The following is a 113,910-nucleotide window of genomic DNA, read 5'->3' on the forward strand; positions in this document are numbered from 1 at the left end:
TCCGACTCTATCAGATCTTTCCGATCCGATTTCCTCGGTGCTTTCCAGGTTCCCGCTTTCGCGTTTCCCTTTCCGGCGGTTCCGACTTTATCAGAAGTTTCAGGGCGGACTTACCGGCCTTCGTTTTCCGATTTATCGGACGGTGCTTCCGCGGAGTCAATGTCCGTCGGGAAGCGACTAGATGTTCACGGTCGCCCTCCGGGGTGAGACCCCGTCTCCAGGCAACTGTTCAAATCTACCTCCCCACACGGTCCGTGTCAACGGCTCCTGCGGGGCGAAGAGGAGACTAGCAGCTCGACGGGCTGCTCCGCACATCAGGCGGCCGTGGGCAGGGCGGCGCCGCGCTCGGACTCCACGAGGTCGCCCGTTTCGCCGGCCCGCGCCGCGCGTCCGCCCACGACATAGACGTAGGCCAGGAAGGCCAGCTCGGCGACGACGCCGATGGTGATGCGCGCCCAGGTGGGCAGGCCCGACGGAGTGACGAAGCCTTCGATGGCGCCCGACACGAACAGGACGAGGGCGAGGCCGATCGCCATGGCAAGCGCTGCCCGGCCCTCCTCGGCGAGGGCCGTGCGCCGGGTGCGGGGGCCAGGGTCGATGACGGTCCAGCCGAGACGGAGGCCGGTGCCCGCGGCGACGAAGACGGCGGTGAGCTCGAGCAGGCCGTGCGGCAGCACGAGGCCGAGGAAGGTGTCGAGACGGCCGGCGGAGGACATCAGACCGAATCCGACCCCTAGGTTGAGCATGTTCTGGAAGAGGATCCACAGGACCGGCAGGCCCAGGAAGACACCCAGGATGAGGCAGAGGGCGGCGGCCCAGGCGTTGTTCGTCCACACCTGGGCGGCGAAGGACGCGGCGGGATTGCTCGAGTAGTACGTCTCGTACTGACCGCCGGGACGGGTGAGCTCGCGCAGTTCGCTGGGGGCGGCGATGGACGCCTGCACGTCGGGGTGCGTGCCTATCCACCAGCCGAGCAGTGCCGCCACCGCCGTGGAGAGCAGGGCTGTGGGCACCCACCAGTGTCGCGACCGGTAGACGGCGGCGGGGAAGCTGTGGGTCAGGAAGTGCGTGACGTCCCGCCAGGACGCCCGGCGGGTGCCCGTCACGGCGCTGCGCGCGCGTCCCACGAGCTGGCTGAGCCGGCCGGTCAGCTGCGGATCGGGAGCGGCCGACTGGATGAGGGAGAGATGGGTGGCGGCACGCTGGTAGAGGACGACGAGTTCGTCGGCCTCGGCGCCGGTGAGGCGGCGCCGGCGCCTGAGGAGGGCGTCGAGGCGGTCCCACTCCGCGCGGTGGGCGGAGACGAAGACGTCGAGGTCCATCGGTGTGCCTGCTCCTCGGTGTTCGTCGGCGGTCGGGTCATCAGCTTGGCAGACTGGCGGTGTTCGGGGCAGGCCAGGGAAGGGCGGCGGGCGTGAGTGAGCTGGTGACGGGCGAGGCGGTGGCGCTGGAAGTGCGCCCCGCGAGGCTGCCCAGCAGGGCGCTGGCCGTGCTGCTCGATCTGGCGGTCGCCGTGGCCGCGTACATCGCGGTGACGATCGGCCTCGTGGCGGCCACGGCCTCCTTGGACGAGGCGGCGCGGACGGCGATATCGATCGCCGCGTTCGTCCTGGTGCTGGTGGGCGGGCCGATCCTGGTCGAGACGCTCAGCCACGGGCGGTCGCTCGGCAAGATGGCGTGCGGGCTGCGGGTGGTGCGGGACGACGGTGGGCCGATCAGGTTCCGGCACGCGCTGGTGCGGGGTCTGATCGGTGTGATCGAGATCCTGATGACGCTCGGGGTCGTGGCCTGCATCGCCTCGCTGGTATCGGCGCGTGGCAGGCGGCTCGGGGACGTGTTCGCGGGGACGCTGGTCGTGCGGGAGCGGGTGCCGGCCGGGCAGGCGGGTTTCGTGCCGCCGCCCCCGCCGTGGCTCGCCGGGCGTTTCACGGGGCTCGACCTGTCGGCGGTGCCGGACGGTCTGTGGCTCGCCGTGCGCCAGTACCTGACGCGGATGCGGCAGCTGGATCCGGCGGTCGGCTGGTCGATGGCGGAGCGGCTGTCCACGGACCTGGCGGAGCGCACCGGGACGCCGGTGCCGCCGGGGGTGCCGGCCGCCGCGTATCTGGCGGCGGTGCTGCAGGAGCGGCAGGCCCGGGAGGCGCGTCGGGCGTTCGGGGAAGGCAGCGCGGTGGGGGGCGGGCAGGCCGGTGCCGCCCGTCCGGCGGGTGTGGCCGCGTTCCCGGCCCCGCCGGGACAGCACCCGGTCGGTCCCGCCGTGGCCGTGCCGCCGGACGCGCGGCCGTCCGCTCCACCGGCTGATCCGGGAGCCGTGCCCGCGGCGGACGTGCCTGCCGAGCGGCCGTCGACGGGGTTCGTCCCGCCGGCGTAGGGAGCCGGGCGCCCCGGGAAGGGCCGGTCAGCCGAAGACCGACGGGGGTGACTCGAGGTCCTCCAGCTCGATTCCGGGTGCGGCGAGGACCACGTCGCCGGCGAGGTGCACGGCGTGCTGCTCACCAGTGTCCAGGGCTGTGACCTGGTATGCGTCGACGGTCAGGGGGCCGTTGTCAGTGGTGTGTGTTTCTCTGCTCACCAGTGCCCAGGACTGGTCCAGGGTGCGCGGGGCGAGGACCGGGTCGGTGAGGGCGACCAGGCGTACGCGGGTGGCCGCGGAGGAGGGGGTCAGGCGCAGGAGACGGGCGGTGGCGACGAGGAACGCGGGGGACGAGCCGGTGAAGGCGTGGGCGCGCGCATTGCCTTCGGTGGCGTGGGTTCCGGTGGGGTCGGTGCGGACCCAGGTGACGCCGTCGAGGGCGGCGCCGCGGACCTGCCAGCTCGCGGCGTGCAGTTCGAGGCGGATGGGGCGGCCCAGTTCGTCCAGGGCGAGGTCGACCGAGCCGAGGTGGTCGCCCGAGGGGGCGGTGAGCTGGGAGACGTAGCGCCAGCCGGAGGGGCCGGGGGCGCAGTGGAAGTGTTCGTCGGCGAGGGGGGTGTGATCGTGCGGATCGTGGAGCGAATAGCGGCCGCGGGGCATGGGGGTCCTGGGTCGTGACGGGCTGGGCCGGGTCTCCGGTCCGTCCATGGGGCAGGCCCCCCGGCACGGGGGTGCGGGGGGCCTGCCTCGATGGTCCTGCTGCCGGGGAGCGCGTCCGGTGCGGACGTGCTCCCCGCGCCGGGAGCGTCGGCTCAGTAGCGGTAGTGGTCCGACTTGTACGGGCCCTCGACCTGGACGCCGATGTACTCGGCCTGCTCGGGACGGAGCGTGGTCAGCTTCACGCCGAGCGCGTCGAGGTGGAGGCGGGCGACCTTCTCGTCGAGGTGCTTGGGCAGCACGTAGACGCCGGTCGGGTACTCGTCGGGCTTGGTGAACAGCTCGATCTGGGCCAGCGTCTGGTCCGCGAAGGAGTTGGACATCACGAACGACGGGTGGCCGGTCGCGTTGCCCAGGTTCAACAGGCGGCCCTCGGAGAGGACGATGATCTTCTTGCCGTCGGGGAAGGTCCAGGTGTGGACCTGCGGCTTGATCTCGTCCTTGACGATGCCGGGGATCCTGGCGAGGCCGGCCATGTCGATCTCGTTGTCGAAGTGGCCGATGTTGCCCACGATGGCCTGGTGCTTCATCTTGGCCATGTCCGAGGCCATGATGATGTCCTTGTTGCCCGTCGTGGTGACGAAGATGTCGGCCTTGTCGACGACCTCGTCGAGGGTCGTGACCTGGTATCCGTCCATCGCCGCCTGCAGGGCGCAGATCGGGTCGATCTCGGTGATGATCACGCGGGCGCCCTGGCCGCGCAGGGACTCCGCGCACCCCTTGCCCACGTCGCCGTAGCCGAACACGACGGCGGTCTTGCCGCCGATGAGGGTGTCCGTGGCGCGGTTGATGCCGTCGATGAGGGAGTGGCGGCAGCCGTACTTGTTGTCGAACTTCGACTTGGTGACCGCGTCGTTGACGTTGATCGCCGGGAAGAGGAGGGTGCCGTCGCGCTGCATCTCGTACAGGCGGTGGACGCCGGTCGTGGTCTCCTCGGTGACCCCGCGGATCTCGGAGGCGAGCTGGGTCCACTTCTGCGGGTCCTCGCCCAGGGTGCGGTTGAGCAGTTCGAGGATGACGCGGTGCTCGTCGGACTCGGCGGTGTCGGGCGAGGGCGCCTTGCCGTCCTTCTCGTACTCGACGCCCTTGTGGACGAGGAGGGTGGCGTCACCACCGTCGTCGAGGATCATGTTGGGGCCGCCGGTGGGGCTGTCCGGCCAGGTCAGCGCCTGCTCGGTGCACCACCAGTACTCCTCGAGGGTCTCGCCCTTCCAGGCGAAGACCGGGACGCCGCGGGGGTTGTCGGGCGTGCCGTCGGGGCCCACGGCGATGGCGGCCGCGGCGTGGTCCTGGGTGGAGAAGATGTTGCAGGACGCCCAGCGGACGCGGGCGCCGAGGGCGACCAGGGTCTCGATGAGGACGGCGGTCTGCACGGTCATGTGCAGGGATCCGGTGACGCGGGCGCCGGCCAGCGGCTGGGCCTCGGCGTACTCCTCGCGGATGGCCATCAGGCCGGGCATCTCGTGCTCGGCGAGGGTGATCTCCTTGCGGCCGAACTCGGCCAGGGAGAGATCGGCGACCTTGAAGTCCTGCCGGTTGTCGACAGTCGTCATTGCGGGCTGCTCCTCGGTGTAGGGGTCGAGGCGGGTAGGGCTGGTCTGCGCGGCGGCGGACACAGGGGTGCCCGAAGAGGACACAGGCATGCCCGGTGCGCGCAGCGCAGTCCGTCGGAGGCCCTCTCTCCCTCGGCCGGTCCCCGGGGGACCGCCCGACCGCCATCAGCAGCGACGTCTGGCTCCGTCCCAAGCTACACCGCCGGGCCGGGCGGCCCCCAGTCCGGCCGCGTACACATCAGGCCGTTCTGGGGGCCGCCTGCCCGGGCGTGTCGTGCGGGGGCGGCGGGTCCGGCGCACCTAGTGAGCGGTGTCCGGCTGGGTGGGGCCGCCGGGAGTGGCCTGGGGGTCGGGGCCCTTGGCGGCTTCCGCCTCGCTGTAGACGTCGGGCTCGAGGTAGATCACGCGGGCGATCGGGACGGCCTCGCGGATACGGGACTCGGCGGCGTCGATGGCGGTGGCGATCTCGGTGGCCGTGTCGTCGTGACGGACGGCGATCTTCGCCGCGACCAGCAGTTCCTCGGGGCCGATGTGCAGGGTGCGCATGTGGATGATGCGGGTGACGGTGTCGCCGTCGACGGCGGCGGCCTCGATCTTCCGGGTCTCCTCGGGGCCGGCGGCCTCACCGAGCAGCAGGGACTTGGTCTCGACGGCGAGGACGAGGGCGATCAGGATGAGCAGGACGCCGATGCAGAGGGTGCCGATGCCGTCCCAGACGCTCTCCCCGGTGGCCAGGGCCATGCCGACACCGCCGAGGGCGAGAACCAGGCCGACGAGCGCACCGAGGTCCTCCAGGAGCACGACCGGCAGTTCCGGAGCCTTCGAGTGGCGGACGAACTCCTTCCAGGAGCGGTTGCCGCGCAGGACGTTGGACTCCTTGATGGCGGTGCGGAAGGAGAAGCACTCCGCGATGATCGCGAAGACGAGGACGCCGACCGGCCAGTACCAGTGCGTCAGCTCGTGCGGGTGCTTGATCTTCTCGTAGCCCTCGTAGAGGGCGAACATGCCGCCGACCGAGAAGAGCACGATGGAGACGAGGAAGGCGTAGATGTAGCGCTCGCGGCCGTAGCCGAAGGGATGTTGCGGGGTCGCCTGGCGCTGGGCCCGCTTGCCGCCGACCAGCAGCAGGCCCTGGTTGCCGGAGTCGGCGAGCGAGTGCACGGACTCGGCGAGCATCGACGACGATCCGCTGAAGAGGAACGCCACGAACTTCGCTACCGCGATCGCGAGGTTGGCGGCGAGTGCCGCCACGATCGCTTTGGTGCCGCCTGACGCGCTCATGTGTTCGCGTTGTCCCTTCGTACGCCGTGTGGATGCCCGGGCGGGCGTGCGTACGCCGCCCGGGGCCTGGTCCGTCGTGTGACGGTGGGACATTGTTGCAGCCGGTCCCGGCGTCGGCGTGTCGGATCGTCGGCAGGGCCGGGTCAGGCGATGACCGTGGCCCTGAACAGCGTCCCCGTACCCGCCACTTCCGCCTTCTCACCCGCGGGGACGAACACCGAGGTGCCCGGGGACAGTTCGTGCTCGCCCGCGCGGACGGAGCCCGCGGTGCAGAGCAGGATCTGCGGGGTGGTGAGGGTGAGGTCGTGGACGGCGCCCGACTCGGGAAGGACGTAGCGGGAGAGGCGGAACTCGTCGATGGGGGTCTCGTAGACCTCCTCGCCGTCGGGGCCGGCCTCGGGGCGCAGGACGCCGGGGTCGCGGGCCTCGAAGCGGACGATGCGCAGGAGTTCGGGGACGTCGACGTGCTTGGGGGTCAGGCCGCAGCGCAGGACGTTGTCGGAGTTGGCCATGATCTCGACGGCGAGGCCGTCGAGGTAGGCGTGCGGGACTCCGGCGCCGAGGAAGAGTGCCTCGCCGGGCTGGAGCCGCACGTGGTTGAGGAGCATCGCGGCGATGACTCCGGGGTCGCCCGGGTAGTGGTGGGCGATGCCGGCGTACGGGGCGTAGTCGCCGCCGAGGCGGTCGCAGGCGGCGGCGGTCTCGGCGACCGTGCGGGCCATCTCCTCGGGGTCGGCGGTGAGGACCGCGGTGAGGACCTCGCGCAGGGCCGCCTCCTCGGGCTGGGCGTGCAGCAGGTCCACGTACGGCTTGAGGGAGTCCACACCGAGGCCGTCGAGGAGTGCGGCGGCGCGCAGCGGGTCGCGGAAGCCGCACAGGCCGTCGAACTCGGTGAGGGCGCACACCAGTTCCGGCTTGTGGTTGGCGTCCCGGTAGTTGCGGTGCGGGGCGGTGACGGGGACGCCCCGGCGCTCCTCGTCGGCGTGACCCGCCTCCGCCTGGGCCAGGTCGGGGTGGACCTGGAGGGAGAGCGGGGATCCGGCGGCCAGCAGCTTGAGGAGGAAGGGCAGCCGGGGGCCGAACTTGGCGACGGCCTCGGGGCCGAGTTCCCTCTCCGGGGCCGCCTCGATGAGCTCGACGAGCGTGCCCCGGCCGGTGCGCGAGGGTGCGCCGGTGTGGGCGCCCATCCACATCTCCGCCTGCGGCTCGCCGCTGGGCTCGGTGCCGAGCAGCCGCGGGATGGCGGTGGTGGAACCCCAGGCGTAGGGGCGGATGGTGTTCTCCAGGCGGTCCATGGCGTTCTCTGCGTTCCTTCTGCCGGTTCTCGTGCGTGACGTCAGGGGGTCCCGGGCATGATCAGGCTCCAGAGGCGAGCGCCAGGTAAACGGCGGCGAAATCCGTGACGGCGATCAGTTCCGCGAGGGTCTCCAGTTCGCCGCCCGCCTCCGGTTCCAGCTCGCTGACCGGCGTGTCGTGCGTGAGGGCCAGTTCGCGGGCGGCGGGGGCGGCGGTGAGGCCGCCGGTGGGGCGGTCACGCAGCAGCACCACGCGCGCGTGCAGGGCGGGTGCCTCCTCGACGCGGTCGCGGAAGAAGTCGTCCGGGTCGGCGCTGGCGGCGAGCGGGCCGGCGAGCAGGGCGCTGTGCGCGGCGAGGGCCTCGGGCAGCTCGGCCACGACGGCGGGGGTACCGGACAGTTCGGCGAGCGCGGCGGCGAAGCGGCGGCCGGCGGGGCCGGCCGAGACGCCCTCGGTCCAGACGACGGGCAGGCTGTCGGCGAGTTCCGCGGCCAGGGTCTTGGCGGGGTTGCTGTACGTCACGATGGCCGGGCCGCAGCGCTCGGCGATGCCGTCGAGGCGGTCGGCGACCCTCTCCAGGGCTTCCGGCGGGGCCGAGAGCAGGCCCGTACGGTCCAGGAGCGCGAGCAGGGGGGTCAGCAGCGCCCACAGCACGCCGGGGGCGGCGGCCGCGAGGGGTTCGTCCTGGTCGTAGGGCGCGGCGGCCATGGGGACGAACAGCCCGTGGGAACCGGAGACCGCCTCGGCGAGGGGGGTGCGGGCGGGGGCGACGGCGACGACGGTGCAGCCGCGGCGGTACGCCTGCTCGAAGAGCACGGACAGGCCGGGTTCGGTGCCGTCCGGGGTGGCGATGAGGAGCAGGTCCACGGAGCCGGCCCAGCCGGGCAGTTCCCAGCGCAGGGCGCCCGCCGCGGGGGCGACGCCGGTGGGGGCGAGCCGTGTGACCGGGCTGCCGGCACCGGCCAGGGTGCCGAGGAGGTCGGCGGCCTGGGTGGCGGCGGCGCCGGGACCGGCGATGAGTACGGCACGCGGGCGGCCGTCGGGTTCGAGGTTGTTGACGCCGGCCTCGGCGGCGTGCCGCGCGGCGGTGCGGACCCGGGCGCCGGCTTCGGCGGCGCCGCGGAGCAGGGCGCGGCGGTCGGCCTCGGCGAGGCCCTCCGGTGAGTCGAGCAGCGATTCGTCGAGCATGGGCGGCAGGCTCCGATCTCCGATCTCCGATCGGCGGGGCGGCGTCGGTGCGCGGTGTACCCGGTGCGCGGTGCGTGATGCGCGGGGCGCTCTTACGCGGTGCGTTGTGTGCGGTGCGCGGTGCGCGTGCGTTCTGCGCGTGCGCAGGGCGATCTACGCGGGGCGGCGGGCCTCGTCGACGAGGAGGACGGGGATGCCGTCGCGGACGGGGTAGGCGAGGCCGCAGTCCTGGCTTGTGCAGGTCAGCTCGGTGTCCTGCTCCTTGAGGGGGGAGTGGCAGGCCGGGCAGGCGAGGATGTCGAGGAGGCCGGCTTCGAGGGGCATGGGGTTCCTTCGCTGGGTGGATGTGCTGGTCAGGGTACCGCCGGTGGGGGGTCGGAGGCGGGGTGGGCGGGGTTGTGCGGTGCCGGGCGTGGGAGCTGGGCGGGGGTGGGTGGCGCAGCCCGGCGCCGGCGGGGTGCCGTCGCGCCCACCCTCCCCCACCGCCAGCGGCACGACTGCCCGCGGAGACGGGAGGCAGGTACCCCGCGTCGCCTCCGCGGGGCGACTGACCGCGGAGACGGGAGGCGGGCGCCCGCTCGACCCGGTGGGGGGACTGACCGTGGGAGGGAGGGGGTGGGGTCAGGATCTGATGAGGTGGAGGGCCTTGTCGCGGATGGTTGTCAGGGTGGCCTCGTCGCGGGCCTCCGCGTTCAGGCGGAGGAGGGGTTCCGTGTTGGAGGGGCGGACGTTGAACCACCAGTCGGCGGCGGTGACGGTGAGGCCGTCCAGGTCGTCCAGGGTGATGCCCTCGCGGCCTTCGTAGGCGGCCCTGATCGCGGCGAGGCGGGCGGTCTGGTCGTCGACGGTGGAGTTGATCTCACCGGAGCCGACGTAGCGGTCGTACTGGTCGACCAGGGCGGACAGGGTGCCCTGCTGGCCGCCGAGGGCGGCGAGGACGTGCAGGGCGGCGAGCATGCCGGTGTCGGCGTTCCAGAAGTCGCGGAAGTAGTAGTGCGCGGAGTGTTCGCCGCCGAAGATCGCGCCGGTCCTGGCCATCTCGGCCTTGATGAAGGAGTGGCCGACGCGGGTGCGTTCGGGGGTGCCGCCGTTCTCCCGCACGACCTCGGGGACCGACCAGGACGTGATCAGGTTGTGGATGATCGTGCCCTTGCCGCCGTTGCGGGCCAGTTCGCGGGAGGCGACCAGGGCGGTGATCGCGGACGGGGAGACCGGCTCGCCCCGCTCGTCGACGACGAAGCAGCGGTCGGCGTCGCCGTCGAAGGCGAGGCCGAGGTCGGCGTCCTCCTCGCGGACCCGCTTGCGCAGGTCGACGAGGTTGGCCGGGTCGAGGGGGTTGGCCTCGTGGTTGGGGAAGGTGCCGTCGAGTTCGAAGTACATCGGGACGACGGTGAGCGGCAGGCCGGCGAGGACCGTCGGCACGGTGTGTCCTCCCATGCCGTTGCCCGCGTCGACGACGACCTTCAGGGGGCGGATCGAGGTCAGGTCGACGAGCGAGCGCAGGTGTGCGGCGTAGTCGTCCAGTGTGTCGCGCCGGGTGACCGTTCCCGGGGTGGCGGCGGCCGGCTCCGGGGCGCCGGAGTCGGTCCACCGCTCGACGAGTTCCCGGATCTGCGCGAGCCCGGTGTCCTGGCCGACCGGTGCGGCTCCCGCGCGGCACAGCTTGATGCCGTTGTACTGCGCCGGGTTGTGCGAGGCGGTGAACATCGCGCCCGGCAGGTCCAGGGCGCCCGAGGCGTAGTAGAGCTGGTCGGTCGAGCACAGGCCGATCTCGGTCACGTCGACGCCGTGTGCCGCCGCGCCCCGCGCGAACGCGGCCGACAGTCCGGGCGAGGAGGGCCGCATGTCGTGGCCGGTGACGATGGCCCTCGCGCCGGTCACCCGGGCGAAGGCGGCGCCGAAGAGCTCGGCGAGCGTCTCGTCCCACTGGTCGGGGACGACCCCGCGCACGTCGTACGCCTTCACGATCTGCGACAGATCAGCAGCCACGGCCAGCCCTTCCGGAGGTCCTGTCGGTCACTCGGTCACCACAAACTACCCGTAGGGGGTGACGGCCCCGTCGCGGCCACCCGTACGCCCTCGGGGCCGCGCGAGGTCCACGGCGGCATCCACCCGAGCACCGGCGTGCTCCGGCCCACCACGGTCAGGCACATCAGGAGCAGCAGGCCGAGGCTCCGGGGCGGCACCGTGCGCGGCAAGTCGCCCCGGCGGCACGCCAGTCCGGCGGCCGCGCAGGCGAGGGTGAGGTTCTGCGGTGCTTCGTGTGATCGCTGTCGCGCGGGCGGGGCGCCGCGCACCGGTCAGTTGTCCGGCGAGCGCAGGACGCGCAGGTGGCCGCGGCGCGCGACCTCCATGGGGTCGGCCGTGCGGGATCCGCCGCCGGCTCCCGCCGCGCGCTCCTGGGGACGGGCCGCCTCGCGCACCGCGTTCGCCAGCGCCTCCAGGTCGTCGCCGCTGGGCTGGGCCGGGGCCGAACCGTCGAGCAGGCGGACGACCTCCCAGCCGCGCGGCGCGGTGAGGCGCTCGGAGTGCTCGGCGCACAGGTCGTAGCAGTGGGGTTCGGCGTAGGTGGCGAGCGGGCCGAGGACCGCGGTCGAGTCGGCGTAGACGTACGTCAGCGTCGCGACGGCGGGGCGGCCGCAGGCGGTGCGCGAACAGCGACGTACAGGGCTCACGATGTTGGACGGTACCGCACTCTTGAGCGGGCCGCGACGACTCTCCACCGGGTCACTCCCCCGTGTCGCGGTGTGAAACGCCCCACATACCCCTTTGGCCGTACCTTGCTGACCTGGGTGGACACGACACTCCCGGCGGGCGGCCGGTTCCGGTTCCGGTCACCACTTGGCACAAATACCGTCAAACACCTTGAGGTCATCGGTCCCGGAGAGATACGGAATCGAGCCCAACCTTGGCTGGAATGGTCATGTTGTGACATGGGGCGCGGGTCGACCGGAAGGCGTGTGGGGGTCGGGCGGCGCGCCCGTGCGACGACTACCCTTCGCTGTGATGGACAGCCCTGTGACCCCTCGACCCACCGGCCCGGGGCCCCGACGCCGTGATCGCCACGGCCGGGGCATGCGCGGGCCGGTCGCACCGCCCCAGGTGCCCCTCGCCGCCAGCCGCGCGGAGACGTTCGCGGATCTGGTGCAGGACTCGGTGGAGCGGCTCGAGCGGCGGTGGCCGCAGCTCGCCGACATCGATTTCCTGGTGCTGGACGTGCCCCGGCCGGCCGGGGCGGGGACGGACGCCTGGAGCGACGAGCCGGTGCCACTGGGCGGGACCGTCGCCGCCCGCGACGGGCGGCCGGCACGCGTGGTGGTCTACCGGCGGCCCGTGGAGATCCGCACCAAGGGGCGCGACGAGCGGGCGGCCCTCGTCCACGAGGTCGTGGTCGAGCAGGTGGCGGACCTGCTGGGACTGACACCGGAGACGGTCGACCCCCGCTACGGGGAGGACTGACCGGCCCTCCCCGTAGCGGCGGGTTCGGCTACCGCTGGAGCACCGACAGGTCCTCGCTCGCCTCCGGCACCGCCACCGTCCCCCGGTCGTCCGGGAGCGCCTGGACGGTGAAGAAGGCCACGCCGCTCTCCGTCGAGGCGAGGGTGCGGGACGCGTAGACGGGCGTGTCCGACCCGGGTTCGAGCGTGAGGGCGTACGTGCCCTTCCCGCCGGACGGCACGGGCGCCTCGATCTTCTGGGTCGTGCCGGACTTGACCGTGTACGTCTTGGAGGCCGGTGTGCCGCCCTCCGTGCCCGCGGAGGCGGTCACCTTGACCTTGGCGGTGCCCTGGGGCGCGGTCACCGAGAGGGTCGTGCCCTCGGCGGTGTTGTCCACTGCTGTCGCCCGCGCGCCGACCGGCCGCGCTGCCGGGATGAACGCCGACTCCTGCTGGTCGCCCTTGCCGCGCAGCACCCGTACGGCCGCCACGACCGGCACCGAGCCGTCCGGCGCCGTCAGCACCAGGGAGCCCGCCTCGCCGCGGGTGATGTCGCCGAGGTCGACGGCCGTCGTCATGCCGCCCTTCACGTGCAGCGTCTCGTGGCCGGCCGGGGTGATCAGGCCGGAGGGGGAGGCGAGGCGCACCGTCAGGTCGGCGTCGGCGTCGCGCGGGGTGAAGGCGATCAGGCGCACGGCGGTGGCGTCCTCGGGGATGCCGGGCAGGACCAGGCGGCCCGAGGGGTCGGCCGACGCGGGCAGCCAGTCGCCGCCCAGCTTGTCGTCCAGGGCCTGCACGGCGGCACCGACCCGGCCGCTGCGCACGACCACGTGCACGGTCACGTCGGTCTGCTTGTCCTCGGTGAGCGTGGACAGCAGCACCGGCTCGGAGGCGTGCGGCTTGACGGTGATGCCCTCCCCCACCGTCGTCTCCAGGGCGCCGTCCTTGCCGTAGATCTCGATGTCCACGACCGCCGCGGAGTCGTCGGGGTTGGTCAGGTGGACGTAGTCGGTGCGGTCCTCACCGGTGCTCGCGCCCGGGAACCAGAACTCGGTGTCGGCGGGCGTACAGGTGACGCCCTGGATGCCCCGGCCGGTGCCCGCGGCGACCTCGGTGGTCTGCTGCACGGTCCAGCCGGGCGCGAAGCGGCCCTCGGCCGTGCCGACGAGGGCGGGGGCCTCGCCGCCGGAGACGCTCCCGGTGGCCGGTGTGCCGGGGTTTTGGGGCTTCAGCACGGGCTTGGCGTCGCCCTTCGGCTTCTCCTCGTCCTTCGCCTCGTCGCCCTTCGACTGCTCGTCCTTGGCCTCGTCGTCCTTCGCCTCGTCGTCGGTGCCGGCCCCGGTGCCGGCCCCCGGCTCGCCGGTGGCCGGCTCGAACCCGGCCGTGCCCTCCTTCTTCACGCCCTCGGTGACGGGCGTGAACGACGTGTAGGTCGTCTCGGCCAGGTCGGAGGTGCTGGGCCGGGGGCACAGCAGGCCGGTGCGTTCCACGGGGAGCTGGGCCGCCGCACGGGCCGGCTCGTTCGCGGCCCCGGCGCCGGGCGAGGACAGCGCGGCGAAGCCGGTGACGGCGGCGAGCGCGCTCGCGCCCGCGATCAGGGACAGGGTGGTGCGGTTCACTGCTGGCTCCCGTCGGGACGCTCACTGCCCGTGCCGTGCGGGTCGTACGGAGTGTCGTAGCCCTGTGTGTAGTTCTGGTCGTAGCCGTCCTGGGGGTACGCCTGGTCGTACTGCTGCTGGTTGCCGTACGCGTACGGGTCGTACTGCCCGCCCTGCTGCTGGTAGGGGTCCGGCTGGTACGGCCGGCCGTAGGCGTCCGTCCCGTACTGCTGGTACTGGCCGGCCGGGTAGGGGTCGGTTTCGTGGCCGGCGTGCTGCGCCGCGTACCGGTCGCCGTACTCGGGCTGCCGGGGCACGGGGGCGGGGGCCGGGGGCTGCTCGGGCGGGGCGGGGAAGCCGTCGTCGGCGGGCGCTCCCTCCGGGGCGGGCTCCCCCTCCGCCTCCGCCTGGGCGCGCAGGCGGCGGGCCCGGCGGCCCTCGCCGGCCAGGGCCTCGGCGGGCACGGAGGGTTCCTCGGGCAGGTCGTCGTCGACGTCGCGGCGCCGGCCCGGCAGGGCCATGACGACGAGGACGACGGCGAGCAGACCCTGGGCCCACAGCCAGGCGGTGTGGGTGAACGGGTCGTCGTAGGTGACGTCCAGCGTGCCGCCCGAGGAGGGAAGTTCGAAGCCCTGGGCCCAGCCGTCGACCGTGGTCGGGGACAGCGGCTCGCCGTCGAGGGTGGCGGTCCAGCCGTCGTCGGCGGTGTCGGCCAGGCGCAGGACGCGTCCCTGCGCGCCGTTCGGGATCCTGGTGTGGATCTCGACCGGGCCCGCGGCGACGGGTACGGGCTCGCCGGCGCCGTCCTTGCCGGGGACGATGCTCGCGCGGGCGACCTGCCGGTCGACCCGCCACAGCGCCCCGCCCGCCTGCTGGCTCAGCCGGCTCAGACCGGGCGTCGCGTCCAGGACGCGGGTGACCTCGCGCGGGGCTCCGGGGTGGACCAGGACGTAGCGGACGGCGAAGGCGCCGAGTTCGTCGGCCTGGTCGGCGCCGGAGCCGGCGACGAGGTTGGCGACGACCTGGTCGAGCCGGCTGTTCTCGCCGTCCACCGCGGCGGTCTCGGCGTCGCCCATGCGGGCGCCGGAGCCGCGGACCAGGACGTAGCCGACCCGGTCGGCGGAGTCGCTGTCGAGGACGAGGGTGCGGGCCTGGTCGCGGGTGCCGCTCTCCTCGGCGACGAAGGCGGGCACCTGGACCGGGTCGCGCCGCTCCACGGGCCCGTCGGCGCCGCGGATCATCCACCCGACGGCCAGGACCAGCGGGCCGGCCGCGCAGGCGAGGGCGATCAGGGCGGCGACCGGCTGGCGCCAGCCGAAACTCTGCTCGGCGACCCGCGCACGCGCCCCGTCGGCGCCGAGCGTGGCGGCGGCCAGGACGGCGATGCCGTAGACGAGGGTCGCGGGGCCCGCCCAGGCGGAGTGGTTGGAGAGCACCGCGAAGACGAGACCCACCAGGGCGGCGGCCCACGCGGTGAGGATCGCCGTGCGGCGTTCGGTGCGCAGCAGCGCGGCGAGCGCGGCGAGCACCAGGCCGATCAGCAGCAGGCCGCCGGAGGTGCCGGGGCCGCCCGGGCTCGCGCCGAGCAGGTCGAGCGCGGAGGCCGCCGAGGGGCCGTACTCCAGGCCGGCCTCCTGGAAGAAGCCGAAGGGGAGCAGGGACAGCGACCAGGGTGCGAGGACGAGGAGGGGGGTGCCCACCTGGGCCAGGAGGCGCGGTCCGTACGCCGGGAGGTCGGTCCTGCGCAGGACCAGGACGCCGACGCCGAGGACCAGGGCGATGGGCCACACGATCGGGGTGAACGCGGTGGTGATCGTGAGCAGCAGCGCGTACGCCCAGGTGGCGCGCCAGCTTCCGCGCACGTCCGGCGGGTTGGTGAGGCCGCTCGCGGCGATGCCCGCGCGGGCGAGGAGCGGCAGCAGCACGGCGAGTACGGCGGTGCCGATGCGGCCGCCGGCCAGGGCGCCGGTCGCGGCGGGCAGGAAGGCGTAGGCGACGGCCGCCCAGGCGCGCAGCAGCCGGGACGGGACGAGCGGGCGGGAGGCGAAGTACGCGGTGGCGCCGGCCAGCGGGACCGAGCAGACCAGCAGGACCGTGACGGCGAGGCCGGTGGAGCCGAACAGGAGGGAGGCGAGGGCCGCCACGACGGCCAGGTAGGGCGGTGCGGATCCGGTGCCGCCGGCGCCGACGGCGTGCCAGGCGTCGGTGTGACGCGCCCACAGGTCACCCGCGTCGGCGGGCGCGGGGAGCAGGGCGCCGCCCGCGAGCGCGCCGCCGCCGAGGAGTTGGCGGCAGGCCGCGAGGGAGACGAGCAGCAGTACCAGGAAGAGGAGCGGGCCGGGCCGGTGGGCGATGCGCTTGAGGCGGGCGAACTGCTCGACCTCGAGGAAGTCGGCGTCGTCGCCGCCGGGTCCGGACTCGATGGCGCTGCCGTGCCGTCCGGCACCGGAGGTGACCTCGGGGTCGGAGCGGCCGACGAGGTTGCCGGCGACCTGCTCCACGGTGACGCGGACGGTCGCGCCGGGCGGCGGGAACAGCGGCCGCATCTCGCCCTTGTCGGTCACCGGGGTGCCGCGCCGGCGCCGTCCGGCGAGGATCCGTTCGGGGCGCAGCAGGGTGCCCATGAGGCCGCGGATCTCGTCGACGGCCTGTCCGGGGACCTTGCCGACGAGGTAGGCGAGGGTGCGCAGCAGGGTGCCGAGGACCACCCGGAACAGCACCCAGGGCAGCGCTGCGCTACGGGTGTTGACGAGCAGTGTGTAGACGGCGCCCGCCTTGTCCACCTTGTGCGGGGAGGCGGCGGTGCGGCCCACGCAGTCGACGGCGCGGCGCTCGCGGGAGGCGGCCTCGGCGTGCCGCACGACCGCGTCGGGGGCGACGAGCACCCGGTGGCCGGCCGAGTGGGCGCGCCAGCACAGGTCGACGTCGTCGCGCATGAGGGGCAGGTGCCGGTCGAATCCGCCGAGCCGGTCGAAGACGTCGCGGCGGACCAGCATGCCGGCGGTGGACACCGACAGCACGGGCCGTACGTGGTCGTGCTGGCCCTGGTCCTGTTCGCGGCGGTCCAGGCCGGTCCAGCGGCGGCCGGAGTCGGCGATGGAGACGCCGACCTCGAGGAGCTGCCTGCGGTCGTACCAGCCGCGGAGTTTGGGGCCGACGACGGCCACGTCGTCCCGGCCGAGTTCGTATTCGTTCTCCACGACGCGCAGCAACTGGGCCAGCGCGTCGGGTTCGGGGGCGCAGTCGTCGTGCAACAGCCAGAGCCACTGGACCGGTTCGCCGTGCGGGAGGTCCGGCAGGTCGTAGGCGTCGTCGCGCCAGCTGCGGGTGGCCGGGTCCCAGCCGCTCGGCCGCTTCAGGTACGGCAGGTCGTCCGGCGTGAGGTGGGGGGCACTGCGGTTGCACTCCTCGACCGCCTGGCCGAAGCCGGTGCGCCGGGCGAGGTGCAGCACGTGGTCGTCGCCGAGGGCTTCGGAGACCAGCCGGGCGGAGTCGTCCGCGCTGCCGGTGTCGGCTCCCATGGCGAACTGGACCGGGCGCTCCTGGCCGAGCAGCCCGGCGAGCGCGTCGGGCAGCCAGCGGGCGCCGTCGTGGGAGACGAGGACCGCGGTCACCACGTGACGCGGGAACTCGGGCGGGCGGGCAGGGTCGAATCCTGCGGCGGCAGCGAGGTCTTGCCGGGCTGCCGGGTGGCTGTGCACGGACATCGAGGTACGGGCCCCGGTTCAGTGGACTGTGGGGGACGCCCGTGCCCGGTGGGGGCGGCGGGGCGTCTCGGACGAGCGACCACACTATCGGCAGACGGAACGGGGCGGTGCGGAGCGTCTCGACGGGGGGACGGTGACGGGGTGTCGGGCGCGCACGAAGGCCCGCCGCCTGTGGACGACCCACCCGCGACGGGCCTGGAACGACAGGGGCGCCCGGTGGCGCGCGTACGGCGTCCTCGCGCCGCGCCTCAGACGGCGGCCTTCTTCAGCCGGCGCCGCTCCCGCTCGGACAGGCCGCCCCAGATGCCGAAACGCTCGTCGTTGGCGAGGGCGTACTCCAGGCACTCGGAGCGGACCTCACAGGCGAGACAGACCTTCTTGGCCTCCCGGGTCGAGCCGCCCTTCTCGGGGAAGAAGGACTCGGGGTCGGTCTGTGCGCACAGCGCGCGCTCCTGCCAGCCGAGCTCCTCGTCCGCGTCGTCGACCAGCAGTTGCTGCACCAGCTCGGTCATGTGCGCCCCTCGTCCGTCCTTCGCGTCCCCGTGATCCAGCCGTTACCGATCCCGGCTGAACGACACGAGTGAAATTACAAGTGTGCTGCTCCGGGCGAGTCAAGCCGAGATCTGCTATTGGGCCCCTTATTCACTCTGCGGAACCAAGGCCAAGCGGAAAGTGTTCAAATCACCCTAAACCTTGACACATGCGCGGGACCCGCGAAGGTTTCCCGTCCCGCACGGGCCCTCCGCAGGGAAGACGCCCAAGAGATCGATCTCGTTGCGACACCCGTACCGCCGGGAGCCGGATCACAGTCGGATCACGGGATCGCAACGGTGCGGACGGCGCCCGGCCGTGCGCACCATGTGTCCCGGGAAACGACTGAGCAAACCTTTCAGCCACGAGATGAACCGGATGAGGTGAACCACGTCCCACGAAACGGGCGTCGAGTTGACAGTGAAGGAGTGAACCGCTGTCCTAGTGGGCATGCTCGCGAACCAGGCATTCACCCCGACCCGCTCCGCCGGGTTCCTCGGTGCTGCCCGCGCTCGCTGTAGCTGTCGCTGTTCCGGCTGTTGAGCCCACGCGCTCCCGCCACTGCCTGAGTCCACGCGACTCAGCCGCCGCTTCCTTCGCTCCCACCAGGGCATCCGTCGCCGCCGCCCGCCCGTGACCCGGGCGCCCCGCGCCGCGACACCACCCCCCGCCGCTTCTCCGCCAAGGAACCTCCGCACCCCATGAACAGCGACAGCGACCTCCAGATCGCCGGCGACATCCTCGAAGTCCCCCACCTGCTCCAGCCGCCGCGCGAGCACCCGGCCACCGTCGCCGAGTTCGCCGGCCTGGCCCGCTCCATCGCCGAGGACCGCTCCCAGTGGGAACACCTCGTCGCGTACGACGCCACCAGCCGGTGGTACCACCGGCTGCGCACCGGCCCCGGCTACGAGGTGTGGCTGCTGTCCTGGGTGCCCGGCCAGGGCAGCGGACCGCACGACCACGGCCGCTCCTGCGGCGTGCTCACCGTCCTGGACGGCGCGCTGACCGAACGCACGGAGCGCGGCACCCGTGTCCTGGCGGCCGGGGCCCAGCGGGTGTTCGCGCCCGGCTACGTCCACGACGTCGCCAACGACGCCCTGGAGCCCGCCGTCAGCCTGCACGTCTACTACCCGGGCCTGACCGAGATGCCCATGCACACGACGCAGTGCGAGGCCCGTACCGTCCCCGGTCCGGTGACTGCCTGACGCGGAACCGTAGCGGCCTGCGAGGATGACCCCATGCGCATTGTGGTTCTGGCAGGCGGCATCGGCGGTGCCCGTTTCCTGCGCGGTCTGAAGCAGGCCGCGCAGGACGCGGAGATCACCGTCATCGGCAACACCGGGGACGACATCCACCTCTTCGGGCTGAAGGTCTGCCCGGACCTCGACACGGTGATGTACACGCTCGGCGGCGGCATCAACGAGGAGCAGGGCTGGGGACGGACCGACGAGACCTTCCACCTCAAGGAGGAACTCGCGGCGTACGGCGTCGGCCCGGAGTGGTTCGGGCTCGGCGACCGGGACTTCGCCACCCACATCGTGCGGACGCAGATGATGGCCGCCGGATATCCGCTGAGCGCGGTGACCGAGGCGCTGTGCGACCGCTGGCAGCCGGGGGTGCGCCTCGTCCCGATGACGGACGACCGCGTGGAGACGCACGTCGCCGTGCGGTTGGACGGCGAGCGCAAGGCGGTCCACTTCCAGGAGTACTGGGTGCGGCTGCGCGCCTCGGTGCCGGCCGAGGCGGTCGTCCCGGTCGGCGCGGAGCACGCGAAGCCCGCCCCGGGTGTCCTGGAGGCCATCGCCGGCGCCGACGTGATCCTCTTCCCGCCGTCCAACCCCGTGGTCTCCATCGGCACGATCCTCGCCGTGCCCGGCATCCGGGAGGCGATCGCCGACGCGGGCGTGCCGGTGGTCGGTCTGTCGCCGATCGTCGGGGACGCGCCCGTGCGCGGCATGGCCGACAAGGTGCTCGCGGCCGTCGGCGTGGAGTCCACGGCCCCCGCGGTGGCCGAGCACTACGGCTCGGGCCTGCTGGACGGCTGGCTGGTCGACACGGTCGACGCGGCCTGTGTGGAGCGCGTCGAGGCGGCGGGCATCCGCTGCCGGGCCGTCCCGCTGATGATGACGGACGTCGACGCGGCCGCGCGGATGGCGCGGGAGGCGCTGACGCTGGCCGAGGAGGTGCGGGCGGTATGAGCCCTGCCGGCTACCGGGTCTGGGCCGTGCCCGCCCTCCCCGAGATCCGCCCGGGCGACGACCTGGCCAAGCTGATCGCGGCCGCCGAGCCGGACCTGCGCGACGGCGACGTCCTCCTGGTCACCTCGAAGATCGTCTCCAAGGCGGAGGGCAGGATCGTCGGGGCGGCCGACCGGGAGGCGGCGATCGACGCGGAGACGGTGCGCGTGGTGGCCCGGCGCGGGCCCCTGCGCATCGTGGAGAACCGGCAGGGCCTGGTCATGGCCGCGGCCGGCGTCGACGCCTCCAACACCCCCTCCGGCACGGTCCTGCTGCTGCCGGAGGACCCCGACGCCTCCGCGCGGGCGATCCGCACCGGCCTGCGCGACGCGCTCGGCGTCGAGGTCGGCGTGATCGTCACCGACACCTTCGGACGCCCGTGGCGCGCGGGACTGACCGACGTGGCGATCGGCGCGGCGGGCGTGCGGGTGCTGGACGACCTGCGCGGGGGCACCGACACGTACGGCAACCCGCTCGCCGCCACGGTGGTCGCCGCCGCCGACGAGCTCGCCGCGGCGGGCGACCTGGTCAAGGGCAAGGCCTCGGGCCTGCCGGTGGCCGTCGTCCGCGGCCTGCCGCACATGGTGGAGGCCGGCGACGGCGAGGGCGCGCGGGCGATGGTGCGCGGCGCGCGGGACGACATGTTCCGCCTGGGCACCTCCGAGGCCGTACGCCAGGCGGTGACCCAGCGCCGTACGGTGCGGGCCTTCACCGACGAGCCGGTCGACCCGGACGCGGTACGCCGCGCGGTGGCCGCCGCGGTGACGGCCCCGGCCCCGCACCACACCACACCCTGGCGCTTCGTCCTGCTGGAGTCCCCCGCGTCACGCGTGCGCCTGCTGGACGCGATGCGCGACGCATGGATCGCGGACCTGCGCCGCGACGGCAAGACCGAGGAGTCCATCGCCCAGCGCGTCCGCCGCGGTGACGTGCTGCGCAACGCGCCGTACCTGGTCGTGCCGTGCCTGGTCATGGACGGCTCACACACCTACGGGGACGCGCGGCGGGACGGGGCCGAGCGGGAGATGTTCGTGGTCGCCACCGGCGCGGGGGTGCAGAACTTCCTGGTGGCGCTCGCCGGGGAGCGGCTGGGCTCGGCGTGGGTGTCGTCGACGATGTTCTGCCGTGACGTGGTCCGCGAGGTCCTGGACCTGCCCGCGGGCTGGGACCCGATGGGCGCGGTCGCGGTGGGCCACCCGGCCGAGGAACCACGGCCGCGGCCCGAGCGGGAGGCGGGCGCCTTCATCGAGGTGCGGTGAGCCGCGGGGCGGCGTGCGGAACGTCACCGGGGGTGAGCGGAGCGCGCGGGCGCCTACCCTCGTAGGGGGCCTCCTCGGCGGCGGCCGCCTTCCGTTCACCTCCACCGTTGGGATCGCTCGTGGCAGGACGTTTCGCTCCCCGCCCGGCCCTCCCCCACAGCCTTGAAGGCGTGGGAGGGACCTCCATGCCCGTGCGCGGCGGGCAGGTCGCCGTGCCCGCGGGAGTGCCCCGCCAGGCAGCGGCTGCGGCCCCGGCACGGGTGCGGAGCTGGGTGCCGGATGGTCCGCTGGACCTGGGCCTGGTGCTCGGGCCGCTGCGGCGGGGGCCCGGGGACCCGACGTTCCGGGCGCTGCCCGACGGTTCCGTGTGGCGGGCCAGCCTGACACCGGCGGGGCCGGGGACGCTGCGGGTGACGCGGCGGTCCGGCTCCGGTGAGGTGCGGGGCGAGGCGTGGGGGCCGGGGGCGGACTGGCTCCTGGAGCAGTTGCCGGAGATGCTCGGGGCGGCCGACGACCCGTCCGCCTTCGTGCCCCGGCACAAGCTGCTGGCGCTGACGCAGCGCCGGCGTGCCGGACTGCGGCTGACGCGGACCGGACTGGTGCTGGAGTCGCTGATCCCGTCGATCCTGGAACAGAAGGTCACCGCCGGTGAGGCGTACCGGGCGTGGCGGCTGCTGGTGCGCAAGTTCGGCGAACCGGCGCCGGGGCCCGCGCCGGAGCGGATGTCGGTGATGCCGCCGCCGCGCACCTGGGCGCTGATCCCGTCCTGGGAGTGGCACCGGGCCGGGGTCGACGACAAGCGGGCCTCGACGGTGCTGCGGGCGGTGCGGGTCGCGGCGCGGCTGGAGGAGGCGGTGCGGATGCCGGCGGGGGCGGCGCAGGAACGGCTGGAGCTGGTGTCCGGGATCGGGCCGTGGACGTCCGCGGAGACGGTGCAGCGCAGTCACGGGGCGGTGGACGCGGTGACCGTGGGGGATCTGCACCTGCCGGGGATCGTGGGGTGGGCGCTGGCGGGGGACCGGCACGCGGACGACGCGGTGATGCTGTCGCTGCTGGAGCCGTATGCCGGGCAGCGGCATCGGGCGGCGCGGTTGATCCTGCTGAGCGGGAGGATGCCGGAGCGGCGGGCGCCGCGGATGTCGTACGGGGACATCGGGCGGTTGTGAGGGCGGTGCCCGGTGCTGCGCCGCTGTGGACGTGGGCCGTACAGCCCGGCGTGGGGCGAGGCCCGGCGTGGGGGCTGGGCGGGGGGTGACTGCGCAGCCCGGCGCCGGCGGGGTGCCGTCGCGCCCGCCCTCCCCCACCGCCCCAGCGGCACGACTGCCCGCGGAGACGGGGGGCGGGCGGAAACCGTAGCCGCGGGGCGCGGGAGCGTGGGCCGGAGACGTGGACGCGCGGGGGCGGTGGGGCCTGGGACGTGGACGGAGCGGTGGAGTGGGGGGAGGTTACTGGTCCGATGAGAAGCGGAGGGCTCTGGCGGGGATGGTGGCGTCGCACCAGACTCGGACGCCCTCCCGGAGTTCGTTGTGGGCGCCGATGGTGGCGCCGTCGCCTATGACCGTGCCGGTGAGGACCGACCGTTCGCCCACCCTCGCCCGGGTTCCGATCAGTGAGTCGGTGACGACGGCGCCGGGTTCGATGACCGCCCCGGGCAGGATCGTGCTGCCGAAGACGCGCGCGCCCTCCGCCACGAACGCGCCCTCGCCCACCACCGTCCCGCCCGCGAGCTTCGCGTCCGGTGCCACGGTCGCCGTCGGCAGCACCAGCCGGTCACCGCAGCGCCCGGGCACCGCCGGGGACGGGGCGCGCCCGAGCACCAGGTCCGCCGAGCCCCGTACGAACGCCGCCGGGGTGCCCAGGTCCAGCCAGTACGTCGAGTCGACCATGCCCTGCAGATGCGCCCCGGCGGCCAGCAGCCCCGGGAACGTCTCCCGCTCCACCGACACCACCCGCCCCGCCGGGATCGTGTCGATCACCGAGCGCCGGAAGACGTACGCCCCCGCGTTGATCTGGTCGGTGACGATCTCCTCCGGCGTCTGCGGCTTCTCCAGGAAGGCGAGCACCCTCCCCGTGTCGTCCGTCGGGACCAGCCCGTACGCGCGGGGGTCCGTCACCTTGGTGAGGTGGAGGGAGACGTCCGCGCCGGTCGTCTCGTGCGTCCGCGCCAGCGCCCGGATGTCCAGTCCCGTGAGGATGTCGCCGTTGAAGACGAGCACCGGGTCGTCGGGGCCCGAGTGCAGCCGGGAGGCGACGTTGCGGATCGCGCCGCCCGTGCCGAGCGGCTCCTCCTCCGTCACGTACTCGATGTGCAGTCCGAGGGCCGCCCCGTCACCGAAGTGCGGTTCGAAGACCTCGGCCAGGTAGGACGTGGCCAAGACGATGTGCTCGACGCCCGCCGCTCTCGCTCTCGCCAGCTGGTGCGTGAGGAACGGCACCCCGGCCGCCGGGACCATGGGCTTGGGCGTGTGCACCGTGAGCGGGCGCAGCCTCGTGCCCTTGCCGCCGACCAGGAGGATCGCTTCTGTCACCTGTCGTCTCTGCTTCCTGCCGGGACCGGCCGAACTGTCTTTCGGCCGGCCAGTGTATGCAGACCCTTCCCCGGCAGGTGGAGACGCCCGTGCCCTCAGCGTCCCTGGTAGCGGGCCGCCGTGGACCGCACGGTCTTGAGCTTGCTGTACAGCTTCCCCCCTGGGCACGAGGTGTTGAACCCGTCCCGGTGACCGGAGATCACGTTCAGTCGTACCTTCTTGCCTTTGCCGTAGAGGTTGCCACCGCCGGACGTCAGGTATGTCTTGGAACCCGGATTCATGCCGTGGAGGCCGAGCTTCCACGCGGTGATCCGGGACACGGCCTTCACGGCCTTGCTCGACGGCTTCTTGGACCCGTACGAGCCGATCACCGCGATGCCCGTGGTGTTGCTGTTGAAGCCCATGGTGTGGGCGCCCTTCACCGGCTTGGCGACTCCCCCGGCCCGGCCCTCGTAGATCCTCCCGCACTTGTCGACGAGGAAGTTGTAGCCGATGTCGCGCCAGCCCAGGCTCTTGACGTGGTAGCGGTAGAAGCCGCGGACCAGCGAAGGTGCCTGCGAGCAGGCGTAGTTGTTGCCGGAGGCGGTGTGGTGCACGAAGGCGGCCTTGACCTTGCCGGTGTACGGGAAGCTCTTGTCCCGCAGGCTCTCGTCCGCTCCCCAGCCGCGCCGGGTGACGATGGCGGGGCGCGGCCCGATGTACTGCTGGGCCTGCTGCTGCCCGGTCAGTTCGCCCTGGCGGAGGGTGAGGAGTTCCTGCCGGGTCCGCTCGCCGTCCAGCTCGGGGATCTCGGTGGCGCCGAGCCGTGCGAGTGAGGCGTTGGCGGCGGAGGCGGCGGTCGCCTCGGCGGTCATGGGGCCCGTACGTCCGTCCGCGGCGTCACCGGGCGGTGCGGTGGCGCTGTCGTCCGCCTCCGCGTCCGTGTCCGTCCCTCCGGGGTCGATGAGTTCGAGCCGCAGCCCGGACGGCGCCTCCGGGCCGTCCCCGGGTTCGCCGGACTCCCCGGTGTCCCCGGGTTGCGGAAGGACCCGCACCTCCACCCCGTCGGACTGCCCCACCCACAACGGCGCGGTGGCGCCCCGCACCCGCCCCGAGGCGGCTTCCGCGGAGCCGGGGTCGGCCCCGTGGTCGGTGTAGTGGGTCTCGACGTCCTGCCAGTCGGACCAGCCGCCGGTGGCGGCCGCGCGGGTGCGGACCTGGACGCTGCCGTGCAGGTGGGCGGCCGGGTCGTCCCAGATGACGCCGAGGAGGGAGAAGTGCCGTACGGCGCGGGGAGCGAGGCCGAGGACCGGGGCGCCGGAGACGCGGTCGTGGGTGAGGGGCCGCAGGGGCAGCGACTGGGTGCTGCCGGACACGTCGGGCGGGGCTGTCACCGCTGCGCGCGTGGCCGCTTCTGCCGTCGGAACCGGTCTCGCGGACCCCGCGGTGGCGGGCGGAGCGAGCGGGAGGGCGAGGGCGGCGGCGCAGGTGACACCGATTGAGGAAGCAAGAATTCCACGCATGCTCCTGAGAGTGGACATAGTCAGACAAATCTGTCCATCGGGGAATTGACGGCCTGTCGGGGCCGGTTCCCCCGAACCGGTGTCCCGCGCGGACGGTGCGGGTGGACGGGGCCGCGTACCCTTGCCCGGGTGAACGCCACCGACCGCACCCCTGCCGACCTGCTGAGTTCCGCGCTCGCCGCGGACCCGGGACGCCCCCTGGTGACCTTCTACGACGACGCCACGGGCGAACGCGTCGAACTGTCCGTGGCCACCTTCGCCAATTGGGTGGCCAAGACGGCGAACCTCCTCCAGGACGAGCTGTCCGTCGAACCCGGTGACCGGGTGGCCCTGCTGCTGCCCGCGCACTGGCAGACGGCGGTCTGGCTGCTGGCGTGCGCGTCGGTGGGCGTGGTCGCGGACGTGGCCGGGGACCCGGCGGCGGCGGACGTGGTCGTGAGCGGTCCCGAGCCGGAGTCGCTGGACGCCGCGCGCGCGTGCCCGGGCCCGCGGATCGCGCTGGCGCTGAGGCCGCTCGGCGGGCGTTTCCCGCAGCCGCCCGAGGGCTTCGCCGACTACGCGGTGGAGGTGCCGGGGCAGGGCGACCGGTTCGTGCCGTACGCGCCCGTCGACCCGGAGGAGCCGGCTCTGATCGTGGCGGGGCGGGAGTTCACCGGGGCGGAGGTGGTCGAGCGGGCCCGGGCCGAGGCTCCGGAGCTCGGTCTGACCGGGCCCGGCTCCCGGATCCTGTCGGGGCTGCCGTTCGACACGTGGGAGGGGCTGCGCACGGGGTTGTACGGTCCGCTGGCGACCGGCGGCTCGGTGGCCCTGTGCCGCAACCTGGACCGCCTCCCGGGCGACGCCCTGGACCAGCGGGTGGAGAGCGAGCGGGTGACGGTCATCGCCCGTTAGGGCCGGCGCCCCGCCCCTCCCCCGTTCGGCGTATCAGCACCCTCCGTCCCCCGTGCTCCCGGGTCATCGTCGTAGGCAGCGGCACGCACCACACACCCCATGCCGTCCCGGTCCCGTACGCAGTGAGGGGTGGAGCCGGCCATGAGCGACAGCGCAGGCACGCCCTCCGGACAGCCGGAGGCAGGGGGCGCCCGCGGCCCCGGGCGCGTCCTGGGGCCGGTGCCCGGTTCCTCACCGACCGGGCGGGGCCGCATCCGGCGCCGTCGGCGCTGGGCGTGCGGCACCGGGCTCGCGGCAGCCGTCGCCCTGGTGGCCGCCGCGGCCGCCGGGTGGGCGGTGTACATGAAACTGGACGGGAACATCACCCCGGACGAGGCGGCGGCGGCCGAACTGGAGCGGTTCGAGGAGGAGCGGCCCACCGCGCTCGTCAAGGGCGCCCGGAACATCCTGCTGATCGGCACGGACTCGCGGGCGGGTGAGGAGAACGGCCGCTACGGACGGGACCCGGGGACCGAGCGGTCGGACACCGCGATCCTGCTGCACCTGTCGACGGGCCGGCGCAGCGCCACCGCGGTGTCGATACCCCGGGACCTGATGGTGGAGGTGCCGGACTGCCGACGCCCTGACGGGTCCCGTTCCGAACCGGTGTTCACCTCGTTCAACTCCGCTTTCGAAGTGGGCGGTTCGGCGTGCAGCATTCGCACCGTGGAGAAACTCACGGGCATCCGCGTCGACCATCACGTGGTCGTGGACTTCGCCGGTTTCAAGGACATGGTGGACGCGGTGGACGGCGTCGAGGTGTGCCTGCGCGAGCCCATAGACGACAAGGACGCGGACCTGAGGCTCCCGGCGGGCCGGGTGACACTGACCGGGGAGCAGGCCCTGGGCTACGTACGGGCCCGCAAGACCCTCGGCGACGGCAGCGACACCAGCCGGATGGAGCGGCAGCAGCGGTTCCTCGGCGCGCTCGTCACCAAGGTGCGCAGCAACGGCGTCCTGCTGAATCCGGTCAAGCTGTACCCCGTCCTCGACGCGGCGACCTCGTCGCTCACCACCGACCCGGAGCTGGCCAGTTTGCGGGGTCTGTACGAACTCGTGCGCGGGCTGCGCGAGATCCCCACGGAGGACGTGCAATTCCTCACCGTGCCCCGGGAGTCGTACACCGAGGACGTCAATCGTGACCAACTCGCGCAGCCCGCAGCGGCGGACCTGTTCGAGCGGCTGCGCACGGACGCGCCCGTGACGGTCCGCACGGAACGTGACGGAAGGGCCACGGAAAAGGAATCCGGGGAGCCGTCGGGGGACCCCTCTCCCGCGCCCGCCTTCTCGGGGAACACCGCCGCCGAGGACACCTGCGCGTAAAGACCACGCCAAGTCAACTCGCGGACTGTGAACCTTTGTCCAGGGAAATGGGCGGATTGCCCCTTCTGAGGACGTGGAATTCGTCACCGGCGTCGCCCGAAACCGATCAGGACCGTTAGTGTGAGCGCTCCGGTGCGTCCGTTCCTTCAGGTACCTCCTGAGTTCCCGCACTGTGTGACCGAGACCCGAGCGCCTGGGAGGGGAAAGGCGCCGCGTGGCCCCGACGGAGGATTCGAGCGACCGTGGACGCGCACAGCCGTGGGCGGGGAGAGAACGTCGATCCCGCAGACCAGTGGGTACTCAATCCGGATACCGGTGAATACGAACTGCGACTGAGCCCTTCCGCACCGCAATCACCGATTCCCGGCCCACGCGGACAGCGCCCACCGGGCCCGAAGAATTCCGGGGCGGGAAATCCGCGCGGCCGTTCGGCGGCACCGGACCGTTCGCCCGGGCAGCCCGGCCGCGGTACCGGACCGGAGCGGGAGACACCGCAGCGGGAGACACCCGGCCGTGAGGTGCCGCCCCAGCGCCGGCGCCGCACCTCGCCGGAGGAGCCCCCGGGGCGGCGCGGGCGCCGGCCGGCGAAGCAGACGGGGAAGGCCAGGAAGGTCCTGCTGTGGGGCAGCGGCACCCTGGCGTTCCTGGTGCTCGCCACCGGTGTGGGCGGTTACCTGTATCTGGATCACCTGAACGACAACATCACCTCCGTCTCCGACGACGGCGCCGGCACCGGTGGCTTCAGCAAGGACAAGGCGATCAACATCCTGCTGATCGGCACCGACAAGCGCACCGGGTCGGGCAACGAGGGCTACGGCGACAAGGGAAGCGCGGGGCACGCGGACACCACGATCCTGCTGCACGTCTCCAAGGACCGTTCCAACGCGACCGCGTTGAGCATCCCGCGCGACCTGATAGTCGACATCCCCGACTGCCCCACGGAGCAGGAGGACGGCAGCCGGAAGGTGATCCCCGGCTCCCCGGGCGTCCGTTTCAACACCAGCCTCGGCCAGAGCGGCCGCACGCCCAGCTGCACCATGCGGACTGTGACGGAGCTGACCGGGATCAAGCCGGACAACTTCATGGTGGCCGACTTCAACGCCGTCAAGACGCTGACGTCCGCGGTCGGCGGCGTCGAGGTGTGCCTGGCCAAGGACATCGACGACCCGGACTCACACCTGAAGCTGCCCAAGGGCACGCACACCATCGAGGGCGAGGACGCGCTGGCTTTCGTGCGCACCCGGCACTCGGTGGGCCTGGGCGGCGACCTGAGCCGGATCGGACTGCAGCAGCAGTTCCTGAGCGCGCTGATGCGCAAACTGAAGTCGAACGACACGCTCACCAGCCCCTCGAAGATGGTCAAGCTGGCCGAGGCGGGCACCGAGGCGCTCACCGTCGACTCCCAGCTGGACAACATCAACAAGCTCAAGGACCTCGGTCTGGAGCTGGGCAAGCTCAACGTCAAGAACCTGACCTTCACGACCGTGCCGGTGGTGGACAACCCGGCGGAGAAGGTGAAGGCGACCGTCGTGCTCAACGACGCGAAGGCCCCCGAGGTCTTCGACCTGATCCGCAACGACGTGTCGTTCACCGAGGTCAAGCAGCAGAAGAAGAAGGAAGCGGCGGCGGTCGCCGCCCGGCTGAAGGGCGAGAAGGCACCGGCCTCCGAGGTCCGGGTGCGGATCCTCAACGGCGGTGCCGTCGGGGGCAGCGCGCAGGCGACGCTCAGCTGGCTCCAGGTACAGCAGGGCGTCACCAAGTCGGAGAACGCGGGCAACGCCCCCGCGCCGCTGGCCAGGACGACCCTGGAGTACGCCCCCGACCAGGCCGACCAGGCGCGCCGGCTGGCCGAGATCATGGGACTGTCGGGGTCCGCGATGAAGCCCGGGGAGAGCGTCACCAACGCGCAGGGCGTGCCCGCGATGACACTGACCCTCGGCAAGGACTTCAAGGGCGCCGGGGTGTCGCTCACGCCACCGGACAAGGCGCCGGACCGCATCGAGAAGTCCACGGCGGACAAGGTGGAGTGCGCCAAGTAGTGCCGGACGGGCCCGTCCGGCGTCCCGCGGGGCGCGAGCGGGCCCGCCTCCCGCTTCCCGCGCGCGGGGACGGGGCGGTCCACCGGCGCGGACCGGGGTGACGGCCGGCCGGCGCGAAAGCACCAGCCGCCCGCGGCAGCCGCCGGAGGCCGGGGACCTCCCGGGGCGCCGGCGTGCTGAACGGCTCCGGGGCGGGCATCCGCAGGGACGCGTACGGGCCCGGCCGCCGGTGACGGACCGGCGGCCGGGCGGACGGCTCCCAGGACACCGGACGCACGGACGCCGCTTCGGTGTTCGCGGAAGTCGCCACGCTTCCTGGGGCAACTGACGGGCCCGTCGTGCGTCTAACAGGACGCAGGAGCGGCCGGTCGGCCGAAACGAGAGGTTTTCAGGGGTGGGGAGGACGGGGGACGTGACGCAGAACGCCGCGCCGGAGACGCTCCGTGACGAGGAGTGCGAACCAGGGCCGGACGAGGGTCCGCCCGCCGGTGACGAAGGCCGCCCCCGCCCGCGGCGCGCCCGCCGTCTGCTGAAGTGGTCCGCCGCGGTCCTCGCCCTGCTGATAATCGGCGCTGCCGGAGCGGGGTACCTCTACTACCGGCAGCTGAACGGCAACATCAAGAAGGAAGCCCTCAACCTGGGCGACGGCAAGGTGGCCGAGCCGACGCCGAACGCGGCCGGGCAGGTCCCGCTGAACATCCTGCTCATCGGCAGCGACGCGCGGGACAGCGAGGAGAACCAGCAACTGGGCGGCGCCCGGGAGACGTTCGGCTCCACCCCGCTGGCCGACGTGCAGATGCTCGTGCACCTGTCCGCCGACCGCACCAACATGTCCGTGATCAGCATGCCGCGCGACACCCTCGTCGAGATCCCCAAGTGCACCGACCCGGACGACGGGACGGTGTACCCGGCGAGCCGGGGGCGCACGATGACCAACCAGAGCCTCGGCCACGGCGGTCCGGGCTGCACCGTGGCGACCTGGCAGGAGCTCACCGGCATCCACATCGACCACTTCGTCATGGTCGACTTCGCGGGCGTGGTGGCCATGGCGGACGCGGTCGGCGGTGTCCCGGTGTGCGTCGACGCCAACATCCACTCGCGCGACGGCCAGGGACACGGCTCCGGGCTGAAACTGGAGAAGGGCACCCACCCCGTCAAGGGCGAGCAGGCCCTGCAGTGGCTGCGCACGCGCTACGGCTTCGAGGACGGCAGCGACCTGGCCCGCGCCCGGGCCCAGCACATGTACATGAACTCGATGGTCCGCCAGTTGCGGGAGAACGCCACCCTGAGCAATCCGGGCAAGCTGCGCGGACTGGCCGAGAAGGCCACCGAGGCGCTCACCGTCGACCCCGGGCTCGACACCGTGAAGAAGCTGTACGACCTGAGCAACGAGCTGCGCAAGGTGGAACCGGAACGCATCACCATGACCACGATGCCCAACCGGTACGTCGGCGCCCGTGTGGAGCCCACCGGGGACGCGGAGAAGCTGTTCCGCCTCGTGCGCGAGGACATCGCCCTCGACGGGAAGGACGCGGCGCCCCCGAAGGCCCCTGAGAAGTCCCCGTCCGACCCTGCCGCCGCCGACGCCGACATCGCCGTACAGGTCCGCAACGGCACCCGCACCGACACCCTGGCGCCCGCCCGCGGCCGGGCCGGCACGGTCAGCGGGCTGCTGAAGGAGAAGGGCTTCACCGCGGCGACCGCGGACACCGAAGGCGCCCTCAGCGAGGAGCGGACGTCCGTGCGCTACCCGAGCGCCGACCTGGAGGGCGACGCCCGGCGCGTGGCCGAGGCCCTCGGCATCCCGGCGGGCCAGGTGAAGCGGTCCACCGAGGTGTCCGGCGTCACCCTCGTGGTGGGCGCCGACTGGCGCGAGGGCACGCGGTACGAGGCGCCCGAGGAGGACGACACCACCCCCGAGTCGGCGAAGGCCCTCAACGGGGCCGACGACGAGGCGTGCATGCGCGTCGACCCCGCCTTCACCTGGTGATGCGTGTGGGGCCCCTTCCCGGCCGGGAAGGGGCCCCACACGCACCGCGGTGGTCTCAGGCGGCCGGCACGTCCGCGCGGACGGCGGGACGCCGGGAGGCGATGACCTTCTTCGCCAGCGAGCGCGGGCTGGTCAGGAAGCCCCAGCCCCACGACATGTGCATGGTGGCCAGCGCCACCGGGATCCGCAGCCGCGCCTTCAGCGGCAGACCCCTGCCGGCGGGTATGGACCCCGCCACGATCGCCGCGAGGTAACCGCCGGGCACCAGGAAGCCCCACGGCGTGAGCAGCCCGCCGGCCAGGGTCCCCGCCGCGATCGCGCACACCGCGGCCGGCGGGGCGAGATAGCGCAGGTTGATCGAACCGGAGTGGTAGCGGGCCACGACGTGACGCCAACGGCCGTAGTCCTTGTACTGCTTGGCCAGCGCCCGCACGCTCGGCCGGGGCCGGTAGGACACCTTCAGCTCCGGCGAGAACCAGATCAGCCCGCCGGCCTCGCGGATGCGGAAGTTCAGCTCCCAGTCCTGGGCGCGGATGAACTCCACGTTGTAGCCGCCCTGCTGCTCCAGCGCCTCGCGCCGGAACACCCCGAGGTACACGGTCTCGGCGGGGCCCGCCTGTCCCCCGGTGTGGAAGGCGGCGTTGCCCACGCCGATCCGCGACGTCATCGCGGCGGCGACGGCGTGCTCCCAGTCGTTCTCGCCCTCGGCGTGCATGATGCCGCCGACGTTCTGCGCGCCGGTCTCCTCGAGGAGGCGCACGGCGGTGGTGATGTAGTCCGGGGAGAGCATCCCGTGCCCGTCGACGCGGACCACGACCGGATGGCGCGAGGCCTTGATCGCCGCGTTGAGCGCGGCCGGGGTGCGGCCGGTCGGATTGGGCACGGTGTGCACCCGCGGGTCCTCGGCGACGAGCTCGGCGGCGATCTCGTCCGTGCGGTCCGTGGACGGACCGAGGGCGATCACGACCTCCATCTCGCCGGCGTACTCCTGGGCGAGGATCGCGCGGACGGCGCCGCGCAGATGCCGCTCCTCGTTGAGGACGGGCATGATCACGGAAACGGCGGGGAGCCGCACGTCGGGATTGGCGTTCATAGGAGGCTCACGTTACCGCGAACGGGGGACACCGGGCGCGCGCCGGGGGGCTGTGCGCCGGGCCGCAGATCGTATCGGCCTACGGTGCTCACGATCCCTCGCACGGCCGTCGTCCGGAGGTGCCCCCTTGCCCACGCCGTCGCGGTCCCCCCGGCCCCGCACCGCACCCCAGCACCCCCCGCGGCAGCCCCGCCGGGGCCCGCGGCCGCCCGTGCCCCCGCGCCGGAAGCCGCGCTGGGCCCTGCGCACGCTCACCACACTGTCGGTCGTGGTGCTCGCCTCCGCCGGGATCGGGCACGCGGTACTCAGCGGCCTCGACGAGGACATCGCCCGGGTCGACCCCTTCCGTGACATGAAGAACCGGCCCGAGGCCGGCCACGGCATGAACATCCTGCTCGTCGGCACCGACGGCCGCGAGAGGGTCGGCCGGGCGGAGCGGGAGAAGTACCGGCTCGGCGGGGCGCCCTGCCACTGCACCGACACGATCATGATCGTGCACATCTCGGAGGACCGGGACCGCGCCAGCGTCGTCAGCCTGCCCCGCGACTCCTACGCCGAGACACCCCCGCACACCGACCGGGTGAGTGGCGAACAGCACGGAGGACACCCCGTCAAACTGAACGCCGCCTACGCCGAGGGCGGGCCGCAGCTGACCGTGCGCACGGTGGAGAAGATGACCCGGGTGAAGATCGACCACTACCTGGAGGTCGACTTCACCAGCTTCATGAAGACCGTCGACGTGGTCGGCGGCGTGGAGATCTGCACCGACCAGCGGCTGAAGGACCGTCACACCGGCCTCGACCTGCCGGCCGGCCGGCACACCCTCGAAGGCGGCCAGGCCCTCAGCTACGTCCGCGCCCGGCACGTCGACGGCGCCTCCGACCTCGGCCGGATGAAGCGCCAGCAGCAGTTCATGGCCGCCCTGGTGCACCGCGCCACCTCCTCCGGGATCCTGCTGAACCCGATGAAGTTCCGGGACGTGACCCGCGCGGTGCTCGGCTCGGTCCGCGCCGACAAGGGCTTCGGCACCGGTGAACTGCTGGACCTCGGCCGGGCGATGCGGGACTTCTCGCCCTCCTCCTCGGAGTTCACGACGGTGCCGATCGCGAAGATGGGCCACGCCGTGAAGGGCGTCGGCTCGACGCTGAAGTGGGACACCGAGAAGGCGGAGCACATCTTCGACGCGATCCGCCGGGACCAGCCGCTGGCCGCGCACCCCACGCGCGACGCGGCGCTGCGCGTGCCGGTCGACCCGCAGCAGATCCGCGTGCAGGTCGAGAACGGCACCCGGACCGCGGGGCTCGGCCGGCGCGTGGACGCGGCGCTGGCGGCGACCGGCTTCCACACCACCCGCGCCCCGGCCAACGCGGCCGAGCAGGACGTGGAACGCACCGTCGTCGCCTACGACCCCCGCTGGGACCGCTCCGCGAAGTCCCTCGCGGCGGCCCTTCCCGGCAGCGAGCTGCGCGCGGTGAAGGGCCAGGGCGCCACGCTGAAGGTGATCGCGGGCGCCGACTTCGTGAAGGTCCGCAAGGTGCGCGCCCAGGATCCGGGCCGGGGCGAACTGGGTGTGGTGCGGGGCGACGAGGTGAGCTGCTCCTGAGCGCCGGGCCGTCCGGCGGTCGCGCGGCCGGGGACGTCCCGCCGGACGGTCGTCAGTCCTCGAACCCCTCGGCGGCGCGCTTCGCCCGCAGTTCCATGCTGGCGCGGCGGCGGGCCAGCCGGTGCGTGCGGCGGATCTGCGCCTCCTGGTAGCGGCGCTTGTCCTGCTCGGTCTCGGGTATCACCTGCGGCACCTGCCGCGGCCTGCCGTCGGCGTCGACGGCCGCGAACACCAGGTACGCCGATCCGACCTGGGTGGCGGGCGTGGACTCGTTCCACCGCTCCGCCAGCACCCGCACGCCGACCTCCATGGAGGTCCGGCCGGTCCAGTTGACCTGCGCCTTCACATGCACCAGGTCACCGACCCTGACGGGCTCCAGGAAGGCCATCTCGTCCATGGAGGCGGTGACGGCCGGTCCGCCGGAGTGCCGTCCCGCGACGGCGCCCGCCGCGTCGTCCACCAATTTCATGATCACCCCTCCGTGCACCGTGCCGAGGAGGTTGGTGTCGCCATGGGTCATGATGTGGCTGAGGGTCGTACGGGACGCCGCGATGGATTTGCCCGGGATGCCCGGACGCTCCGTCGCTGCGGCTGGAGCCTGGTGTGTCATGGCCTCTACCTTATGCCGCCGTGGGGTCCGCCCTGTTTTGTGTCGGGTTCGCAACAGCGCCGCTCTGATTCTCCGACGGCCCTGTCTGGCGCACCGTCCGGCCTGCACACTGTCTGCCATGACTGATTGGCCCGAGGCAAGGTCCGACGAGAACCGTGGCAGCCGTTACGGACGCGGGAGCGCGAGCGCGCAGCCCGAGAGCGCCCGTGTCATGCGGCAGATCCGCCGCGGCCCTGCGGCCCCTGCCGGGCAGGGCGGGTACGGCGGAGTCCCGCAGCAGCCCTCGTACGTCGACGGCCGCGGGCACGGCGGTGCGGACGGCTACGACAGCGGCTACAACACCGGCCAGGTCTACGGCACACCCGGCGGCCGCGGTCCGGGGGGTCCGGGCGGTGACGGCTACGGACCGCAGCGCCCCGCGCCCGACTGGCGCCGCCGCATCAAGCTGACGGCCATCACGGTCGCCACGGTGCTGGTCGTGACGACCGTCGGCACGTACTTCTGGGCCGACTCCAAGCTCAACCGCGAGGTCGACCTGTCCCAGGTGATCGAGCGGCCCGAGAAGGGCGAGGGCACCAACTACCTGATCGTCGGCTCCGACAGCCGCGCGGGCATGTCCGACGAGGACAAGAAGAGGCTGCGCACCGGTTCCGCCGAGGGCAAGCGCACGGACTCGGTGATGATCCTGCACACCGGGGACAACGGCCCGACCCTCATCTCGCTGCCCCGCGACTCGAACGTGGAGATCCCGTCCTTCAAGGGCTCGGAGTCGGGCAAGACCTACCCCGGCACCGGCCGGCAGGTGAAGCTCAACGCCGCCTACGCCGAGGACGGGCCCGAACTGCTGGTCCGTACGGTCGAGTTCAACACGGGACTGCACATCGACCACTACGTGGAGATCGGCTTCGCCGGCTTCGCCGGCATCGTGGACGCGGTCGGCGGGGTGGAGATGGACATCCCGCAGGACATCAAGGACACCAAGTCCGGCGCCGACCTCAAGAAGGGCAAGCAGACCCTGAACGGCGAGGAGGCCCTCGCCTTCGTCCGCACCCGGTACGCGCTCAAGGGCTCGGACCTGGACCGTACGAAGAACCAGCAGAAGTTCCTCTCCGCGCTCGCCAACCAGGTGGCCACGCCGGGCACGGTCCTCAACCCGTTCAAGCTCTACCCGACCATGGGCGCGGGCCTGGACTCCCTGATCGTCGACAAGGAGATGGGCGTGTTCGACCTGGCCGGCATGTTCTGGGCGATGAAGGGCGTCAGCGGCGGCGACGGCACGTCCATGAACATGCCCCTCGCGGGTTCCAGCGGCGGCAACCTGCTCTGGGACAAGGCGAAGGTGAAGCAGCTGGTGAACCAGCTCAACAACGACGAGAAGGTCACCGTCAAGGGCGACTGACCCCCGTACGCGGTCGAGGGCACCCCCGCGGCGGGGGTGCCCTCGACCGCGTACGGGGCCGGAGCCTCACATCGCGGTGCCGGCCATGGCACGGCACATCTCGGAACAGCGGTGACAGGACTCCGCGCAGCGCGTCATCCGGTCGTCGTCCGGCATGGACATGCACGCCTCGGCGCACATGTCGCAGGCCTGCGCGCACATCATGCACATCTCGTTCGCCAGCGGCGAGCGGCGCATCATCATGTCCGCGCACATGCGGGTCATCTCGGAACAGTCGATGAGCGCCCGCATGATCGGCATCCGGGCCTCGCCGCCCGCCTGCAGGCAGGAGCTCATGGTCTCCTCGCACACGCCGTGGCAGGACATGCAGGCGGCGATGCAGTCCTGCATCTCCTTGCTCATCGGCTCCATGGTGGGCTGCTGCTGGGTCATGGTTCCTCCCGGGGCGAAGGCGGGGGCCGGCGCTCGCCCCCCGCTCCCTTCGTCCTACGCCCCTCGCCCCATGACCACCACAGGAACGGCGGGCCCCCTCTCCTCTCCCGTGGCGGGTACCCGGGCCAGGTCGTCTGCTTGGAATGACCGGCAAGGGCAACAAGAGGTGAGGCGCCCCGGTCGGACCGGCCACGCCAGGAGGGCTCGACGAGCAGCACAGGGAGAGAACGGGCATGACACCACAAACGGAGAGAAAGCGGCTGCGCAGACGGCTGGAGCGGCTGATCGGCATCGCCGCAACCGAGGGGAACGAGCTCGTCCCCCTGCGCAACGGCGACCAGATCTTCCCCGAGATGCTGGCCGCGGTCCGCGCCGCGGAGCACACGGTCGACATGATGACCTTCGTGTACTGGCGCGGCGACATCGCGCGGGAGTTCGCCGACGCGCTGTCCGAGCGGGCCCGTGCGGGCGTGCGCGTGCGGCTGCTGCTGGACGGTTTCGGCGCCAAGGAGATAGAGCCGCACCTGCTGAACGCCATGGAGGGGGCCGGCGTGCAGGTGGCCTGGTTCCGCAAGCCCACGAGGCTGTCCCCGATGCGCCAGAACCACCGCTGCCACCGCAAGGTCCTGGTCACCGACGAGCACACCGCGTTCACCGGAGGCGTCGGCATCGCCGAGGAGTGGTGCGGCGACGCCCGCAACCCGGGCGAGTGGCGCGACACCCATGTGAAGGTCTCGGGGCCCGCCGTGGACGGCATAGCCGCGGCCTTCGCCCAGAACTGGGCCGAGTGCCACGACGACCTCTACGACGAGCACGACCGCTTCACCTCCCAGGAGCAGCCGGGCAACGCGACCGTGCAGGTGGTGCGGGGTTCGGCCAGCTTCGGCTGGCAGGACATGCAGACCCTGCTGCGCGTGGTGATCACCTCGGCGCAGGAGCGTTTCCGGCTCTCCACCGCGTACTTCGCGCCCGACACCTACTTCATCGATCTCCTGGCCGCCGCCGCCCGCCGCGGGGTACGCGTGGAGATCCTGCTGCCGGGCCCGCACACCGACCAGCGCGCCTGCCTGCTGGCGGGGCGGCAGCACTACCAGACCCTGGTCGACGCGGGGGTGGAGGTGCTGGAGTACCAGCCGACCATGCTCCACACGAAGATCATCACGGTGGACGGGGTGTGCTCGCTGATCGGCTCCACCAACTTCAACCGCCGCTCGCTGGAGCACGACGAGGAGGTCATGCTGGCGGTCCTCGACGAGGACTTCACCGCGCAGCTCGACGCCGACTTCGACGCCGACCGCAAGCTGAGCGAGCCGATCGACCCGGCCCGCTGGAAGCGCCGCCCCCTGTCCGAACGCCTCGCCGAGGCGGCGGTCACCCCGATCCGGCGTTTCCTGTGACGGCACACCGATGAGCCGGGCCGGCCGGCGGAGTCTTCTCCCTGTCACCCATGTTTCAGGAGGGAATCGTGCCCCAGTTGCTGAGAGTGCAGAACTTCACCGTCTCGAGCGACGGGATCGGCGCCGGTGAGGACCAGAGCCTCGAGCGTCCGTTCGGCCACGTCGATCCCGGCCGGCTGATGGGCTGGGCCGGTGCCACCGCGAGCTGGCCCAACCGCACCGCCCCGGGGGGAACGCGGGGACTCGACGACTACTTCACCCGGGACTTCTCCCACGACATCGGCGCCGAGATCATGGGGCGCAACAAGTTCGGGCCGCAGCGCGGTCCCTGGCGGGACCACGAGTGGCGCGGCTGGTGGGGCGACGAACCGCCCTTCCACACCCCGGTGTTCGTGATGACCCACCACGAGCGTCCGTCCTTCACGCTCTCCGACACCACGTTCCACTTCGTCGACGGCGACCCGGCCACCGTCCTGGAACGGGCGCGGGAGGCGGCCGGGGGAAAGGACGTCCGGCTCGGCGGCGGGGTCACCACCATCCGTCAGTTCCTCGACGCCGGCCTGGTGGACACCCTGCACGTGGCGGTGGCGCCGGTGGAGCTCGGCTCCGGACTGCGGCTGTGGGAGTCCCCCGAGGAACTGCTCGACCGCTTCCACCTGGAGGTCGTGCCCAGCCCGAGCGGCGTCACGCACCACCTGTTCTGGAGGAGGTGAGCCGGGCGGCCGGCGGGTGACGCGCCCGGAGACGGCGGAGGGGCGCCCGGTCACCGGGCGCCCCTCCGCCGCGTCCGCCGTTACGGCAGGTTGCGGGCCATCACGATCCGCTGGACTTGGTTCGTGCCTTCATAAATCTGCGTGATCTTCGCGTCGCGCATCATCCGCTCGACCGGGTAGTCGCGGGTGTAGCCGTAGCCGCCGAGGAGCTGGACGGCGTCCGTCGTGACCTCCATGGCGACGTCGGAGGCGAAGCACTTGGCGGCGGCGCCCTGGAAGGTCAGGTCGGCGTCGCCGCGCTCGGACTTGGCCGCGGCGGCGTAGGTGAGCTGACGGGCGGCCTCGATCTTCATGGCCATGTCGGCGAGCATGAACTGGATGCCCTGGAAGTCGGCGATCGGCTTGCCGAACTGCTTGCGCTCGGTGACGTAGCCCTTGGCGTAGTCGAGGGCACCCTGGGCGATGCCGAGGGCCTGGGCGGCGATGGTGATGCGGGTGTGGTCCAGCGTCTTCATCGCGGTGGCGAAGCCGGTGCCCTCCTCGCCGATCATCCGGTCGGCGGGGATGCGGACGTTGTCCAGGTAGACCTCGCGGGTGGGCGAGCCCTTGATGCCGAGCTTCTTCTCCGGGGCGCCGAAGGAGACGCCCTCGTCGGACTTCTCGACGACGAAGGCGGAGATGCCCTTGGAACGCTTGGTGGGGTCGGTGACGGCCATCACCGTGTAGAACTCGGACTCGCCGGCGTTGGTGATCCAGCGCTTCACGCCGTTGAGGACGTAGGTGTCGCCGTCGCGGACCGCCCTGGTCTTCATGCCGGCCGCGTCGGAGCCGGCGTCCGGCTCGGAGAGGCAGTACGAGAACATGCCGTCGCCCTTGGCGAGCGGCGTCATGTACTTCTTCTTCAGCGCCTCGGAGCCGGAGAGGATGACCGGCAGCGATCCCAGCTTGTTCACGGCGGGGATGAGGGAGGAGGACGCGCAGACGCGGGCCACCTCCTCGATCACGATGACGGTGGCGAGGGCGTCCGCGCCGGCGCCGCCGTACTCCTCGGGTACGTGGACGGCGTGCAGGTCGTTCGCCGTCAGCGCGTCCAGGGCCTCCTGCGGGAAGCGGGCCTCCTCGTCCACGGCGGCGGCGTACGGCGCGATCTTCGCCTCGGCCAGCGCGCGGACGGCGTCGCGGAGCATGTCGTGCTCCTCGGACGGGCGGTACAGGTCGAAGTCAGCCGATCCGGCCAAGGTCTCTCACGCTCCAAAACGCTGCGATGCTGGGCACGCTAACTACCGTTAAGTAACTCAAATTTTATGCTGTCCGCCGCGTTGGTGGATAGGTGAGCTTGACGACAGCCGGAAGGTGCCCCTCCCCCGCCCCCGGCTATGCTCGGGCGCGCACTGCATGCCGTTTACCCCTGGAGCACCCATGGCCCTCAAGATCACCGTGATCGGCACCGGTTATCTCGGAGCGACGCACGCCGCGGCCATGGCGGAGCTGGGGTTCGAGGTGCTGGGCCTCGACGTCGTACCGGAGAAGATCGACAAGCTGCGGCGCGGTGAGGTCCCGATATACGAACCGGGGCTGGAGGAGCTGCTGCGCCGGCACGTCGCGGGGATCGAGGGGTCGACCGGACGGCTGCGGTTCACCATGGACTGGGCCGAGCTGGGCGAGTTCGGCGACGTCCACTTCGTGTGCGTGAACACTCCGCAGCGGCACGGCGAGTACGCCTGCGACATGTCGTACGTGGACTCCGCGATCGCCTCGCTCGCGCCGCATCTGAAGGGTCCCGCGCTGGTCGTCGGCAAGTCGACGGTGCCGGTCGGTTCGGCCGACCGGCTGGCCGCCTACCTGGCGGAGCACGCGCCGGCCGGTGAGGACGTGGAACTGGCGTGGAACCCGGAGTTCCTGCGCGAGGGCTTCGCCGTCGAGGACACGCTGCACCCGGACCGGATCGTGGTGGGCGTGCGCGGCGAGCGGGCGGAGAAGCTGCTGCGGGAGGTGTACGCCACTCCGGTCGGGGAGGGCTCGCCGTTCGTGGTGACGGACTTCCCGACGGCGGAGCTGGTGAAGACCTCCGCGAACTCCTTCCTGGCCACCAAGATCTCCTTCATCAACGCGATGGCGGAGCTGTGCGAGGCCACGGGCGGCGACGTGGCCCGGCTGGCGGAGGCCATCGGGTACGACGACCGGATCGGGAGGAAGTTCCTGCGGGCCGGGATCGGCTTCGGCGGCGGCTGTCTGCCGAAGGACATCCGGGCGTTCATGGCGCGCGCCGGTGAGCTGGGCGCGGACCAGGCGCTGACGTTCCTGCGGGAGATCGACTCGATCAACATGCGCCAGCGCGGCCGGATGGTGGAACTGACGAGGCAGGCTCTGGGCGGCGGTCCGTTCCTGGGCAGGCGGGTGGCGGTGCTCGGCGCCACCTTCAAGCCGGACTCGGACGACGTCCGGGACTCGCCCGCGCTGAACGTGGCCGGGCAGATCCACCTCCAGGGCGGCCAGGTCACGGTGTACGACCCGAAGGGCATGGACAACGCCCGCAGACTCTTCCCGACGCTGGGGTACGCGGACTCGGCGCTGGAGGCGGTGCGGGGCGCCGATGTCGTCCTGCACCTGACGGAGTGGCGGGAGTTCCGGGAACTGGACCCGGCGGAGCTGGGTGAGGTGGCGGCCGAGCGGCTGATCCTCGACGGGCGGGGCGCCCTCGACCCGGACGTGTGGCGGACGGCCGGGTGGCGCTTCCGCGCGATGGGGCGCCCCACCGCATAGCCGGCCGGGGCGCCCGCACCGGCGGGACGTACGGGTGACGCCGGTTCGGCCGAGGCTCAGTCGGCCGAACCGGCGTCCCGCTGCATTCTGCCCCACCGGGCGCGGGAGCGGTGCGGCTACGCCTCCTTCGCCCGGTACCGGCGCATCTTGGCGCGGGCCCCGCACACCTGCATGGAGCACCAGCGGCCGCGTCCGGCGGGGCTGCGGTCGTAGTACGCCCAGTGGCAGGTGGCGGCCTCACAGGCCTTGAGCCGGCCCCAGGTGCCCGCCGTGACGCCTTCGGCGACGGCGGCGGCGATCCGGGAGACCAGCGGCCCCTCGTCGACCGGTGCGAGGGCGGCCGAGCCGTCGGCCGGGTCGACCGTGACCACCAGGGGCGCCCGGGCCAGCAGGTCGCCCAGCGGGGTGACGGCGCGGTGCGGGGGGTGGCCGGCGTGGGCGAGGAGCGTCGCGCGCAGCGACTCGCGCAGTTCGCGGGCGGAGTCGGCGGCGCCCTCGGTGAGACCGAAGGGCGCGCGGCCCTGCGGGGTGTCCAGCGCGTCGCCGCCCGTCTCCAGGTCCAGGGTGTTGACCAGGGACTGGACCAGGGCCAGCCTCCCGGGCGGGGCCGCTCTCTCACTCATGCCTGGACGGTACCTCCCGGGTCTCCTCAATTCGCTTGCGGCGTTACCCCCTATGGTGCAGCATGCAGTAACCGTTACCGGTTACCGCTCCCTATGGGTAACCCGAAGCTTCGAGGAGGAAGTCATGTCCGTTGCCACAGTGGGCGCCGTCGTCCTGGACTGTCCCGATCCGCGCGCCCTGGCCGGGTTCTACGCCGCGATCGTGGGCGGCACGGTGGAGGGGGAGGGCCGCTGGGTGGACCTGAAGGTGCCGGGTGGTCCGGCGCTGGCCTTCCAGGAGGCCCCGGGCCACGTACCGCCGCGGTGGCCGCAGACGGACCGCTCGCAGCAGTTCCACCTGGACCTGACCGTGGAGGACCTGGACGCGGCGGAGAAGGAGGTGCTGGCGCTCGGCGCGACGCCGCTGGACACCGGGGACCGCTCGCGGGGCTTCCTGGTTTACGCGGACCCGGCCGGGCACCCGTTCTGCCTGTGTGCCTGCTGACTTCCTGGAGGGATGCATGACCGCCGTGGCACGTCTGCGCAGCGTCGTCCTCGACTGCCCCGACCCGCGCGAACTGGCCGTCTTCTACGCGGCCGTCGGCGGCGGCACACCGGTGGAGGAGGACCCGGACTGGGTGGTGCTCGACGTTCCGGCGGGCCCGCGGCTGGCCTTCCAGCGGTCGCCGGACCACACCCCGCCCGAGTGGCCGCGCGCCGACCACGGCTCCCAGCAGTTCCACCTCGACTTCGACGCCGGGGGGACCTGGGAGGAGGTCGACGCGGCCGAGGAGAAGGTGCTGGCGCTGGGGGCGCGGGTGCTGGACCGGGAGGACTACGAGACCAAGGGCTTCCGGGTGTACGCCGATCCCGCGGGCCATCCCTTCTGCCTGTGCCGGATCGAACAGCCGTGACGGCTCGGCCGTACCGGCGGCTCAGCCGTCCGCTGCGGTGATCGTCGCCGCGGACGGCGGGCGGCGCTGCCGGGCGGTGCGGGCGGCGAAGTCCGCGCCGCGCAGCACCCGCTGGACGTTGCCCCGGGTCAGCAGCGCCACGCCGGACTCCCCCCCAGCCGCGCCGCGGCAGTTCGGTGATCAGCGCGGGGTGGCAGAAGGTGTCGTGCAGCTCCCGCGGCTGGGCGCCGCCGGTGTCGTAGGTGCCGGACAGGCCCCCGCACTCCGGCCCGGGGAGGGTGCGGATGTGGTCGAGGTGGTCGGCGACGTCCCGGACGGTGGGGCCCGTCCGCTCGGCGGACCAGCGGCACCAGGGACACGCCCTCGCCCCGGCCCACCTCGGCGAGCAGGCCGTCCGGAGATCGGCCATCACGGGCTCCGTACGTCGTGACCTCGGCGGTACGGCCACCGTCGCACGGAGCACCGGGCGGTTCCCTGGTGAACGCGGCGTTCGGGGTGCGCCCCGCCACCCGCGGGCGGGTCAGGAGTCGAGGGACTCCAGGGTGGCGTGGGAGGGGGCGCGGGTGGTGCGCAGGCCGCGGGAGACGTCCTCCGCGGCGCCCAGGACCCGGACCGCGTTCTGCCAGGTCAGCTTGGCCAGGTCGGGCCGGGACCAGCCGCGGTCGAGGAGTTCGGCGATCAGGTTCGGGTAGGCGGAGACGTCGGCGAGGCCGTCGGGGGTGAAGGCCGTGCCGTCGTAGTCGCCGCCGATGCCGAGGTGGTCGATGCCGGCGACCTCCCGCATGTGGTCCAGATGGTCGGCCACCGTGGACACCGTCGCCACCGGGCGCGGGTGGGTCTCCTCGAAGGCGCGGTGCACCTTCATCCCCTCGGCCGTGGTGTCGAGGTGGTGGAAGCCGTGCGCGCGCATGTTCTCGTCCGCCGCCGCCGTCCAGTCGACGGCCGCCTGGAGCACGAACTTCGGCACGAACGTCACCATCGCCACACCCCCGTTGGCGGGCAGCCGCTCCAGGACGTCGTCCGGGATGTTGCGCGGGTGGTCGCAGACCGCCCGGGCGGAGGAGTGGGAGAAGATCACCGGCGCGGACGTGGCGTCCAGCGCGTCCCGCATGGTCGTCGCGGCGACGTGCGAGAGGTCGACCAGCATGCCGAGCCGGTTCATCTCCCGCACCACCTCGCGGCCGAACGCCGACAGGCCGCCCACCCCGGGCTCGTCCGTCGCCGAATCCGCCCACGCCACGTTGTGGTTGTGGGTGAGGGTCATGTAGCGCACGCCGAGGTCGTACAACCCGCGCAGCGTGCCCAGGGAGTTGGCGATGGAGTGGCCGCCCTCCGCGCCCATCAGCGAGGCGATGCGGCCCTCACCGCGCGCCGCCTCCATGTCGGCGGCGGTCAGCGCGGGCGCCAGGTCCCGCGGGTGACGCTCCAGCAACTGCCGTACGCAGTCGATCTGTTCCAGTGTGGCCGGTACCGGGTCGGGCTGGTCCGCGCGGACGTACACCGACCAGAACTGCGCCCCGACCCCGCCCGCGCGCAGCCGGGGGATGTCGGTGTGCAGGTGGGCCGACTGGTCGCCGGCGATGTCGCGGGCGGCGTGGTCGTAGCGGACCTGTTCGCGCAGCGCCCACGGCAGGTCGTTGTGCCCGTCGACGACGGGGAACTCGGCCAGCAGCGCGCGGGCGTCGTCGAGGGACGTCATGGCACCCACCCCGCTCACTTGCCGAAGCCGAAGCCGCCGCCCGAGCCCTCGGCCTTGGCGCGCAGCCGCTTGCCCTTCTCGGTGGCCTGGTCGTTCAGTTCCTGCTGGAACTCCCGCATGCGGCCGAGGAGTTCCTCGTCGTGGGCGGCGAGGATGCGGGCCGCGAGCAGGCCCGCGTTGCGCGCGCCGGCCACCGAGACGGTGGCGACGGGGACACCGGCCGGCATCTGCACGATGGACAGCAGGGAGTCCATGCCGTCCAGGTACTTCAGCGGCACGGGGACACCGATGACGGGCAGCGGGGTGACGGAGGCGAGCATGCCGGGCAGGTGGGCGGCGCCGCCCGCACCCGCGATGATCACCTTGAGCCCGCGGTCCGCGGCCCGCTCGCCGTACGCGATCATCTCGCGGGGCATGCGGTGCGCGGAGACGACGTCGACCTCGTAGTCGATCTCGAACTCGTCGAGGGCCTTCGCCGCCGCCTCCATGACGGGCCAGTCGGAGTCCGACCCCATGACGATGCCCACCGAGGGGAAGGGGCGCGCGTCGGTGCTCGTCGAGGAGTGGTGGCCGTCAGACGGGTGGGCCGGGCTCATTCGGTGATCGTGCCTCTCAGGTAGCCGGCTGCGTGACGGGCGCGCTCCAGCACGTCGTCCAGGTCGTCGCCGTAGGTGTTCACGTGTCCGACCTTGCGGCCGGGCTTCACGTCCTTGCCGTACATGTGGATCTTCAGCTGGGGGTCGCGGGCCATGCAGTGCAGGTACGCGGAGTACATGTCCGGGTAGTCGCCGCCGAGGACGTTGACCATGACCGTCCACTGCGCCCGCGGGCGCGGGTCGCCGAGGGGGAGGTCGAGGACGGCCCGGACGTGGTTGGCGAACTGCGAGGTGATCGCGCCGTCCATGGACCAGTGGCCGGAGTTGTGCGGGCGCATGGCGAGTTCGTTGACGAGGATGCGGCCGTCGCGGGTCTGGAACAGCTCCACGGCGAGGTGGCCGACGACGCCGAGTTCCCCCGCGATGTTCAGCGCCATCTCCTCGGCGCGCAGCGCGAGCTCCTCGTCGAGGCCGGGCGCCGGAGCGATGACCGTGTCGCAGACGCCGCCCACCTGCTGCGACTCGACGACCGGGTAGGCGACGGCCTGGCCGTGCGGGGAGCGGACCACGTTGGCGGCCAGCTCGCGCACGAAGTCGACCTTCTCCTCGGCGAGGACGGGGACGCCGGCCTTGAACGGCTCGGCGGCCTCCGCCACGGAGCCGACGACCCACACACCCTTGCCGTCGTACCCGCCCCGGACCGTCTTGAGGACGACGGGGAAGCCTCCCCCACCCTCCGCCGCGAACGCGGCCACGTCCTCCGGGTCGGCGACGATGCGGTGCCTGGGGCACGGCACGCCGATGGCGTCGAGCTTCTCGCGCATCACCCCCTTGTCCTGGGCGTGCACCAGAGCGTCCGGGCCGGGGCGGACGGGGATGCCGTCCGCCTCCAGGGCCCTGAGGTGCTCGGTGGGCACGTGCTCGTGGTCGAAGGTGATCACGTCGCAGCCGCGTGCGAAGGCGCGCAGCGTCTCCAGGTCGCGGTAGTCGCCGACGACGACGTCGCCGACCACCTGCGCCGCGGAATCCTGCGGAGTGTCACTGAGGAGCTTGAACCTGATGCCGAGCGGGATGCCCGCCTCGTGTGTCATACGAGCGAGCTGGCCACCGCCGACCATGCCGACTACCGGGAACGTCACGAGCCCAGGGTATCGGCACGCGCCACGGTGGCCGATTCGCGCCCGCCGCCAGGGGAAAGGACCGCCGTCGCGGCCCGCGTCCGCAGGAAGATCGCGGGGGTGGGTGGTTAGCATGGCCGGGTTGACGCATTCGACGGACGGGAGCCTGCAGGCGATGGAACGCGGTTCCTCGGGGCTACGACGGCTCTTCCGGGAAGTGGCCAAGTTCGGCGCGGTGGGGGGAGCCGGGGTACTGGTCAACCTGGGCGTGTTCAACCTGGTCAGGCAGGTGACCGACCTCCAGGTGGTCCGGGCGGGCGTCATCGCCACGATCGTGGCGATCATCTTCAACTACGTCGGTTTCCGGTACTTCACCTACCGGGACCGCGACAGGTCCCGGCGCACCCGGGAGATGTCCCTGTTCCTGCTGTTCAGCGCCATCGGTCTGGTGATCGAGAACGGCATCCTGTACGCGGCGACCTACGGCTTCGGCTGGGACAGCCCGCTGCAGAGCAACATCTTCAAGTTCCTCGGCATCGGGGTCGCGACCCTGTTCCGCTTCTGGTCCTACCGCACGTGGGTGTTCCGTGCGCTTCCGGCCCGGGGGCCGGTGGCGGGGTCGGGTCCGGTCGCCGGGGGCCGCGCGTCGAAGCAGCGGGTGCCGTAGGCGGCGCCCTTCCCGGGTGGGCCCCGTCAGCGCACCGGTCGGCGGTTGTCGTCGTCCCGTGACCTCTGCGGGGGTGTGCGGGAGAGGAACAGGCCGAAGACGGCCGGGCTGGCCTGGAGCATCTCCAGGCGGCCGCCGTCCGCCTCCGCGAGGTCCCGGGCGACGGCGAGCCCGATGCCGGTGGAGTTGCGGCCGCTGATGGCCCGCTCGAAGATCCGCGCGCCGAGGTCGGCGGGGACGCCGGGACCCTCGTCGGTGACCTCCACGACGACCTGGTTGCCGGTGACCCGGGTGCGCAGGGCGACCGTGCCGCCGCCGTGCATCAGTGAGTTCTCGATCAGCGCGGCCAGCACCTGGGCGACCGCGCCCGGCGTGCCCACCGCCCGCAGCTCCCGTTTGCCGGAGGTGACGATCGCCCGGCCCGCGCTGCGGTACGCGGGGCGCCACTCGGCGAGCTGCTGCTTGATCACCTCGTCCAGGTCGAAGGTGACCGCGGAGCCGGTGCGCGGGTCGCGGGAGTTGGTCAGCAGCCGCTCCACCACGTCCGTCAGCCGCTCCACCTGCGTCAGCGCGATCGTCGCCTCCTCCTTCACCGTCTCCAGATCGTCGGTGAGGGTGATCTCCTCCAGGCGCATGGACAGGGCGGTCAGGGGCGTGCGCAGCTGGTGGGAGGCGTCCGCGGCCAGGCGCCGCTCGGCGGTCAGCATGCGGCCGATCCGCTCGGCCGAGGAGTCCAGCACGTCCGCGACCCGGTCCAGCTCGGGGACGCCGTAGCGGCGGTGGCGGGGGCGCGGGTCGCCGGAGCCGAGGCGTTCGGCGGTCTCCGCGAGGTCGGTCAGCGGGGAGGCGAGCCGGTTGGCCTGGCGGACCGCCAGCAGGACGGCCGCGATCACCGCGAGGAGCGCCACCAGGCCGATGATCAGCAGCGTGCGGCCGACCTCCCGGGTCACCGAGGAGCGCGGCTCCTGGACGGTGACCGTCTCGCCCTCCTCGCCGGGCGCGGTGGCGCTGATGACGTCGCCGTCCGGCTTGGCGCCGACCTCGATGGGCGGCTTTCCGGGGATGCGGACGACGGCGTACCGGTCCTCGGTGATCTGGTCGTCGAGGATCTCGGCGGTGACCTTGTCCTCGACGAGCAGCCGGCTGTCGACGATGCTGGCCAGCCGGACCGCCTCGGACTCCACCCGCTCCCTGGCGGTCTCACTGATCGTGCGGGTCTCGACGATCACCAGGGAGACGCCGAACACGGCGATCACGACGAGGACCACGGCGAGCGTGGACTGGATCAGACGGCGGCGCATGCTCTCTCAACTCACTGCTCCTGGCCACTGCTCCGGCCTGCGGCGAACCCCGGGCGGGTTCAGCTCTTCTCGAAGCGGAAACCCACTCCGCGCACGGTCGCGATGTAGCGGGGATTGGCGGCGTCGTCGCCCAGCTTCTTGCGCAGCCAGGAGATGTGCATGTCGAGGGTCTTGGTGGAGGACCACCAGGTGGTGTCCCACACCTCGCGCATGAGCTGGTCGCGGGTGACGACCCGGCCCGCGTCCCGCACCAGGACCCGCAGCAGGTCGAACTCCTTGGCGGTCAGCTGGAGCTCCTCCTCGCCCATCCACGCCCGGTGCGACTCGACGTCGATGCGCACCCCGTGGGTGGCGGGCGGCTGCTGGGGTTCGGCGGAGCCGCGCCGCAGCAGGGCCCGTACCCGGGCGAGCAGTTCGGCGAGGCGGAACGGCTTGGTGACGTAGTCGTCGGCGCCCGCGTCGAGGCCCACGACGGTGTCCACCTCGTCGGCGCGGGCGGTCAGGATCAGCAGCGGAACCGTGTGCCCCTCGGCGCGGAGCCTGCGGGCGACCTCCAGGCCGTCCATGCCGGGCAGGCCGAGATCCAGCACCACCAGGTCGATGCCGCCCCGCATCCCGGCCTCGAGTGCGCCGGGTCCGTCCTCACGCACCTCGACTTCGTAGCCCTCCCTGCGCAGGGCGCGGGCCAGCGGCTCCGAGATGGACGCGTCGTCCTCGGCGAGCAGTACACGGGTCATGGCAGTGATGGTAGTCCCGTCGCGGTGGGCCGAGGGGTGTGATCGCCGGGCCCGGTTCCTACCCGCGCCCTCCCCGTCTCTCCCCTTCACGGACCCTGGTACGGACCAGCGGGTGTGGGGTGAGATCCTGAGTGGGACCTTCGAATGGGTGAGCGCGGTTCCACTTGGACCTGTGATCCGTGTCTCAAGTCCTTCCATATCCGGCACTGTCCTGCCGTATGGTGAATCAACGCCTGTTGCACCACGGGGACCTTTGGCGCAGTCGATGCCGAGGGTCTCTTTTGCGTGCGGGCCGGTTTTCCGCCGGCCCCGGAAGGAATGACCTGTGGCCGGGCCTCACCGCGCGTAGACGCACGGCGGAGGCGTGGATCCCGGTGGTCGCCGTCCGCCGCTCCGTGATCCGGGGCGGCCTCCCCCGGGCGTGGGGTGGACGGCTCTGCCCGCCGGTGCCGGCCTGCCCCCCACCGGGCGCGTCCACGCATCCGCGACGCGTCCCGACAGCAAGGAACGACCATGGCGTCCAGCCTGACGAAGGACTCGGTCCCACCGGGCACCCCCGGTTCCGAGAAGACCTTCTTCGGCCACCCCCGCGGACTGGCCACCCTCTTCATGACCGAGATGTGGGAGCGGTTCTCCTACTACGGCATGAGGGCCCTGCTCCCGCTGTACCTCGTCGCGCCGGGCGGACTCGGCATGAGCGCGGGCACCGCTACCGCGATCTACTCGGTCTACCTCTCGCTGGTGTACCTGCTCACGATGCCGGGCGGCTGGTTCGGCGACCGTGTCTGGGGCCCCCGCAAGACCGTCGCCGTCGCGGGCGGCATCATCATGCTGGGCCACCTGACCCTGGCCCTGCCGTCCTCCGGGACCTTCTACGCGGGGCTCGGCCTCGTCGCCATCGGCTCCGGACTGCTGAAGGCCAACATCTCCACGATGGTGGGCCAGCTGTACCAGGGGCCGGACGACCCGCGCCGGGACGGCGGCTTCACCGTCTTCTACATGGGCATCAACCTGGGTGCCTTCGCCGCGCCGCTGATCATCGGCACCGTCGGCGAGAGCGTCAACTGGCACCTGGGCTTCGCGCTCGCCGCGCTCGGCATGGGCCTCGGCGTGGCGCAGTTCCTGCTGGGCAGCCGCCACCTCGACCCCCGGTCGAGCGTCGTCCCGAAGCCGCTCTCCGGCCAGGAGCGCGCCTCGACGCTGCGCAAGTCCGCGCTGTGGGCCGGCATCGCCGTCGTCGCGTACGCCGTCCTCGGCATCAGCGGCACCTACACCCTGAACTGGGTGCTGGTCCCGCTGACGCTGCTCGGCGTGATCGTGCCCGTGATGGTGATCGCCCGCATCAAGCGCGACAAGGACCTGGACCGCACCGAGCAGTCGAGGATGTCCGCGTACATCTGGTTCTTCGTCGCCGCCGCGATCTTCTGGATGATCTACGACCAGGGCGGCTCGACCCTGTCGATCTTCGCCGACTCGTCGGCCGAGAACAGCGTCTTCGGCTGGGAGTTCCCTGTCTCCTGGTACCAGTCGGTCAACCCGGTCCTGATCATGGCGCTGGCCCCGGTCTTCGCCTGGATCTGGCTGGCGCTGAACCGGCGCGGCAAGGAGCCGAGCACGATCGTGAAGTTCGCCTCCGGCCTGGTGCTGGTCGGTGTCTCGTTCTTCCTGTTCCTGGCCCCGCTGTCGATCGCCGAGGGGGGTCACAAGGCGGCGGCGCTGTGGCTGGTGGCGATCTACTTCGTCCAGACCGTCGGTGAGCTGCTGCTCTCCCCGGTGGGCCTGTCGGTCACCACGAAGATGGCGCCGGCGAAGTACGCGTCGCAGATGATGGGTGTCTGGTTCCTGGCGGTCACCGCGGGTGACGCCACGACCGGCCTGCTGTCCATCGCGGGGGTCGACCTGAACAAGACGGGTGTCGTCGCGATGGAGGCGACGCTGGCGGTGCTCGCCGGTGTCGCGGTGTGGATGTACCGGAAGAAGGTCAAGGCCCTCATGGGGGACGTCCGCTGAGCGGATCACCCTGGGGCCGGCCCGCATGGACGGAGGGTCCCGCATCCGGTCGGATGCGGGACCCTCCGTGCGTTCGGGGGTGCGCCCGTGCCGCTGCTCGCCTTGTTCCGCCCCGGCGCCCCTTCCCGTCCCCGGGGGCGCTGCCTCCGGAACCGCCGCTCCTCAAACGCCGGAAGGGCTGATTCCAGCCCTTCCGGCGTTTGAGGAGCGGGGTCTGGGGCGGAGCCCCAGGTTCGGGACGGGAAGGGGCGGCGGGGGCGGAAGAAACCTGGCTCAGCCGGGGGTTCCGAGTTCGGCCCAGACGGTCTTGCCGGGGACGTCCGGGGACCGGAGGACGCCCCAGTCCAGACAGAGCCGCTGCACGATGAACATGCCGTGGCCACCGGGCCGCCCCGCCTGGTGCGGGGTGCGCGGGGCCGGCTGCCCCGTACCCCGGTCGGTGACCTCCAGCCGGATCACCTTCCTGTCACACATGATGGCGAGGCGATCAGGTCCTTCGGCGTGCAGGCAGGCGTTGGTGACCAGCTCGGACACCACGAGCAGCACGTCCTCGGCGGCGGCCCGCCGGTCCGCGCCGGCGGCGGGCAGCCAGCCCCACTCGTGCAGCGCCTGGCGGGTGAAATCGCGGGCGAGCGGGACGACGCCGCTCTGGTCGTCGAAGCTCAGCCGGCGGACCCCGCCGCCGGCCGAGAAGTCCGCCGGCGCGGTCGGCGTGGCCACGCCGCCTTCGGGCGCGTCCCCGGCCGCCGGCGCCGCGCCCCCGGGCGTCCCGGAAGCGCCGCTGGCCTCCGGACCGCGGTCGCCCGGCGAATAGGGCCGGGTGGTGCTCATCAGCGCTTCACCTCACCGTGTCACCAGTTCAGGCTTCGAAAGATTCCGTACTCGGTTGGTCACGCCGCTACGGCACGGCCGGTTCCCGGCGCTCTCGCGACCACCGTGTCCAGCCCGTTCAGGAAGTCTCCTGCCCGGGGGGACCGACGGGACACCCACGTTTTCGCGCGAAAAGGCGCGACACATGTGTACATCCGGTGAGGGAGGTGACGGGAGCGCCCCGCCGGGCGTGCCCGCCCGGGTCACGCCGAATCGTCGGCCAGCGCCGCCTCGAGAGTGTCGTGCACGGCGAACACCGCGTCCGCTCCCGTGATTTCAAACACGCGCGCGACCACGGACTGCATTCCCGCGAGATGAACGCCGCCTCCCGCCGCCTCGGCCTTCAGCCGGGCACCGAGCAGCACGTTCAGCCCGGTGGAGTCACAGAACTCCAACCGGGAGCAGTCGATGACAAGACGCTTGAATCCCTTGGCGAGGCAGCCCTCCAGTGGCTCCCGCAACAACTCGGCGGTGTGGTGATCCAACTCACCCGCCGGAGTCACGACGGCACTGGGGCCCTCTTCTCGCACCTCGACCAGAAGCCGGCCCGACTGTGCGCTGCCGACCGTCCCGCGGTCCATGCCGTCTCTCTCTCCCGACGTCGTGGCTGCTGTGGCTGCTTGCTGACGCCCTTGAACATTACGCCTTCCGGCCACACACCGACACTCTAACAATCGCGCACAAACAGACATATACACACAGAACGCACTTGCGATGTGCTTGCGGAAGCCGATAGGGCTAGTAAAGACACGCACCCGACACGGCCGGCTTTGGAGGCGCCGCACACCGCAGTGCACGTATCGGCTTCGGCAGCCATATGCCGAGAACGATGGAGGACATCATGTCACCCCGGCTCGACGCTTCGCCTACCCCTGAAGCGACGTCGACACCCGCTCCGGAACATCTGGATCCCATCGACCTGGACGACCCAGGTGTCGTCCCCGACGACCTACTCGCCGGACTACCGGAGATCCCCCCCTACGACGAGGTGGGCCCGGTCGACGCGCGGGCCCTGTCCAAGACCCTCTTCGAGCGCCTCGAGTCGCTGGAGGAAGGCACCCGCGACTACTCGTACGTACGCAACACACTCGTCGAACTGAATCTCGCGCTGGTCAAGTTCGCCGCCTCCCGCTTCCGCACGCGCAGCGAGCCGATGGAGGACATCATCCAGGTCGGCACGATCGGCCTGATCAAGGCGATCGACCGCTTCGAGATGTCGCGCGGTGTGGAGTTCCCCACGTTCGCGATGCCGACCATCATCGGTGAGATCAAGCGCTTCTTCCGCGACACCTCGTGGTCCGTGCGCGTCCCGCGCCGACTGCAGGAACTCCGTCTGGACCTGGCCAAGGCCGGTGACGAACTGGCCCAGCAGCTCGACCGCGCGCCGACGGTGGCCGAGCTGGCGGAACGTCTGGGCATCACCCCCGACGAGGTCGTCGAGGGCATGGCGGCGTCGAACGCGTACACCGCCTCCTCGCTGGACGCCCAGCCGGAGGAGGACGACGCCGAGGGCGCGCTGGCGGACCGGATCGGTTACGAGGACCACGGGCTCGAAGGCATCGAGTACATCGAGTCGTTGAAGCCGCTGATCGCCGAACTGCCGTCCCGCGACCGCAAGATCCTGTCGCTGCGCTTCGTCGCCGGCATGACCCAGTCGGAGATCGGCGAGGAACTGGGCATCTCCCAGATGCACGTCTCGCGTCTGCTGTCGCGGACGCTGGTGAAGCTGCGCAGGGGGCTCACGGTCGAGGAGTAGTCCTCACCGGGTGACGTTCGTCCTCCGGGGGGCGGTCCGAACCGGGCCGCCCCTTCGTCGTGCCGCCGCGCCCGCCGTGCGGCCCCCGGTCACACCACGCGGACGCCCCGGCGCCACACCCCCGCGACCAGGGGGACGCCCGGCCGGTAGGCGAGGTGGACGTGGCTGGGCGCGTCGAGCAGGACGAGGTCGGCGTACGCGCCCGGGGCCAGGCGGCCGACGTCGTCCCGGCGCAGGGCCGCCGCGCCGCCCGCGGTGGCCGACCACACCGCCTCGTCCGGTGTCATCCCCATGTCCCGCACCGCGAGCGCGACGCAGAAGGGGACGGAGGACGTGAAGGACGAGCCGGGGTTGCAGTCGGTGGAGAGCGCGACCGTCACCCCGGCGTCCAGCAGCCGGCGGGCGTCCGGCCACTCGGCGCGGGTGGAGAACTCGGCGCCGGGCAGCAGGGTGGCGACGGTGTTCCCCTGGGCGAGGGCGTCCACGTCGGCGTCGGTGAGGTGCGTGCAGTGGTCGGCACTGGCCGCGTCCAGCTCGACGGCGAGCCGTACCCCCGGGCCGTAGGAGAGCTGGTTGGCGTGGACGCGCGGACGCAGGCCCTTCGCCCTGCCCGCGGTGAGGATCGCGCGGGCCTGGTCGCCGTCGAAGGCGCCCTGCTCGCAGAACACGTCGATCCAGCGGGCGTGCGGCGCGCAGGCGTCCAGCATCTCGCCGGTGACCAGCTCCACGTAGGCGGCGGGGTCGTCGGCGTACTCGGGGGCGACGATGTGGGCGCCCAGGAAGGTGACCTCGTCGGTGTGACGGGACGCCAGGCGCAGTGCGCGGGCCTCGTGTCCGGTGCTCAGTCCGTATCCGGACTTGGTCTCGCAGGTCGTGGTGCCCTGACGCAGCGCCTCGGTGAGGAGACGGGTGAGGTTCGCCTCCAGTTCCGCGTCGCTCGCGGCCCGGGTGGCGGCCACGGTCGTACGGATGCCGCCCGCGTGGTAGGGGCGGCCGGACATGCGGGCGTTGAACTCCTCGGTGCGGTCGCCCGCGAAGACCAGGTGGGAGTGCGAGTCGACGAAGCCGGGCAGGACCGCCCGGCCCGCCGCGTCGACCCGGTTGTCAGTGGCGGGTGCTTTGCTTGATTCACCGGTCCACACGACGCGGTCGCCCTCGATGACGACGGCCGCGTCCGGGACCGCGCCGAGGGGAGAGCCGTCGAGGGAGGGGTCGTTGGTGACCAGCGTGGCGATGTTGCTGATGACGGTGCTGCTCATGGTGTCCTCGTGGATCGTCGTCAGGCGCGCAGGGCTTCGACCGCCCGCGCGAGGGCTCCGGGCACGTCGGGGACGAGCGTGTGCGCCCCGTCGCGCACGACGTGCCGGCCCCCCACGACCGTGTGGCGTACGTCCGCCGCGGTCGCGGCGAATACGGCCGTCTCGGCGCCGAGCCGGGGCGGCGGCCCCGCTGTTCTGACGGAGTCGAGGGCGAGGGTGACGAGGTCGGCGCGTGCCCCGGCCTCGATGGTGCCCATGCCGTCCCAGCCGAGGGCGGCGTGTCCGTCGGCGGACGCGGCCCGCAGCAGCGCGGCGGCCGTCCAGTGGCCGCGTGTGCGGGTGCGCAGGCGCTCGTCCAGTTCCATCGCCCGCGCCTCCTCCAGCAGGTCGATCACGGCGTGGCTGTCGGAGCCGAGGCAGAGCGGGGAGCCCTCGTTCTGCAGGGCGACGGCGGGGCCGATGCCGTCGGCGAGGTCCCGCTCGGTCGTCGGGCACATGCAGGTGCCGGTGCCGCTGCCGCCGATGAGCGAGACGTCCTCCGCGGTCAGGTGGGTGTTGTGGACTCCCGTGGTGCGCGGCCCGAGCACGCCGTGCAGGGCGAGCAGCTGGGCCGGGGTGCACCCGTGGGCCTCCCGGCAGGCGTCGTTCTCGGCGGTCTGCTCGGAGAGGTGCACGTGGAGCGGGGCCCGCCGCTCCTCGGCCCAGCGTGCCACGGTCGCCAACTGCTCCGCCGGCACGGCCCGCACGGAGTGGATCGCCGCGCCGACCCGTGCGTGATCCCGCTCCTTGAGGACGGAACAGCGCTCGGCCCAGGCGTCCGCGTCGCCGTCGGAGAAGCGGAGCTGGTGGGTGGTGGGCGGCTGTCCGAATCCGGAGGAGAGGTAGGCGGTGTCGAGGAGGGTGATGCGGATGCCGGCCTCGGCGGCGGCGTCGACGAGCGCCTCGCCCATGGCGTTGGGGTCGGCGTAGGGGGTGCCGCCGGGGGCGTGGTGGACGTAGTGGAACTCGCCGACCGCCGTGATGCCGGCCAGCGCCATCTCGGCGTACACGGCCCGGGCTAGGGCGTGGTAGGTGTCCGGGGTGAGCCGGTCGGCCGTGGCGTACATGGTCTCGCGCCACGTCCAGAAGGTGCCGGAGCCCACCTGGACGGTGGAGCGCAGCGCGCGGTGGAAGGCGTGGCTGTGGGCGTTGGCCAGTCCGGGGAGGGTGAGTCCGCGCAGGATCTCGGCGCCGGGCGGCGGGGCGGGCGTGTCCGTGCGGACGGCGGCGATGCGGCCGTCCCGTACGTCCACGGTGACGCCCGGCTCGATGGGGGTCCCCCCTGCTCGAGCGGAGCCGGGAGCTTGGGGGAGGGTGCCGAGCCAGGCGTGCTCCAGCCAGTACGTCCGCGGGGTGGCGGTCACGTGCGGACCAGTCCTTCCAGTACGTCGGCGAGGGCGAGGACTCCGGCCACGCAGTCGTCCTCGGTGGCGTGCTCCGCCGGGGAGTGCGAGACGCCGGTGGGGTTGCGCACGAACAGCATGGCGGTCGGGACGCGCGCGGAGAGGATCCCGGCGTCGTGTCCGGCGCCGGTGCCGAGGACGGGCACCGTGAGGTCCGTGCCGGCGCCCAGGATGCGGGCGAGCTCGTCGCGCAGGGCATGGTCGAACTCGACGACGGGCGTGAAGGACTCGCGTTCGACGTCGAGGTCGACGCCGTGGGCGGCGGCGTGGGCGCGGGCGGCCCGCCGCACCGCGTCGACCACGGCGTCGAGGCGGTCCTGGTCGGGCGCGCGGGAGTCCAGCCAGCCGCGCACCACGGAGGGGATGGCGTTGACGCCGTTCGGCTCGACGGCGATCTTGCCGAAGGTGGCGACGGCGCCGGCGAGTTCGGCCTCGCGGCGGGCGGCGAGGACGGTCTCGGCGTACGACAGCATCGGGTCGCGGCGGTCGGTGAGCCGGGTGGTGCCGGCGTGGTTGGCCTCGCCGCGGAAGTCGAACCGCCAGCGGCCGTGCGGCCAGATGGCGGACGCGACGCCGACGCGGTCGCCGGACAGGTCCAGGGCCCGGCCCTGTTCGACGTGGAGTTCGACGAAGGCGCCGACGCGGCCCAGCCGTTCCGGGTCGGCGCCGATGGCGTCGGGGTCGTGTCCGGCGGCCTCCATGGCCTGCGGGAGCGTGATGCCGTCGCCGTCGGTGAGGCGGTGGGCCTGCTCGACGGTGAGCGCGCCCGCGGTGAGCCGGGAGCCGACACAGGCGAGCCCGAAGCGGGCGCCCTCCTCGTCGCCGAAGTTGACGATGCCGAGCGGCCGCGCGCGGTGCGTGCCCCTGCGGCGCAGTTCGTCGAGGGCGGCGAAGGCGGACACGACCCCGAGGGGCCCGTCGAATGCTCCGCCGTCGGGCACGGAGTCCAGGTGCGACCCGGTGACGACCGCGTCGCCCCGTGCGGGGTCCCCGAGCCAGGCCCACTGGTTGCCGTTCCGGTCGACCTCGTAGGTCAGCCGCCGGGCGCGGGCCTGCTCCTCGAACCAGTCCCGGCAGTCGGCGTCGGCCCCGGTCCAGGCGAACCTGCGGTAGCCGCCGGAGGCGGCGTGGCGTCCGACGGGCTCCAGTTGCCGCCACATCTCGTGGAAGGAGGGCACGTTCTCCGGGGCGGGGGCGGGGGCAGGGGCCGGGACGGGCCCGGCCGGACGCGCCGCCGGAGGGGTTCGGTCCCTCACGCCGGGTCACCCTCGCGCATCGGCACGCGTACGCCCCGCTCGCCCGCCACGGACTCCGCGATGGCGTACCCGGCGTCGACATGACGGACGACCCCCATCCCGGGGTCGTTGGTCAGCACCCGCCGGATCTTCTCCCCGGCCAGTGCCGTCCCGTCCGCCACCGTCACCTGCCCGGCGTGCAGGGAGCGTCCCATGCCCACTCCCCCGCCGTGGTGGAGGGACACCCAGGACGCCCCGGACGCCACGTTGACCATGGCGTTCAGCAGCGGCCAGTCGGCGATCGCGTCGGACCCGTCCAGCATCGCCTCCGTCTCCCGGTAGGGCGAGGCCACCGAGCCGCAGTCGAGGTGGTCGCGGCCGATGACGACCGGCGCGGCCAGCTCGCCGCTCGCGACCATGTCGTTGAACCGCTCGCCCGCCTTGTCGCGCTCGCCGTAGCCGAGCCAGCAGATGCGGGCCGGCAGGCCCTGGAAGTGGACGCGTTCCCCGGCCATCCTGATCCAGCGGGCCAGGGGCTCGTTCTCCGGGAAGAGTTCCAGGACCGCCTTGTCGGTCTTGGCGATGTCGGCCGGGTCGCCGGACAGCGCGGCCCAGCGGAAGGGGCCCTTGCCCTCGCAGAACAGCGGGCGGATGTAGGCGGGCACGAAGCCGGGGAAGGCGAACGCCCGGTCGTAGCCCGCGAGCTTGGCCTCGCCGCGGATCGAGTTGCCGTAGTCGAACACCTCGGCGCCCGCGTCCTGGAAGCCGACCATCGCCTCGACGTGCCGGGCCATGGACTCACGGGCCCGGGTGGTGAAGCCGGCCGGGTCCTTCGCGGCGGCGTCGGCCATGTCCTCGAAGGCGATGCCGACGGGGAGGTAGGCCAGCGGGTCGTGGGCGGAGGTCTGGTCGGTGACGATGTCGACCGGGGCACCCATGGCGAGCAGCCGCGGCACCACTTCGGCGGCGTTGCCGAGGACGCCGATGGACAGGGGACGGCGGGCGTCCCGGGCCTCGGTGGCGAGCTGGAGGGCGTGGTCGAGGGAGTCGGCCTTCACGTCGAGGTAGCGGTGCTCGATGCGGCGTTCGATCGCGCGCGGGTCGCAGTCGACGCAGATCGCCACGCCGTCGTTCATCGTCACGGCGAGCGGCTGGGCGCCGCCCATGCCGCCGAGGCCGGCCGTGAGGGTGATGGTCCCGGCGAGGGTGCCGCCGAACTTCTTCGCGGCGACGGCGGCGAAGGTCTCGTAGGTGCCCTGGAGGATGCCCTGGGTGCCGATGTAGATCCAGGAACCGGCGGTCATCTGCCCGTACATGGTCAGCCCGAGGGCCTCCAGCCGGCGGAACTCCTCCCAGGTGGCCCAGTCGCCGACGAGGTGGGAGTTGGCGATGAGGACGCGCGGGGCCCATTCGTGGGTCTGCATGACACCGACCGGGCGGCCGGACTGGACGAGCATCGTCTCGTCCTGCTTGAGCGTCCGCAGCGTGCGGACCATGGCGTCGAAGGAGCGCCAGTCGCGGGCGGCCTTGCCGGTGCCGCCGTAGACGACGAGCTTGTCGGGGTGTTCGGCGACCTCCGGGTCGAGGTTGTTCTGCAGCATCCGCAGGGCGGCCTCCTGCTGCCAGCCCAGGGCGCTCTTCTCGGTGCCGCGCGGCGCTCGGACGGGCCGGGGTCCGGGTGCGGACATGCTGTGCCTCCTGGGGGCTGCGGGCGAGTACTGCAGTTATTCACATCCTCAACCTGTGAATAGAGCTAGTCAAGACAGGGGGTGCGTCCGCACGGCCGCGCGGGGGATGTTTGGCTGGATGTATGCGCGCGAACATGGAGAAGACCGACGGGACGGGGGACGTGGTGGCTGACGAGGTCGTTCTGGTGGACGAGGTCGATCCGGGGGGTGTCGGGCGGGCGGCCCGGCGGGACGAGGCGGTGCGGGCCGCCGTGGCGCAGGGGCTGCTCGACGACGACGTGCCGCTGGTGGCGCTGCTCGACGTGCGGGGCATCCGGGAATCGGCGGCCGGGCTGCGGGCGGCGTTCGACGCGGTGACGGCGCCCGGCACCCCCGTGCTGCACGCCTTCGCGGTGAAGGCGAGCCCGCTGGTTCCGGTGCTGCGGCTGCTGCGCGAGGAGGGGATCGGCGCGGAGGTGGCGAGCCCGGGTGAGCTGGCGCTGGCGCGTGCGGCGGGAGTGGAGCCGGAGCGGACGGTCCTCGACTCGCCCGCCAAGACGCTCGCCGAGCTGCGGGAGGCGCTGGCGCTGGGCATCGCCGTGAACGCGGACAACCCGCAGGAGCTGGAGCGCATCGACGCCCTGATGGCCGCCTCCGGCTCCCGTTCCCCCATCGGCATCCGGGTCAACCCGCAGGTCGGCGGCGGTTCCATCGAGGCCCTGTCCACGGCGACGGCGACCTCGAAGTTCGGAGTGGCGCTGCGCGACGAGGGGGCGCGGGAGTGGGTGATACGCGCCTACCTGGACCGGCCGTGGCTGACCCGGCTGCACGCCCACTCCGGCTCCCAGGGCATCGCGCTGTCGGTGATGGCGCGGGGGATCTCGCAGACGTACGCGCTGGCGGAGGAGATCAACGGGCGTGCGGGGCGGCAGCAGATCGACACCATCGACATCGGCGGCGGACTGCCGGTCAACTTCGCGTCCGAGGCGAGCAGCCCGACGTACGGGCAGTACGCGCGGCTGCTGAAGGAGACGGTGCCCGGGCTGTTCGACGGACGGTACGGGCTGGTCACCGAGTTCGGCCGGTCACTGCTGGCCAAGCACGGCACGGTCGTCGCGCGCGTGGAGTACGCCAAGAGCGCGGGCGGGCGTCCGGTCGCGGTGACGCACGCGGGCGTGCAGGTGGCGACGCGGACGGTGTACGCGCCGGCGTCGTGGCCGCTGCGGATCGCCGCGTACGACGCGAAGGGACGGCCCAAGGAGGGGCCGGCGGTCGTGCAGGACGTGGCAGGACCGGCCTGTTTCGCCGGCGACCTGCTGGCGCAGGGGCAGGAGCTGCCGCTGCTGGAGCAGGGCGACTACGCGGCCGCGCTGGACACGGGGGCGTACTACTTCGCCCACCACTACGCGTACAACTCGCTCCCCCGCCCCGCCGTCCTCGGTTTCGTCACGGACGGGACGGGCGCCGTCACCTTCGCGACCGTACGCCCGGCCCAGCCGATCGAGGAGATCGTCGCCGAATCGGGCGCCGCCCACACCGACACCCTGACCGACCTCACCCCCTGACCAGGGGCGCGGGCAACCACGGCCCCGGGGGGCGGGGCGCGGGGAACCGCGCAAGCTCACCCCGCGCCCCGCCCCGAGGGCCCCGCTCAGGCCGCCGCCGCGACCCTCCGCCGGGAGCCTCCCGGCGCCGCGTCCCCCGCCGCGATCCCCGTCGTGCGGTACGCCTCTACCCGCCGGCCGGCGGGCCGCCCCGCACCCGCACGTAGGCGGTCGACGCGCACCCACAGCAGCGCCTCGCCGTCCTGCTCCAGCCGGCCGATCCAGGCCGCCTTCAGCCACAGGCCGACCCCGCAGCCGGCCAGCAGCAGCCCGCCGGTCGCGGGTGCGGCGAACGCCGAGCCGAGGGCGGCGAGGAACGCGAGCAGCAGCCACCACCGGTGCGCCCGCCGCCAGTTGCGCAGGGTCACCGCCCGGTCCTGGAGCACGTCGTGGCGGCCCGCCCGTACCGCCCGGCGGGCCGGCGCCCGGTACCGCTCCCGCCCCCAGTACGCCACGACGGCCGCCACCACCAGGAACAGCGCCGCACCCGCCGGCACACCGATACGGCGCCCGGTCAGCCCCGGCACCAGCGCCCCCGCGCCGGCGGCGACGACTCCCAGCCACCACAGCGGCGCGGCCCCGGCCCGTACGACGACGGCCACCCGGGCCAGCCCATGTCCTCCGCGCGTCACGTCCAGCCTCCCGTCTCTCACGCCAGTGGACACGGGAGGATAGCGGCGCAAGGTGAGACGAGTCTGAGAACGCCCCGCGGCCGGCCCGCCGTCAGTCCACGAACAGTCCCCGCGCGGCCGCCTTCACGTCGAACTCCTCCAGTCGTGCCTGTGCGTCGGGCAGGTCGTCGCACATCGCCTCCAGCAGCACCCGGCCCAGCAGCATCGGCGCGCACGCCGTGTCGAAGGCCAGCCCGGTGCCGACGGCGGCGGGCAGCAGCAGGTCCGACACCTTGGCGACCGGCGCGAACGGGGAGTCGGCGACGGTGACGACGGTCAGCCCCGTCCCCCTGGCGTGAACAAGGGCGTCGACGACCTCCCGCGGATGGCGGGGCAGCGCGAAGCACAGCAGGGCGCTCGCCCCGGCCCGGGCGGCGGCGTCGATCCGGTCGTGGAGCATCGTGCCGCCCTCGTTGAACAGCCGTACGTCCGGATGGACCTTGGCGGCGAAGTAGGCGAAGCCGTGCGCCTGGGCCGCGGCGGCGCGCAGCCCCAGCACGGGCAGCGGCCGGCTGCCCGCGAGGACGCGTCCCGCCCGCCGCACGGGCCCGGTGTCGGCCAGCGCCTGCGCCAGGTGCCGCAGGTTCTCGATCTCGGCCTCGACGGCCTGCTGGTAGGCGTTGGGCGAGCCGGTCTCCGGCGCGGGTACGACGGGCGCGACCTCGCGCAGGTGCCGGCGCAGGGCGGGGTAGCCGTCGAAGCCGAGAGCGACGGCGAACCGGGTCACCGACGGCTGGCTGACGCCGGCCAGTTCGGCCAGCTCCACACTGGACAGGAACGGCACGTCGGCGGCCCGTCGCACCATGCTGTGCGCGATGCGCCGCTGGGTCGGCGTCAGCCGGTGCCCCTCGAAGAGCGCCTGGAGGCGCGCGGCAGGGCTCTCGGTGCCGCTCATGACGTGACGTCCCCCTCCGACCACCCGGACCGCTCGGGCCCCGCCGACCACCCGGACCGCTCGGACCTCGGCCCTCTCCGCCCATTCACCCCGCACTGCTTCTGCATGCCCTTATACAACCGCAGGCGACATGGTGCCGTACACGTCGTGAGGGGCGGGGGTCACCCACCGTGCCCGGCCGGGGACAGATCCGGAACTCGACGATTTTGCTACGAAGTCCACGCATCCCGGAGCAGCCGGATAGCGTAACGCGTCGAACAAGCAAGCGCCTTGAGGCCCAGGCGTCCCCCGGGGCCCCCGACGGAAGACTGGTAACGAGCGTGGATGCGCCAAGTCGTGGACAGGCGGACGGGACCGACCCCGCCGACCAGTGGGTGCTCAACCCGGACACCGGGGACTACGAACTACGGCTGAACGGCGCCCCGGGGCGTCCCGCGGTGCCCCGCCCGCGCGACGCGTCCCGCCCCGGCCCCACCACCCCCGCGTCCGCTCCCGGCCGGGTGCCCGGGCAGCGCGGCCACCGTGCCGCTCCCGCCCCCTCCGCCGCCCCCGGTGCGGACGGCACGCAGGCCCCCGGCCGCCGCGGGCGCCCGCGGCAGGGGAAGCGGGGTGCCCGGCGGAAGGCGCTGACGTGGACGGGCGGCGCCCTCGGTCTGGTCCTGGTCGGCGGCTCGGCGTTCGCCTACTACTGGTACGACCGCCTCAACGGCAACATCGACACCGTCGACATCGGTGACGTGGGCAGTGACAAGGTCCTGGCGGACGGGCCGGTCAACATCCTGGTCATCGGCAACGACGTCCGCACCGGCGAGGGCAACGAGGCCTACGGCAACCGGGACAACGTCACCGGTCACGCCGACACCACCCTGCTCTTCCACGTCGCCGGGGACCGCTCCAACGCGACCGTGGTGAGCATCCCCCGGGACCTGATGACCAGGATCCCGGACTGCGAGACCAGACGGCCCGACGGTTCGGCCGAGGTCGTCCCCGGATCGAAGGGCACCACCAGGTTCAACGAGTCCTACGGCGTGAACGGCCGCGACCCCGGCTGCACCATGCGGACCGTCGAGGAGCTCGCCGGCGTCGAGGTGGACCACTTCATGATGTTCGACTTCAACGCGGTCAAGACGCTGTCCACCGCCGTCGGCGGCGTCGAGGTGTGCCTGGAGAAACCCCTCAAGGACCTGGAAGGCGGGACGAAACTCGACCTGCCGGCCGGCAAGAGCACCATCGAGGGCGAGGAGGCGCTGTCGTTCCTCCGCAACCGGCACGGGCTGAAGAACGAGAGTGACCTCGACCGGATCGGGATGCAGCAGAAGTTCGTCGCGTCGATGATCCGGCAGCTGAAGGAGGACACGCTGGACAGTCCGCCGAAGATGCTCGACGTGGCGGACGCGGCCACCAAGTCCCTCACCGTGGACAAGGGCATAGGCAGCGCCTCCAAGCTCCTCACCCTGGCCAGGGAACTCACCAGGATCGACCTGAAGAACATCACGCTGATGACGCTCCCGGTGGTCGACAACCCTGCCGAGCCCACACCCGTCACCGTCGTGCCGGACCCGGTCAAGGCCCCGCAGGTGTTCGCCATGCTGCAGGACGACGTCTCCTTCACCGAGGTGAAGAAGAAGGAGAAGGACGCCAAGGACAAGCAGGCCGCGCTCCTCGAGGGCCCCCGGGCGGAGGCGTCCGCCGTGCGCGTCGACGTCCTCAACGGCGGCGGCCCGGCCGGTGCCGCGCAGGAGACGCTGGTCTGGCTCCGGACGAGTGAGGGGGTGGCCCGGTCCGCCAACAGGGGCAACGCCCCCGCGAAGGTCGAGGGGACCCGGCTGGAGTACGCGCCGGAACAGGCCGACCAGGCCCGCACGCTCGCCGATCTGATGGGCCTGCCCGCTTCGGCCCTGAAGCCGGGAGGCGAGGACTCGGACGCGGCGCAGCCGATGAGGCTCACCCTCGGCCCCGACTTCAAGAAGGCGGGCGTGCCCGTCGCCACGCCGAAGAAGGTCGACGTCGGGCAGTCCCGGGCCGACGAGAAGATGTGCGGCACGTAGGGACCCGGCGAACCCGAGCGCCGAGACGGGGGTTACCCCCAGTGCCAGCGGTCACCCGCCTGCCTACCGTGGAGCGCATGACCGGAATGGACGCGCGGGACACCGAGCTGAAGAAGGAACTCGACGCCTCCCTGCAGGCGCGCAGGGAACTGGGCGAGGAGTACGAGTCCGCGCTGGTCGACTCGTTCCTGGAGAAGGTCGACCAGCGCATCGACGGCGTGGTGGAGCGCCGGGTGCGCCGGCAGCTCGCCGAGCGGCAGATGACGGTGGCCCGGGACGCGCGGTCGCCGAAGGTCACGGACTCCTGGGGGGAGCGGTTCGGCTTCGGCATCGTCTCGCTGGTGCTGGCGGTGCCGCTGTCCGCCATCGGCGGGGGCGTGGGCCAGCTGCCGGGTCTGCTGACGACCTGGGCGGGCATCGTCGGCGTCAACGTGGTGCAGGCGGTCCGCACCAACCCGGGCCTGTTCGGCTCCCGTAAGGGCCGCCAGGACAGCGACTGGGAGGACTGAGGACGCGTGTGCGCGGGGACCGCCGCACCCCCGTAGGCCGGGGGGCGGGACGACGGCGGTCCCCGCGGGGGACGCGTGCCCCGTTGAGGAGGCCGCGCGTCCCGGGGCGTCCATGGAGGTCCGGGAGCCGCTCCGGTTGTCCTTCGACGCCGCGTGGTCGCCGGCCGGAACGGGGAGCCGCTCCCATTCCCTGCCGACACCCACCAAGGTGCCGGGGCAGTGTTAAGCGAGTGCTGCGCGGACGTGACACCCGCGTACCACTTCCGCGAAGTCCGCGAAGATCACCCGCGCGGCGCCGCCCGCCCGGTCACGGGCGGTCCCCTCCGCCCGACGCGCCGTCACTTCCCGGTCTTGGCGAGGAAGGACAGCAGGTCCTGGCGGCTGACCACGCCGGTCGGCTTGCCCTCGACGAGGACGATGGCCGCGTCGTCCTTGCCGAGGACGGCCATCAGGTCGGCGACGGGCTCCCCGGAGCCGACCTGGGGCAGCGGCGCGGACATGTGCTTCTCCAGCGGGTCGTCGAGCGAGGCGGCCTTGCTGAACAGCGCGTCCAGCAGCTCCCGCTCCACCACCGAGCCGACGACCTCGGCGGCCATCACGTCCGGGTGACCGGCGCCCGGCTTGACCACGGGCATCTGCGAGACGCCGTACTCGCGCAGCACCTCGATGGCCTGGCCGATGGTCTCGTCGGGGTGCATGTGGACGAGGGAGGGGATGTGGCCGCCCTCCTTGTCGTTCAGCACGTCGGCGACGCGGGCGCTGGTGCCGGTGTCCTCCAGGAAGCCGTAGTCGGCCATCCACTCGTCGTTGAAGATCTTGCTGAGGTAGCCGCGTCCGCTGTCCGGCAGCAGGACGACGACCACGTCGTCCTCGCCGAGCCGGGAGGCGACCTCCAGCGCCGCGACGACCGCCATGCCGCAGGAGCCGCCGACCAGCAGGCCCTCCTCCTTGGCGAGGCGGCGGGTCATCTGGAAGGAGTCCTTGTCGGAGACGGCGACGATCTCGTCGGCGACGTCACGGTCGTAGGCGGTGGGCCAGAAGTCCTCACCGACGCCCTCGACCAGGTACGGACGCCCGGAGCCGCCCGAGTACACGGAGCCCTCGGGGTCGGCGCCGATCACCTTCACCCGGCCGTCACTGGCCTCCTTCAGGTAGCGGCCGGTGCCGGAGATGGTGCCGCCGGTGCCGACGCCGGCCACGAAGTGGGTGATCCTGCCCTCGGTCTGCTCCCACAGCTCCGGACCGGTGGAGTGGTAGTGGGAGAGGGGGTTGTGGGGGTTGGAGTACTGGTCCGGCTTCCACGCGCCCGGCGTCTCGCGCACCAGCCGGTCGGAGACGTTGTAGTAGGAGTCGGGGTGCTCGGGCGCGACGGCGGTCGGGCAGACGACGACCTCGGCCCCGTAGGCGCGCAGCACGTTGATCTTGTCGGTGGACACCTTGTCGGGGCAGACGAAGACGCACTTGTAGCCCTTCTGCTGGGCCACGATGGCGAGACCGACACCGGTGTTGCCGCTGGTCGGCTCGACGATGGTGCCGCCCGGCTTCAGCTCCCCGCTCTTCTCCGCCGCCTCGATCATGCGCAGGGCGATGCGGTCCTTCACGGAGCCGCCCGGGTTGAAGTACTCCACCTTGGCCAGGACGGTCGCCCTGATGCCCTTGGTCACGTTGTTGAGCCGCACCAGCGGGGTGTTGCCGACGAGGCTGATCATCGAGTCGTGGAATTGCACCGTTGTCTCCGGATGCTTGCAAAAGATGTGGTCGGGGTGGTCGAACCAGCCTAGGCCCTCCCCGGCCGGAACCCGCCCGGGTCGTTCACTGCCCGTCGGGATTGGACCACGGTGCGTACGGGGCAAGCACTGGGTGTACGGCTTCGAGGAGGTGGCGGCGAGCATGACGGGCATGTCGAGGGCACGGGTGGCCCGGCGGATCGCGGCCGGCGCCGCGTACGGCGGCGGGAGCGTCGGCCTGGCCGGCGCGGCGACCGTGGGGCTGCTGGTGGCCCAGGCACAGCTGGCGCGGCGACGGGTGGGCAACGGCCCGGTCGGCTACGTCCCGAACGCGGACGGTCTGTACGGGGCGGCCTACACGGTGCCGGGGGAACCGGCGCTGCGGCTGACGATGCTGGGCGACTCCACGGCCGCGGGGCAGGGTGTGCACCGGGGCGGGCAGACACCGGGCGCGCTGCTGGCGTCAGGGGTGGCGGCGATCGCGGAACGCCCGGTGGGGCTGAGCACGGTCGCGGTGCCGGGGGCCTGTTCCGACGACCTGGACCGGCAGGTGACGCGGGCGCTGGCGGATCCCTCCCGGATCCCCGACATGTGCGTGATCATGGTCGGCGCCAACGACGTGACCCACCGGATGCCGGCCACGCAGTCCGTACGTCACCTGAGCGCGGCGGTACGGCGGCTGCGGACGGCCGGTGCGGAGGTGGTGGTCGGGACCTGCCCCGACCTCGGCACGATCGAGCCGGTGCGGCAGCCGTTGCGCTGGCTGGCCCGGCGTGCCTCGCGGCAGCTCGCGGCGGCGCAGACGATCGGCGTCGTCGAACAGGGCGGGCGGACGGTGTCGCTGGGCGACCTGCTCGGGCCGGAGTTCGCGGCGAACCCGCGGGAGCTGTTCGGGCCGGACAGCTACCACCCCTCCGCCGAGGGGTACGTCACGGCGGCGATGGCGGTGCTGCCGACGGTGTGCGCGGCGCTGGGGCTGTGGCCGGCGGAGGAGGAGCGTCCGGACGCCGCCCGCCGGGAGGGGTTCCTGCCGGTGGCCCGTGCGGCGGCGGAGGCCGCGTCGGAGGCGGGCACCGAGGTCGCTGCGGCGATGCCCACGGGGCCGCGGGGGGCTTGGGCGCTGCTGAAGCGCCGTCGGTGGCGGCGGGTCCCGGAGGCCGAGCCCCAGCCGTCGGCCCAGCCGTCCCCCTGACCTGACCGGGGCAGCCCGCGGGCACCAGGGAGGGGAAAGCAAGCGCTTAGACAGTTGCGGTCCATGTCACACCGCGGGAGCAGTGACCGGGACGGTACGGACAGGTAACTTCCCAGAGAGCCTGCACCAACCCACCGGTATGCCCACCCGTCGCCCGACCACCACCCCTCAACGAGGCGCTACGCGCCACTCCCACCCGCCGCCCGACCACCCCCCCTCAACGAGGCGCTACGCGCCACTCCCACCCGCCGCCCGACCACCCCCCCTCAACGAGGCGCTACGCGCCACGCCCTTTTCTTGGAGCCGTGATGACCGAAGCCGTGATCGTCTCTGCCGCCCGCTCCCCCATCGGCCGCGCCTTCAAGGGCTCCCTGAAGGACATGCGCCCGGACGACCTGACCGCCACGATCATCCAGGCCGCCCTCGCCAAGGTCCCCGAGCTGGACCCGAAGGACATCGAGGACCTGATGCTCGGCTGCGGCCTTCCCGGCGGTGAGCAGGGCAACAACCTCGGACGCGTCGTCGCCGTGCAGATGGGGATGGACCACCTCCCCGGCTGCACCGTCACCCGCTACTGCTCGTCCTCGCTGCAGACCTCCCGCATGGCCCTGCACGCCATCAAGGCCGGTGAGGGCGACGTCTTCATCTCGGCCGGTGTCGAGACCGTCTCGCGCTTCGTCAAGGGCAACTCCGACAGCCTCCCGGACACCCGCAACCCGCTGTTCGCCGAGGCCGAGGCCCGTACCGCCGCCGTCGCGGAGTCGGAGGGCTCGACCTGGCACGACCCGCGCGAGGACGGCCTGCTGCCCGACCCCTACATCGCGATGGGACAGACCGCCGAGAACCTGGCCCGCCTCAAGGGCGTCACCCGCCAGGACATGGACGAGTTCGGCGTCCGCTCGCAGAACCTCGCCGAGGAAGCCATCAAGAACGGCTTCTGGGAGCGCGAGATCACCCCGGTGACGCTGCCCGACGGCACGGTCGTCAGCAAGGACGACGGTCCCCGCGCCGGCGTCACCCTGGAGGGCGTCCAGGGGCTCAAGCCGGTGTTCCGCCCGGACGGGCTCGTCACCGCGGGCAACTGCTGCCCGCTCAACGACGGCGCCGCCGCGCTCGTCATCATGAGCGACACCAAGGCCCGCGAGCTCGGCCTCACCCCGCTCGCCCGGATCGTCTCCACCGGCGTCTCCGGCCTCTCCCCGGAGATCATGGGCCTCGGCCCGGTCGAGGCGAGCAAGCAGGCGCTGTCCCGCGCCGGCCTGACCGCCGGCGACATCGACCTGGTGGAGATCAACGAGGCGTTCGCCGCCCAGGTGATCCCCTCCTACCGCGACCTCGGCATCCCGCTGGACAAGGTGAACGTCAACGGCGGCGCCATCGCCGTCGGCCACCCCTTCGGCATGACCGGCGCCCGCATCACCGGCACGCTCATCAACTCCCTCCAGTTCCACGACAAGCAGTTCGGCCTGGAGACGATGTGCGTCGGCGGCGGCCAGGGCATGGCGATGGTCATCGAGCGCCTCAGCTGACCGCCTCGGACCCGGCGGCGACCGCACGGTAGCCGCCGGGGCACGGTGCGTGCACCACAGGCCCGGAACCCCGGCCGGCCCGGGGTCCGGGCCGTTTTGTGATCCAATCTCCCCCAGGATGTGACCTATGCCTCCCGCCGGAGGCGTCCTCGCAGGTCAGCGTCGTCCCCCTCGCGGACCCGTAACCGAAGAGCCGCCCGTTTCGTGACGTTACGCACTGACAGAAGGTCAGTCCGCCCTTCAAGCTGATGTAGGAAGTCGGGGGTCGACTGTGAACCGGGAGTACGTCAGTGAGCGCCATGCCGATCGCCCTGTTGGTCACCACGGCCGCCACCGGCGCCGTGGGCGTCGCCGTGCTGCGCAGCATCATGGTGCTGCGCCGGCAGGTCGCGGCCCTGCACACCGAGCTGGCGAGGATCCAGGCCGCCGACGGGCGCGCTCGCGTTCCCTCCGCCCGTGCGGCCGACGCCGACGAGATACGCGCGGCGGTGGCGGACGCGCTCGCCGAGGAGCGGGAGCGTGAACTCGCCGAGGCGCGGGCCTTCTGGGCCGCCCAGGAGGCGCGTGACGCCTCCGACGCGCCGTCCCTGCTGGGCGGCCTGGCCGACAGCGAGCTGTTCCTGCCCCGGCAGGCCGACTTCGCGGGTCTGGAGCCGGTGAGCGAGCCGGGCGCCGAGATCGAGGAGCACCCGGGGGACTCCCCGGAACTGGCGGCGGCCCGCCGGCGTCACCCCTCGCACCCGGACTTCGTACCGAACCCCTCGCCGGTGGTGAACGACCACGAGCGCACCGTGACGGCCCTGGAGGAGCTGGCCGGTTCCCGGACCGGACTGACCGATGTCCGCCCGGGCCCGCTGGGCACACTGGACGTCTACGTGTTCGCCGACGGGACGACGCTGTGCATGACGCCGGGCCACCGGGAGACCGCGGAGCGCCTGGCGGCGGCCCTGCGCGCGGGCGAGACCCCGTACCTGCTGGGCGGCTCCGGCGTCTCGGGCGCGTACACGCTGACCTTCGCCTGCGGCGATGAGAGCGTCTACATCCTGGCGGACCGCGTCATCGCGTCCCTGTAATCCTCCGGCTCCGGCGCCGGCGGTCCGGCTCGGGGCCGGCTACACCCCGGCGCGTTCCCGCGCCTCCTCCACCAGCCGTACCGCTTCCCCGACCTCCGCGTCGCTCTTCAGTACGAGGGCCAGGTCGTGCCCGGCGACGGTGATCTGGTCGGCGGCGGCGAACATGCCCGCGTCGGGCATCTCGCGCGGCTCGGTGCCCGGCTCCTCGACGAGCTGGGTGCGCCGCGCCAGCTCCCTGGCCAGGGCGAGCGCCTCGGCGGCCCCGCCCCGTTGCAGCCGGCTCTGCGGCGCGGCCCGCAGTCGGTCGGCGAAATGATCCACGGCACGGGTGAAGGGCGTCGTATCAACCACGCGGCGAGCGTACGCGGCCCGGCAGGACTGTTGCCAACGGACGGACGCTCGGGCGCGGTGACCTGAAGGGCCGGAGCCGGCTCCGGTCCGAGTACGGCCTGGCGTACGGCCACGCCAAGGCGATCGTCCACGAGTACGACCTGAGAGGGCGGCGCGCAAGCTGCGCCGGCCGTCGTCCCCCGCGCACGACGAAGGGCCCCGGTGGAACCGGGGCCCTTGCCTGTGGCGTCGGTGGCGTACGGGACGCCGGCCGTCGTCAGTCGCTGCTGTTGAAGATCGCGATGAGTCGCAGGAACTCCATGTAGATCCACACCAGCGTCAGCGTGAGGCCGAAGGCGGCGAACCAGGCCTCCTCGCGCGGGGCGCCGTAGGCGATGCCGTCCTCGACCTGCTTGAAGTCCAGGGCGAGGAAGCAGGCACCGAGGATGATGCCGACGATCCCGAAGATGATGCCGAGCGGACCGCTGCGGAAGCCGAGGCCGTCACCGCCGCCGATCACCGCGAACAGCAGGTTCACGGCCATCAGCAGGATGAAGCCGAGGGCGGCCGCCATCACGAAGCCGTAGAAGCGGCGGTTGACGCGGATCCAGCCCGCCTTGTACGCCACCAGCACACCGGCGAAGACCGCCATCGTGCCGAGCACGGCCTGCATGGCCGCGCCGTCCGCGATGCGGTTGTCGACGATGCTGGAGATCACGCCGAGGAAGACACCCTCGAACGCGGCGTACGTCAGGATCAGCGCCGGCGTGGGCTTGCGCTTGAAGGACTGTACGAGCGCCAGGACCATGCCGATCAGCGCGGCGCCGATGGCGATGCCGTAGGACCGGCTGATGTTGGCGTCGTCGACCGGCAGCAGCGCCCAGGAGAGCGCGGCCGTCACGATCAGCAGGCCGAGCGTGCTCGCCGTGCGGATGATGACGTCGTCGATCGTCATCCGGCCGGTGGTGGCCGGTGCCTGCGGTGCGCCGTACTGCTGGTCCTGCTGCGCGTAAGGGTTCTGCGCGTAGGGGTTCTGCGCGTACGGGTTGCCCGTCGGCTGCGCGTACGGGTTGGCCTGCGTGGCGACAGCGGGACCCCCGGCCTGCGGCGCGGTGTTGAAGCCCGCGTAGCCGTTGTCGCGGCTGAACCCCCGTCGCGAGAAGACCGGGTTTCTGCTCCTCATTTCACTCCTCCATGGCCACTCGCTGCGGCCTTGGCTCAAGAGTAATAGGTAGGCAAAGGATTGACCCTAATGCTTGGGGAGGATCTTTCCCTCGTCTTGCTGCGCAACACGCTACGCGGCTGGGTGATTCCCCTCATCAGGAGGGACGCAACCATGACCGACCCGGTACCTGCCCGGAACCGGACGGAGATCATCCGCTCACCTGGTGGGGGGGAAGCCCGTGGGCCCCGTCGAAGGCGGTGGCGTCCGGGACGCGGTGCAGCGGGGCCATCAGGGTGTCGCGCGGGGCGGGGCCGACGGTCCCGGTGTGGGCGTTCATGAATGCGATCCGCGCCCATCCCGTGGACGCGGGGGGACGGCGGCGGGGCTTCCTGCCGATCACGAGGGGAAGCGTGGTGGTGCCCGGAGCCGGACTCGAACCGGCACGCCCGCTCAGGGGCAGCGAGGTTTAAGCTCGCCGTGTCTGCATTCCACCATCCGGGCAGGCCATGGGCTCCGCTTCGCGGCTCCGACCCTATCGGTGGCCATCGCACCGCCGACGGCGGGATGGGCCGATCTTGTCTTATTTTATTGGCGCCTGAGGGTCCATCAGGACTTGGAACGCGCCGTCAGCACGTGCCAGCAGCCTTGCGTCTGACGCCCCGCCATGTATGCGGAATGACGGAATTTCACCGTCCGAACAAGGGCGCTCCACCCGTTCTCGGTACGGCCGGCTCGGGGTGTGCGGTCATCCTCAGGTATGACGCGCCACCCCCCGGTCCGCCCCTGGTCGCCCACCGGAACGGGAGCAGCGGGTGACTACACGGCGGCAAAGCGCCGAAAGGATGGACGACGTCCCCGAGCACACGCCGTCCCGACAGGAGCGTCCATCCCGTGACCACCGCACCCCTCACCGACCGGACCACCGCCGTGGCCGCACGCGCCACGGAGCTGTCGAAGATCTACGGTCAGGGCGAGACCCAGGTGGTCGCTCTGGACCGGGTCTCCGTCGCCTTCCGGCAGGCCGAGTTCACGGCGATCATGGGGCCCTCCGGCTCCGGAAAGTCCACGCTGATGCACTGCGTCGCCGGGCTCGACACGTTCTCCTCGGGGTCCGTGCGCATCGGCGAGACGGAGCTCGGCTCGCTGAAGGACAAGCAGCTGACCCGGCTGCGCCGGGACAAGATCGGCTTCATCTTCCAGGCGTTCAACCTGCTCCCGACGCTGTCCGCGCTGGAGAACATCACCCTCCCGATGGACATCGCCGGCCGCAGGCCGGACAAGGAGTGGCTGGACGGCGTGATCCGGATGGTCGGGCTGGCGGACCGGCTGGGCCACCGGCCCTCGCAGCTCTCCGGCGGTCAGCAGCAGCGGGTCGCCGTGGCGCGGGCACTGGCCTCGCGGCCCGAGATCATCTTCGGTGACGAGCCCACCGGGAACCTCGACTCCCGCTCCGGCGCCGAGGTGCTGGGCTTCCTGCGCAACTCCGTGCGCGAACTGGGTCAGACGGTGGTCATGGTGACCCACGACCCGGTCGCCGCCGCCTACGCGGACCGCGTGGTGTTCCTCGCGGACGGCCGGATCGTGGACGAGGTGCACGGGCCGACGGCCGACTCGGTGCTCGACCGGATGAAGCGGTTCGACGCCAAGGGCCGCACCAGCTGACCTGCCCGGCGGCTCCGCCGCCCGCCCGTCCGCCCCTCCTCGTACGTCTGGACTCGAGAAGACTCCCATGTTCCGTACCGCCTTGCGCAACGTGTCCGCGCACAAGGCCCGGCTCCTGATGACCGTGCTCGCCGTGATGCTCGGCGTGGCCTTCGTGTCGGGGACCCTGGTCTTCACCAACACCATCTCCGCGGCCCTGCAGAAGCAGTCCGCCAAGGGCTTCGACCACGTCGACGTCGCCGTCACCCCCGGCTGGAAGGAGGCCGAGGGCGACCGGGTCGGCGGGCCGCGGGAGCTGACCCGCGCCCTGGTCGACGAGAGCGCCCGGGTGCCCGGCGCCGAGCGGGCCATCGGGATCGTCACCGGCTTCACCGCGATCGCCGGCAAGGACGGCGAGCTGATCGGCGACGGCTTCCAGTCGCAGGGCGGCAACCACTGGGGCGACGAGGACCCCCGCTATCCGCTGACCGAGGGCCGGGCGCCCCGGGGCGAGGGCGAGATCCTCATCGACTCCGAGACGGCCGAACGCGCCGGGTACGAGGTCGGCGACACCGTGCGGATGTCGGTCGACGGTCCCGTGCTGGAGCCGGTGATCACCGGCATCTTCACCACCGACGACGGAAACGTCGCGGCCGGCGGCAGCCTCACGCTGTTCGACACGGCGACCGCGCAGAAGCTGTTCGGCAAGGAGGGCGTCTTCGACGAGATCGCCGTCAAGGCGAAGGACGGCGTCAGCGACACCGCGCTCCGGGCCCAGCTGGAGGAGGCGCTGCCCGCCGACGTCGTGGAGACCACGACCGGCACACAGCTCGCCGACGACCAGGCGGAGACGATCGCCTCCTCGATGAGCGGGCTGAAGCAGGGGCTGCTGGTGTTCGCCGGCATCGCGCTGTTCGTCGGCACGTTCATCATCGCCAACACCTTCACCATGCTGGTCGCCCAGCGCACCAAGGAACTGGCGCTGATGCGCGCGGTCGGCGCGTCCCGCCGCCAGGTCACGCGGTCGGTGCTGATCGAGGCGTTCGTGGTGGGCGCGGTCGCCGCGGTCGCGGGGCTGGTCGCCGGTGTCGGCATCGGCATCGGTCTGCGCTCCCTGATGGGCACACTGGACGCGCCCATGCCGGACGGGCCGCTGGTGATCAGCCCGGGCACGGTCCTCTCCGCGTTCGTCGTCGGCATCGTGGTCACCATGCTCGCCGCGTGGCTGCCCGGCCGCCGGGCCGCGAAGATCCCGCCGGTGGCGGCGATGAGCGCCCTGCACGCCCAGGCGACCACCAAGTCGCTGGTGCTGCGCAACACGCTGGGCGCGCTGTTCTCCGCGGCCGGTGTCGCGGTGGTCCTCGCGGCCACCACGATGAGCGGTTCCGACGGCCAGGTGCCCATGGGCATCGGCGCGGTGCTGCTGATCATCGGTGTCTTCGTCCTGACCCCACTGCTGTCCCGTCCGCTGATCGCCGCCGCCGCGCCGGTCCTGCGCGTCTTCGGGGTCTCCGGCAAGCTGGCCCGGCAGAACTCGGTGCGCAACCCGCGCCGCACCGCGGCCACCGCCTCCGCGCTGATGATCGGACTCACCCTGATCACCGGTATGACGGTGGCGGCCGGCAGCCTGCAGAAGTCCATCGACAAGATGGCGGCCGACTCCATCGAGGCGGACTACGTGGTGTCCATGGTGAACGGCAACGCGCTGTCGCCGGATGTCGCGAAGACGCTGGAGCGGGCCGACGGCGTCACCGCCACGAGCCCGATGCGCGACGCGGTCTCCCGCATCGACGGCGAGACCGAGTACCTGACCGGTGTCACCGGCTCGGCGTTCGACGAGCTGACCGAGTTCGAGATGGAGTCCGGCGCCTTCGATGTCGGCGGCACGCGGGTGGCCGTGGACGACGGCACGGCGAAGACGTACGGCTGGACGACGGGGTCGGCCTTCACCGTCGCCTACGAGGACGGCGAGAAGCAGCGGCTGACGGTCGCCGGTGTCTACGTGGCCAACGAGATGATCAGCGGCATCATGATCGACACCGCGACGCTCGCCCCGCACGAGTCGGAGCCGTCCGACATGCTGGTCATGGTGAAGACCGCCGACGGCACGTCCGGCGCGGCGAAGGAGTCACTGGAGAAGGCCCTCGGCAGCAACCCGGGCATCCAGGTCCAGGACAAGCAGGACCTCTCGAACCAGATCGCGCAGATGTTCACCCTGGTGCTGAACATGGTCTACGGCCTGCTGGCGATGGCGGTGATCGTGGCGGTCCTCGGCGTGATCAACACCCTGGCGATGTCGGTGTTCGAGCGAGCCCAGGAGATCGGCATGCTGCGGGCGATCGGGCTGGACCGCAAGGGCATCAAGCGGATGGTCCGCCTGGAGTCCCTGGTGATCTCCCTGTTCGGCGGGGTGCTCGGCATCGGTCTCGGGGTGTTCTTCGGCTGGGCGGTCGGTGAGCTGATGGGGACCACGATGCCGACGTACGAACTGGTCCTGCCGTGGGCCCGGATGGGTGTGTTCCTGCTGCTGGCCGCGGTGGTCGGGGTGCTGGCGGCGCTGTGGCCGGCGCGGCGGGCGGCACGGCTGAACGTGCTCCAGGCGATCAAGGCCGAGTAGCGCGGGCGGTACGGCCGGCAGGCGGGCCCCGTTCCGGGTGGGACGGGGCCCGCCGCCGTGTCGGTTCCAGGTGCGGGAGCGCGGAGGCGCCGGACCCGGGGGTCCGGACGGAGCGCGGGAACGCACCCGCTGGGAGGCACGGCGTCGAGGGGGCCCCTCCCCTTCGATCCCGCCCCGGTGGGCCCGCGCCCGGCGGTACGGCGAAGGGGCCGCCCGCACCACGGATGGCGGGCGGCCCCTTCGACGGGGTGAGGCGGGGGTCAGGAGGCCTTGGCCTCGGTCTTCTTCGGCTCCTGCTGGGCCGCGGCGGGCGCCGGCGCCGGCTTGGCCGCCTCGTAGAACTCCTCGCGCGGCGACTCGATCGCGCCCAGGGACACGACCTCGCGCTTGAGGAACATGCCGAGGGTCCAGTCGGCGAAGACGCGGATCTTGCGGTTGAAGGTCGGCATCGCCATGCCGTGGTACGCCCGGTGCATGTACCAGGCGAGGCGGCCCTTCAGCTTGATCTTCACCTTGCCGACGACGATCATCGCGACGCCCTTGTGCAGGCCGAGGCCCGCCACCGCGCCCTTGTTGGCGTGGCTGTACTCCTTCTGCGGGAAGCCCCGCATGCCGGAGACCACGTTGTCGCCGAGGACCTTGGCCTGGCGCAGCGCGTGCTGGGCGTTCGGCGGGCACCAGGCGTTCTCGTTGCCGGCCTTGCGGCCCACGAGGTCCGGGACCTGGGCGTTGTCGCCCGCGGCCCAGATGTAGTCGGTGCCGGTGACCTGGAGGGTCGGCTGCGTGTCGACATGGCCGCGCGGGCCCAGCGGCAGGCCGAAGCGGGCCAGCGCCGGGTTGGGCTTGACGCCCGCGGTCCACACGATGGTGCTGGAATCGACCTCGAGGCCGTTCTTCAGCACCACGTGGCCGTCCACGCAGGAGTCCATCGAGGTGGACAGGTAGACCTCGACGCCGCGGCTCTCGAGGTGCTCCTTGCCGTACGCGCCGAGCTTGGGACCCACCTCGGGGAGGATCTTGTCGGCGGCGTCGACCAGGATGAAGCGCATGTCCTCGCGGGACACCGTCTTGTAGTACTTGGCCGCGTCCCGGGCCATGTCCTCGACCTCACCGATGGTCTCCGCGCCGGCGAAGCCGCCGCCGATGAAGACGAAGGTGAGCGCCTTGCGCCGGATCTCCTCGTCCGTGGTGGAGTCGGCCTTGTCGAGCTGCTCGAGGACGTGGTTGCGCAGGCCGATGGCCTCCTCGACGCCCTTCATTCCGATGCCCTGTTCGGCGAGGCCGGGGATCGGGAAGGTGCGGGAGACCGCGCCGAGCGCGATCACCAGGTAGTCGAAGGGCAGCTCGTACGCCTCGCCGACCAGCGGGGCGATCGTGGCGACCTTGCGGTCCTGGTCGATGGTGGTGACCCGGCCGGTGAGGACCTCCGCCTTGGGCAGCACGCGTCGCAGCGGGACGACGACGTGTCGCGGGGAGATGTTGCCGGCGGCGGTTTCGGGGAGGAAGGGCTGGTAGGTCATGTACGACCGCGGGTCGACGACGGTGACGGTCGCCTCGCCGTAACGCATCTTCTTCTGGATGCGCCGAGCTGCGTACAGGCCTACGTACCCACCGCCTACTACGAGGATCCTGGGACGCTCCGTGGTGCTCATGCCATCGAGTATCCACCTGCCGAGAGGGGGTACCTCGTGCGCCCCTTCACAAGCTTCGGCAGGCCCTGTGTTACCATCCCGCACTTCTTGATCCACATCACAGTGCGGAACGGGAACCGGATCACCTCGCGGCGCGTTGTCAATGCCGCGTGAGCTGCCTCTCTGTCGCTTCGGAGCCGCCGTGAGGCCGTTCCTCAGCCTCCGTTCACAGCCGCCCGGACGGCCCGCCACACCACCTTCTGAACGTGTTCAAAGGGGTGTTGAGGCCTCGAACGGGTCAACGCAGCCCCCTTCTTCGTTCTCCCGGGGACAATTCCTTGTGAAGAACTTCACGAACTTCCCCGCCGACCCCTCCCGGGGAGGGCGCCCGGGGTCGCCAAAAGGCCCCTCGGGCGCCGCTCAAACGCTATCCCGACTGCTCAGCGGAGGGCTACTGGTCAGTAGCAAAGGAGAGCTACGCCACGGACCACGCGATGCCGTCGAGGATCGCTCACGAACGCCTCCCGGCACCTGCTCGCGTGTACACGAATGCGCGTACACTGGGCTCATGACTGAGAACACCGTGACCGTACGGGAAGCCCGCGCCCACCTCGCCGACCACATCAACCGGGCCGAGGAAGGCGTCCCGACCGTCATCACGCGCAACGGCGCCCCGGTGGCGGCCGTGGTTCCGATCTCGGACTTCGAAGCGCTGGAGGAAGCAGCCGACGTGATGCTGGCGCGCGAGGCCGAAGCGGTACTGGCCGAGGGCGGCACCACCGTGACCATGGCGGAACTGCTGGCGGACCTGTTCAGCGAGCAGGACGGCGAGGCGGCGTGAAGTACGCCTTCCGCTTCACCACGGCGGCGGAGCGGCAGCTCCGGGCCATCAGCCGACTCGACGCCATGCGCATCCTGACCGCGCTGACCGCACTCGGTGACGACCCGTACCGCCATGACGCCGACGTCAAGAAGCTCACCGGCCCGTCCGGGCTCTACCGGCTCCGGGTCGGAAGCTACCGGATCGCGTATCAGATCAACGACGGCGAACTCGTCATCCTGGTCGTCAAGGTGGGCGACCGGCGGGACGTCTACCGCAACCTGTGACGCCCCGCCCGGCACCCATGTCGCCGGGCACCGCCCCTCAACGTGCCTCGCTCGCCGCGTAATGAGCGATCCCGTCGAGGATGTCGTGCTCCGACACCACGACCTCCTCCGCGCCGGTCCGTTCCATGATCGCCAGGAGGACCAGGGCGCCGGCGCCGATCACGTCGACCCGGCCGGGGTGCATGGACGGCACCCGCGCGCGCTCGGCGTGGGTGGAGCGCAGCAGCCACTCGGTGATCTCGCGGACCCGGGCCCGGGAGACGCGCGAGTGGTGGATGGCCGCGGAGTCGTACTCGGGGAGGTCCTGGGCGATCGCCGAGACCGTGGTCACCGAGCCCGCGAGGCCGACGAGGGTGCGCGCCTCGCGCAGCGGGACCGTCTCCTCCGCCCGGTCGAGTGCGGCCTCGATGTCGGCGCGCATAGCCGCGACCTGCTCCTCGGTGGGCGGATCGGTGACGGCTCCGTCGCGGACCAGGTGCCGCTCGGTCATCCGTACGCAGCCGACGTCCACGGAGCGGGCGGCGCGCACGTGGTCCTCGCCGACGACGAACTCGGTCGAGCCGCCGCCGATGTCCACGACCAGGAAGGGGCGGTGCAGATCGGTGCGCCCCGACAGTTCCCTGGTGGCGCCGGTGAAGGAGAACTCGGCCTCCTGGTCGCCGGAGATGACCTCCGGCTCCACGCCCAGGATGTCCAGCACCCCGCGCACGAACGCGTCGCGGTTCTCGGCATCCCGGGAGGCGGACGTCGCCACGAAGCGCAGGCGCTCCGCCCCGTGTTCCTTGATGATCCCCGCGTACTCGCGGCACGCGGCGAACGTCCGCTCCAGCGCCTCGGGCGCGAGGCGCCCCGTGCGGTCGACGCCCTGGCCGAGCCGCACGATCGTCATCCGCCGGTCCAGGTCGGTGAGTTCGCCCGTCACGGGGTCGGCGTCGGCCACCAGGAGCCGGATGGAGTTCGTACCGCAGTCGATGGCCGCGACCCGGGTCACCGGTCCTCCTCCTTCTCGGGGAGGGTCACGCAGGCGCCCTTGCGCCACCACTCAGGCAGCATCGCCAGCGCCTCGTCGCCCAGCGGGTTCACCCCGGGGCCCGCGGCCAGCGAGTGGGCGACCAGGACGTGCAGGCACTTCACGCGGTCCGGCATGCCGCCCGCGCTGGGGAAGTTCTTCAGCTCCTCGATCTCGTCGCGGCGCCGGACGTAGTCCTCGTGCGCCGCGCGGTACGCGGCCGCCAGCTCCGGGTCGGTGCCGAGCCGCTCCGTCATCTCCTTCATCACGCCGTTCGCCTCCAGCGTGCCGATCGCGGAGTTCGCCTTCGGGCACGTCAGGTAGTACAGCGTCGGGAAGGGGGTGCCGTCGGGCAGCCTCGGCGCGGTCTCCACGACGTCCGGCTGCCCGCAGGGGCAGCGGTGGGCGATGGCGCGCAGCCCGCGCGGGGGGCGCCCGAGCTGCTGCTTGAAGGCCTCGACGTCCGCGTCGGTGGGCTCGGTGCGGGGGGTCGTGGGCGGAGAGGTGTCCATACCTGTCTTTTCTGCGGCTTTCACTGATGGGTCACTGGCCGGCGGCGTCGGCCTTGTCGACGCCGTCCCAGACGTTCGCGTACCAGGGGCGGTCGGCGGCTTCGAGGTCCGTGCGGGACTTCTCGGCCCGGCCCGGGTCGATGACGACGTAGCCGGTCTCGCCGGGCATGACGTAGTGCAGCCGCCGGCGGATCTCCTGCTCGGCGTACGCGTCGTCCTGCCAGCGCGCCTTCATGTCGCGCAGCCGCTCGACCCGCTCGCGGGCCTCGTCCTGCTCCTGCTGGAGGTCGGCGATCTCCGCCCGCTGGGAGACGTACTGCCGCATGGGGTAGGCGAGCGCCACGACCAGCGAGCAGACCACCAGCGCGAGCAGCGCCGCCCGGCCGGTCAGCCGGGAACGGCGGGCCTGGCGCTTGGTCTGCGAGCGGTAGACCCGGGCCGCGGTCTGCTCGCCGATCAGCCGGATCCTGGTCGCGGTGGAGAAACGGTCCCGGTCCTTCACCGCCATGGTTCCCGCCTCCGGTTCGCCTTCGTCACACGCGTACGTCCCCGCACACGGTACGGGACCGGGTGCGGGGACGTACGTACGACGCTGCCCGCCGGAGCGGTGCTCGGCCCTCGCCGCCCAGCGGTGGGCGGGGCGGGCGCTGTGCCTACTGGTTCGCGCGGAACCGCGGGAAGGCGCTGCGGCCGGCGTACACCGCGGCGTCGTCGAGGATCTCCTCGATGCGCAGCAGCTGGTTGTACTTGGCGACGCGCTCGGAGCGGGCCGGGGCGCCGGTCTTGATCTGGCCGCAGTTGGTGGCGACGGCGAGGTCGGCGATGGTGACGTCCTCGGTCTCGCCGGAGCGGTGGGACATCATGCACTTGAAGCCGTTGCGCTGGGCCAGCTCGACGGCGTCGAGGGTCTCGGTGAGGGAGCCGATCTGGTTGACCTTGACCAGCAGGGCGTTGGCGGCGTTCTCCTCGATGCCGCGGGCGAGGCGCTCGGGGTTGGTGACGAACAGGTCGTCGCCGACGAGCTGGACCTTGTCGCCGAGCTTGGCGGTGATGGTCTTCCAGCCCTCCCAGTCGTCCTCGAACAGCGGGTCCTCGATGGAGACGAGCGGGTACGCCTCGACGAGCTCGGCGTAGTACTCGGTCATCTCGGCGGCCGTGCGCTCCTTGCCCTCAAAGGTGTAGGAGCCGTCCTTGTAGAACTCGGACGCGGCGACGTCGAGGGCGAGGGCGATCTGCTCGCCGGGGGTGTAGCCGGCCTCCCTGATGGCCTCGAGGATGAGGTCGAGGGCCTCGCGGTTGGAGCCGAGGTTCGGGGCGAAGCCGCCCTCGTCGCCGAGGCCGGTGGCCAGGCCCTTGCCCTTCAGGACCTTCTTCAGGGTGTGGTAGACCTCGGTGCCCCAGCGCAGGGCCTCGGAGAAGGACTCCGCGCCGATCGGGGCGATCATGAACTCCTGGATGTCCACGTTGGAGTCGGCGTGCGAGCCGCCGTTCAGGATGTTCATCATCGGCACCGGCAGCAGGTGCGCGTTGGGGCCGCCCAGGTAGCGGAAGAGCGGCAGGTCGGAGGCCTCGGAGGCGGCGTGGGCCACGGCGAGCGAGACGCCGAGGATGGCGTTGGCGCCGAGGGAGCCCTTGTTGTCGGTGGCGTCCAGGTCGAACATGGCCTGGTCGATCAGGCGCTGCTCGGTGGCGTCGTAGCCGACGAGCTCCGGGCCGATCTGCTCGATGACGGCCAGGACGGCCTTCTCCACGCCCTTGCCCAGGTAACGGCTCGCATCGCCGTCACGGAGTTCGATGGCCTCGAAGGCGCCGGTGGAGGCGCCGGACGGGACGGCGGCACGACCCGTGCTGCCGTCGTCGAGGCCGACCTCGACCTCGACCGTGGGGTTGCCACGGGAGTCGAGGATTTCCCGGGCTACGACGACGTCGATGGACGGCACGTGAGCATCTCCTTCTTGGATGTGACGCGGTGAGCGGGGCCACGGCGGGCCCTGCGGGACCGAGCCTAACCGGCTCCGGGGGATCGGCCAGCGGTCGACCGTCCCGTGGACAGGACCGAGCCTAGATTGTTTCCAGATGGAACAAAAACCCTTCGCCGCATCGTGACCGGAAAGCGCCCGAGAAAAAGCCCCGCCCCGGTGCGTACGGGGGAAGACGCACCGGGGCGGGGAGCCCGTGGGGACGGGGAGGACCTGCCGCTGCCCTACTTCAGGTGCAGCTGCTGGCCCGGGTAGATGAGGTCGGCGTCCGCGACGATGTCGTCGTTGAGCTCGAAGAGCTCGGCCCAGCCGCCCTTGACGTCGTGCTCCTCGGCGATCGAGCTGAGGGTGTCGCCGGTGACGACCTTGTACTCGCCGTCGCCCTTGGCGACCTTCTTGCCGGTCGGGGTGGTGACGGTCTTCTTCTGGACCTTCTTCTCCACCTTCTTCTCGGCGGCCGGACGCTCGCTGGAGCGGGAGGCCTTCCGCTCGCTGTCCCGGGTCTCGGTGGAGCCGGTGTTCTGCGAGGAGCCCGAGCCGTTCGAGGAGGAGCCGGTGTAGGCGGCGCTGGACAGACCCTTGCCGCAGACCGGCCAGGCGCCCTTGCCCTGGCCCGCCAGGACCTTCTCGGCGATCTCGATCTGCTGGGCCTTGGTGGCCTGGTCGGCGGTGGAGGCGTACTTGGTGCCGCCGAAGCCGGCCCAGGTGGAGGCGGAGAACTGCAGACCGCCGTAGTAGCCGTTGCCGGTGTTGATGGACCAGTTGCCGCCGGACTCGCACTGGGCGACGGCCTCCCACTCGGAGGCGGTGGCGGCGGAGGCGTTGCCGGCCGCCATCAGCGGGGCGGCGACGGCGGCGGACGCGACGCCGGCGACGGCGATGGCGCGGGTGGCCTTGGACGGACGACGGTGCTTGCCCTTGCCGGAAAACAGCATGGATGGATCCCCTCACCGACGCCTACGAGGTGAGCTGTCGGGTTCGGGCCGGTTGAGTTGCCCGGCCGCGTCCCTCCCGGGACGCGGCTTCACCCCGAGCCGTATCCGGCGTCAACTGCCCGGATCCGGCGCCTACCTTGGGTCCCCCGCTCCTGCCTACGGCGCATGACGCGACGACTGTTCCCGTGCTGCCACTGGCAGGATTCGGCGTGGCGGCAGCCGGGGCCCGCGATGGCGAGCGATCACGACCGTAGACACGCGATCCGCGGAATATCAAAGACGATCACGGCTTCTGAGACCTATCTCTCACAGCCTTTAAATCGGACATTCAGCGCGAAACATGACGTCAACTGCCGCCAGTGTCAGGCGTTTTCGCAGGTCACTTTTCGCCCGCTCCGTCCCCGACCTCGAGCTCCTGACCGGGCAGGATGTAGTCCGGGTCGCCGCCGATGAGCCGCTCGTTCACCAGGTAGAGCGCACGCCATCCGCCGTCGAGCGCAAGGGAGTCGGAGATGGACGAGAGGCTGTCCCCGGACTCCACGGTGTAGGAGTCGTCGGACGTGCCGCCGCCCCAGGCGTCGAGGCCCCGCGAGGCGTGCCGGCCGGACGAGCCGGAGGAGGAGTCCTCCTTGCTCTCCTCGGCGTTCGCGCCGCGGTGACGGCCGGTCCCGGTGGCGTCGGCCTCCGAAGAGCCGCCGTTTCGCCCCGCCTTGTCCGCCTCGTCGGGCTCGGGTTCCGTCGAGGCGGAGGGGGACGAGGCGCTGGAGTCCGCGCCAACGCCGGCCTCCGGTGCGACGGGCGTGCCGGATTCGGCCGACGCGCCGGCCGAGGCCTCCGGGCCGCCCTTCTCGCCGTCCGCGGCGGACGACGGGCCGGTCGTGGCCGACGGAGAGGGAGAGGCGGACGGAGCGCCGGATCCGGGCGTCGCGGACGAGCCGGGCGTACCGGTCTCGGCGTCGGCCGCGGGCGCGTCCTGGTCGAGTCCTCCGAGCCCTCCGAGCAGTCCACAGGTGCGCCACGCGCCGACGCCCTGGTCGGCGAGGATCTTCTCGGCCACCGCTATCTGCTGGCCGCGGCTGGCCTGGTCGGCGCTGGGCGCGTAGTCCAGGCCGCCGTACTTCTCCCAGTCGTCCTGGGTGAGCTGAAGGCCGCCGTAGTAACCGTTGCCGGTGTTCTGGCTCCAGGAGCCGCCGCTTTCGCACTCGGCGACCCGGTCCCAGGCCGTGCCGTCGGCAGCGCTGGCGCCGCCGGCCCCGAGGAGTGGGATCGCGATGGCGGAGCCGGTCACTCCGGCCGCGACGAGGAGAGCCGGAGCCTGGCGGGGGCGACGGTGCCGACCGTTCCCGGAGAGCATGCGGAGACCTTTCGCAGAACAGCAACGACGGGCGCGGTGAGTGAAGCCTTGGGCACCGCACTTGATGGGTGAACGTATCGGCAGTCGATCACTTGTCACAAGTTCATGCCGCGCAGATCACGTGAAGATCACAGAGTTGAGGGCGTGTCATGTTTGCGCCGGTCCGCTCGTGGGCACCGGCGGGCGCGCCGATCCGTCCCCCTGAGGTGGCGTGAACTCCACCGGGAGTGTGCGCAGTCCCCTCATGATGAGCCCACCGCGCCAGCGGAGTTCGGCCGGTTCCGCCGCGAGTCGCAGGTCCGGAAGGCGGGTCAGCAGCGTGGCGAGCGCGGTCTGACCCTCCAGACGGGCCAGCGGGGCGCCCAGGCAGTAGTGGATGCCGTGGCCGTACCCCAGGTGCTGGTTGTCGCGCCGGCCGAGGTCGAGGACGTCCGGGCCGTCGAACCGGTCCGGATCCCGGTCCGCGGCGGCCAGGACGACGAGCACCGGGTCGCCGGCGGCGATGCGTCGGCCGCCGATGACGACCGGCTCGGTGGCGAACCGCCAGGTGGCGAGCTCCACGGGACCGTCGTAGCGCAGGAGTTCCTCCACGCCCGTCTCCAGCAGCCCGTGGTCGCCGGCGGCGAGGGCCCGTTGCAGCCGCTCGCGCTCGCCGGGATGGGTGAGCAGCGCGTAGGTGCCGTTGCCGATCAGGTTGACGGTGGTCTCGAAGCCGGCGAACAGCAGGATGAACGCCATGGCGGCCGCCTCGTTCTCGGTGAGGTGCTCGCCGTGGTCGGAGGCGCGGATGAGGCCGGAGATGAGGTCCTCACCCGGTGCGGGCTCGGCGGGCAGCGCCGCACGCTTGCGGTGGATCAGCTCGGCGAGGTAGCCGCGCATCTTCTTCACCGACCGGGCGACACCGCCGCGCGGGCCCCCGCCGTGACGGATCATCATGCCCGCCCAGTCCCGGAAGTCGTCCTGGTCCTCGCGCGGGACGCCGAGCAGGTCGCAGATCGCGTAGATGGGCAGGGGAAAGGCGAACTCGTGGATGAGGTCGGCGGAGCCACGGTCCGCGAACGTGTCGATGAGCCCGTCGGTGAGCTCCCGCACCCGGGGCGCGAACTCGGCGACCCGGCGCGGGGTGAACGCCTTGCTGACCAGCCGCCGCAGCCGGGTGTGGTCCGGCGGGTCGATGTTCAGCAGGTGCGTCATCAGGTCCGCCTGCCGCTCACCGGGGATACCGGTCCTGCCCCTGGCGTGCGCCGGCTCGTCGTGGTGCGCGGGATTCTTGGACAGCCGGTGGTCGGCGAGGGTCTGCCGGGCGTCGGCGTACCTCGTGACCAGCCAGGCCTCCACGCCGCTGGGCAGCCGGGTCTTCCGCACGGGCGCGTGCTCACGCAGCCAGGCGTAGGCGGGGTACGGATCGGCCGCGAACTCCCAGCTGAACAGCTCGGGGACGGGTCCCTGCGGGGCGGCGGAAGAGTGCTGGTCGCGCATGCCGCGACCTTAACGGGCCGAACGCCGTCGGCCGGCGGCAGCAGAGGGGCGGAGCAGACCGGGCGGGCGCGGGCGCGTGGGGGATGTTCGCGCAGTTCCCCGCGCCCCTTCAGGGGCGCGGGCGCGAACGGGGGTCCGGGGGCGGAGCCCCCGGGGACGGGACGGGAAGGGGCGGCGGGGTCGTGAACACCCCGGCCCGCACCCCCGGCCCGCACCCCATCCCCTACCCGGCGGCCTCCGCCGCCCGTATCGCGTCCCGGTACACCCGCGCCGCCGCGCGCAACGCCGCCTCCGGATCCACCCCCGCCGCCTCCGCCCGCGCCGCCAGCGCCAGCAGCTCGTAACCGACCCCCTCCCCCGCCGGCAACGGCACGTCCAGCCCCGCCACCCGCGCCCGAGACGCCAGTTTCGCCGCCAGCGCCAGCCCCGGCTGCCCCAGCGGCACCCCCTCCGTCACGGAGCTGCGCCGCTTCTCCTCCGCCTTGGTCCGCAGCCAGTGCGCCCTGACGTCCTCCGGGGTACGGGCCGTCTCCTCACCGAACACGTGCGGATGCCGGTGGATCAGCTTCGCCACGATGCCGCCCGCCACGTCGTCCACGGAGAACGGTTCCTGTGGATGCTCCTCGGCGATCCGGGCGTGGAAGACGACCTGGAGCAGCACGTCCCCCAGCTCCTCCCGCAGCTCCGCCCGGTCACCCTCCTCGATGGCCTCGACGAGCTCGTACGCCTCCTCGATGCCGTACTTCGCCAGACCCTCGTGGGTCTGCTGCGACGACCACGGGCACTCCGCCCTGATCCGGTCCATCACCTGCACGAGGTCCAGCAGGCGGGCGCCCGGAAGGTCGTAGGAGGCGGGCAGCAGCTCCAGCTCCGGCATCCGCACCCGGCCGGAGCCGGCCAGCCGGGCCAGCCCGTCGGTCAGCGCGGGTTCACCCTCCCCCGTCGCCACGACGGCCACCGTCCGCCCGCCGACGCAGGCGTCGACGAGCTCCTCGGCGGTCGGCGAGGCCTCCTCGACCGGGATGCCCGCCTCCCGCAGGTACGGCAGCTGCGGATGGGCGCCGTCCGCGCAGAGCACCCGGTCGGCCGCGTGCAGCAGCTGCCAGGCCGGCCAGGACAGCAGGCCGGGCGCGACACGGTGGCTGGTGGTGAGCAGGACGACACGGCCGGGGCCGCCCTCGGGCGTCGCCGGCGTCGGTGCGGGGCTGATTGCGTTCACCCTCCGAAACTAGCCCACGGCCGCGCCCGCCCCCGTCGGACGTCAGAGCGTCAGCGGAGCCCCGGCCGCCGCCGTGACGTCGCGCACCCACGGCGTCTTGGCGTCCACGCGGCTGCTCTTGCGCACGTCCCACTCGCCGTAGCGCGGGTTGAGGTCGACGTCGAGTTCCTCGCCAGCCTCCGACAGCGCCTGCCAGAACTCCGGCCGGCTGGTGTCGGTGCCGAGCCGCTGGGCGAGCTTCTGGGCCTGGAGCTGGAGGCGGAGGTTCTCCTCGAGGCGCTGCGGCGGGATGCCGTACTGCTGGAGCCAGGCGGCCTCCAGCCCTTCCGCGCCGCCGGCCTGCTCCTCCAGACCGGCCCGCATCTGCTGGATCTCGCGGTCCGTGACCGTCACCCCGGCGTCCCGCGCGGCGTGTTCCAGCACCCGGTCCAGGACCATGCCCTGCAGGGTGTCGCGGGTCAGGCTCCCGGTCCGCGCGATGGCCTGCTGGTACTGCGCCTCGTCCGGCACGGCCGCCCGCTGGGCCGCACGGACCTCGCCGACCCTGTTCTCCAGCTGCGACACGGTGATCCGCTCCCCGCCGACCACGGCGGCGGCGCCGGGATGCGCGTCGCTTCCGCAGGCGGTCAGCAGGGGCACCGCGGCGATCGCGGCGGTGAGGAGGAGCGCGGTGCGACGGCGGCGGTGCAAGGAGACCTCCTGAGGAGAGCTTGTGCGGCGGTGCACAAAGTCTTGCGGTGATCGATGGTAGGCATCGGCCAAGCTCTGGCCAACCCATTCGACCAACGATTCACGACGACTTCCGGCACCGCCGCGCCCGCGACCCGCGCCGCGCGGTCTCCTCGCGGCCCCTCTCCCCCTATCCGCGCACCTGTCCCAGCCACTGCAGCGTCCGGCGGACCTCGACGGCGAGCGGATGCCCGGGCCCCTGGACGCGCTCCACGTCGTGCAGCAGCCGGACCAGCGTGTCGTGCGCGGCGGCCCGGTCGCCGAGGGCGAGCAGCAGGTGGCCGATGCGGCGGCGGACGTCGAGGGCGAGCTGCGGGTCCCCGGCGGCGACGTACTGGTTCTCGTAGTACGCCAGCAGCGCCCGGTACTCGGCGAGCGCCGCCGCCGGTTCGCCGAGCTGCTCCAGGCACTGGGCGGCCTCGTAGCGGTAGCGCAGCGACTGCGGGTCGGCCTGGCCGGCCTCGGCGGCGCGTTCGTCGGCGAGGCGGCGCAGTTCGGGCAGGGCGCGCCGGTACTGGCCGTCGTCCAGGAGCGTGGCCGCGTACTGCTTGCGCAGGGTGCGCACGACCGGTGAGTGCTCGCCGTGCTGCTCGGCGGCGGCGGGCAGGATCGAGCCGAGGATGTCGACGGCCTGGGTGATGCGGCCCTCGCCGAGCAGCCGCTTCACCTCGTCCACGGCTGCGGCGACGTCCGCCGTGTCCCGCGCGGGCGCGGGCGGCGTGGCGGGCGCGGGCCGGGGTGCGGGGGTGCGGGCGCGGTCCGGCCAGGGGGCGTGCGGGCGCAGGAAGGGACGGGTGGGGTCCAGGGGCGATCCGGTGGGGGTGCCCCGCGCGGGGAGCAGCAGCGCCAGGTGCTCGTAGACCTCCTGCGCGGAGTCCGGACGGTGCTGCGGGTCCTTGGCGAGGAGCCGCAGCACCAGCGACTCCAGGCCCTCGGGAACCTCCGGGCGTATCCGGCGCACGGGCACCGGCGGCTCGTACAGGTGCCGGTGCAGCACCCCGAGCGCCGTCGAGCCGGAGAACGGCACGTCGCCGCTGAGCAGTTCGTGCATCAGCACACCCAGCGCGTACAAATCGGTGTACGGGCCGACCGCGCCGCCCATCGCCTGCTCGGGGGCCATGTAGGCGGGCGAGCCTATGGGCGTGCCGGTGTGGGTGAGGCGGGTGGTGTCGGCGTCCATGACGGAGGCGACACCGAGGTCGAGCACGGTGACGGTGCCGTCCTGCTTCACCATCACGTTGCGCGGCTTGAGGTCACGGTGGACGATCGGCACGGCGTGCACGGCACTGAGCACCGCGCACAGCTGCGCGGCCACCGCGACCGCCCACTGCCACGGGTACGGGTCGTGTTCGGCGAGGTGGTCGCCGAGGTCGGCGCCGTCGACGTACTGCATGACGAGGAAGAGTTCCTCGCCCTCGCTGCCCGCGTCGTGCACGGTGACCAGGCCGGGGTGGTCGACCTGGGCGGTCACCCGGCACTCGCGCACGAAGCGGCGGCGCAGTTCGTCGGCCTCCTGTCCCGCCACCTTGTCGGGGCGCAGCAGCTTCACCGCCACGCGCCGGTCCAGCCGCTTGTCGTAGGCCGTCCAGACCTGCCCCATGCCGCCCTGTCCGATGAGCGTGGACAGTTCGTAGCGGCCGGCGACGACACGTCCCGCCGTCACGCTCACCTTCCGCCTTCGCTGGTGCCGTGCCGGCCCTGCTGCCCGTCCTGCCGGCGCAGGTAGTCACTGAGTTCGTCGAGCTCGGCGCGCACCTGGTCGATCCGGGCCGGCGCGGGCCGCTGCGGCGGCTGCGCCGGCGGCGGCACGGGGGTGGGGGGCACCGGGGTGTGCGGGGGCTGCGGCTGCGGTACGGGGGTGGGCGCGTAGGGCGAGGCCTGCTGCGGGTAGCCGTAGGGGGTGTGGGGGCCGGGGGCGTGCATCGTCGTGGCGTGCGGCGACGGCGGCATCGGCGCGGCGTGCGGGCTGCCCTTGCGCTGGTAGTGCAGGCGGATGTCCACCACCAGGAAGTACGCGGTGGCGGCCGCGCCGAGCAGCAGCATCGCGAACACCGCGATGTCGGTGCGGTAGTCCGACTCCGGCAGCGAACCGGCCACCGCCCCGCAGGCGATGGCGAGCGGGATGCTCACCCAGGCCATCGCCCAGTCGATCGTGCGTCCCCGCAGGAACGCGACGCGGAACAGCGGTACGCAGGCCAGCATGCCGCAGCACAGGATGCCGGCGGCGGCGTACAGCACGCGCTGCGTGGTGACCGATGCGCCGCTGGGTGGGGGCGGCGCCGCGCCGTGGCCGTACATGACTGCTCCTGCACAGGTGTAGCCGAAGGAACTCGGAGTCCGAGCGTATAGGCCATCGGCGGCAACCGGTCCGGGATGTACCGAACCGTTGTCGTCCCGCGGCCCGCGGGGCGTGACGGGGTCAGTCCGGGGCGATCGTCCCGTCGGTCAGTCCGTCGTACATCCCGCGCACGAGTTGTTCGCCGAGCCGGCCCGCCTGCCGGAGCGCCCGCTCGAACGCGTCGAGTTCGCGGAACCGGGCGCCGTAGCGCCGCTGTTCGTCCAGCGGCAGCCGGGGCAGGTGCAGGCGGCGCACGTCGAGCCGGGTGGCGGTGGACGCGTAGCTGCTGGCCTGGCGGTTGTTGCTGGTGCCGCGCAGGAATCCGGCGAGGAACCACGGATCGAGCGCGGCCGGGTCGGGGCGCAGCAGCACGAGGTTGCGGCCGAGGGCGGCTTGGGCGGTCGCGTCGTCGACGACGCGGGCGACGGCCCCGCCGCCGAGTACCGGGACGACGACGTCGCCCGGGGCGGTGAGCACGGCTTCCTCGTCGCTCTCCGGGAGTGTCCCGGAGGGGGCGGTCCCGGCGAGCACGTCGTGGTCGGTGAGCACCGGCAGGCGCGCGGGTCCGCCGGTTCCGCCGGTGCGCAGCACCAGGGCGCCGCCGCGGGCCAGTTCGCCGACGGTGGTCAGCGGCAGGCGTCCGGACACGGCGGGCGGCGCGGGGTCCACGGGCGGCGGGGTCAGTCCGGCGGTCAGCCGCAGCGTCTCGCCGAGCCGTTCGCGTACGTCGGTGAGCCGGCCGGCGCCGTCCGCGACGACCGGGGGCGGCAGGTGGCGGGCCGGGGCGAGGTCGACGTCGTCGTCGAGGAGTTCGATGACGGGCACGGAGCGGGCCAGTCCCGGCCGGTCGTCGAGCCGTCCGTCCCGGTCGAAGGCGCGCCAGGCGTCGAGGACCGTCTCGCGCACGCCCGGCCAGTCGGGGCCGCCGCGCCCGTCGGCGGCGAACCGTGCGGTGTCGGCGAGGAGCACCTCCGGCTGCGCGGGCGTCTGCCGGGGCCGGCGCAGCACCCACAGGTGCAGGGGGATGTTGTACGGGGGTGCCGCGCCGGCCGGCAGGGCGACGACGGCGCGCAGCGCGCCGCGGCGCAGCAGGTCGGCCCTGATGCGGCGGCCGGAGCGGCGGGACGCGGCGGCGGGCGGCATCAGCAGCACGGCGGTGCCGCCGTCGCGGAGCCGGGCGAGGGCGTGCTGCACCCAGGCGAGCTCGGACTCGGTGCGGGCCGGGAAGCCGTACTCCCAGCGCGGGTCGTAGGCGAGTTCGTCGTGGCCCCAGTTGCGTTCGTTGAACGGCGGGTGGCACAGGACGGCGTCGGCCCTCAGGTCCGGGTGGGCGTCGGCGCGCAGGGCGTCACCGGCGGCGGTGTGCACGGGAGCGCGGGTGTGCAGGGCGAGGCGGAGCCCGGTGAGGGCGGCGAGGTCGGGTGCGCGGTCCTGGGCGTGGAGCCGCAGGCCGGGGCGGGGAGTGACGGCGCGGAGCAGGGCGCCGGTGCCGCAGGCGGGGTCGAGGACGGTGTCGGGGGCGCCGGCGAGGGCGGCCATGAGGTCGGCGAGGTCGGCGGGGGTGAGGGTGTACTGGCGCGGGTTGGCGTCGAGGTGCCGGCCGAGCAGGAACTCGAAGGTCTGCCGGGCACCGGCTTCGGCCGCGAGTTCGGCGGCGCCGCGCAGGAGGGGGACGGAGGGGAGCAGTTGAGGGCCGGTCGGGGGGGCCAGGGCGAGCGAGCGGTTCACAGCGGCCGGCGGGTTCACAGGTGGGCCGTCCGGGTCGGCGGGCCGGGGTGTGAGCACCTGTTCCAGTGCCGTGGGGAGCATCGCGGCGAGTCGCTCGTCGGAGCCGGAGCTCACGTCCAGCCAGACCGGCGGGCGTTCGTGGATCAGCAGCAGGGCGCAGCCGGCGTGGGTGAGGGCGGTGACCGGTCCCTCGGGGTGGCCGGAGAGGTGCTGCCAGACGCGCTCCTTGAGGGGGACCTCGGCGAGCTTGCCGTGCCGGCGCAGCCAGTCCTCGACCTCGGTGAGGGCGAAGGAGGGGCTGGTCTCGGTGCCCCCGGCCGGCCGGGGGAAGTCGGCGTGCCGGCGACGCCAGTTGCTGACGGCCGCGCGGCCGACACCGGCCAGCCGTGCGATTCCCGCGGCGGTCACTTCTGTCGCGTTGTCCTGCATGCCCGGCATCCGCCCCGCTTCCCCTCGTGCCTTGTGTGACGGCGAGCATACCGATGTCCGCGAGAACGACGGGTTCACGCGCGTGCACTACCGAAGACCTGTGAAGCATGTTGACTCGGTTCACACTCTCTGCTGTCATTGACCCGGCGAACAAGCGGCTGCCGCAAGGGTGGGCCGCCGTTTTCGGGAGGGGACACAGTCATGGGTATGAAGAGCAAGATCGTGCTGGGCGCCGTCGTGGGGGTCGTCGTCATCGGTGCCGTCTCGGCGAACTCGGGCGACGCGGACGGCGGATCCACCGGCAAGGGCTCCTCCACGTCGGCGCGGCAGCAGCCGGGCGGGGCCGGTGCGGGCGGGGCCGACGCGAAGCCGGCCGGCGACGAGGCCGGCGGCAAGAGCGTCGACAAGGGCGTCGAGAAGGCCTCCCAGGCCGAGCAGTTCAAGGCGTTCGTCAAGAAGAACGGCACGCCCCAGGAGAAGCAGGCGGTCGCCCACGTCACCAAGGTGCAGGGCGCCGAGGAGCAGAACGACATCCTGGACGCCGCCGACGTCTACACCGACTTCACCGGCGGGATCATGGGCGAGGGCACGGGCCCCGCCAAGCTCATCGCCTCCGCGTTCGCCGACTGGAAGCAGAGCGAGAACGGCCTCGTCACCGTCTACGACGCCGAGGGCGAACTGCTCGGCAACGGCAACTTCTGATCACCCGGAGGACAACCCACCATGCGTCGCACCGCACTCGCCGCCCTCGCTCTCGCCGCCGTGACGGCCACCGGTCTCACCGGCTGCGCGGGCGGGGACAAGGCGAACACCGGCTCCTCATCCGGCCAGGCCGGGCAGAGCACGGCGAAGGAACCGAAGAGCTCCCCCAGGCCGCAGGAGCCGTTCGCCGGACTGACCGGCGGCGAGATAGCCGAGAGGGCCTTCGCGGCCACGACCGCCGCACCGTCCCTGCGGATGACCGGCAGCGTCCCCGACGAGGCCGGCGGTGGCTCCATCCAGGTCGACATGGCCCTGGACAAGCGGGGCGAGTGCGCCGGCACGATGGGCATGGACGGCCAGGGCGAGACCGAGCTGATCAAGACCGGCGACACCGTCTACGCGCGCTACGACGAGAAGTTCCTGCGGGCCCAGAGCGAGGGCGAGCCCGAGGCCGAGGTCGACGCGGCGGTGGCCCTGCTGGCCGGCAAGTGGATGAAGATGTCGGCCACCGGCCCGGACGCCGAGGACCTGGCCGGCTTCTGCGACCTCGACGAGGTCCTCGGCGGCGCGGAGAAGGGCGACGCGGACGCGGCCCGCGGCGCCACCACGACGATCGACGGCACCCCCGCGATCACGCTGACCGCGCGGGACGGTGAGGACCGCTTCACGCTGTACGTCGCCACCGAGGGCGAGCCGTACCTCCTGCGCCTGGACAGCGCCTCCGCCACCGACCCGGGCACCCTCTCCTTCACCGACTACGGCACACCGGTGGCGGCGAAGAAGCCCACGGGCGAGGTCCTGGACGTCGACGCCCTGAGCTGACACCCCCGGGCGCAGGCCTGTCGGGGGGACGGGGCATGCGCAGGGACGGCGCGGGGCGGGGAGGTCAGGACTCCCAGCGGTACTCGATGATCGCGCCGGGGTTCTCCAGGGGGTCGGTCGACGGGGCGCCCGTCTCGTCACGGACGGGGCCCGCGGAGTCGGTCGCGACGAAGAGGGACAGGCCGTCGGCGCTGAACTCGGTGTCGCGGAAGCGGTTCTCCTCCACGATCAGCTCGGTGACGCCGCTGACGTCCTGGCCGTTCCCGGTGAGGTCGACACGGTAGACCGTGCCGTCCTTGAGGGTGGTCATCACCAGGGAGTTCTCCCAGCCGGGGAGGCCGTCGCCGGTGGCTGCGGCGGACTTCCGGGACGTCCCGTAGTGCTCGAAACTGGAGGGGGCGATGGTGGGCCAGCACACCGACCACATCTCGCCCCGGGCGCACGTCGGGTCCTGGAAGTCGAAGTCGGAGTCCACGGTGCCGAAGGTGTGGATCGGCCGCACGAAGGGCTCGGTGAAGTCGCTCTCCCGCTCCACCGGGACCGTCTTGGGGATCTCGAAGTTGCTGAAGGTCAGCTTGTCGCAGGGCGTGGGCCAGGAGGCGGACCAGTTGGCGTACACGTACGCCTTGTCGTCGCGGTAGCCGGAGACGTCCGGCCAGCCGTAGTTGCCGCCCTTGGCGAGGATGTTGATCTCGTCGTCGGTCTTCGGCCCCTGCTCGTTGGAGTAGAGCGTGCCGTCGGGCCCGAAGGCCAGCCCCTGGGCGTTGCGGTGCCCGTAGGTGTGGACGTGACTGCGCACACCGGCGAGGACCGGGTTGTCCGAGGGGACGGAGCCGTCGGTGTTCAGCCGCAGCGTCTTGCCCTGGTAGGCGATCCAGTCCCGGCCCTCGACCTCGTGGGCGGTGGGCAGCCGCATGGCGTAGCTGGGCCTGCAGGTGTTGCCGAACTGGTTCACGCCCTGGTCGCCGATGGTGTAGTACAGCTTGCCGTCGGGGCCCAGGCGCAGCCGCGCCGACTGGTGGTCGTTGCCGGACGGCAGGCCGGCGATGACGGCCTTCGGGCTGTGCAGCCGCTGCCGGTCCGGGTCGTAGGTGTAGCGCTCGATCTTGGTGCGGGCCTGTACGACCGGGGTGCTGTCGATGTCGTAGCTGTACGAGACGTACGCGTACACCTCGCCGTTCTCGCGCCGCTCGACGGCCAGGCCGAGGACGCCGTCCTGGCCTCCCTCGCTGTGCACGGCTGCGGGCAGGCTGAGGAGCGTGCTCCTGGCGCCCGACCCGGGGTCGACGCGGGTGACCTTCTTGCCGCTCTTCTCGGTGACCCACAGGGCTCCGTCGGGACCCCGGACGACCTCGTAGGGGTTCTGCAGCCCGGTGGCCACGACGCGCTTGGTGAAGGTGCCCGAGGCGGGCTGCGTGCGGGTGCCGGCGGGCGGGGAGACGGTCGCCTCGGAGTTCCCCGAGGGGTCTCCGCCCGTGACGGCGGCGCCGGTGAGGGAGGCGCCGAGGGCCAGGACGACCGCGGTCGTCACCGGCCCGCGCAGTATGTGGTGCATGCGTTTCCTTCCGGAGATGTACCCCCGTCCGAGCTTCGCGCCGCGTAGCCGTGCGGGCACTCCGGGTGCGGTACGGCTGCGCTGTTCGGGTGGCCGGGAGGCCGCGACCGGAAGGGGTGCGCGCGGGGGCCCGGCCGGGCGGACCGGCTCGAAGGGCCGTCCGCCGCCGCGGAGTCCGGGGCCGGGACGCGGGCGGCGTCCGGGCTCATGGGCCGGGTGGGCCGGTCAGCCGCCGCACTGCTCCAGCATCGTCTCCTTGTCGGCCGCCGTCACCGCCATCTCGTACTTGAGGGCGACCTGGGCGAAGCGGATCGCGTAGGAGCAGCGGATCTGCTTGTCCGGCGGCAGCCAGGAGGCGGGGCCGGAGTCGGACTTGGCCGAGTTGGCGCGGCCTTCGACGGGGAGCAGGTTCAGGGCGTCGTTGGCGAGCTGTTCACGCTTGGACTCCGGCCAGCGCGACGCGCCCATCTGCCAGCTGTAGGACAACGGCACGACGTGGTCTATCTGCACCTCGGCGGCTTTCGCCTTCTTCCAGGCGATGTCCTTGCCCGTGTACGGGTCGTACAGGTCCATCGACACGACCACGCAGCGGGAGCCGCTGCGGAACTCGACGTTCTCCCCGTGGAGTTTCAGCAGGTCGTTGCGCGTGTCACAGCCGTTCCTCGCCAGCGGGACCCCGTCCGCGGTGTCCATCCAGGCGTAGCCGAACGCGTCCCGTTCGTAGCCCGTCTTCGGGCCGCGGCCCTTGGTGGTCACCTTCTCGATGAGGGTGACGGCCGCCGCACGGTCCCGCTCGCCGGTCACGGGCGCGAGGCCCGGCCCGGTGCCGTCCGGGTTGTCCAGCGGGCTCACGGCGCGGCCGTCGGAGGCGGACTCGCCGCTGCCGCCGCCGGCCGGGGAGTCCGCCTCCGGGAGCCCGTCGCAGCCGGCGAGGAGAGCCACCGCGGCGATCACCGCCGGTCCCGTGTGCCGGATTCCCCTGCCCCACCCCATGTGTCGCGTCACCGCGCCCCTCCCTCGCTCTGCTGATCCCTGCCCCGGCGGGGGCGGACCGACGCCGGATCTCACCGTAACGAGCGAGAGGTCCGGACCACGCGAGGGGCCCCGGACAGGTCCAGACCATATCCACGCGATTTGGGCATTCCTCGCATACCACGCGTATCGTCGGTACGGAGTCGTACTCCGGAAGGAGCCTCGTATGGGCATCCTCGACAAGTTCAAGAGCAACAAGGCGGCACGCGGGAAGGCCCACAAGGCCTCGGACGCCGCGGAGAAGAAGGTGAACGAGAGGACCGGCGGCAAGTACGAGCAGCACGTCGACACCGGGCAGCAGCAGGCCGAACGCCGGCTCGGAATGGACCGCGACCGCCCCGACCAGCCGTAAGGCTCACGCACTCGTCAGGGCCGTCCACGGCGATCCCCGCCCGGACGGCCCTGTGCCGTCCGGGCGCCGTGGACGCAAAGGGTGGCGAGCAGCCCGGTGGTGAGGACCGCGCCCCTTTCCGCCCCCTGCGTCAGGACCCGAGCACCGACGTCAGGAACTCCCCGACCCAGCCCAGCAGGTCCCGCCCGACCAGCGGCTTCCCGCCCACCTTCGCGGTCTTCGGCCGGGGCACCAGGACCTGGTGGGCGGGCGCCTTGATGACCGTGCCGGGGTAGAGCCGCTTCAGGCGCAGTTCCTGCGACTCGCGCAACTCCACCGGCGCGAAGCGGATGTTGTTGCCCTGGAGCACCACCTCGCCGACCCCGCAGGCACGGGCGAGCATCCGCAGGCCCGCCACCAGCAGCAGGTTCTCCACCGGCTCCGGCAGCTTGCCGTAGCGGTCGGCCAGCTCCTCGCGCACGGACGTGATGTCCTCCTCGCTGTTGGCGGAGGCGATCGCCCGGTACGCCTGGAGCCGCAGCCGCTCACCCGGCGCGTAGTCGTGCGGGACGTGCGCGTCGACGGGCAGCTCGATCTTCACCTCGAGCGGCGGCTCCTCCTCGATCCCACCGCTCTCCAGCTGCCGCCGGTAGTCCGCGACCGCCTCGCCCACCATCCGCACGTACAGGTCGAACCCGACCCCGGCGATGTGCCCGGACTGCTCGCCGCCGAGGAGGTTTCCGGCGCCGCGGATCTCCAGGTCCTTCATCGCCACGTACATGCCCGCGCCCATCTCGGTGTGCTGGGCGATGGTGGCGAGGCGTTCGTGCGCGGTCTCCGTCAGGGGCTTCTCCGGCGGGTACAGGAAGTAGGCGTAGCCGCGATCCCTGCCCCGGCCCACCCGGCCGCGCAGCTGGTGCAGCTGGCTGAGGCCGAAGTTGTCGCCGCGCTCGACGATGAGGGTGTTGGCGTTGGAGATGTCGATGCCGGACTCGACGATCGTCGTCGACACCAGCACGTCGAACTTCTTCTCCCAGAAGTCGACGACGACCTGCTCCAGCGCCGACTCCGACATCTGGCCGTGCGCGGTGGCGATCCGCGCCTCCGGCACGATCTCCCGCAGCCGCGCCGCCGCCCGGTCGATCGACTCGACCCGGTTGTGGATGTAGAAGACCTGGCCCTCACGCAGCAGTTCACGGCGGATGGCCGCGCCGATCTGCTTCTGCTCGTAGGGGCCGACGAAGGTGAGCACCGGGTGGCGCTCCTCCGGCGGGGTGGTGATCGTCGACATCTCGCGGATGCCGGTGACGGCCATCTCCAGGGTGCGCGGGATCGGCGTGGCGGACATCGTCAGCACGTCGACGTTGGCGCGCAGCTTCTTCAGCTGCTCCTTGTGCTCGACGCCGAAGCGCTGCTCCTCGTCGACGATGACCAGGCCCAGGTCCTTGAACCTGGTCTCCGAGGAGAACAGGCGGTGGGTGCCGATGACGACGTCCACCGACCCCTCCCGCAGGCCCTCCAGGACCGCCTTGGCCTCGGTGTCGGTCTGGAAGCGGGACAGCGCCTTCACCGCCACCGGGAACTGCGCGTACCGCTCGCTGAACGTCCCGAAGTGCTGCTGCACCAGCAGCGTGGTGGGGACGAGCACGGCGACCTGCTTGCCGTCCTGCACGGCCTTGAAGGCGGCCCTGACCGCGATCTCGGTCTTGCCGTAGCCGACGTCGCCGCAGATCAGGCGGTCCATGGGGACCGTCTTCTCCATGTCCTCCTTGACCTCGGCGATGGTGGTGAGCTGGTCGGGCGTCTCCGCGTACGGGAAGGCGTCCTCCAGCTCCCGCTGCCAGGGGGTGTCGGCGCCGAAGGGGTGCCCGGGGGCGGCCATCCGGGCGCTGTACAGCTTGATCAGGTCGGCGGCGATCTCCTTGACGGCCTTCTTGGCGCGCGCCTTGGTCTTGGTCCAGTCGGCGCCGCCGAGCCGGTGCAGGGTGGGCGCCTCGCCGCCGACGTACTTGGTGATCTGCTCCAGCTGGTCGGTGGGGATGTAGAGGCGGTCGCCGGGCTGGCCGCGCTTGGCGGGGGCGTACTCCACCACCAGGTACTCGCGGGTGGCGCCCTGCACGGTGCGCTGCACCATCTCGATGTAGCGGCCGACGCCGTGCTGCTCGTGGACGATGTAGTCGCCCGACTCCAGGGTGAGCGGGTCGATGGTCTTGCGCCGCCGGGCCGGCATCCGCGCGCCGTCACGGCCGGAGGCCTTCTGCCCGGTCAGGTCGGTCTCGGTGAGCACCACGAGCTTGAGCGCGGTGTCGACGAAGCCGTGGTCGATGCAGCCGCAGGAGACGTGCACCACGGACGGGGTGATCTCGCCGAGGTCCTTGTCCAGGCGGGCGGCGATGCCCTCGCCGCCGAGCACCTCGACGGTGCGGGCGGCCGGGCCGTGGCCCTCGGTGAGGAACACCGTGCGCCAGCCGTCGGCGAGCCAGCCCTTGGTGTCGGCGAGCGCCCGCGCGGTGTCGCCGCGGTAGGCCTCGGGGGCGTTCATGCCGAGCTTGAGGGTGTCCGAGCCGTCCGCCGCGTCGGCGGCGGACGTCAGCGTCTCGTCGGCGGCGAACGGCGACACCGACCACCACATCATGCCCAGTTCGCGGGCCCGGCCCCGGACGTCCGCGAGGGACCGCAGCGAGGCCGCGCCGACGTCGATGGGCGCCTCGCCCCCGCCGGCGGTGGCCGCCCAGGAGGCCTGCAGGAACTCCTGCGACGTGGCCACCAGGTCCGAGGAGCGGGTGCGCACCCGCTCGGGGTCGCAGACGACGGCCATGGACCCCTCGGGCAGCACGTCCAGCAGCAGCTCCATGTCGTCGACGAGGACGGGGGCCAGGGACTCCATGCCCTCCACCGCGATGCCCTCGGCGATCTTGCCGAGCAGGTCGCCGAGCTCCGGGTGCTGCTCGGCGAGGACCCGCGCCCGCTCCCGTACGTCGTCGGTGAGCAGCAGTTCGCGGCAGGGCGGGGCCCACAGGCCGTGCTCGGCGATCTCCAGGGAGCGCTGGTCGGCGACCTTGAAGTAGCGGATCTCCTCGACGTCGTCGCCCCAGAACTCCAGGCGCAGGGGGTGTTCCTCGGTCGGCGGGAACACGTCGAGGATGCCGCCGCGTACGGCGAACTCGCCGCGCTTCTCGACGAGCTCGACGCGTGCGTACGCGGCGGCGGCGAGGGCTGTGACGACCTCGTTCAGGTCGGCGCTCTGTCCGGTCCGCAGGGAGACCGGCTCCAGGTCGCCCAGGCCCTTGACCTGCGGCTGGAGCACGGAACGTACGGGCGCCACGACGACGGAGACCGGGCCGGTCTCGGGGTCGTCGGGGCGGGGGTGGGCCAGGCGGCGCAGGACGGCGAGGCGGCGTCCGACGGTGTCGCTGCGGGGGCTGAGGCGCTCGTGCGGGAGCGTCTCCCAGGACGGGTACTCCACGACGCCCTCGGGCGGGAGCAGGGAGCGCAGGGCCGCGGCCAGGTCCTCCGCCTCGCGGCCGGTGGCCGTGACCGCGAGGACGGGGCGGCCGGTGTCGCGGGCCAGGGCGGCGACGGCGAAGGGGCGGGCCGCGGGCGGGCCGACCAGGTCGACGTGCATGCGGTTGCCGTCCGCGGCGGCGGCGACCGCCTCGGCGAGGGCGGTGTCCTTGACTACGGCGTCGAGCAGACCGTGCAGGCTCATTCGGGGCGCTTTCCGTCCGGGGGTGTGCAACACGACGGGCCCGACGCGCGCTGCGGGCCGGGGGTGTCCAGGGTACGTCGGCGGATCCGCGGACGCGGGGGCTGTGGACAACGAACGCCGCCCGGTCATCGGTGGCGTGGGGACACCAAGGGCTCCGCCCCCTGGACCCGCGTGCTCCGCACCGGGCCTTCTCGCCGTGGGGCCGCCGGTCCATGGGCGGCTGCGGCCCGGCCGGGGGCCGGCGGCGCAGTTCCCCGCGCCCCCGGGCAGCCGGACGGGCCCCGGGTGACCGCGCACCCGGAGCCCGTGCGGGCATGCACGCGCCGGCGCCGGAAAGTCCCCGGGGACTTTCCGGCGCCGGCGTTCCCCCGCAACCCCCGTGTGCGGTGGCTAGTCGGTGGCGATGGCGTTCAGCACGTTCATGCGGCCGGCGCGGAAGGCCGGGACCAGGGCCGCGAAGAGGCCCACGAACGCCGATCCGATGAACACGCCGATGATCGTCGGCCACGGGATGTCGAGGACCTTCAGACCCTCCAGGGCGAGCAGCTGCTGGGCGGTGGCGCCCCAGCCCATGCCCAGTCCGAGGCCCAGCAGGGCACCGAAGAGGGCGATCACGACCGACTCCAGGCGGATCATGCGGCGCAGCTGGCGGCGCGAGAGGCCGATGGCCCGCATCAGGCCGATCTCCCGGGTCCGCTCGACGACCGACAGGGCCAGGGTGTTCACCACACCGAGGACCGCCACGACGATCGCCAGGGCCAGCAGACCGTAGATCATGTTCAGCAGCTGGCCGATCTGGTTCTGCAGCGCCTCCTTGTAGTCGGTCTGGTCGCGCACCTCGTACTGCGGGAAGTCGTGCAGCGCCTCCTTGAGGGCCGTGTACGCGGCGTCCTTCTGCCCGTCCTTCGCCGAGGCGAAGACCATCTGGTCCAGGGGCATCCTGTCGGCCGGCACGTACTTGGCGAGGGTGGCGGTGGACGTGTACATCGCGCCCGCGTCGACGACCGCCTCGCTGCTGGTGATGGCCCGGACCGTCAGGGAGCCCGTCGTCCCGTCCTTGAAGGCGACCTCGATCACGGAGCCGACGCGGACGTCGTGGTCCTTGGCGAAGTCCTCGTGGACGGACATCGAGTCGGGCCGGTAGGCGTCGGCGAGCTTCCCGGCGACGGTCTCGACCCGCAGGTCGGTGGCGTACGTCGGGTCGGCCGCGGTGATCGCGGTGTCGTCGGTGGTCCTGCCGTCGGGCGTGGTGAAGTCGGCCTTGGTCCACTTGTACTGGGTGACCCGGTCGACGGCCCCGACGGCCTTGACGGCCTCCACGGCTTCGGGGACGACCAGCTGGCCCATGTCGTTGCCGATGATGAAGTCCGTACCGACCGTCTTGTCAAGTTCCTCGGTGGCCGAGGCGACCATGGAGGAGCCGACCACGGACAGGCAGGCCACCAGCGCCAGGCCGATCATCAGCGCTGCGCCGGTCGCGCCGGTGCGGCGCGGGTTGCGCAGCGCGTTGCGCTCGGCCATGCGGCCCACGGGTCCGAAGGCCCGCAGCAGGACGGCGCCGAGGACGCGGACCACACCGCTCGCCAGCACCGGGCCGACGACGACGAAGCCGATCAGGGACAGCACCACGCCCAGGCCCAGCCACAGGGAGCCGTCGGTGGCCTTGTCGGCGGTTCCCGCCAGGTAGAGGCAGGCCCCGCCGGCGCCGGTGAGGACCAGGCCGATCCCGCCGCGGATCCAGCCGGCCCTGGCGTCCGCCGGAGTCCCGGCGTCGCGCAGCGCGGCCATCGGGGAGATCTTCCCGGCCCGGCGGGCGGGCAGGTAGGCGGCGAGGACGGTGACGACGACGCCGAGGAGCAGTCCGAGCGCCGGGGTGGTCCAGGCGATGGTGAGGTCGTTCGTGGACAGCTCCATGCCCATCAGGCCCATGAGCTTCATCAGGCCTACGGCGAGACCGATGCCCGCGCCGACGCCGAGGACCGAGCCGATCACGCCGAGCAGCAGCGCCTCGATCAGCACCGAGCGGTTGACCTGCTTGCGGGACGAGCCGATCGCCCGCATCAGGCCGATCTCCCGGGTGCGCTGGGCGACCAGCATGGAGAAGGTGTTGATGATCAGGAAGATGCCGACGAGGAAGGCGATCCCGGCGAAGCCGAGCATCGCGTACTTCATGACGTTCATGAAGTCGCCGACGCTCTCCTTGTTGGCGTCCGCGGTCTCCTTGGCGGTCTGCACCTTGTACGCGCCGCCGAGCGCCGCCGTGACGTGCTCCTTCAGCCGCTCGTCGCTGACGCCGTCCGCGGCGGTGACGTTGACGTGGGTGTAGACGCCGCTCTCGCCGACCAGGGTCCGCTGCGCGGTCGCGAGGTCCAGGAAGAACATCGCGGCGCCGGGGTTGGTGACGGTGAAGTCGGCGATGCCGGAGACCTTCGCCCGGTGCGTGCCGACCGCGCTGATGACGCCGACCTCGTCACCGAGTTCCAGGCCGTGCTTGTCGGCGGTGTCGGCGTCGACCATCACCTGGTCGGCGCCCGCGGGCGCCGCGCCGGAGGTGATGTCCATGGTGCGGGCGTCGTTGGCGTTCCAGTTGCCGACGATGGTCGGGCCGCCGCTGGTCGGCGAGAGGCTGTCCTTGTCGCTGTCGACGACGGTCACCGAGGTGGAGAACACGGTGCCCTCGGCCGACTTCACGCCGTCCGCGCCCTTCACCTCGTCGAGCACGGAGGCCGGTACGACGGGCGGCTTGCCGTTGCCGGAGGTCGTCTCGCCGCCGTCGGAGGCGCTCTTGGAGCTGACCGTGACGTCCGACGACGTGGCCGCGAACAGCTTGTCGAACGTCGTGTTCATGGTGTCGGTGAACACCAGCGTCCCGCAGACGAACGCCACCGACAGCAGGACCGCCACCGCCGACAGCGCCATGCGGCCCTTGTGCGCGAAGAAGTTGCGCATCGAGGTCTTCAGGACGGTCATGACGTGCGCCCCCGGGCGTCGAAGTCCTTCATGCGGTCCAGGACCTGCTCGGCGGTCGGCTGGTGCATCTCGTCGACGATGCGGCCGTCGGCGAGGTACAGCACCCGGTCCGCGTAGGAGGCGGCGACCGGGTCGTGGGTGACCATGACGATGGTCTGGCCCAGTTCGTCGACCGAGCGGCGCAGGAAGCCCAGGACCTCGGCGCCGGCACGGGAGTCGAGGTTCCCGGTCGGCTCGTCCCCGAAGATGATCTCCGGCCGGGCGGCCAGGGCCCGCGCCACGGCGACCCGCTGCTGCTGTCCGCCGGACAGCTGCGTCGGCCGGTGCCTGAGCCGTCCGGCGAGGCCGACGGTCTCCACGACCCGGTCCAGCCACGCCTTGTCGGGCTTGCGGCCCGCGATGTCCATGGGCAGCGTGATGTTCTCGATCGCGTTCAGCGTCGGCAGCAGGTTGAACGCCTGGAAGATGAACCCGATCCGGTCCCGGCGCAGCCGGGTGAGCTTCTTGTCCTTCAGACCGGTGATCTCGGTCTCGTCCAGGTAGATCTGCCCGGACGTCACCGTGTCGAGACCGGCCAGGCAGTGCATCAGGGTGGACTTGCCCGACCCCGAGGGGCCCATGATCGCGGTGAAGCGGCCGCGGGCGATGTCCACGTCGACGTGGTCGAGGGCGACGACCCGGGTCTCACCCGACCCGTACGCCTTCACGACCTGCCGCGCCCGCGCGGCAACGGCCGTGCTCCCGCCAGTGCCCCCGTGCCTGGGAATGGTCACAGCCGATGTCACGGTAAGTCTCCTAAGTCGGTCAGCGAAAGGAACGCACAGCCCCTGCGGCCACCCGCCGTGCTCGGCGGCCGTCCCGGTGCGTGCCCGGTGCGTGTTCGTCCGGTGTGCTTCAGTCTGGCGGTGGAGGAGGGCCGGGCGCGCTGGTGCTCAGCGCAGTCTTCTCCTGAGGAAAACCCCACCCCCGGTGCTGGGCTCCGCCACCCCCCGATGGCGTAAGGCCAGACTAAGGACACCTCCCGCCCCGTCTCGTCCTCCGCCGGTACGACCTCTCCCCGAGCCGTAGTACGGAGGTACCCCTAGGGGCACTCCGCCGAAGTGTGGAGCCGGTCTCAGGGTCGCCTCCTCCCCAAGGGCCATACGCCGGTCCGACCGACGGCCCCGTCCAAGGCTCCACCCTCCCGCCGCGTCAGGGTCAACCCCGCTCCCCGACCGGGCTACCCGCAGGCACGCCCCCGCGCATCGCGGCCGGCCCGCGCGGGACGGGCGCCGGCTCAGTCCACCACCCGGCCCGTCAACGCACTGAGGCTGGCGCACACATGGTCCATGTGCGCCTGCACGTCCTCCCGCCGGTCGGCGTGGTCCCGCAGCACCCGCTCCGTCTCCCGCCCGATCTCCTCCGCCCGGACGCGCGCCCCGTCGAGCACCTCCGCCGCCCGCTCCCGCGCCTCCTCCGCGCTGCGGCGCGCCGCCTCCTCCGCCTCGGCGAACACCTGCCGCGCCTCGGCCAGCTCGCGCTCCGCACGCGCCTCCGCCTCCGCCTGACGGGCGGCCAGCTCCGCCACCCGCGCGGCCTCCTCCCGCTCCACCGCGTCCATCCGCTCCGCCTGCTCGCCGGCCACCCCGGCGAGCGTCCGCGAGGTGCGCTCCCGCATCTCCCGTACCTCAGCCAGCATCCGCCCGCGCTGCTCCTTCACCTCCAGCCGGGCCTCGATCCGGATCTCGTCGGCCTCCGCGCGGGCCGCGTCCAGCCGCTCGCCCGCGCAGGTGTCGGCGCCGGCGCGCACCGTGTCGGCGTACACGCGCGCCTCCTCCCGCACGCCGGCCGCCTCGTCCCGCGCCAGGTCCATCACGTCCCGCGCGTGCTGCCGGGCCCCCTCCCGCACGGCCGTCGCCTCCTCCCCGGCCAGCTCGAACAGCCTCCTCGCGCTCTCCCCCAGCGACTCGTAGGTCTGCTCGGGCAGGCCCGCCACCCGCACCCGCAGCAGCTCCAGCTCCTCCTCCATCTCCCTGGCGAGCACCGTGAGCCGCGCCGCCCGTTCCCAGGCCAAGTCGCGTTCCTTCGACAGGGCCTCCACGTACGCGATCACCTGCAAGGGACGGTAACCACGCCCCCGTACGACCTCGAAGCCCTGCGACGACACCGATGCGCTGCTCACCCTGGAACCCCTCTTTCACCGACGGACCCGACACCCGGCACGACGACCGAGCACGAAATGGGATGAATCGCGCACATCTTGGTGGATCACGCGGAAGGGTTCATAACGCGACACTCCGCACGGAGGACACGCAGAAGCCGGGCCCGGTCGTCCATCCGACCGGGCCCGGCTCCTGACCTCGCGCGAGGTTCAGCGACGACGGGTCACAGCAGCCCGTCCCACATCTGCTCCAGCAGCACCGACCACCAGCTCTCCGGCGAACCCAGCGCCGCCGGGTCCAGCGCGGCCAACTGCGCCTGGAAATCGACCGTCCAGCGGCCCGCCTGCTCCTGGTTCAGCCCGAACCGCAACCGCCACATCCGGCCCAGCAGCGCCAGACACCTCGCGAACTCCGGCAGACCCGTGTTCACGAACTGCGGCGGCACGGACACACCGCCCGGCCCGGCCTCCACCGGCACCGCGACGATGTTCGCCGTGCCGTACTGCACACAGATCGCCTTGCCGAAGTCACTGCCCATCACCAGGTACGAGCCCGCGTCCGGAGCGGCCTGCACACCCCGCTCCACCGCCAGCTCCGCCAGCGTCGGCACCGGACGTCCCGGCTGCGCCTGCGCCCAGAAGAACGGGCCCATGTCCACCGGCAGCCCCGCCACCACCAGCGTGTGCGCCACGACCGGCGGCACACCCTGCCGGGACACCGCCGCCTGCTCGAACCGGAACACCCCCGGCCCGAACGCCCCCGCCAGCTCCTGCGCGATCGCCTCCGGCGGCACCGGAGGCACCAAAGGCACCGGAGGAATCGGCGCACGCACCGGCGCCGGACGCGCCGGACCGTCCGCCACCTGATGCAACTCACCCTGGTGGGCCAGCAGTTGCTGCATGCCCTGCTGACGGCTCGCGTGATCCGTGCCGTACGGCGCGATCGACGTGATCCGCGCCTGCGGCCACTGCTCACGGATCATCCGCGCACAGTAGGCACCCGGCAGCGCGCACGACTCCAACTCGGTGTGCAGCTCCAGGACCTGGTCCGGCGGCACGTTCATGGCGCGCAGCTCGTGGAAGATCTGCCACTCCGGATGCGGCGTACCCGGCGCCGAACGCCGGATCAACTGCTGCTCACTGCCGTCCTGCGCCCGGTAGCGCAGCACGGCCTGGTAGCCGGGACCGACCGTCGGCTGACCGGCCGGCTGCTGCGGATACCCGTACGCCGGCGGCTGCCCCGCAAGACCCGGCACAGGCGCACCCGGCGGCGGCACGGCCCCCGGCGGCACCGGGGGAACACCACCCGGCACACCGGGCGGAGCCGGCGGCGGAGGCACACCGGGACCGCCCACCGGGGGCGCGGCCAGCACCGTCTCCGCATGGTGCACCGGCCCACGCCCGCCCCCCGGGGCAGCGGGCGGCTGGGGAGCACCGGGCGGCTGGGGAGCAGCGGGAGCGCCGGGAGGCCCCGGGGGCACGGGCGCACCCGGCCCGCCCGGGTCGGCGAACATCGTCGCCGCGTGGTGCACCGCACCCGGCGGCGTACCCCCGGGCACGCTCGGCGCACCGGGCGGAGGGGGGGTCGGCGCACCGGGAGGAGGCGGAGTCGGCGCACCCGGCCCCTCCGGGCCCAGCGACGACACCATCTGCGTCGGCACGTACCCGCCCGCCGGACCACTCGCCGGCGAGCCGCCCGGCCGCGCACCCGGAGTCCCCGGCGCACCCGGAGGGGGCGGCGTCGTCGGACCCCCGCCCCGTCGCGGCGGCCGAGTCGCCTTGCTCGTCGCGGCGTCCGCGATGTCACCCGCGTGCGACGGGAGCGGCCGCTCCGGCACACCCGGACCGGCCGGAGGCGGCGGCGTCCCCCGCCCCGCCGCGGACCCCGGAACCGCCGGCGCCACAGCCGTCGGCGGCAGCTGACTGCCACCCGCGATCAACGCCGTCCGCGCCTCCGCCGTCGCCGCCGGGGGCGACGCCGGCCCGTCCTCACCCGACTCGCTCAACTGCTGCGCGAACACCGTCTCCGGCAACGGCACGGAACGGTCCTCACCGGCGTCGGCGTTGGTGTCCGTACCGGCCCACGGAGTCGCCTGCCCGGCCCCGGAACCGTCCGCCCCCACAACGCCCCCGCCCGCGGCGGGCCACTCCGGCCCGCCACCGGCCCCGGCCACCGCACCCGGCACCGGAGCCCCCGCACCGGAACCCGGCGAACCCGGCACGGCGTCCCGCGGACCCGAAGCGCCCGGCCCCGCGTCCCGCGGCTCCGCACCCGTGCCGGCCGGCACCGCGTCCCGCGGCTCCGGATCCGGAACGGAATCCGCGGCCGGAGCCGCCACCGACCCCGAACCCTCCCCCCGACGATCCGGAATCCCCATCCGGTCCGCCGCCTCCTGCAACCACTCCGGCGGACTCAACAAGAACGACGTCTGATTCAGATCCACCCGCGCCGCAGGCGCCGGCACCGGCTCGGCCGCCGCCGCGTCACGGCCGTACTCCTCCTCGTACCTGCGGATCACCTCACCCACCGCGAGCCCCGGCCACAACGTCGCCTCACCACTGTCCCGGGCGATCACCAGCCGCTGCGCACCACCGTCCGAACGCGGCCCCTCCGCACGGTCCTCGGCCCACACCACGAACCCCAGACCGAACTCCCGCACCCGCACCTCACGATGCTGGTACGCCGGCACATCCCCGTTGACCCACTCCTCGGCGCGCTCCTGCGCCTGCGCGAACGTCACCATCGCCGAGCCTCACTCCCCAGCCGAAACCGGAACGACACGCGCGAACCCGCCGTCCACCATCAGATTCGCCACCGTCTCCAACTCCGGCGGAGACCCCGCGAGCCGCGACAGGAACACGTCGAAATCCTCACCGCACGACAACAACAGCCGCTCCACCCGCTCGGCAGGCGGCAACGACGCATCCACGTCCCGCACATCGTCGTACGCGCAGAACCACACCGAACCCTGCCGCTCACCCCGCACCTTCACCGCCAGCAGACCACCCTGCACGAACGCGACACACAGGTAGTCCTTGGTGAGATGGTCCCGCAGACACTTGTTCACATACACGAGGTCATTGACCGCCGCCTCGTCCCGCACCGTGAAGAACGGCTGGTCCACCAACAGACCCAGCTCCGCGTCCAACGCCGTCCCCACCGGCGCACAACCACCCGCCGCCTTCAGGAACGACCGGTACGCACCCGGCAACCGGTACCCGAGATCCTCCTCGACCCCCAGCACCTGCGACTCCGACACCGCCACACCCGACTTCGGCAACCCGAAATGCGCCGGCCGCGTCTCCTGCAACGGCCGCGTCCCCCGCTTCTCGTGGTCCACCACCGCCGTCGCCACACCACCGTGATGCCGCAGCAACGCCTTCACCTCGACCGGCACCAGCTCCAGCCGCCGCGACCCCACCACGTGGTGCCACGTCCAGCCGTGCGGCGTCGCCACCGCCGGCACCGTGTCCCACAACTCGTGCCCGTCCGCCGCCAGCGCCGCGTTCGCCGACACGTAATCCGTCAGACGCAACTCGTCGACACCGAAACCCTCCGGCGGATCCGCGATCTCCACCGCCGCACGCGCATAGGGAGAGAAATCCGGATAACCACGCTCATCCACCCGCACCCCCCGCGGATGACGAGCCGCCCGCACCGGATCCGGGAAGTGCACGACCTGCCCCGCATAGGCAGCGTTCGGCGGCGCGACCCCGCCCCCAGCCTGGCGGCCAGGAGGAGCCCCCAGCCCGAGCCGACCTGTCGTCATGGCGGTTGCCCCCTGCGGCACTCTGTACGACCCGCACCGCCCCCTTCGGACAGCTACGGAACGTAATCGACTGTCACGTCTGTCTCGACTACTTACCGCCCCGACCCCACAGCGCCCGCACACACAACCGCACGGATCACCGCATGGATCGCGGTGCCGACAGCCTATGCGGTACACCCCCACCGGTCACCGGCACCGGTCACCCACCCCTCCACTTCCGTGACCAACCGTCACCCTCCCGTGACAGCCCGCCCAAACCCGGGCGTGTCGCCACGCCCCAGCTTCCGCATCAGCCACGCCATTTGGCACCCTGTGACCTCCGGGGAGACACCCGGGAGGGGATGACGATCATGAACGTGACGCACACAGGAACACACACCGGCCCATCCGGCGACCCCCGCACCGGCGACCCGCGCATCGGCTGGAGCGCCACCGACCCCACCCACACCCCCACCCTCCACCACCGCCGCGACGGCATCCTCCCCACCATCGCCGCCGCCCTCACCGTCCGCGGCACCACCCTCACCTGCACCCCCGCACGCGGCGACACACCCCCCGCCCTCCACCCCCTCGTCCAGGACTTCCTCGACACCCTCACCAGCGACCAACGCGACCGCTTCACCGGCCGCTGCGCCGAAACCATCCTCATCTCCCGGCACATCACCACCGTCGACGCCCAGCGCAGCAAACGCGCCGCACGCAGACCCATGACCAACGGCGAAGCACGCAAAGCCCTCAAACAAGCCAAAATCACCACCCGGCGCATCCGCGAGGACGGCGACCCCCTCCACGACAGCTACGCACCCCCCTGCCGCGCCTGCACCGCCCTCACCGCCCACTTCGGCGTCCGCACGGTCGACCCCGCCGCCACCGACGGCTGAACCCCCACCCCACGACCACGACGAACGAAGAGCACATGCACACCGACCGCACCTCCACCACCCGCTTCGCCGTCCCCGTCGACGCAGCCCTGCGCACCGCCGGATGGCAACCCGGACGCTGGGACATCAAACAAGCCGAGATCTGGGCCGACACCCTCCGCGACCACACCTCACCCGCAGGCCACCGCCACGCCGTCTTCCCCGCCGCCGTCGAAGCCTGGGCCGAATTCGGCGGACTCCACATCACCCCCACCGGACCCGGCCGCCAGATCGCCCCCACGACCCTCCACCTCGACCCCCTCCACGGCCTCCACGCCGCCCGCACCCTCGCCGACCTCGGCCGCGCCCTCGACACCGACGTCAGCCCCCTCGGCGCCGAAACCGACACCCAGGCACTCCTCGCCATCGACACCCAAGGCCGCGTCTACGCCCTCGACCACACCGGCGACTGGTACCTCGGCCCCACCATCGACCACGGCATCACCACCCTCGTCACCGGCATCCAGCCCACCCGCCTCACCGCCGGCTGACCCCCACGACCGGTTCCGCCGGCCTACGACGACGGAATCACCGCAGACACCCGAAAACCCCCCGCATCCGTCGGCCCCGACACGAACACCCCACCCAACGCCGACACCCGCTCCCTCATCCCCACCAAACCGTTCCCCCCCGACGGCAACCCCGCCGCACCCCCCGCCCCCACCGGCGGCTCGTTCTCCACCTGCATCGCGATCTCCGACACCCGATACGCCAGACGCACATACGTCCTCGCACCCGCCGCATGCTTGTGGACGTTCGTCAACGCCTCCTGCACCACCCGGTACGCCGTCGACTCCACCTCCGGCGCACACACACGGCTCTCTCCCTCCACCGACAGCTCCACCGCCATCCCCGCAGCCGCCGACTGCCCCACCAACTCCTCGATCTCCGACAGACACGGCCCCTCACCCTCACCCGCACCCGCCGGCTCACCCACCGCACGCGACGCCGCAGCCGCAGCCGCCACCCCCACCGCCGCCAACGGCACCTCCCGAAGCCGCCCCCCACCCCCCGAAGACCGCAACACCCCCAACATCTCCCGCAACTCCGTCAACGCCTGCCGCCCCATGTCCCCCACCAGCGCGGCATTGCGCACCGCCTTCTCCGGATCCTTCCGCGCCACCGCCTGCAACGCCGCCGCATGCACCACCATCAGACTCACCCGGTGCGCCACCACGTCATGCATCTCACGGGCGATCCGCGTCCGCTCCTCACCCCGAGCCCACTCCGCCCGCTCCTCGGCCCGCTCCGCCAACAACTGCAGCTCCCGCTCCAGACTGTCCGCACGCTCCCGCAAACTCTCCATCAACCGCCGCCGCGCCCCCACGTACAGCCCCATCAGCAGCGGAGGAGCCGTCACCCCCAACGCCGTCGTGATCGACGCGAACGGCACGATCCAGTCCTCGACGTCCACACCCTCACGCGCCAGGTCCTGCCGCATCCGCACGAACATCACGATCAACACCGCGGCGAACTGCATCCCGGCCAGCGAACCGATGAACCGCCGCGGCAGATCCGACGCCGCCAGCGAATACAGACCCACGATTCCCAACAGGAACCCCATCGACGCCGGCGTCACCGCGATCGCCACCAGCACCACCGCGACCGGCCACCGCCGCCGCACCAGCAACACCGACCCGGCCAGCAGACCGAACACGACCCCCACGGCCACCGGAATCCCCGCCGCCCACGCGAACGGGATCCCCTCCAGACCGCACTCCACCGCGGACGCCACCGCGAGACCCACATCCAGCACGGCACTACGCCGCCGCTCCCACCACCACGGCCCTCCCCGGGCCGCCACCAGCTCTTCCCCCGTCGTGGTCATACCTCCACCCTACGGGCGCCCCCCACCCGATATCCGGCGAGTTTCCACGACCTACCCACACCACACACGGTGACCGATCGGACGCGGTACGCCCCGAAATCCCTCGAACTGCTGAACCGCTCACCGTTCGACCACGGAACACACCATTCCGGCCGGACGGTATGCGGGTGACACATTCACCCGGCAAGTACGCCGACTTCGAAGCCCTGCGCGACCGGGCGGTGGCCCTGCGACGGGCGGGCTACAGCCTCCGGCAGATCCGCGACGAGCTGAAGGTCCACAACAACGACATCCTCAACCAGCTGGTGAAGGGAGAACCGCCGCCGCCCTGAACGAAACGCCCGCGCGCCAAGGACGACCTCCGCGCCCGAGCGCGCGAGCTGCGCCTCCAGGGCTGGACCTACGACCGGATCGAGGCCGAACTCGGCTGCTCCAGGAGCTCGGTGTCCCTGTGGGGTGCGGGACCTGCCGAAGCCGGAACGCCGACGCACACCCGAGGAGGCCGCGGCCATCGCACGACGTGGATGGGAAGCGAAACTGCGCGTACGGGACGAGGAGCGACGACGCACGAAGGAAGCAGCCAAACAGGCGGTCGGCGGCCTGTCGGCCCGTGAACTGTTCCTGATCGGCGTGGGCCTCTACTGGGCGGAGGGCACCAAGGACAAGTCCTACGACCGCCGCGAGAACGTCACATTCGTCAACAGCGACCCCGGCATGATCAAGGTGTACCTCGCCTGGCTGGACCTGCTCGGAGTCGAACGCGAGCGCCTCCGGTTCACGGTCATGATCCACGAGAACGCCGACGTGACAGGTGCGGAGCGATACTGGGCCGAACTGGTGGGGGCCGCCCGCAGCGCCTTCAACAAGACGACGCTCAAGCGGCACAGCCCCAAGACCGTCCGGAAGAACGTGGGTGAGTCGTACCGGGGCTGCTTGGTGATCAAAGTCCTCCAGGGCGCCGATCTGTACCGTCGCATCGAAGGCTCCTGGTACGGCATAGTGTTGGGTGCCGACTCGGCGACCTGACCAAATGTCCGGTTCAGTCGAGTTTCATCCCCCATGGTGTAATCAGGCAGCACTGAGGGTTTTGGTCCCTTAAGTTCAGGTTCAAATCCTGATGGGGGAGCTGCGCTGTGCGGGCCCTGACGACCACGTCAGGGCCCGCACTCATGTCCCCCCACACCCGCCCCGGTATCCTGCGGATGTCACCCCCTCCCCGAACAGCCGAAGGGCATCCCCGTGAGCGCCAACCGCCCGGCAGCCGTCGTCGTACTCGCAGCGGGTGAGGGCACCCGTATGAAGTCGGCCACACCGAAGGTTCTGCACGAC

The 113,910-nt window shown here is 72.3% G+C and carries 94 protein-coding genes, 1 tRNA gene, 3 pseudogenes and 1 riboswitch (1 of these 99 only partly in view); of the genes and pseudogenes, 38 read left to right on the forward strand and 60 right to left on the reverse strand.

Annotated elements, in window-relative coordinates:
* Positions 1-314: 314 nt before the first annotated feature.
* A complete protein-coding gene (locus tag ACZ6A9_RS26675; protein ID WP_468990008.1) occupies positions 315-1,322 on the reverse strand; it encodes a stage II sporulation protein M in 1,008 nt (335 codons plus the stop codon).
* 92 nt (positions 1,323-1,414) lie between these two features.
* Here ACZ6A9_RS26675 and ACZ6A9_RS26680 point away from each other — a divergent pair, with 92 nt between their 5' ends.
* Complete coding sequence (locus ACZ6A9_RS26680; protein ID WP_468990011.1) at positions 1,415-2,371, forward strand: RDD family protein; 957 nt, start codon at positions 1,415-1,417, stop codon at positions 2,369-2,371.
* A gap of 27 nt (positions 2,372-2,398) precedes the next feature.
* On the opposite strand, the gene ACZ6A9_RS26685 is transcribed toward ACZ6A9_RS26680, so the two are convergent.
* The 8 genes from ACZ6A9_RS26685 to ACZ6A9_RS26720 all read right to left on the reverse strand — a co-directional run bounded on the left by ACZ6A9_RS26685 (position 2,399) and on the right by ACZ6A9_RS26720 (position 11,111).
* On the reverse strand, positions 2,399-3,013 hold the full coding sequence (locus tag ACZ6A9_RS26685; protein WP_468990015.1) for a hypothetical protein: 615 nt from the start codon (positions 3,011-3,013) through the stop codon (positions 2,399-2,401).
* 152 nt (positions 3,014-3,165) lie between these two features.
* On the reverse strand, positions 3,166-4,623 hold the full coding sequence (ahcY, locus tag ACZ6A9_RS26690) for an adenosylhomocysteinase (RefSeq protein ID WP_468990019.1): 1,458 nt from the start codon (positions 4,621-4,623) through the stop codon (positions 3,166-3,168).
* Positions 4,624-4,923: 300 nt separating this feature from the next.
* On the reverse strand, positions 4,924-5,904 hold the full coding sequence (locus tag ACZ6A9_RS26695; RefSeq protein ID WP_468990021.1) for a cation diffusion facilitator family transporter: 981 nt from the start codon (positions 5,902-5,904) through the stop codon (positions 4,924-4,926).
* 143 nt (positions 5,905-6,047) lie between these two features.
* A complete protein-coding gene (gene manA / locus ACZ6A9_RS26700; protein ID WP_468990024.1) occupies positions 6,048-7,199 on the reverse strand; it encodes a mannose-6-phosphate isomerase, class I in 1,152 nt (383 codons plus the stop codon).
* 61 nt (positions 7,200-7,260) lie between these two features.
* Complete coding sequence (locus ACZ6A9_RS26705) at positions 7,261-8,388, reverse strand: SIS domain-containing protein (RefSeq protein WP_468990028.1); 1,128 nt, start codon at positions 8,386-8,388, stop codon at positions 7,261-7,263.
* A 153-nt stretch (positions 8,389-8,541) separates the two neighbouring features.
* Entirely contained in the window at positions 8,542-8,712 is a 171-nt protein-coding gene (locus tag ACZ6A9_RS26710; RefSeq protein WP_468990030.1) for a Trm112 family protein, read from the reverse strand.
* Between the two features lie 297 nt (positions 8,713-9,009).
* Entirely contained in the window at positions 9,010-10,377 is a 1,368-nt protein-coding gene (locus tag ACZ6A9_RS26715; protein WP_468990035.1) for a phosphomannomutase/phosphoglucomutase, read from the reverse strand.
* Positions 10,378-10,688: 311 nt separating this feature from the next.
* Positions 10,689-11,111: a DUF3499 domain-containing protein gene (locus ACZ6A9_RS26720; protein WP_040907000.1), complete on the reverse strand. Its 423-nt coding sequence runs from the start codon at positions 11,109-11,111 to the stop codon at positions 10,689-10,691.
* Positions 11,112-11,394: 283 nt separating this feature from the next.
* Here ACZ6A9_RS26720 and ACZ6A9_RS26725 point away from each other — a divergent pair, with 283 nt between their 5' ends.
* Complete coding sequence (locus tag ACZ6A9_RS26725; RefSeq protein WP_468990039.1) at positions 11,395-11,847, forward strand: metallopeptidase family protein; 453 nt, start codon at positions 11,395-11,397, stop codon at positions 11,845-11,847.
* A 28-nt stretch (positions 11,848-11,875) separates the two neighbouring features.
* On the opposite strand, the gene ACZ6A9_RS26730 is transcribed toward ACZ6A9_RS26725, so the two are convergent.
* The 3 genes from ACZ6A9_RS26730 to ACZ6A9_RS26740 form a co-directional block, all read right to left on the reverse strand.
* Positions 11,876-13,444, reverse strand: coding sequence for a DUF5719 family protein (locus ACZ6A9_RS26730; RefSeq protein WP_468990042.1), 1,569 nt, complete (start codon positions 13,442-13,444; stop codon positions 11,876-11,878).
* Complete coding sequence (locus tag ACZ6A9_RS26735; protein WP_468990758.1) at positions 13,441-17,040, reverse strand: glycosyltransferase; 3,600 nt, start codon at positions 17,038-17,040, stop codon at positions 13,441-13,443. Before ACZ6A9_RS26735 ends, ACZ6A9_RS26730 begins: the two co-directional genes overlap by 4 nt.
* 338 nt (positions 17,041-17,378) lie before the next feature.
* Entirely contained in the window at positions 17,379-17,642 is a 264-nt protein-coding gene (locus ACZ6A9_RS26740) for a WhiB family transcriptional regulator (protein WP_003975777.1), read from the reverse strand.
* 720 nt (positions 17,643-18,362) lie between these two features.
* On the opposite strand from ACZ6A9_RS26740, the gene ACZ6A9_RS26745 reads away from it, so the two are divergent.
* From ACZ6A9_RS26745 to ACZ6A9_RS26760, 4 genes are all read left to right on the forward strand, one after another.
* A complete protein-coding gene (locus ACZ6A9_RS26745; protein WP_468990047.1) occupies positions 18,363-18,866 on the forward strand; it encodes a cysteine dioxygenase in 504 nt (167 codons plus the stop codon).
* A gap of 33 nt (positions 18,867-18,899) precedes the next feature.
* Entirely contained in the window at positions 18,900-19,859 is a 960-nt protein-coding gene (cofD, locus tag ACZ6A9_RS26750) for a 2-phospho-L-lactate transferase (protein WP_468990050.1), read from the forward strand.
* The gene (locus tag ACZ6A9_RS26755) at positions 19,856-21,157 is read left to right on the forward strand and encodes a coenzyme F420-0:L-glutamate ligase (RefSeq protein WP_468990053.1); all 1,302 of its coding nucleotides are present in this window, start codon (positions 19,856-19,858) and stop codon (positions 21,155-21,157) included. Before cofD ends, ACZ6A9_RS26755 begins: the two co-directional genes overlap by 4 nt.
* Positions 21,158-21,276: 119 nt before the next feature.
* Positions 21,277-22,323 (forward strand): DNA-3-methyladenine glycosylase family protein, encoded by a 1,047-nt coding sequence (locus ACZ6A9_RS26760; RefSeq protein ID WP_468990055.1) that lies wholly within the window; start codon positions 21,277-21,279, stop codon positions 22,321-22,323.
* Between the two features lie 279 nt (positions 22,324-22,602).
* Here ACZ6A9_RS26760 and manB read toward each other — a convergent pair whose 3' ends face one another.
* Positions 22,603-23,685, reverse strand: coding sequence for a mannose-1-phosphate guanylyltransferase (gene manB / locus ACZ6A9_RS26765; RefSeq protein ID WP_468990058.1), 1,083 nt, complete (start codon positions 23,683-23,685; stop codon positions 22,603-22,605).
* Positions 23,686-23,780: 95 nt separating this feature from the next.
* The gene (locus tag ACZ6A9_RS26770) at positions 23,781-25,187 is read right to left on the reverse strand and encodes a peptidoglycan recognition protein family protein (RefSeq protein ID WP_468990061.1); all 1,407 of its coding nucleotides are present in this window, start codon (positions 25,185-25,187) and stop codon (positions 23,781-23,783) included.
* A 129-nt stretch (positions 25,188-25,316) separates the two neighbouring features.
* On the opposite strand from ACZ6A9_RS26770, the gene ACZ6A9_RS26775 reads away from it, so the two are divergent.
* The 4 genes from ACZ6A9_RS26775 (at position 25,317) to ACZ6A9_RS26790 (ending at position 31,469) form a co-directional block, all read left to right on the forward strand.
* The gene (locus ACZ6A9_RS26775; protein ID WP_468990064.1) at positions 25,317-26,078 is read left to right on the forward strand and encodes a TIGR03089 family protein; all 762 of its coding nucleotides are present in this window, start codon (positions 25,317-25,319) and stop codon (positions 26,076-26,078) included.
* 141 nt (positions 26,079-26,219) lie between these two features.
* Positions 26,220-27,440, forward strand: a complete 1,221-nt coding sequence (locus ACZ6A9_RS26780; protein WP_468990066.1) for an LCP family protein — start codon at positions 26,220-26,222, stop codon at positions 27,438-27,440.
* Between the two features lie 242 nt (positions 27,441-27,682).
* A complete protein-coding gene (locus ACZ6A9_RS26785) occupies positions 27,683-29,479 on the forward strand; it encodes an LCP family protein (RefSeq protein ID WP_468990068.1) in 1,797 nt (598 codons plus the stop codon).
* Positions 29,480-29,891: 412 nt separating this feature from the next.
* Positions 29,892-31,469, forward strand: a complete 1,578-nt coding sequence (locus ACZ6A9_RS26790; RefSeq protein WP_468990070.1) for an LCP family protein — start codon at positions 29,892-29,894, stop codon at positions 31,467-31,469.
* 55 nt (positions 31,470-31,524) lie between these two features.
* Here the strand turns inward: ACZ6A9_RS26790 and ACZ6A9_RS26795 are convergent, their stop codons facing one another.
* Entirely contained in the window at positions 31,525-32,562 is a 1,038-nt protein-coding gene (locus ACZ6A9_RS26795; RefSeq protein ID WP_468990073.1) for a glycosyltransferase family 2 protein, read from the reverse strand.
* 127 nt (positions 32,563-32,689) lie between these two features.
* On the opposite strand from ACZ6A9_RS26795, the gene ACZ6A9_RS26800 reads away from it, so the two are divergent.
* Positions 32,690-34,165: an LCP family protein gene (locus ACZ6A9_RS26800; RefSeq protein ID WP_468990075.1), complete on the forward strand. Its 1,476-nt coding sequence runs from the start codon at positions 32,690-32,692 to the stop codon at positions 34,163-34,165.
* 52 nt (positions 34,166-34,217) lie between these two features.
* Here the strand turns inward: ACZ6A9_RS26800 and ACZ6A9_RS26805 are convergent, their stop codons facing one another.
* A complete protein-coding gene (locus ACZ6A9_RS26805) occupies positions 34,218-34,775 on the reverse strand; it encodes an acyl-CoA thioesterase (protein WP_468990077.1) in 558 nt (185 codons plus the stop codon).
* A 118-nt stretch (positions 34,776-34,893) separates the two neighbouring features.
* On the opposite strand from ACZ6A9_RS26805, the gene ACZ6A9_RS26810 reads away from it, so the two are divergent.
* Complete coding sequence (locus ACZ6A9_RS26810) at positions 34,894-36,174, forward strand: LCP family protein (protein WP_468990081.1); 1,281 nt, start codon at positions 34,894-34,896, stop codon at positions 36,172-36,174.
* Between the two features lie 66 nt (positions 36,175-36,240).
* Here ACZ6A9_RS26810 and ACZ6A9_RS26815 read toward each other — a convergent pair whose 3' ends face one another.
* Positions 36,241-36,606 (reverse strand): four-helix bundle copper-binding protein, encoded by a 366-nt coding sequence (locus ACZ6A9_RS26815; protein WP_468990084.1) that lies wholly within the window; start codon positions 36,604-36,606, stop codon positions 36,241-36,243.
* A 233-nt stretch (positions 36,607-36,839) separates the two neighbouring features.
* On the opposite strand from ACZ6A9_RS26815, the gene ACZ6A9_RS26820 reads away from it, so the two are divergent.
* The gene (locus tag ACZ6A9_RS26820) at positions 36,840-38,003 is read left to right on the forward strand and encodes a phospholipase D-like domain-containing protein (RefSeq protein ID WP_468990087.1); all 1,164 of its coding nucleotides are present in this window, start codon (positions 36,840-36,842) and stop codon (positions 38,001-38,003) included.
* Positions 38,004-38,071: 68 nt separating this feature from the next.
* Positions 38,072-38,716 carry a dihydrofolate reductase family protein gene (locus ACZ6A9_RS26825; protein WP_468990090.1) on the forward strand — a complete coding sequence of 215 codons (645 nt, stop codon included), beginning with the start codon at positions 38,072-38,074 and terminating at the stop codon, positions 38,714-38,716.
* Positions 38,717-38,796: 80 nt separating this feature from the next.
* Here the strand turns inward: ACZ6A9_RS26825 and ACZ6A9_RS26830 are convergent, their stop codons facing one another.
* Positions 38,797-39,954, reverse strand: coding sequence for an acyl-CoA dehydrogenase (locus tag ACZ6A9_RS26830; protein WP_468990093.1), 1,158 nt, complete (start codon positions 39,952-39,954; stop codon positions 38,797-38,799).
* 181 nt (positions 39,955-40,135) lie between these two features.
* Between ACZ6A9_RS26830 and ACZ6A9_RS26835 the strand changes: the two genes are divergently transcribed.
* Positions 40,136-41,479: a UDP-glucose dehydrogenase family protein gene (locus ACZ6A9_RS26835; RefSeq protein WP_468990096.1), complete on the forward strand. Its 1,344-nt coding sequence runs from the start codon at positions 40,136-40,138 to the stop codon at positions 41,477-41,479.
* Positions 41,480-41,595: 116 nt separating this feature from the next.
* Here the strand turns inward: ACZ6A9_RS26835 and ACZ6A9_RS26840 are convergent, their stop codons facing one another.
* A complete protein-coding gene (locus ACZ6A9_RS26840; protein ID WP_468990098.1) occupies positions 41,596-42,102 on the reverse strand; it encodes a CGNR zinc finger domain-containing protein in 507 nt (168 codons plus the stop codon).
* A 124-nt stretch (positions 42,103-42,226) separates the two neighbouring features.
* Here ACZ6A9_RS26840 and ACZ6A9_RS26845 point away from each other — a divergent pair, with 124 nt between their 5' ends.
* Together ACZ6A9_RS26845 and ACZ6A9_RS26850 are read left to right on the forward strand one after the other, a co-directional pair.
* Positions 42,227-42,586 carry a VOC family protein gene (locus ACZ6A9_RS26845; protein WP_468990102.1) on the forward strand — a complete coding sequence of 120 codons (360 nt, stop codon included), beginning with the start codon at positions 42,227-42,229 and terminating at the stop codon, positions 42,584-42,586.
* Between the two features lie 16 nt (positions 42,587-42,602).
* Positions 42,603-42,995, forward strand: a complete 393-nt coding sequence (locus tag ACZ6A9_RS26850) for a VOC family protein (RefSeq protein WP_468990105.1) — start codon at positions 42,603-42,605, stop codon at positions 42,993-42,995.
* 21 nt (positions 42,996-43,016) lie between these two features.
* Here ACZ6A9_RS26850 and ACZ6A9_RS26855 read toward each other — a convergent pair.
* From ACZ6A9_RS26855 to ACZ6A9_RS26870, 4 genes and pseudogenes are all read right to left on the reverse strand, one after another.
* Positions 43,017-43,393, reverse strand: a pseudogene (locus ACZ6A9_RS26855) (membrane dipeptidase); the annotation flags it as partial.
* A gap of 122 nt (positions 43,394-43,515) precedes the next feature.
* Positions 43,516-44,694, reverse strand: a complete 1,179-nt coding sequence (locus tag ACZ6A9_RS26860) for a dipeptidase (RefSeq protein WP_468990110.1) — start codon at positions 44,692-44,694, stop codon at positions 43,516-43,518.
* 14 nt (positions 44,695-44,708) lie between these two features.
* A complete protein-coding gene (gene purE, locus ACZ6A9_RS26865) occupies positions 44,709-45,209 on the reverse strand; it encodes a 5-(carboxyamino)imidazole ribonucleotide mutase (RefSeq protein ID WP_468990763.1) in 501 nt (166 codons plus the stop codon).
* Between the two features lie 77 nt (positions 45,210-45,286).
* On the reverse strand, positions 45,287-46,429 hold the full coding sequence (locus ACZ6A9_RS26870; protein WP_468990115.1) for a 5-(carboxyamino)imidazole ribonucleotide synthase: 1,143 nt from the start codon (positions 46,427-46,429) through the stop codon (positions 45,287-45,289).
* Positions 46,430-46,583: 154 nt separating this feature from the next.
* On the opposite strand from ACZ6A9_RS26870, the gene ACZ6A9_RS26875 reads away from it, so the two are divergent.
* Positions 46,584-47,075: a GtrA family protein gene (locus ACZ6A9_RS26875; protein WP_468990767.1), complete on the forward strand. Its 492-nt coding sequence runs from the start codon at positions 46,584-46,586 to the stop codon at positions 47,073-47,075.
* Positions 47,076-47,101: 26 nt separating this feature from the next.
* Here the strand turns inward: ACZ6A9_RS26875 and ACZ6A9_RS26880 are convergent, their stop codons facing one another.
* Complete coding sequence (locus ACZ6A9_RS26880; protein ID WP_228971218.1) at positions 47,102-48,376, reverse strand: ATP-binding protein; 1,275 nt, start codon at positions 48,374-48,376, stop codon at positions 47,102-47,104.
* A 59-nt stretch (positions 48,377-48,435) separates the two neighbouring features.
* A complete protein-coding gene (locus ACZ6A9_RS26885) occupies positions 48,436-49,113 on the reverse strand; it encodes a response regulator transcription factor (protein WP_468990118.1) in 678 nt (225 codons plus the stop codon).
* Positions 49,114-49,626: 513 nt separating this feature from the next.
* On the opposite strand from ACZ6A9_RS26885, the gene ACZ6A9_RS26890 reads away from it, so the two are divergent.
* Complete coding sequence (locus ACZ6A9_RS26890; RefSeq protein WP_468990121.1) at positions 49,627-51,123, forward strand: oligopeptide:H+ symporter; 1,497 nt, start codon at positions 49,627-49,629, stop codon at positions 51,121-51,123.
* Between the two features lie 273 nt (positions 51,124-51,396).
* Here the strand turns inward: ACZ6A9_RS26890 and ACZ6A9_RS26895 are convergent, their stop codons facing one another.
* Complete coding sequence (locus tag ACZ6A9_RS26895; protein ID WP_468990125.1) at positions 51,397-51,954, reverse strand: ATP-binding protein; 558 nt, start codon at positions 51,952-51,954, stop codon at positions 51,397-51,399.
* 242 nt (positions 51,955-52,196) lie between these two features.
* Positions 52,197-52,574: an STAS domain-containing protein gene (locus ACZ6A9_RS26900; RefSeq protein WP_228971215.1), complete on the reverse strand. Its 378-nt coding sequence runs from the start codon at positions 52,572-52,574 to the stop codon at positions 52,197-52,199.
* 260 nt (positions 52,575-52,834) lie between these two features.
* On the opposite strand from ACZ6A9_RS26900, the gene ACZ6A9_RS26905 reads away from it, so the two are divergent.
* Positions 52,835-53,749 carry an RNA polymerase sigma factor SigF gene (locus ACZ6A9_RS26905; protein ID WP_468990128.1) on the forward strand — a complete coding sequence of 305 codons (915 nt, stop codon included), beginning with the start codon at positions 52,835-52,837 and terminating at the stop codon, positions 53,747-53,749.
* An 89-nt stretch (positions 53,750-53,838) separates the two neighbouring features.
* Here ACZ6A9_RS26905 and hutI read toward each other — a convergent pair whose 3' ends face one another.
* The 4 genes from hutI to hutU form a co-directional block, all read right to left on the reverse strand.
* Complete coding sequence (hutI, locus tag ACZ6A9_RS26910; protein ID WP_468990130.1) at positions 53,839-55,008, reverse strand: imidazolonepropionase; 1,170 nt, start codon at positions 55,006-55,008, stop codon at positions 53,839-53,841.
* A gap of 20 nt (positions 55,009-55,028) precedes the next feature.
* Positions 55,029-56,411, reverse strand: a complete 1,383-nt coding sequence (locus tag ACZ6A9_RS26915) for a formimidoylglutamate deiminase (protein ID WP_468990132.1) — start codon at positions 56,409-56,411, stop codon at positions 55,029-55,031.
* Complete coding sequence (locus tag ACZ6A9_RS26920) at positions 56,408-57,610, reverse strand: allantoate amidohydrolase (protein WP_468990774.1); 1,203 nt, start codon at positions 57,608-57,610, stop codon at positions 56,408-56,410. Before ACZ6A9_RS26920 ends, ACZ6A9_RS26915 begins: the two co-directional genes overlap by 4 nt.
* 92 nt (positions 57,611-57,702) lie before the next feature.
* On the reverse strand, positions 57,703-59,373 hold the full coding sequence (hutU, locus tag ACZ6A9_RS26925) for a urocanate hydratase (RefSeq protein WP_468990135.1): 1,671 nt from the start codon (positions 59,371-59,373) through the stop codon (positions 57,703-57,705).
* A gap of 134 nt (positions 59,374-59,507) precedes the next feature.
* Here hutU and ACZ6A9_RS26930 point away from each other — a divergent pair, with 134 nt between their 5' ends.
* The gene (locus ACZ6A9_RS26930) at positions 59,508-60,917 is read left to right on the forward strand and encodes a type III PLP-dependent enzyme domain-containing protein (RefSeq protein WP_468990139.1); all 1,410 of its coding nucleotides are present in this window, start codon (positions 59,508-59,510) and stop codon (positions 60,915-60,917) included.
* A gap of 86 nt (positions 60,918-61,003) precedes the next feature.
* Here the strand turns inward: ACZ6A9_RS26930 and ACZ6A9_RS26935 are convergent, their stop codons facing one another.
* Together ACZ6A9_RS26935 and ACZ6A9_RS26940 are read right to left on the reverse strand one after the other, a co-directional pair.
* Positions 61,004-61,588 (reverse strand): hypothetical protein, encoded by a 585-nt coding sequence (locus ACZ6A9_RS26935; RefSeq protein WP_468990143.1) that lies wholly within the window; start codon positions 61,586-61,588, stop codon positions 61,004-61,006.
* A gap of 91 nt (positions 61,589-61,679) precedes the next feature.
* On the reverse strand, positions 61,680-62,522 hold the full coding sequence (locus ACZ6A9_RS26940; RefSeq protein ID WP_468990146.1) for a MurR/RpiR family transcriptional regulator: 843 nt from the start codon (positions 62,520-62,522) through the stop codon (positions 61,680-61,682).
* 320 nt (positions 62,523-62,842) lie between these two features.
* On the opposite strand from ACZ6A9_RS26940, the gene ACZ6A9_RS26945 reads away from it, so the two are divergent.
* Entirely contained in the window at positions 62,843-64,570 is a 1,728-nt protein-coding gene (locus ACZ6A9_RS26945) for an LCP family protein (protein WP_468990149.1), read from the forward strand.
* A gap of 86 nt (positions 64,571-64,656) precedes the next feature.
* A complete protein-coding gene (locus ACZ6A9_RS26950; protein WP_468990779.1) occupies positions 64,657-65,079 on the forward strand; it encodes a hypothetical protein in 423 nt (140 codons plus the stop codon).
* Positions 65,080-65,417: 338 nt separating this feature from the next.
* Here ACZ6A9_RS26950 and ACZ6A9_RS26955 read toward each other — a convergent pair whose 3' ends face one another.
* Positions 65,418-66,806 carry a cystathionine beta-synthase gene (locus ACZ6A9_RS26955; RefSeq protein ID WP_468990154.1) on the reverse strand — a complete coding sequence of 463 codons (1,389 nt, stop codon included), beginning with the start codon at positions 66,804-66,806 and terminating at the stop codon, positions 65,418-65,420.
* A 163-nt stretch (positions 66,807-66,969) separates the two neighbouring features.
* On the opposite strand from ACZ6A9_RS26955, the gene ACZ6A9_RS26960 reads away from it, so the two are divergent.
* From ACZ6A9_RS26960 to ACZ6A9_RS26970, 3 genes are all read left to right on the forward strand, one after another.
* The gene (locus ACZ6A9_RS26960) at positions 66,970-67,998 is read left to right on the forward strand and encodes an SGNH/GDSL hydrolase family protein (protein ID WP_468990157.1); all 1,029 of its coding nucleotides are present in this window, start codon (positions 66,970-66,972) and stop codon (positions 67,996-67,998) included.
* Between the two features lie 308 nt (positions 67,999-68,306).
* Positions 68,307-69,527, forward strand: coding sequence for an acetyl-CoA C-acetyltransferase (locus tag ACZ6A9_RS26965; protein WP_468990159.1), 1,221 nt, complete (start codon positions 68,307-68,309; stop codon positions 69,525-69,527).
* Between the two features lie 290 nt (positions 69,528-69,817).
* Complete coding sequence (locus ACZ6A9_RS26970; protein ID WP_468990161.1) at positions 69,818-70,600, forward strand: hypothetical protein; 783 nt, start codon at positions 69,818-69,820, stop codon at positions 70,598-70,600.
* Between the two features lie 39 nt (positions 70,601-70,639).
* Here ACZ6A9_RS26970 and ACZ6A9_RS26975 read toward each other — a convergent pair whose 3' ends face one another.
* Positions 70,640-70,951 (reverse strand): hypothetical protein, encoded by a 312-nt coding sequence (locus tag ACZ6A9_RS26975; protein WP_468990164.1) that lies wholly within the window; start codon positions 70,949-70,951, stop codon positions 70,640-70,642.
* Between the two features lie 23 nt (positions 70,952-70,974).
* Between ACZ6A9_RS26975 and ACZ6A9_RS26980 the strand changes: the two are divergent.
* Positions 70,975-71,097: pseudogene (locus ACZ6A9_RS26980) on the forward strand (DUF4287 domain-containing protein); the annotation flags it as partial.
* A gap of 110 nt (positions 71,098-71,207) precedes the next feature.
* On the opposite strand, the gene ACZ6A9_RS26985 reads toward ACZ6A9_RS26980, so the two are convergent.
* The 3 genes from ACZ6A9_RS26985 to ACZ6A9_RS26995 all read right to left on the reverse strand — a co-directional run bounded on the left by ACZ6A9_RS26985 (position 71,208) and on the right by ACZ6A9_RS26995 (position 72,596).
* Positions 71,208-72,113, reverse strand: coding sequence for a Bax inhibitor-1/YccA family protein (locus tag ACZ6A9_RS26985; RefSeq protein WP_468990166.1), 906 nt, complete (start codon positions 72,111-72,113; stop codon positions 71,208-71,210).
* Between the two features lie 190 nt (positions 72,114-72,303).
* A complete protein-coding gene (locus ACZ6A9_RS26990) occupies positions 72,304-72,432 on the reverse strand; it encodes a hypothetical protein (RefSeq protein WP_468990169.1) in 129 nt (42 codons plus the stop codon).
* Positions 72,433-72,509: 77 nt separating this feature from the next.
* Positions 72,510-72,596 (reverse strand) — tRNA-Leu (locus tag ACZ6A9_RS26995).
* 390 nt (positions 72,597-72,986) lie between these two features.
* Between ACZ6A9_RS26995 and ACZ6A9_RS27000 the strand changes: the two genes are divergently transcribed.
* Together ACZ6A9_RS27000 and ACZ6A9_RS27005 are read left to right on the forward strand one after the other, a co-directional pair.
* The gene (locus ACZ6A9_RS27000) at positions 72,987-73,757 is read left to right on the forward strand and encodes an ABC transporter ATP-binding protein (protein ID WP_468990172.1); all 771 of its coding nucleotides are present in this window, start codon (positions 72,987-72,989) and stop codon (positions 73,755-73,757) included.
* 67 nt (positions 73,758-73,824) lie between these two features.
* Positions 73,825-76,353, forward strand: coding sequence for an ABC transporter permease (locus tag ACZ6A9_RS27005; RefSeq protein WP_468990174.1), 2,529 nt, complete (start codon positions 73,825-73,827; stop codon positions 76,351-76,353).
* 260 nt (positions 76,354-76,613) lie between these two features.
* On the opposite strand, the gene ACZ6A9_RS27010 is transcribed toward ACZ6A9_RS27005, so the two are convergent.
* Positions 76,614-78,005: an NAD(P)/FAD-dependent oxidoreductase gene (locus ACZ6A9_RS27010; protein WP_468990176.1), complete on the reverse strand. Its 1,392-nt coding sequence runs from the start codon at positions 78,003-78,005 to the stop codon at positions 76,614-76,616.
* Between the two features lie 547 nt (positions 78,006-78,552).
* On the opposite strand from ACZ6A9_RS27010, the gene ACZ6A9_RS27015 reads away from it, so the two are divergent.
* Together ACZ6A9_RS27015 and ACZ6A9_RS27020 are read left to right on the forward strand one after the other, a co-directional pair.
* Complete coding sequence (locus ACZ6A9_RS27015; RefSeq protein ID WP_027750268.1) at positions 78,553-78,825, forward strand: type II toxin-antitoxin system Phd/YefM family antitoxin; 273 nt, start codon at positions 78,553-78,555, stop codon at positions 78,823-78,825.
* Positions 78,822-79,091 (forward strand): type II toxin-antitoxin system RelE family toxin, encoded by a 270-nt coding sequence (locus tag ACZ6A9_RS27020; RefSeq protein ID WP_468990180.1) that lies wholly within the window; start codon positions 78,822-78,824, stop codon positions 79,089-79,091. Before ACZ6A9_RS27015 ends, ACZ6A9_RS27020 begins: the two co-directional genes overlap by 4 nt.
* Before the next feature lie 37 nt (positions 79,092-79,128).
* On the opposite strand, the gene ACZ6A9_RS27025 is transcribed toward ACZ6A9_RS27020, so the two are convergent.
* The 12 genes from ACZ6A9_RS27025 to ACZ6A9_RS27080 form a co-directional block, all read right to left on the reverse strand.
* Entirely contained in the window at positions 79,129-80,082 is a 954-nt protein-coding gene (locus ACZ6A9_RS27025) for a Ppx/GppA phosphatase family protein (RefSeq protein ID WP_468990183.1), read from the reverse strand.
* Positions 80,079-80,612 carry a DUF501 domain-containing protein gene (locus ACZ6A9_RS27030; protein WP_468990186.1) on the reverse strand — a complete coding sequence of 178 codons (534 nt, stop codon included), beginning with the start codon at positions 80,610-80,612 and terminating at the stop codon, positions 80,079-80,081. The genes ACZ6A9_RS27025 and ACZ6A9_RS27030 overlap by 4 nt, the downstream gene beginning before the upstream one ends.
* A gap of 31 nt (positions 80,613-80,643) precedes the next feature.
* The gene (locus ACZ6A9_RS27035; protein ID WP_468990188.1) at positions 80,644-81,120 is read right to left on the reverse strand and encodes an FtsB family cell division protein; all 477 of its coding nucleotides are present in this window, start codon (positions 81,118-81,120) and stop codon (positions 80,644-80,646) included.
* A gap of 145 nt (positions 81,121-81,265) precedes the next feature.
* Positions 81,266-82,552, reverse strand: a complete 1,287-nt coding sequence (gene eno, locus ACZ6A9_RS27040) for a phosphopyruvate hydratase (RefSeq protein ID WP_228971194.1) — start codon at positions 82,550-82,552, stop codon at positions 81,266-81,268.
* A 263-nt stretch (positions 82,553-82,815) separates the two neighbouring features.
* Positions 82,816-83,526, reverse strand: coding sequence for a transglycosylase family protein (locus ACZ6A9_RS27045; protein WP_468990192.1), 711 nt, complete (start codon positions 83,524-83,526; stop codon positions 82,816-82,818).
* A gap of 4 nt (positions 83,527-83,530) precedes the next feature.
* Positions 83,531-83,700: riboswitch (cyclic di-AMP (ydaO/yuaA leader) on the reverse strand.
* 205 nt (positions 83,701-83,905) lie between these two features.
* Positions 83,906-84,880 (reverse strand): transglycosylase family protein, encoded by a 975-nt coding sequence (locus ACZ6A9_RS27050; protein ID WP_468990195.1) that lies wholly within the window; start codon positions 84,878-84,880, stop codon positions 83,906-83,908.
* Positions 84,881-85,027: 147 nt separating this feature from the next.
* Positions 85,028-86,359 carry a cytochrome P450 family protein gene (locus tag ACZ6A9_RS27055; protein WP_468990198.1) on the reverse strand — a complete coding sequence of 444 codons (1,332 nt, stop codon included), beginning with the start codon at positions 86,357-86,359 and terminating at the stop codon, positions 85,028-85,030.
* A 223-nt stretch (positions 86,360-86,582) separates the two neighbouring features.
* On the reverse strand, positions 86,583-87,578 hold the full coding sequence (locus ACZ6A9_RS27060; RefSeq protein WP_468990200.1) for a nucleoside triphosphate pyrophosphohydrolase: 996 nt from the start codon (positions 87,576-87,578) through the stop codon (positions 86,583-86,585).
* A gap of 42 nt (positions 87,579-87,620) precedes the next feature.
* Complete coding sequence (locus ACZ6A9_RS27065; protein WP_468990203.1) at positions 87,621-88,268, reverse strand: SurA N-terminal domain-containing protein; 648 nt, start codon at positions 88,266-88,268, stop codon at positions 87,621-87,623.
* Positions 88,269-88,437: 169 nt separating this feature from the next.
* Entirely contained in the window at positions 88,438-89,934 is a 1,497-nt protein-coding gene (locus ACZ6A9_RS27070) for a protein kinase domain-containing protein (protein WP_468990783.1), read from the reverse strand.
* A gap of 38 nt (positions 89,935-89,972) precedes the next feature.
* Positions 89,973-90,605 (reverse strand): hypothetical protein, encoded by a 633-nt coding sequence (locus ACZ6A9_RS27075; RefSeq protein ID WP_468990206.1) that lies wholly within the window; start codon positions 90,603-90,605, stop codon positions 89,973-89,975.
* Positions 90,606-90,726: 121 nt separating this feature from the next.
* The gene (locus ACZ6A9_RS27080; RefSeq protein WP_468990210.1) at positions 90,727-92,802 is read right to left on the reverse strand and encodes an N-6 DNA methylase; all 2,076 of its coding nucleotides are present in this window, start codon (positions 92,800-92,802) and stop codon (positions 90,727-90,729) included.
* Between the two features lie 201 nt (positions 92,803-93,003).
* On the opposite strand from ACZ6A9_RS27080, the gene ACZ6A9_RS27085 reads away from it, so the two are divergent.
* Positions 93,004-93,504 carry a hypothetical protein gene (locus ACZ6A9_RS27085; protein ID WP_468990212.1) on the forward strand — a complete coding sequence of 167 codons (501 nt, stop codon included), beginning with the start codon at positions 93,004-93,006 and terminating at the stop codon, positions 93,502-93,504.
* 21 nt (positions 93,505-93,525) lie between these two features.
* A complete protein-coding gene (locus ACZ6A9_RS27090; RefSeq protein WP_468990214.1) occupies positions 93,526-94,326 on the forward strand; it encodes a hypothetical protein in 801 nt (266 codons plus the stop codon).
* A gap of 64 nt (positions 94,327-94,390) precedes the next feature.
* Here the strand turns inward: ACZ6A9_RS27090 and ACZ6A9_RS27095 are convergent, their stop codons facing one another.
* Together ACZ6A9_RS27095 and ACZ6A9_RS27100 are read right to left on the reverse strand one after the other, a co-directional pair.
* Positions 94,391-95,881, reverse strand: a complete 1,491-nt coding sequence (locus tag ACZ6A9_RS27095) for a glucose/sorbosone family PQQ-dependent dehydrogenase (protein ID WP_468990217.1) — start codon at positions 95,879-95,881, stop codon at positions 94,391-94,393.
* A 225-nt stretch (positions 95,882-96,106) separates the two neighbouring features.
* Positions 96,107-96,886: an HNH endonuclease family protein gene (locus tag ACZ6A9_RS27100; protein WP_468990219.1), complete on the reverse strand. Its 780-nt coding sequence runs from the start codon at positions 96,884-96,886 to the stop codon at positions 96,107-96,109.
* 193 nt (positions 96,887-97,079) lie between these two features.
* Between ACZ6A9_RS27100 and ACZ6A9_RS27105 the strand changes: the two genes are divergently transcribed.
* Positions 97,080-97,265, forward strand: a complete 186-nt coding sequence (locus ACZ6A9_RS27105; protein WP_468990221.1) for an antitoxin — start codon at positions 97,080-97,082, stop codon at positions 97,263-97,265.
* Between the two features lie 130 nt (positions 97,266-97,395).
* Here ACZ6A9_RS27105 and mfd read toward each other — a convergent pair whose 3' ends face one another.
* The 6 genes from mfd to ACZ6A9_RS27135 form a co-directional block, all read right to left on the reverse strand.
* Positions 97,396-100,953: a transcription-repair coupling factor gene (gene mfd, locus ACZ6A9_RS27110; protein ID WP_468990224.1), complete on the reverse strand. Its 3,558-nt coding sequence runs from the start codon at positions 100,951-100,953 to the stop codon at positions 97,396-97,398.
* A 390-nt stretch (positions 100,954-101,343) separates the two neighbouring features.
* The gene (locus ACZ6A9_RS27115; RefSeq protein WP_468990227.1) at positions 101,344-103,923 is read right to left on the reverse strand and encodes an ABC transporter permease; all 2,580 of its coding nucleotides are present in this window, start codon (positions 103,921-103,923) and stop codon (positions 101,344-101,346) included.
* Positions 103,920-104,708 carry an ABC transporter ATP-binding protein gene (locus ACZ6A9_RS27120; RefSeq protein WP_190100509.1) on the reverse strand — a complete coding sequence of 263 codons (789 nt, stop codon included), beginning with the start codon at positions 104,706-104,708 and terminating at the stop codon, positions 103,920-103,922. Before ACZ6A9_RS27120 ends, ACZ6A9_RS27115 begins: the two co-directional genes overlap by 4 nt.
* Before the next feature lie 491 nt (positions 104,709-105,199).
* Positions 105,200-106,084, reverse strand: coding sequence for a cellulose-binding protein (locus ACZ6A9_RS27125; protein ID WP_468990230.1), 885 nt, complete (start codon positions 106,082-106,084; stop codon positions 105,200-105,202).
* Between the two features lie 203 nt (positions 106,085-106,287).
* Complete coding sequence (locus ACZ6A9_RS27130; protein WP_468990233.1) at positions 106,288-108,807, reverse strand: SUKH-4 family immunity protein; 2,520 nt, start codon at positions 108,805-108,807, stop codon at positions 106,288-106,290.
* Positions 108,808-108,816: 9 nt separating this feature from the next.
* The gene (locus tag ACZ6A9_RS27135; RefSeq protein ID WP_468990235.1) at positions 108,817-109,833 is read right to left on the reverse strand and encodes an SMI1/KNR4 family protein; all 1,017 of its coding nucleotides are present in this window, start codon (positions 109,831-109,833) and stop codon (positions 108,817-108,819) included.
* 350 nt (positions 109,834-110,183) lie between these two features.
* Here ACZ6A9_RS27135 and ACZ6A9_RS27140 point away from each other — a divergent pair, with 350 nt between their 5' ends.
* Entirely contained in the window at positions 110,184-110,714 is a 531-nt protein-coding gene (locus ACZ6A9_RS27140; RefSeq protein WP_468990238.1) for a YwqJ-related putative deaminase, read from the forward strand.
* A 35-nt stretch (positions 110,715-110,749) separates the two neighbouring features.
* Positions 110,750-111,244, forward strand: coding sequence for an SUKH-3 domain-containing protein (locus ACZ6A9_RS27145; protein ID WP_468990240.1), 495 nt, complete (start codon positions 110,750-110,752; stop codon positions 111,242-111,244).
* A 23-nt stretch (positions 111,245-111,267) separates the two neighbouring features.
* On the opposite strand, the gene ACZ6A9_RS27150 is transcribed toward ACZ6A9_RS27145, so the two are convergent.
* Positions 111,268-112,581: a sensor histidine kinase gene (locus tag ACZ6A9_RS27150; protein ID WP_468990242.1), complete on the reverse strand. Its 1,314-nt coding sequence runs from the start codon at positions 112,579-112,581 to the stop codon at positions 111,268-111,270.
* A gap of 161 nt (positions 112,582-112,742) precedes the next feature.
* On the opposite strand from ACZ6A9_RS27150, the pseudogene ACZ6A9_RS27155 reads away from it, so the two are divergent.
* A pseudogene (locus ACZ6A9_RS27155) lies at positions 112,743-113,607 on the forward strand (hypothetical protein).
* Positions 113,608-113,820: 213 nt separating this feature from the next.
* Positions 113,821-113,910: the 5' end (the start) of a bifunctional UDP-N-acetylglucosamine diphosphorylase/glucosamine-1-phosphate N-acetyltransferase GlmU gene (gene glmU, locus ACZ6A9_RS27160; protein WP_468990245.1), read on the forward strand. Its footprint extends 1,356 nt past the window's final position; only the first 90 of its 1,446 coding nucleotides appear in the window; the start codon lies at positions 113,821-113,823; its stop codon lies off the right edge, out of view.

This window comes from Streptomyces sp. NPDC041124 (assembly GCF_055592385.1).

Excerpts from the sequence above, each read along its gene's own strand:
- ACZ6A9_RS26985 (WP_468990166.1), bottom strand. The coding sequence starts at position 72,113 with ATGAGGAGCAGAAACCCGGTCTTCTCGCGACGGGGGTTCAGCCGCGAC.
- ACZ6A9_RS26780 (WP_468990066.1), top strand. The coding sequence starts at position 26,220 with ATGAGCGACAGCGCAGGCACGCCCTCCGGACAGCCGGAGGCAGGGGGC.
- ahcY (WP_468990019.1), bottom strand. The coding sequence starts at position 4,623 with ATGACGACTGTCGACAACCGGCAGGACTTCAAGGTCGCCGATCTCTCC.
- ACZ6A9_RS26895 (WP_468990125.1), bottom strand. The coding sequence starts at position 51,954 with ATGAGCACCACCCGGCCCTATTCGCCGGGCGACCGCGGTCCGGAGGCC.
- ACZ6A9_RS27010 (WP_468990176.1), bottom strand. The coding sequence starts at position 78,005 with ATGAGCACCACGGAGCGTCCCAGGATCCTCGTAGTAGGCGGTGGGTAC.
- ACZ6A9_RS27140 (WP_468990238.1), top strand. The coding sequence starts at position 110,184 with ATGAACGTGACGCACACAGGAACACACACCGGCCCATCCGGCGACCCC.
- ACZ6A9_RS26900 (WP_228971215.1), bottom strand. The coding sequence starts at position 52,574 with ATGGACCGCGGGACGGTCGGCAGCGCACAGTCGGGCCGGCTTCTGGTC.
- ACZ6A9_RS26890 (WP_468990121.1), top strand. The coding sequence starts at position 49,627 with ATGGCGTCCAGCCTGACGAAGGACTCGGTCCCACCGGGCACCCCCGGT.
- hutU (WP_468990135.1), bottom strand. The coding sequence starts at position 59,373 with ATGTCCGCACCCGGACCCCGGCCCGTCCGAGCGCCGCGCGGCACCGAG.
- purE (WP_468990763.1), bottom strand. The coding sequence starts at position 45,209 with ATGGGGTCGGACTCCGACTGGCCCGTCATGGAGGCGGCGGCGAAGGCC.
- ACZ6A9_RS26905 (WP_468990128.1), top strand. The coding sequence starts at position 52,835 with ATGTCACCCCGGCTCGACGCTTCGCCTACCCCTGAAGCGACGTCGACA.
- hutI (WP_468990130.1), bottom strand. The coding sequence starts at position 55,008 with ATGAGCAGCACCGTCATCAGCAACATCGCCACGCTGGTCACCAACGAC.
- ACZ6A9_RS27095 (WP_468990217.1), bottom strand. The coding sequence starts at position 95,881 with ATGCACCACATACTGCGCGGGCCGGTGACGACCGCGGTCGTCCTGGCC.
- ACZ6A9_RS26920 (WP_468990774.1), bottom strand. The coding sequence starts at position 57,610 with ATGTGGCGGCAACTGGAGCCCGTCGGACGCCACGCCGCCTCCGGCGGC.
- ACZ6A9_RS26795 (WP_468990073.1), bottom strand. The coding sequence starts at position 32,562 with ATGAACGCCAATCCCGACGTGCGGCTCCCCGCCGTTTCCGTGATCATG.
- ACZ6A9_RS27055 (WP_468990198.1), bottom strand. The coding sequence starts at position 86,359 with ATGCGCGACCAGCACTCTTCCGCCGCCCCGCAGGGACCCGTCCCCGAG.
- ACZ6A9_RS26805 (WP_468990077.1), bottom strand. The coding sequence starts at position 34,775 with ATGACACACCAGGCTCCAGCCGCAGCGACGGAGCGTCCGGGCATCCCG.
- ACZ6A9_RS27075 (WP_468990206.1), bottom strand. The coding sequence starts at position 90,605 with ATGTACGGCCACGGCGCGGCGCCGCCCCCACCCAGCGGCGCATCGGTC.
- ACZ6A9_RS26815 (WP_468990084.1), bottom strand. The coding sequence starts at position 36,606 with ATGACCCAGCAGCAGCCCACCATGGAGCCGATGAGCAAGGAGATGCAG.
- ACZ6A9_RS26810 (WP_468990081.1), top strand. The coding sequence starts at position 34,894 with ATGACTGATTGGCCCGAGGCAAGGTCCGACGAGAACCGTGGCAGCCGT.
- ACZ6A9_RS26835 (WP_468990096.1), top strand. The coding sequence starts at position 40,136 with ATGGCCCTCAAGATCACCGTGATCGGCACCGGTTATCTCGGAGCGACG.
- ACZ6A9_RS27115 (WP_468990227.1), bottom strand. The coding sequence starts at position 103,923 with ATGACCGTCCTGAAGACCTCGATGCGCAACTTCTTCGCGCACAAGGGC.
- ACZ6A9_RS27085 (WP_468990212.1), top strand. The coding sequence starts at position 93,004 with ATGGGTATGAAGAGCAAGATCGTGCTGGGCGCCGTCGTGGGGGTCGTC.
- ACZ6A9_RS27135 (WP_468990235.1), bottom strand. The coding sequence starts at position 109,833 with ATGACGACAGGTCGGCTCGGGCTGGGGGCTCCTCCTGGCCGCCAGGCT.
- ACZ6A9_RS27045 (WP_468990192.1), bottom strand. The coding sequence starts at position 83,526 with ATGCTGTTTTCCGGCAAGGGCAAGCACCGTCGTCCGTCCAAGGCCACC.
- manA (WP_468990024.1), bottom strand. The coding sequence starts at position 7,199 with ATGGACCGCCTGGAGAACACCATCCGCCCCTACGCCTGGGGTTCCACC.
- ACZ6A9_RS26880 (WP_228971218.1), bottom strand. The coding sequence starts at position 48,376 with ATGCGCCGCCGTCTGATCCAGTCCACGCTCGCCGTGGTCCTCGTCGTG.
- ACZ6A9_RS26860 (WP_468990110.1), bottom strand. The coding sequence starts at position 44,694 with ATGACGTCCCTCGACGACGCCCGCGCGCTGCTGGCCGAGTTCCCCGTC.
- ACZ6A9_RS26990 (WP_468990169.1), bottom strand. The coding sequence starts at position 72,432 with ATGAACGCCCACACCGGGACCGTCGGCCCCGCCCCGCGCGACACCCTG.
- ACZ6A9_RS26755 (WP_468990053.1), top strand. The coding sequence starts at position 19,856 with ATGAGCCCTGCCGGCTACCGGGTCTGGGCCGTGCCCGCCCTCCCCGAG.
- ACZ6A9_RS27105 (WP_468990221.1), top strand. The coding sequence starts at position 97,080 with ATGGGCATCCTCGACAAGTTCAAGAGCAACAAGGCGGCACGCGGGAAG.
- ACZ6A9_RS26685 (WP_468990015.1), bottom strand. The coding sequence starts at position 3,013 with ATGCCCCGCGGCCGCTATTCGCTCCACGATCCGCACGATCACACCCCC.
- ACZ6A9_RS26710 (WP_468990030.1), bottom strand. The coding sequence starts at position 8,712 with ATGCCCCTCGAAGCCGGCCTCCTCGACATCCTCGCCTGCCCGGCCTGC.
- ACZ6A9_RS26850 (WP_468990105.1), top strand. The coding sequence starts at position 42,603 with ATGACCGCCGTGGCACGTCTGCGCAGCGTCGTCCTCGACTGCCCCGAC.
- mfd (WP_468990224.1), bottom strand. The coding sequence starts at position 100,953 with ATGAGCCTGCACGGTCTGCTCGACGCCGTAGTCAAGGACACCGCCCTC.
- ACZ6A9_RS26840 (WP_468990098.1), bottom strand. The coding sequence starts at position 42,102 with ATGAGTGAGAGAGCGGCCCCGCCCGGGAGGCTGGCCCTGGTCCAGTCC.
- ACZ6A9_RS26740 (WP_003975777.1), bottom strand. The coding sequence starts at position 17,642 with ATGACCGAGCTGGTGCAGCAACTGCTGGTCGACGACGCGGACGAGGAG.
- ACZ6A9_RS26885 (WP_468990118.1), bottom strand. The coding sequence starts at position 49,113 with ATGACCCGTGTACTGCTCGCCGAGGACGACGCGTCCATCTCGGAGCCG.
- ACZ6A9_RS26875 (WP_468990767.1), top strand. The coding sequence starts at position 46,584 with ATGGAACGCGGTTCCTCGGGGCTACGACGGCTCTTCCGGGAAGTGGCC.
- ACZ6A9_RS26845 (WP_468990102.1), top strand. The coding sequence starts at position 42,227 with ATGTCCGTTGCCACAGTGGGCGCCGTCGTCCTGGACTGTCCCGATCCG.
- ACZ6A9_RS26705 (WP_468990028.1), bottom strand. The coding sequence starts at position 8,388 with ATGCTCGACGAATCGCTGCTCGACTCACCGGAGGGCCTCGCCGAGGCC.
- ACZ6A9_RS27150 (WP_468990242.1), bottom strand. The coding sequence starts at position 112,581 with ATGACCACGACGGGGGAAGAGCTGGTGGCGGCCCGGGGAGGGCCGTGG.
- ACZ6A9_RS26745 (WP_468990047.1), top strand. The coding sequence starts at position 18,363 with ATGAACAGCGACAGCGACCTCCAGATCGCCGGCGACATCCTCGAAGTC.
- ACZ6A9_RS27030 (WP_468990186.1), bottom strand. The coding sequence starts at position 80,612 with ATGGACACCTCTCCGCCCACGACCCCCCGCACCGAGCCCACCGACGCG.
- ACZ6A9_RS26930 (WP_468990139.1), top strand. The coding sequence starts at position 59,508 with ATGGAGAAGACCGACGGGACGGGGGACGTGGTGGCTGACGAGGTCGTT.
- ACZ6A9_RS26695 (WP_468990021.1), bottom strand. The coding sequence starts at position 5,904 with ATGAGCGCGTCAGGCGGCACCAAAGCGATCGTGGCGGCACTCGCCGCC.
- ACZ6A9_RS27130 (WP_468990233.1), bottom strand. The coding sequence starts at position 108,807 with ATGGTGACGTTCGCGCAGGCGCAGGAGCGCGCCGAGGAGTGGGTCAAC.
- ACZ6A9_RS26770 (WP_468990061.1), bottom strand. The coding sequence starts at position 25,187 with ATGCGTGGAATTCTTGCTTCCTCAATCGGTGTCACCTGCGCCGCCGCC.
- ACZ6A9_RS26940 (WP_468990146.1), bottom strand. The coding sequence starts at position 62,522 with ATGAGCGGCACCGAGAGCCCTGCCGCGCGCCTCCAGGCGCTCTTCGAG.
- ACZ6A9_RS26965 (WP_468990159.1), top strand. The coding sequence starts at position 68,307 with ATGACCGAAGCCGTGATCGTCTCTGCCGCCCGCTCCCCCATCGGCCGC.
- ACZ6A9_RS27005 (WP_468990174.1), top strand. The coding sequence starts at position 73,825 with ATGTTCCGTACCGCCTTGCGCAACGTGTCCGCGCACAAGGCCCGGCTC.
- ACZ6A9_RS27080 (WP_468990210.1), bottom strand. The coding sequence starts at position 92,802 with ATGCAGGACAACGCGACAGAAGTGACCGCCGCGGGAATCGCACGGCTG.
- cofD (WP_468990050.1), top strand. The coding sequence starts at position 18,900 with ATGCGCATTGTGGTTCTGGCAGGCGGCATCGGCGGTGCCCGTTTCCTG.
- ACZ6A9_RS26950 (WP_468990779.1), top strand. The coding sequence starts at position 64,657 with ATGGACGCGCGGGACACCGAGCTGAAGAAGGAACTCGACGCCTCCCTG.
- ACZ6A9_RS26960 (WP_468990157.1), top strand. The coding sequence starts at position 66,970 with ATGACGGGCATGTCGAGGGCACGGGTGGCCCGGCGGATCGCGGCCGGC.
- ACZ6A9_RS26675 (WP_468990008.1), bottom strand. The coding sequence starts at position 1,322 with ATGGACCTCGACGTCTTCGTCTCCGCCCACCGCGCGGAGTGGGACCGC.
- ACZ6A9_RS27145 (WP_468990240.1), top strand. The coding sequence starts at position 110,750 with ATGCACACCGACCGCACCTCCACCACCCGCTTCGCCGTCCCCGTCGAC.
- ACZ6A9_RS27035 (WP_468990188.1), bottom strand. The coding sequence starts at position 81,120 with ATGGCGGTGAAGGACCGGGACCGTTTCTCCACCGCGACCAGGATCCGG.
- ACZ6A9_RS27050 (WP_468990195.1), bottom strand. The coding sequence starts at position 84,880 with ATGCTCTCCGGGAACGGTCGGCACCGTCGCCCCCGCCAGGCTCCGGCT.
- ACZ6A9_RS27015 (WP_027750268.1), top strand. The coding sequence starts at position 78,553 with ATGACTGAGAACACCGTGACCGTACGGGAAGCCCGCGCCCACCTCGCC.
- ACZ6A9_RS26820 (WP_468990087.1), top strand. The coding sequence starts at position 36,840 with ATGACACCACAAACGGAGAGAAAGCGGCTGCGCAGACGGCTGGAGCGG.
- ACZ6A9_RS26725 (WP_468990039.1), top strand. The coding sequence starts at position 11,395 with ATGGACAGCCCTGTGACCCCTCGACCCACCGGCCCGGGGCCCCGACGC.
- ACZ6A9_RS27090 (WP_468990214.1), top strand. The coding sequence starts at position 93,526 with ATGCGTCGCACCGCACTCGCCGCCCTCGCTCTCGCCGCCGTGACGGCC.